This is a genomic window from Actinacidiphila polyblastidii (assembly GCF_036353415.1).
GTDB classification, from domain to species: Bacteria; Actinomycetota; Actinomycetes; order Streptomycetales; family Streptomycetaceae; genus Actinacidiphila; species Actinacidiphila polyblastidii.
This window is the reverse complement of the sequence record NZ_JAZEWV010000001.1, coordinates 1-115343: the sequence shown is the minus strand read 5'-3', so window position 1 is coordinate 115343 and position 115343 is coordinate 1. Positions and strand designations below refer to the sequence as shown.

The window sequence follows — 115343 nt, the reverse complement described above, 5'->3', positions numbered from 1 at the left end:
GCGCGACGAGGTCGGCGCTGATGCGCACCGCGACCTCGGTGGTCTCCCCGGACCGTGCGGTCGGTGTGGCGGCCGTCGGGTGCGGCAGCTCCGCGACGGGCCGCAGCAGCTCCGCGACCTCGGTGAGCGGCATCGCGTTGACGTCGGCGACCGAGCGTCCGGCGAAGGTCACCGCGAGCGCCTCCGGGCGCAGGCCGGCGCCGTGGCACACCGGACAGTCGACGCTCCGCACGAAGCGCAGCGCGCGGTCGCGCATCTGCTGGCTCTTGGAGTCGGCGAGGACGTGCATGACGTGCTTGCGGGCGCTCCAGAAGGTGCCCTGGTAGCCGTAGTCGACCCGGTCGCGTTCCGGCCTGACCAGGACGGAGGGCTGCTCGTCGGTGTAGAGCAGCCAGTCCCGGTCCTTCTTCCTGAGCCGGCGCCAGGGCAGGTCGATGTCGATCCCCAGACCGCTGACCACGCTGCGCAGGTTGGCGCCCTGCCACGCGCCCGGCCAGGCCGCGATCGCGCCTTCGCGAACGCTGAGCGAGGTGTCCGGGACGAGCAGGTCCTCGGCGACGTCGTGGACCACCCCCAGCCCGTGGCACCTCGGGCAGGCCCCCGCCGCGGTGTTGGGCGAGAACGCGTCCGCCTCCAGCCGCGTCGCGCCCCGCGGGTAGGTCCCAGCGCGGGAGTAGAGCATCCGCACCAGGTTGGACAGCGTGGTGATGGTGCCCACCGACGAGCGCGAGCTGGGCGCCCCGCGGCGCTGTTGCAGGGCCACGGCGGGCGGCAGGCCGGTGATCCCGCCCACGTGCGGCACCCCGACCTGCTGGAGCAGCCGGCGGGCGTAGGGCGCGACGGACTCGAAGTACCGGCGCTGCGCCTCGGCGTAGAGCGTGCCGAAGGCGAGCGAGGACTTGCCGGAGCCGGAGACGCCGGTGAAGGCGACCACCGCGTCCCGGGGGATGTCGACGTCGATGTTCCTCAGGTTGTGCTCGGCGGCTCCACGGACACGGACGAAAGGGTCTGTCGCGGCGTGGGTCACGACACCTCCTCGCGCGGCGCCCGATCCGGCGCCGCCCCCTCCAGCGTGCGCCACCCCGGACGCTTCGGCACCCGGGCGCCGGGAGACCCGGTTCCGGAGGTGCGGCAAGGGCGATCCGCGGGCGGTCGCCGGCTACTTGACTTTGCCTAGTACCTGACGGACTCTATGAGCATGACGACGAGCCACGATCCCCAGCTGCTGAAGGGCGTCCTGTCGCTGCTGCTGCTCCACCTGCTGGCGGAACAGGAGTCCTACGGGTACGAGGTGGCGCAGCGGCTGCAGGGGGCCGGGTTCACCGACGTCCTGGAGGGCACCGTCTATCCCGCCCTGGCCCGGCTGGAGCGGGAGGGCCGCCTCGCCACCCGGCTGGTCGCCTCGTCCAGCGGGCCGGCGCGCAAGTACTACCGGCTGACGCCGGTCGGCCAGGAGGCCCTGGCGACCGGCAGGGCAGCGTGGACACGGCACGTGACCAGCGTCGACGCCGTCCTGAACCGTCCCCTGCCCACCACAGCGGAGAAGAGTTCCTGACATGCCGCACACCATCACCTGGCGGGACCGGCTGCGGATCGAGCGCCTCGTCTGGGCCCTCGACCAGCAGCTGTACGACCTGCCCCGCCGCTCACGCGTCGCCAGACGCCGCGAGGTCCGGGCCAACACCCTGACGGCGGCGCGGGACATCGGGACCGTCGAAGCGCTGCGCCGCCTCGGCAGCAGCAGCGAACTGGCCGAGGAGTACCTGGCCGCCGAGCTCGGCGACGGCCCGCGCCACTCCTGGATCGCGGCCGCCTGCTTCGCCGTGACCGTCCCCCTGGTGCTCACCTTCGTCCTGGGGGAGGCCGCCTCGGCGTACCGGCAGGCGATCGTCGCGGCCGACCCGCACGCCACCGGCACCTACACCTGGACCGGGTTCAGCTACCTGCAGAGCGCCGTCTCCTACACCTACGACCAAGGCCACGGCAGCGAGTCCGGCGGCGCGTGGACACCCGTCACCTACGCCCTCCTGGTCGCCGGGACCATCGCCTGCGGCCGGCTGTGGCGGCTGCTGCCGTGGTGGAAGGCCCGCCGCCTGAAGGCGGCCGCCACGCCGTGACCCGCCTGCCGGCGGGCCGTGGCTCGCGCGCGCCGGGAGCGCCCGCGCGGGCGCTCCCGGCCGGTGGCCGGCCTACGACGCGGCCGCCACGCCTGCGGGCGCCGGCAGGAAGCCCGTCTCCCGGCCGCGCGTCAGGTACAGGGCCAGCACCTCGTCGGTCAGCGCCGGCATGGTGACGCCGAGCGCCGCGAGATCCCGTGCGGTGCGGCGGGAGTCGAACCGGCGGGCGTCGCCGGCTTCCTGCCGGGGCCCCTCCTCGTCGCCGAGGAGCAGCTGCGCGGCGTTGTCGGGCCGCGCCGCGACCAGCGCCTGCCACCGCGCCACCGGCACCCGCCGTACCCGGTGCCCGAGGCGCGCGGCGACCTCGAAGACGCGGTCCAGCCCAGGCGCCCGCGGGTTGGTCAGGTGGAACGTCCGCCCGTCGGCCCGGCCGGACCCGACGACGGCGACGATCGCCGCGCTGACGTGGTCCACGGGCACCCAGTCGGTCGAGCCGTACGGCAGCTCCGGCACCGACTCCGCCTGCAGGCAGCCCTTGATGAGCTGCCAGAGCAGGTCGTGGTCCTGGCAGGCTCCGGTGGTGCTGTCGCCGCTGATGCGTCCGGGCCGGTACACCGTCACCGGCAGCCCCCGGTCGCGGGCCAGCCCCACCAGCCCTTCGGCCACCCACTTGCTCCGCGCGTACCCTCCGTGCAGCGCGGCGGCGGGTCCGGCCGGCGTCGACTCCGTGATCACCGCGGGCGTTCCAGGCGCCCCTGGCGTCCCCGGCGTCGCCGCGAAGACGCTCGTCGTCGACACGAAGTGCAGCCCCGGGGAGTCCGACTCCGCGAGCAGCCGCAGCAGTTCCTCGGTCCCCGCCACGTTGGGCGCGCGCAGGTCGCGGTAGCCGGCCGCGAAGTTGACGCGGGCGCCGTTGTGCACCACCGGGCCCAGGCGCGCGGCCAGCGCCGCCCGCTCCCGCGGGTCCAGGCCCAGCCGCGGGGCGGCCAGGTCGCCGGGGACGGCGTTGACCAGGCGCCCGTACGCCGGCCGCCACAGCCCGTAGCGCTCCAGGTTGGCGCGCAGACGGGCGGCGGCCTCGGCGGCGCTGCCGGCCCGGACCAGGCAGTCGACCGGTCCCTCGGTGGTCTCCAGGAGGTCGCGCAGCAGGAACGCGCCGAGGAAGCCGGACGCGCCGGTCAGCAGCGGCCGCGCGGACGGCCGCCGCGTGCGTGCGGCCGGGCGGCCGGATGCGGCGATGTCCTCCGGCAGCCGCACCTCGGCCGCCAGGTCGGGCTCGCCCGCGTCCGGCCCGGTGTCCTCCCCGTCGTCCAGCAGCCGCACGACCGCCGTGACGGTGGGCGCCGAGAAGATCTGCCGCAGCGACAGCCGCCGTCCGCAGGTCTCCTCGATCCGCTGGGCCAGCGTCACGGCGAGCAGCGAGTGCCCTCCCAGCGCGAAGAAGTCGTCCTCGACACCGACCTCGGCCACCGCGAGGGTCTGTGCGAAGGCCGCGCACACCGCACGTTCGCGATCGGTGCGCGGGGCCCGCCCGGTGCGCGGCGCGGTCCGCTCGGGGGCGGGCAGCGCCCGCCGGTCGGTCTTGCCGTTGGGGGTGACGGGCAGCGCGTCCAGCGGCACGAAGGCGGAGGGGATCATGTGGTCGGGCAGCACGGCCGCCAGATGGGCGCGCAACGCGGCCGCGTCGGGCGCCGCGGCGTTCGCCGAGGCCACCGTGTAGGCCACCAGCCGCCGTTCGCCGGGGACGTCCTCGCGGACGACGGCACACGCCGAGGCGACCTCGTCCCGCGCGGTGAGCGCGGCCTCGATCTCGCCCAGTTCGATGCGGAAGCCCCGGAGCTTGACCTGGTCGTCCACCCGGCCGCCGTAGGCCAGGCCGTCCTCGCGCGTCCACCGCGCCAGGTCGCCGGTGCGGTACATCCGGCCGCCCGCAGGGCCGAACGGGTCCGCCACGAACCGCGACGCCGTCAGCGCGGCCCGGCCCAGGTAGCCGCGGGCCACGCCCGCTCCGGCGACGTACAGCTCGCCCACCACGCCGGGCGGCACCGGCGCCAGCCGGTGGTCGAGCACGTGGACCCTGGTTCCGTCGACCGGCAGGCCGATCGGCACGGTGTGGTCGGGGGCGTGCGGGCCGTCCGCCTCCAGGGCGGGACTCATGGTGGCGCAGACGGTGGTCTCGGTCGGCCCGTACGCGTTGACCAGCGTGCGGCCCGGGGCCCAGGCGCGCACCAGGGCCGGCGGGCACGCCTCGCCCGCCAGCACGACGGTGGTCCCGGTGGGCAGCGCGCCGGCCGGCATCACGGCCAGCGCCGCGGGCGGCATCGTCAGGTGGGTGACGTGGCGGTCGCGGACCTGGGCGGTGAGCGCGGCGCCGGGCAGCAGCGCGTCCCGCTCGTCGACCTCCAGGCACGCTCCGCTCAGCAGCCCCATGCACAGCTCCCAGAACGCCGCGTCGAAGCTGACCGAGGCGAGCTGCAGGATGCGGCTGCCGGCGCCGACCCGCAGCCGCGTCCGCTGCGTGGCGGCCATGGCGGCCACACCCTGGTGGGTGACGACGACGCCCTTGGGACGTCCGGTGGAGCCCGAGGTGTAGATGACGTACGCCGGGTGGGCCGGCAGCACGGCGCGCGGCGGCGCCACCGGTGTCCCGGGCGTGACCGGAGCCGTCGCCGCCTGCGGGAGGTCGTCCACGCCGAGGTGGGGCGTGCCGTCCTCGGGGAGGCGCGCGCGGATGCCGGGCGTGGTGAGCAGCAGGCTCGGCCGGGCGTCGGCGAGCATGTAGGACAGCCGCTCCGCCGGATATCCGGGGTCCAGCGGCAGGTACGCGGCGCCCGCCTTGAGGACGCCCAGCACCGCCACGACCAGCGTGTGGTCGCGGGGGAGCGCGACCGCCACCCGGTCCTCCGGGCCGACCCCCCGCGCGGTCAGCCGGCGGGCGAGGTCGTCGGCGCGGGCGTCCAGCTCCCGGTAGGTGAGCGTGGTGCGGGCGTCACGCACCGCCGGCGCGTCCGGGGTCCGCCGCACCCAGCGGGCGAACAGCTCGGGCAGGGTCACCGCGGGCGCGTCCTGGGCCGGGCCGGTTCCCAGCGCGGTCAGGCGCCGCTGCTCGGCCGGCGTGATCGCGCCGTACGCGCGCAGCGGACGGCCCGGGTCGGCCGTGACGTCGTCGAGCAGTACCAACAGCCGCCGGGCGAGCCCGCGGACGGTGTCCTCGTCGAAGAGGTCCGTGGCGTAGTCGACCACGGCCCGCATGCCGTCGGGCGCGCCGTCCGCGCCGCGGCTCTCGGTGAAGGTGAAGGACAGGTCGAACTTGCTGGCCGCATGGTCGACGGGGAGCGCGGCGGCGGACAGCCCCGGCAGGTCGACGGGCGCGGCCGGGGAGTGGTTCTGCAGCACGAGCATGGTCTGGAAGAGCGGGTGGTGGCTCTGCGACCGCGCCGGGTTGAGCAGCTCCACCAGGCGCTCGAAGGGCAGGTCCTGGTGCGCGTAGGCCGACAGGTCGGCCTCCTTCACCCGGTCGAGCAGCTCGCGGAAGGTGGGGTCGCCGCTCAGGTCGGTGCGCAGCACCAGCGTGTTGACGAAGAACCCGACCAGGTCGTCGGCGGCCTCGTCGGTGCGGCCGGCGACGGCCGTGCCGAGCGGGATGTCGTCGCCCGCGCCGTGCCGGGCCAGCAGGAGCGCCAGCGCGGCCTGGAGCACCATGAAGACGCTGCACCCGCTCGCCCGCGCCAGGTCGGCGATCCCGCGGGCGGTCCGCGGTCCGACGGCGAAGTCGTGCGCGGCGCCGGCGTGTCCTGGCACCGCGGGGCGCGGCCGGTCCCAGGGCAGCTCGATCACCTCGGGGAGCCCGTGCAGCGCGTCCTTCCAGAAGGCGAGCTGGCGTGCCACGAGGCTGTTCTCGTCGTTCTCGTCACCGAGGAGCCGCTGCTGCCAGAGGGTGTAGTCGGCGTAGTCGACCGCGGGCGCGTCCCAGGAGGGCGCCGCGCCGCGCACCCTGGCCCGGTAGGCGGCGCCGAGGTCGTCGGCGATCAGGCCCAGCGACGACCCGTCGGCGGCGATGTGGTGGATCACCAGGACCAGCACGTGGCTGTCCTCTGCGGCCCGCAGCAGCGTCGCCCGCAGCGGCAGGTCGTGCTCGATGTCCAGCGGCGCGCCCGCCGCCGCCGCGACGCGCTCGCGCAACCCCCCCTCGTCGGTGCTCTCCACGGCCAACGGGAGCCTGACCGCCTCCGGGGCGGTGACGTGCTGGCGCGGTCCTGCGGCGTCCGCCGGGAAGCAGGTGCGCAGCGCCGGATGGCGCACCACCACGTCGTGCAGCGCGCCGCGCAGGGCGTCGACGTCGAGCGGTCCCTCCAGGCGGACCGCGAAGGGGATGTTGTACGTGGCGGAGGGTCCTTCGAGACGGTGCAGGAACCACAAGCGCCGCTGGGCGTACGACAGCGGGAGGACCTGCGGGCGCTCCTGCGGGACGAGCGGCGGCCGCGGCGGCCTCGCGCTGTCCTCCAGGGCGGCCGCGAGGGCGGCGGCGGTGGGGTGCTCGAACAGCGTGCGGATCTCGGTCTCCGTTCCCAGGACCGACCGGACCCGGCCCACCAGCCGGGTCGCGAGCAGCGAGTGGCCGCCGAGCGCGAAGAAGTCGTCGTCCACGCCGACGCCCGGCACGCCGAGCACGTCGGCGAACAGGCCGCACAGGATCTCCTCCTGCGCGGTGCGCGGCGCCCGCCCCGCCGGGCCGCCCGCCGGCCGGCCGGGCGCCGGCAGGGCCGCCCGGTCGAGCTTGCCGTTGGGCGTCAGCGGCAGCGCCTCCAGCAGCTGGACGGAGGCCGGGACCATGAACGCGGGCAGTGTCGCCGCCACATGGTCGCGCAGCGCGTCCGGGTCCGCCGCGGCCGCCGGCGACAGCACGGCGTAGGCGGCCAGGGCGCGCTCACCCGGCGTGTCCTCGCGGACCACGACGCAGGCGGTCAGCACCGCCGGATGGGCGCGCAGCACCGCCTCGATCTCGCCGGGCTCGATCCGGTGGCCGCGCAGCTTCACCTGCTGATCGGCGCGGGCCACGTACACGACGGAGCCGTCCGGCGCCCAGCGCGCGAGGTCGCCGGTGCGGTACATCCGCGCGCCGCCGCCGGCGAACGGGTCGGGCACGAAGCGCACCGCGGTCAGGTCGGGCCGCCCCAGGTAGCCGCGGGCGACGCCGGCCCCGGAGACGTACAGCTCGCCCTCGGCGCCGGCCGGCACCGGGCGCAGCGACGCGTCCAGGATGTACGCGCGCATCCCGTCCAGCGGGCGGCCGATCGGCGGTACGCCGGGGCCGTCGCCGGGGCGCACCCGCCGCAGGGTCGCGAAGGTGGTGGACTCGGTGGGCCCGTAGGCGTTGAAGAAGGCGGTGCCCGGATGGTCCGCGGCCAGCCGGCTCAGCACGCCCGGCGCCGCCGCCTCGCCGCCGCTGGCGACCACGCGCAGCAGCCCGAACACGTCGGGGTCGGTCTCGGCGATGACGTTGAACAGCGCCGTCGTCACGAACGCCGTGGTCACCCCGTACCGGGCCGTGAACTCCCGGAGCACGGCGGGCTGCAGCGCCCCCTCGGGGGCGACGACGACGCGGCCGCCCCTGAGCAGCGGCGTCCAGATCTCGAAGGTCACCGCGTCGAACGCGTAGGCCGAGTGCATCAGGACGGCGTCGGCGACGCCCCCGTCCCAGGTGCCGTCGGCGGCCAGCGCGGCGATGTCCGCGTGGCTGACACCGACCGCCTTCGGCGCGCCGGTGGAGCCGGAGGTGAACATCACGTAGGCGAGGCGTCCGCCGCCGACGGCGGCCGGCAGCGTCCCGGCCTCGGCCGGTCCGCCCGCCAAGACGCGCCCGGCCGGGTCGACGGTCACCACCGGGACGCCGGAACCGAGGCCGCGCACCCACGGGTGCCCGCGGTGGGCGGCGTCCACGACCAGCGCCCGCAGGCCGGCCGCCGCCGCGACGCGGGCCAGACGCTCCACCGGCCAGTCCGGGTCGAGGGGCAGGTAGGCGGCGCCCGCCCGCAGCGCCGCGAGGGAGGAGGTGACCGTGGCGGCGGAGCGGCCGAGGAGCACCCCGACCGCGTCCTCCACGCCGGTGCCCAGCCCCCGCAGCGCGCCGGCGAGTTCGCCGGCCAGGCTCGACAGCTCGCCGTAGGTCAGCTGCTCGCCGGCTCCTGTCACGGCGATCGCGCCGGGAGTGCGCAGCGCCTGCCGGACGACGGCCGCGCCGACGTCGGTGGTGGGCACACCGGGCGGCAGCTGCCCACCGCGTCCCCAGTCCATCAGGGTGTCGTGCTCGCCGTCGAGCAGGAGCGGGACGGCGTCGACGCGCCCGCCGAGCCCGTCGGCCATCGCGGTCAGCACCGCCCGCATGCGGGTGAGCAGGCGCGCCGTCGACGCGCGGTCCAGGACGGAGGCCCGGTGGCCGAAGGTGACGCGCAGGGTGTCGCCGGGGGCGATGGTGAGGGTGAGCGGGTAGTGGGCCGCGTCCGTGCCCCGGAAACCGGTCACGGTCAGGCCGGGCAGCGACCCCTGCGCGGCGCGCAGGGCCTCTGCGTCCATCGGATAGTTCTCGAACACCGCCAGGGTGTCGAACAGGTCGTCGAGACCGGTGGCCTCCCGGATGTCGGTGAGCCCCACGTGCTGGCTGCCGAGCAGTCCGGCCTGCTCCTCCTGGAGGCGGGCCAGCAGGGTCGCCAGCGTGTCGCCGGGCAGCCGGCGCACCCGCACCGGGACGGTGTTGATGAACAGGCCGACCATCGACTCGACGCCCGGTATCTCCGGTGGCCGGCCCGACACGGTGGTGCCGAAGAGCACGTCGGAGCGGCCGGTGAGGTGGGCCAGCACCAGACCCCACGCGCCTTGGACGAGCGTGTTGACGGTGAGGCCGTGCGCGCGGGCGGTCGCCCGCAGCCGCCCGGTCGCCGCCTCGTCGAGCTCCAGGACCTGCGTCTGCGGCAGCTCCCCGACGCCGTCCGCCGCCGCGGACGCCCGGCCGGCCAGCAGCGTCGGCCCCTCCACCCCCTCCAGCGCGGCGCGCCACGCGTCCAGCGCGGCGGTCCTGTCCTGTCCGGCCAGCCAGGCGGCATAGGTCCGGAAGGGGGTGACGCGCGGCAGGCCGCCGTCGTCGCCACCGCTCGCGTACAGCTCGAACAGCTCGCGCACCAGCACGGGCATCGACCAGCCGTCGAGCAGGATGTGATGGCTCGTCATGACGAGGTGGTGGCGGCGCGGGGCGGTGCGCACCAGCGCGAACCGCATCAGGGGCGGGGCGGTCAGGTCGAACCGGCGGGTGCGGTCCGCCGCGAGGAGGTCGGACAGCCGCTCCCGCACGGTGCCGGCGCCGTTGGCGTCCGCCGCCGTCAGGTCGTGCTCCGCCAGCACCACCGGCACCTCGGCCGCGATGGCCTGCACCGGCTCGTCGAGGTCCTCGTGCAGGAATCCGGCGCGCAGGTTGGCGTGCCGGTGCAGCAGGGCCGCGATCGCCGCGCGCAGCAGCCGTGCGTCCACCTCCCCTTCGAGGTCGAAGACGAACTGCGAGGTGTACACGTCCACGGCGTTGGAGTCGTACAGCGCGTGGAAGAGCATCCCCGCCTGCGTCGGCGTCAGCGGAAGCACGTCTTCCAGACGGAACCCGGTCACTTGCGTCCACCCCACTTGTTCTGCAGTCGGTCGAGTTGGGCCTGGTCGAGGGAGACCAGGGGGAGGTCGGAGGGCGTCCAGCCGCCGGCCTCCGGCCGGTCCGCGAGGCCGGCGACGGCTCGCAGCGCCTCGGCGAACAGCTCGGACAGCGCCGCCACGTCCTCCCGCGCCAGCAGGTCGCCGGCCCAGGTCCAGCGCGTCACCAGGGACGGGCCGTCAGCCGCGTCCTCGGTGTGCGCGTTGATGTCGAGGACGTGGTGGACCGGCATGCCCGGGTCCTGGCTGCGCGGGCCGCCGCCGTCGAGCACCACCTGCCAGTCGGCCGCGCCGGACTCCTCGGACGACGCGGACGGGGCGGCGTACCGCCCCAGGTAGTTGAAGCCGATCTGCGGCTCCGGCAGGGCCGCGAGCCGGACCCGGGCCTCCGGGTCGAGGTGGCGCAGCATCCCGTAGCCGAGGCCGTGGTCGGGGATCGTCCGCAGCTGCTCCTTGACGCGTTTGAGCGCGCGTTCCACCGGCACGGGGCCGAAGGGCCGCGGGCCGTGCGGATCGACAGCACCGGGGTCGAGCCGCACCGGGTACAGGCTGGTGAACCAGCCCACCGTGCGGGCCAGGTCCACGTCGTCCCCGATCGCCTCGCGGCCGTGGCCCTCCAGGTGCAGCAGGACGCCGGAGCCGTCCCGCCCGGACGCGTCCGGGGTCCGCGCCGCGCCGGCGCGCCGCGCCTGCCAGGCGGTCAGCGCCAGCGCGAGCGCGGTCAGCAGCACGTCGTCCACACCGCAGCGGAAGGCCGCCGGGACCGTGGTGAGCAGCGGCCGCGTCCACCGGTCGGGAAGCCGGCTGGTGACGGTCGCGGTGCGCTCGGCGGTGTCCAGGGCGGGATCGAGCGGGCGGTGCCCGAGCCGCGGTCCGGGGGAGCCCAGGATGTCCTCCCACAGCGGCAGTTCCGCCCTGCGCCGCGCGCTGCCGGCCTGTGCCCGCAGCAGGCGCGCCCACTGCGGGTAGGACGTGCCGACCGGTGCGAGCCCCGCCTGCCCGCCGGACGCGCCGCCGCGCAGTTGCCGCCATGCGGCGGCGAGGTCGGCGGCGAGCACGCGCCAGGACACCGCGTCGACGGCGAGGTGGTGCACGACCAGCAGCAGCCGCCCCTGGGCCCGCGCGCCCCGGTCGCACCACACGGCCTGCACCACGTTGCCCTGCGTGGGCCGCAGCCGGGCCATCGCCCGGCCGCCCGCCGCGCCGACGGCCGCGCGCAGCCCGGCGTCGTCCAGCCCCTCGGCGTCGACGCGGGTCAGGCGCTCCCGGGCCGCGACCGCGCCCGGCGGCAGGATCTCCAGCGGCTCCGCGCCTCCGTCACGGTCCAGGCGCAGCCGCAGGGTGTCGTGATGGTCGATCAGGCGCTGCAGCAGGACGGTCAGGTCGTCCTCGGTCGCGCCCGCAGGCGTGCGCAACACGGCGGACTGGTTGTACCCGTCGCTCGGGCCGGGCCGCTCCAGGAACCAGGCGGCGATGGGCGTCGGCGGCATCGGGCCGGCGCTCGGCCCGGACGACGCGGCGGCGCCGCGGTCCGGCACCGTCGCGACCGCGGCGATGGCCCCTGGCGTGCGGTGCACGAACACGTCGCGCGGGTTGACGCGCAGCCCCGCCTCGCGGAGCCGGCTGACGAGCTGGATGGACATGATGCTGTCGCCGCCGAGGGCGAAGAAGTCGTCGTCGGCGCGCACCTCACCGGTGTCCAGGACCGACGCGAAGACCTCGCACAGCAGCCGCTCCCGCGCGGTGCGCGGCCTGCCGCCCGGCCGGGCCGAAGGCCGCGGCGGCTCCGGCAGCGACCGGCGGTCCGCCTTGCCGTTGGCCAGCAGCGGCAGCGCGTCCAGGGGCACGAACACCGACGGCACCAGGGAGGACGGCAGCGTCGAGGACAGCAGGGCGCGCAGGTCGGCGTCGGACGGCGGCGCCCCGGCGTGCCGGTCCGCGACCGTGTACGCCACCAGGCGGCGTTCGCCCGGCCGGTCCTCCCGGAGCACCACGCAGGCGGCGGCGACCGCGTCCAGCGCGGTGAGCGCCGCCTCGATCTCGCCCGGCTCGATGCGCAGACCGTTCAGCTTGACCTGGTCGTCGGCCCGCGAGACGTAGCTGAGCAGCCCGTCCCCGTCCCGGCGCACCAGGTCGCCGGTGCGGTACATGCGGGCGCCGCGCGGCCCGTACGGATCGGCGACGAAGCGCGCCGCGGTCAGCGCGGGACGTCCGAGGTAGCCGCGCGCCAGGCCGTCGCCCGCCAGGTACAGCTCCCCCTTCACACCCGCCGGCACCGGCCGCAGGCGGGCATCGAGGACGTAGGCGCGGGTGTTGTCGACGGGGCGCCCGAGCGGCACGCCCGCCCTGCCCGCGCTTCCGGCCGCGGTCCCGGCCGTGCTGCCGCCCGCTCGTGCCGCCCCCGCCCCGTGGCGGTGGGCGGTGGCGTCCACGGTGGCCTCGGTGGGCCCGTACAGGTTGTGCACCGCGGCGCCCCAGGCGCCGGCGGCCTGCTCGGCCAGCGCCACCGGCAGCGGCTCGCCGCCGCAGAGCAGGGCGCGCAGCCCGGCCGGCGGCGCGGCGTGCGCCGTCTCGGCGAGGACGGCCGCCAGGTGCGAGGGCACGAACTGGGCGATCGTCACCCCCGCGTCCCGCATCCGCGCCAGCAGTCCGGCCGGGTCCTGGTTGAGGTCCGGCGGGACCGGGCAGGTGGCCCCGCCGTGCAGCAGCGGCAGCCAGGTCTCCCACACCGAGGCGTCGAAACTCGGCGAGGTGCGGGCGAGCACCCGGTCGCCGTCGGTCAGGCCCAGGTAACCGGCCATCCACGCCATGTGGTTGGTCAGCGAGCCGTGGGTGACGGCGACGCCCTTGGGCAGCCCGGTGGAGCCAGAGGTGTAGATGACGTACGCGAGGTCCTGCGGGCCGCAGGCCACCACGGGGGCCGGCGCACCGGTGGACCAGGCGTCCCGGTCGCCGAGGTCGAGCACCGGCACGGACGAGCGCGCGGGGACCTCCGGCGCCGGGCCCAGGGTGAGCAGGACCGCCGGGGCGGCGTCGTCGAGCATGTGGGCGATCCGCCCCGGCGGGTAGCCGGGATCGACCGGCAGGGCCGCCGCCCCCGCCTTGGCGACCGCCAGCAGGGCGACCACCTGGTCGGCGGTGCCGGGCATCGCCAGGGCGACGAGGTCGCCGCGGCCGATCCCGCGGCCGTGCAGGTGGTGCGCCAGGTCGTCGGAGAGGGCGTCGAGCGCGGCGAAGGTCAGGGTGCGCGCCCCGTCGCGCACCGCCACCGCGGCGGGCGTGCGGGAGCGCTGCGCCCGGAAGGCGGCGGGGACCGTGCGGGCCGCCACCGGGCGGCGTGCGCCGTGCGCGGTGCGGCCGAGAGCGGCCTCCTCGGCGGGGTCGAGGGTCCGGGCGGCGTGCACGCGCTGCTCCGGGTCGGCGGCGAGCGAGGCGAGCAGCCGGCTCAGCCGCCCGGCGAGGGCGCGGGCGGTCGCGCCGTCGAAGACGTCGGTGGAGAACTCCAGGACGGCGTCGAGACCGGCGGGACGGCCCGCCCGATCGCGGGTCTCGGTGAAGGTGAACGTCAGGTCGAACTTGCTGATGCCGGTGTGCACCGGCTGCGGCGTCACGCGCAGCCCCGGCAGCTCGACCACCGCCCCGGCCTGGTTCTGCAGCGCCAGCATGGTCTGGAAGAGCGGATGGCGGTCCTGGGCCCGGTCGGGGCTCAGCGCGTCCACCACCCGCTCGAACGGCAGGTCCTGGTGGGCGTAGGCGGCCAGGTCGAACTCCCTGACCCGGTCCAGGACCTCGGCGAAGCTCGGGTCACCGCTCAGATCGGCGCGCAGCACGAGGGTGTTGACGAAGAAGCCCACCAGCTCGTCGAGCGCCTCGTCGGTCCGCCCGGCCACCGGCGTGCCCAGCGGGATGTCCTCGCCGGCTCCGTGCCGGGACAGCAGGACCGACAGGGCCGCCTGGAGCACCATGAACAGGCTGCACCCGCGGGCCCGTGCCAGCGCCGCCAGGTCGGCGTGCGCCGCGGCGCCGACGGTGAACGCGAACGCGTCGCCCCGGTACCCGGACGCCGCCGGGCGCGGCCGGTCGTACGGCAGGTCGAGCGCCTGGGGGGCGCCGGCCAGAGCCGAGCGCCAGAAGGCGAGCTGCCGACCGGCCTGGCTGTCCCGGTCCTCCTCGTCGCCGAGCAGCTCGCGCTGCCAGAGCGTGTAGTCGGCGTACTGGACGGCGAGTTCCGTCCAGGCGGGCTCCTCGCCCCCGGTGCGGGCCCGGTAGGCCGTGCCCAGGTCGCGCACCAGCGGGGCGAAGGACCAGCCGTCGCCCGCGATGTGGTGCAGCACGAGCACCAGGACGTGGGACTGCGGTGCGAGCCGCAGCAGCCGCGCCCGCAGCGGAGGTTCGGCGCCCACGTCGAAGGCGTGCGCGACCTCGGCCGCCACCGCCGCGTCGAGCCGGCCCGCGTCGACGTCCGCCGCCGTGAGGTCCCGCGCCGTGAGGTCCGGTCGCACCGCGTCCGCGTCCAGCACCTCCTGGCGCGGCACGCCGCCGGTGTCGGGGAAGACGGTGCGCAGGCTCTCGTGCCTGGCGACGACGTCCCCCAGCGCGCTCTCCAGGGCCTCGCCGTCGAGTGCGCCGTCCAGGCGCAGCACGAGCGGCACGTTGTAGGTGTCGCTCGGCCCCTCCAGCCGGTTGAGGAACCACAGGCGCCGCTGCGCCGCGGACAGCGGCATCGGCTCCGGCCGGGCCGCCGCGCGCCGCAGCGGGACCCGCGCCCGGTCCGCGGTGTCCAGCGCGGCCGCGAGCAGGGCCGGCGTGGGGTGCTCGAAGATCGCCTTGACCTGCACCTCCACCCCGAGGACGGTGCGCAGCCTGGCGGCGAGCCGGGTGGCGAGCAGGGAGTGGCCGCCCAGGGCGAAGAAGTCGTCCTCCGGGCCGGCCGCCGGTATGCCGAGCAGGTCGGCGAACAGACCGCAGACGATCTCCTCGCGGGCGGTGCGCGCGGCGCGGCCGCCGGCCGGCGCGTCGCGGTCCGGCGCGGGGAGGGCGGCGCGGTCCACCTTGCCGTTGGGATTCAGCGGCAGCGCGTCGAGCAGGACGAAGGCCGACGGCGTCATGTACGCCGGCAGCGAGCGGCCCACCACCCGCGACAGGTCCGCGGCGGTGGGGCGCGCGCCGTCCGCGGGCACCACGTAGGCGACGAGCCGCCGGTCCCCCGGAACGTCCTCGCGCACGACGGCGAAGGCGTCCGCGACGCCCTCGCTCGCCGCCAGCACCCCTTCGATCTCGCCCAGTTCGATCCGGAACCCGCGCAGCTTGACCTGGCCGTCGGCGCGTCCGACGTACGCGATCTGCCCGTCGGGGGTCCAGCGGACCAGGTCGCCGGTGCGGTACATGCGTGTGCCGGGCGGCCCGTACGGGTCGGCGACGAACCGCGCCGCGGTCAGCGCGGCGCGTCCGACGTATCCGCGCGCCACCCCCCGTCCCGCCAGGTACAGCTCGCCCACGATGCCCTGCGGAACCGGGTTCAGCTGCTCGTCCAGCACGTGCAGCCGCATGCCGTCCAGCGGACGGCCGATCGGCGGCGGCCCGGCGGGCAGGTCCGCCGCCACGGGGTGGCGGGTGGCGAAGGTGGTGGTCTCGGTGGGGCCGTAGACGTGCAGGACGCGCAGTCCCGGGGAGGCGCCCGCGACCCGCTGCATGGCGTCCGGCGACGCCAGTTCACCGCCGGCGCACACGACCCGCAGGCCCGCGAAGACGCCGGGGTCGGTCTCGGCGAGGACGTTGAACAGGGCCGTGGTCAGGAAGACCGCGGTCACGCCGTGCTCGCTCAGCACGTCGCCGAGCGCGCTCGGCTCCAGAGCGCCGGGTGGGGCCACGACGACCCGGCCACCGCGCAGCAGCGGCGCCCACATCTCGAAGGTGCACGCGTCGAAGACGTACGCGGAGTGCATCAGGACCGCGTCCGCCGCGCCGTGGTCCCACGCCGAGTCCGCGGCCAGCGCGGCGACGTCGGCGTGCGAGACCCCGACGCCCTTCGGCAGCCCGGTCGAGCCGGAGGTGAACATCACGTAGGCGAGGGCGGCCGGATCGGGCGCCGCCGGCCGTGCGACCGTGCTCGGCGGCGCCCCGCGGACCACCCGCCCCATCCGGTCCACCACGAGGACCGGCATCCGGCGGGCCGCCGCGGCCGCCCAGGACGAGGCAGCCGCCTCCTCGTCGACGACGAGCATCCGGACGTCGGCCACCTCGGCGACCTGGTCGAGGCGCTCGGCGGGCCAGCGGGCGTCCAGCGGCACATAGGCGGCGCCGGCGCGGACCGCGGCCAGCGACGCCGACACCACGGCGGGAGAGCGCTCCAGGAGGACGCCGATCCGTGTCTCGGCGCCCGCGCCGAGCCCCGTCAGGGCGGCGGCCAGATCGGCGCAGACCCGGTCGAGTCCGGCATAGGTCAGGCTGTGGTCGGACCCGGTCCCCTCGCTCGCGGCCGCCATTTGCACCGCCACCGCGCCGGGCGTGCGGCGCACCTGGGCCGCGAACAGCGCGGGCAGGCTCGCGTCCGCCGCACCGGCCGGCAGCGCGCGGCCGTCGCCCCACCTGCGGATCTGCCGGCGCTCCGCGGGGGCGATCAGGTCGTAGCCGGCGAGTGGGCGGTCCGGGTCGGCGACCGCCTGCTCCAGCAGGCGCACCAGCCGGTCGGCGAGCGCGCGCACCGTCCCGGGATCGAACAGGGCCGTCGCGTACTCGACGCCGCAGGCGAGCCCGACGCGGTCGCCGACCCCGTCGCCGCCCCGCGTACCGCTCCCTTCGCCGCTCCCGTGCCGGTCCTCGGTGAAGGAGAAGGTGAGGTCGAACTTGGCCAGGCCGTTGTGGACGAGCCGGTCCTCGACGGTGAGGCCCGGCATGTCGGGCCGCGCGGACTCCTGGTTCTGCAGCACCAGCATGGTCTGGAAGAGCGGGTGGTGGTTGCGTGCCCGCACCGGGTTGAGGCTCTCCACCAGGCGCTCGAACGGCACGTCCTGGTGCGCGTAGGCGGCCAGGTCGAAGTCCCGGACGCGGCGCAGCAGTTCGCGGAAGGTCGGGCGGCCCGACAGGTCTGTGCGGAGCACCAGCGTGTTGACGAAGAAACCGACCAGCTCCTCCAGCGCCTCGTCGGGGCGCCCCGCCACCGGCGTGCCGATCGCGACGTCCTCACCCGCGCCGTGCCGGTGCAGCAGGGTGGCGACCGCGGCCTGGAGGACCATGAACAGGGTGGTCCCCGACTCCCTCGCCAGACGCGTCAGACCCGCGTGCAGGGCCGGCGGGACGTCGAAGGAGTGGACGTCGCCGCGCGCGTCGCTCACCGCGGGACGCGGCCGGTCCAGCGGCAGATCGATCAGGGCGGGCAGGCCGTCGAGCGCGGCGTGCCAGTGGTCGAGCTGCTCGCGCAGCAGGCCCTTCGGCTGCCCGGCGACGTCGTCGCCGGCCCCGTCCCCGTGCCCGTCCGGGTCCCCGTCGCCGTGCGCGTCGGCGAGCAGGGCGCGCTGCCACAGCGCGTAGTCGGCGTACTGGAGCACGGCGCCCGGCCGGCGCCCCGGTGCGCGGCCGTCGAGCCGGGCCCGGTAGGCGTCGCCCAGCTGCCGGGCGAGCGGCGCCAGCGACCAGCCGTCGGCGGCGATGTGGTGCAGCACGACCACGAGCACGTGGTACTCGGGCGCGGCCCGCAGCAGGCGCACCCGCAGCGGCAGATCGGTGCGGACGTCGAACGGCTCGCTCACGGCCGCGAGCACGGCCGCCTCCAGCCCGGCGGGGGAAACGCCCTCGGCGGCCGTGACCGGGGTCGCGTCCCCGGCGGGCAGGACGCGCTGGTACGGCACCCCGTCGCGGTCGGGGAACAGCGTGCGCAGCGCCTCGTGGCGGGCCACCAGGTCGCCCACCGCGGAGCGCAGCGCGTCGGCGTCCAGCGCGCCGCGCAGCTCCAGGACCAGCGGGATGTTGTAGGCCGGGCTCGGTCCCTCCAAGGTGTTGAGGAACCACAGGCGCTGCTGCGCGAAGGACAGCGGCAGCGGGTCGGGCCGCCGCGCGGCGGCCCTCACCGCCGGCCGGTCCTGCACGGAGGGGCCGAGAGCACGGGCCAGTCCGGCGGCCGTCGGATGCTCGAACAGGGTGCGCACGGCGAGATCCGCCCCCAGCACGCCACGCACCCGGCTGATCAACCGCATGGCGAGCAGGGAGTGGCCGCCGAGGTCGAAGAAGTCGTCGTGCGGGCCGACCGACGGGCGCTGCAGCACGTCGGCGAAGATCCCGGCGAGCAGGTCCTCCCGCGCGCCGCCCGGCCGCGGCCTGGCGTCGGGGGAGCCGGAGTCCCGCACCGGCTCCGGCAGGGCGCGCCGGTCCACCTTGCCGTTGGGCAGCAGCGGCAGGGCGTCCAGGACGACGACGGCGCCGGGCACCATGTAGGAGGGCAGCGTCCGCGACAGCGCCTCGCGCAGCGCGCCGGCGCCCGGGGCGCCGCCGGGGACCACCGCGTACGCCACCAGGTGCCGGTGCCCCGGCCGGTCCTCGCGGATCAGCGCGCAGGCGCCGGTCACGCCCGGGCAGGCCAGCAGCGCGGCCTCCACCTCGCCCGGCTCGATCCGGAAGCCGCGGAGCTTGACCTGGTCGTCGGCGCGCGCGACGTAGTCGAGCAGGCCGCGGGGGTTCCACCGGACGAGGTCGCCGGTGCGGTACATCCGCTCACCGGCCCCGGCGAACGGGTCGGGGACGAAGCGGGCCGCGGTCAGCGCCGGGCGGTCGAGGTAGCCGTGGGCCAGGTTGGGCCCCGACAGGTACAGCTCGCCGGTGACGCCCGGCGGCACCGGGCGCAGCCCGCCGTCGAGCACGTAGGCCCGCATGGTGTCGACGGGCCGGCCGATCGGCACGCCCTCCTGGCCCCTGGCGTCGCCCCCGGCGCGGTGGGCGGTGGCGTCGATCGTCGTCTCGGTCGGGCCGTAGAGGTTGTGCGGCTCGGCCCCCCACACGTCGGTGACGGCGTCGGCGAGGGCACGCGGCAGCGGCTCGCCGCCGCAGAGGACCGCGCGCAGCGCGGGCAGCGCGTCGCCGCCGGCCGCCTCCGCCAGCACCAGGGCCAGATGGGAGGGGACGAACTGGGCGACCGTGACGGCGAACCGGCGCATCCAGAACAGGACCTGGTCGGGTTCCTGATTGGCGTCCTCCGGCAGCACGCACACCTCGGCGCCGGACATGAGGGGCAGCCACGTCTCCCAGACGGAGGCGTCGAAGCTGCTGGAGGTACGGGCCAGGACCCGGTCGTCCGCGGTCAGTTCCAGGTGGCGGGCCAGCCAGGCCATGTGGTTGGCCAGCGCCCGGTGCGGCACCACGACGCCCTTGGGACGGCCGGTGGAGCCGGAGGTGTAGATGACGTAGGCGGCCTCCGCCGGGTGCGGCGGCGCGGGCAGCGGCGCCGCCGGATCGGCCGCGGAGGTCTCCGGGTCGTCGAGGGCCAGCCAGGGCAGGTCCCCTGCGGGCAGCTCCGGGCGCAGCCCGCCGGTGGTGAGCAGCAGCGCGGGCCCGGCGTCGTCGAGCATGGCGCGGATGCGGGCCCGCGGGTAGCGCGGGTCGACCGGCACGTAGGCGGCGCCGGCCCGCAGCACGGCCAGCATCGCCACCACCGTCTCCGCGGACGGCGGCACCGCGAGGGCCACCAGGTCCCCGCGTCCCACCCCGTGTTCGCGCAGGACGCGCGCGAGGGCGTCGGCGCGTGTGTCGAGTTCGGCGTAGGTGAGGCGGGAGCGGGCGTCGCGCACGGCGGGCGCGTCCGGCGTGCGGGCCGCCTGGGCCCGCACCGCCTCGGGGGCGGTGAGCCGCGGCACCGGCCGCTCGTCGCCGCGCCCCTGCGCGAGCAGCTCCGCGGCCTCTCCGGGCGCGAGGGGGTCGAGGCGGCCGACGGGCAGGTCGGGGTCGGCGACGGCCTGCGCCAGGACGCGGGTGAAGCGGTCGCACAGGGCGCGGGCGGTCGCCTCGTCCCACAGGTCGGTGGCGTACTCCAGGTACCCGTCGAGCCCGGTCCCGGACCCGCCCCGGCGTCTCGGCGGTCCGTCCGCCGGCTCGGGCCGGGCGTCCGCCGGTCCGCCCCCCGCCTCCTCGGACGAGGCGCCGACCGCGGACGGGCCCCCGGTCGGGGACGGGTCACCCGCCGGATACGGGCCGCCGGTCTCGGTCAGCGAGAAGGTCAGGTCGAACTTGCTGGCCCCGGTGTGCGCGGACCGGTCGTGCACGGTCACCCCGGGCAGGTCGAGGTCCGCGGCGCGCTGGTTCTGCAGCACCAGCATGGTCTGGAAGAGCGGGTGGTGGCCGCCGGACCGCGCCGGGTTGAGCTCCTCCACCAGCCGCTCGAACGGGATGTCGGCATGGCTGAAGGCGGCCAGGTCGAACTCCGCGACCCGCCCGAGCAGTTCCCTGAACGTCGGGTCGCCGGACAGATCGGTCCGCAGCACGACGGTGTTGACGAAGAACCCCACGAGGTCGTCCAGCGCCTCGTCGGTACGGCCGGCCACCGCCGTGCCCAGCGGGATGTCGGTCCCCGCGCCGTGCGCGTGCAGGGTCGCCGCCAGCGCCGCCTGCAGCACCATGAACGGGGTGCAGCCCGACAGGCGGGCCAGTTTCACCACCGCGGCGTGCACGGACGGCGGCACGGTGAAGGGCTGGGTGGCGCCGCGGTGGCTCGGCGCGGCGGGCCGGGGCCGGTCCGCCGGCAGGTCCAGGACGTCGGGGATCGCGCGCAGCGCCTCCCGCCAGAAGGCCAGCTGGCGCGCGGCCGGCGCGTCGCCGTTGCCGTCTTCCCCGTCCCCGCCGGCGAGCAAGTCGCGCTGCCAGAGGGTGTAGTCCGCGTACTGCACGGGCAGCTCGGGCCACTCGGGCGCGCCGCCGCCCCGGACGCGTGCCCGGTACGCGGCACCGAGGTCGCGGCTCAGCGGCGCGAGGGACCAGCCGTCCGCGACGATGTGGTGCAGGACGACGACCAGCAGATGGTGCGCGGGCGCCGGCGCCAGCAGGTGGGCGCGGACCGCCGGGTCGCCCGCGAGGTCGAACGGCGCGGCGGTGAGCACCCCGGCCCGCTCCCGCGCCCAGGCCGCGGCCGCCTGCGCGTCCGCTCCGGCGGGAGGCTCCTCGACGACCAGCGGCATGAGCGCCGCCGCCCGCGAGGCGTCCAGGATCACCTGGCGGGGCACGCCGTCGTCCTCCGCGAAGACGGTGCGCAGGCTCTCGTGACGGGCGATCACGTCGGCCAGCGCGTCCTTCAGGACCTCGGTGTCCAGCGGCCCGCGCAGTTCGAGCACCAGGGGGACGTTGTAGGTGTCGCCTGCGTCCTCGGCGCGGTTGAGGAACCACAGCCGCTGCTGCGCGAAGGACAGCGGGAGCACCGCGGGCCGCGACTGCGGGACCAGCACGGGCCGGGCGGCCGCGGCGGAGTCCACCGTGGCCGCGAGCGAGGCGACCGTGGGGTGGTCGAAGAAGGTCCGCAGGTCGACCTCGACGCCCAGCGCCGCCCTGACCCGCCCGATCAGCTGCGTGGCGAGCAGGGAGTGCCCGCCCAGCGCGAAGAAGTTGTCCTCGGCCCCGACGGAGTCGAGGTCCAGCACGTCCGCGAACAGTCCGGCCAGCACCTCCTCGTGGGAGCCGCGCGGCGCCCGGCCGGCGGAAGCGGCGGCGCGCGGCGCCGGCAGCGCGCGCCGGTCGACCTTGCCGTTGGCGTTCAGCGGCAGCGCGTCGAGCGTGACGAACGCCGACGGCACCATGTACGGCGGCAGGGTGCGGCCCAGCAGCCGTACGAGGGCGGACCGCCGCGGCGCGTCCCGGCCGGCCGGCACCACGTAGCCGACGAGCCGGCGGTCGCCGGGGGAGTCCTCGCGGACCACCACGCAGGCCGCGCCCACGTCCGGGTCGGCCAGCAGGGCGCTCTCGATCTCGCCGGGCTCGATGCGGAACCCGCGGAGCTTGATCTGCCCGTCCGCCCGTGCGACGTACTCGACCGCGCCGTCCGCGGTCCACCGGGCCAGGTCACCGGTGCGGTACATGCGCCGGCCGCCCCGCTCGTGGGGGTCGGCCACGAACCGGGTCGCGGTGAGCGCCGGACGGCCGAGGTAGCCGCGGGCGACGCCGGCGCCGCTGACGTACAGCTCGCCGACCACGCCGGCCGGGACCGTGCGCAGGTCGGCGTCGAGCACGTACAGCGCCATCCCGTCGAGCGGGCCGCCGATGGGCGGCACACCCCCGCCGTCCCCGTCCAGCGTGTGGCGGGCCGCGAAGGTGGTGGTCTCGGTGGGGCCGTACACGTGCAGGACCCGGGTGCCGGGCGCGGCGGCGGCGACCTGCTGCATCACGCCGGGGGAGGCGGCCTCGCCGCCCGCGCTGACCAGGCGCAGCCCCGAGAAGGCCTGGGGATCGGCCGCGGCGATCACGTTGAACAGCGCCGTGGTCAGGAAGACCGCGGTGACCTGGTGGCGCCGCACCGCCTCGCGCAGGTCGCGGGCCTCCAGGACCCGGCCGGGCGCCACGACGACGCGGCCGCCGCCGAGCAGCGGCGCCCAGATCTCGAAGGTCACCGCGTCGAAGACGTAGGCCGAGTGGAGCAGGACCGCGTCGGCGGCGCCGTCCCGCCAGGCGGAGTCCGCGGCCAGCGCCAGCACGTCCGCGTGGGTGACGCCCACCGCCTTCGGCGCGCCCGTGGAGCCGGAGGTGAACATCACGTAGGCGAGCTGCTCACCGCGGACCGCGGCCGGCAGCCGGCCGGGGGAGGGCGGCGCGCCGGCCACGACGGCGCCCCGGGGGTCGACGACGATCACCGGCAGAGCGGCGCCCGTCTCCTTCACCCAGGGCTCGCCTGCCGCCTCCTCGTCGACCACCAGGGCCCGGACGTCGGCGGCGTCCCGCACCTCCCGCAGCCGGGCGGCCGGCCAGGTGGCGTCCAGCGGCACGTAGGCGCCGCCCGCGAGCGTCACGCCGAGCGTGGCGGTCACTACCGCGGCGCGGCGACCCACCAGGACGGCGACACCGTCCTCGGCGCGCACCCCCCACCCGGTCAGGGCCGCCGCCAGGCCGTCCGCGGCCTGTTCCAGCTCGCGGTACGACAGCACCCGCGCGGCGTCGGCCACCGCGGGCGCGTCCGGGGTGAGCGCGGCCTGCGCCCGGAACGCCTCGGGGAGGCTCGCGGCCCGCGGACCCAGTGCGGCGCCGCGGCCGCGCGCCAGGAGCTCCGCCGCGTCCGCGGCGCCGAGCAGCGGGATGTCGCGGACCGGGGTGTCGGGCTCCGCGCCGGCCAGCGCGGTGAGGAAGGAGGCGATGGCCCGCTGCTGGAGCCGCACGTCGTCCGGGTGGTAGAGCCCGGGGGCGGCGTCCAGGCCGATCAGCGGCCCGGCCTCCTCCGACCGTTCGGAGACGAAGAGCGAGACGTCGTCGACCGGGCCGATGGACAGCAGGCGCGAGTCGGCCGGGCTGCCGGCGAAGTCGAGCCCGTAGTCGTAGCCCATCACGTTGACGACGATGTCGGTCAGCCGCGCCGACCCGTCGGCGACGCGCAGTTCGCGGGCGAGCTGCTCGCGGGAGAAGCGGCGGTGCCGCAGCGCGCCGCGCATCTCGTCGGCGGCGGCGCGGACGAGGCCGCCGAGCGTCGGGTGTGCGGCGAGGTCCACCCGCACGGGCAGCACGTTCGCCGTCATGCCGACGGCGTGCCGCAGCCCGCCGTGACGGCCGGTGGAGGCGATGCCGACGGTCACGTCCCGGCGCCCGGTGGCGCCGCCGACGTACGCGGCGACCGCGGCCACCAGCGCGGCGCTCCAGTCGGTGCGGGCGGTCGCCGCCAGGCGTCTCAGCCCGTCGAGGACCGCGACGGGTAACGTGTCGCCGCCGTGGAGGCGGACGTCGGTTCCGGGGGCGCTCCGCGGACCCGTGTCGCCGCGCCTGGCGATGAGGGGGCGGTCGGCGGCGTCCGCGACCTGCCCCGCGGCCCGGTCGGCGAACCGGGCGGTCCAGTAGGCGCGGTCGGCCTCATAGCGCTCCGAGGCGAGGTAGGCCGTCTCGTCGGCGACCAGCTCGCGCACGGAGGCCGCGCCGGGCCGCCGCGCGCCGGTGTCCTCACCGCGCACGGTGCGGGTGTAGAGATCGGCGATCTCGCGCGCGACCACGGAACCGCTGAGGCCGTCGATGGCTATGTGGTGGTAGCGGGTGTACCAGTAGTGCAGTGCGGGACCGAGACGCAGCAGCGCGAAGTGGTGGCGCGGAGCGTCGATGGTGTCGACGGTCGCCATGTCGCCCGCCATGTACTGCTCCGCCGCCGCGACCGGGTCCTCGCGCCCGGAGAGGTCGATCACCCGCAGTCTGTGGTCGGCGCCGGGCGCGCGGGGGACCACCCGCTGGCGCACGACGCCGTCCTCCGCCACGAATTCGACGTTGAGGCTGTCGTACCGGTCGAGTGTTTGTGCGACGGCGCCTGCGAAGAGCGTCTCGTCCACACCGCCGCGGATCTCCAGGCACTCCGCGATGTTGTACTTGGGGCTGTCCGGATCGACGTGCTGCCCATACCAGACCCCCTGCTGGGCCAAGGTCAATCCGAAAGGCTCCCGGGATGTCGGACCAGCGGAGCCGGAACTATCTGCTTGCATGGCGAATCTACCTCTTCACGGCAAGGTCTGCGGGGACGGTGAAGGCGGCGCGGGACAGCACATCACGCCGATGATCCGGCGCCGGCGGCAGGCATGCGTGCGGCCGGCGGGAAGGGAAAGGGCGGACGGCGGAGAGCCGCAGCCCCGGAAATGGCGCCACATGACGTCACATGACGTCAACGGCTCCGCGCGGTCGTCGCCGCCGAGAGCGGTCGGCACGGCGAAAGGGCGGCGCGGGCCCGAACAACGTCCCCCACGGCCCGGCCCGTGGGGGATTGCGGTACGGCAGGCGGGGGCACGGCCGCCGCGTCGCAGGGTGTGTCTGGAGCGTCCTAGCCGGCGTCGGCCTCCATCGCGCGCACCAGGCTGGCCGGGCGCATGTCCAGCCACGCCTTCTCTATCGCGTCCAGGCACTCCTGGCGGGAGCCCTCGGGACCGTCGGCGCGCCAGCCGTCCGGGCGGTCGACGTGGGCCGGCCACAAGGAGTACTGCCCCTCGTCATTCACCAGGACCAGAAATTGGCCTGACTCGTCGTCGAATGGATTGGTCACGATCCCACCCCGTTCTCTCGTTCTCAATTGTTCACCGTGTATTTCAGTGTCGCTGCCGCGTTCATCCGGGGTGCTTCGGCGAAGTGATCGGGCTATGCCCAGCAAATTCGCCGAACCGGTTCTCCGCTGTGGCCGTGTCAGCGTACATGAGCGTTCCTGACGTGTCCGAAAGACCGAGATCCGGTCCGTGGATGGCTGATTCGGCGCGGGTGGCCGCCGGTGGCCCACGGCGACCTGGTTTACATCCGAGAGCCGGGGTAGTTAGCGCTTCCGCGGCGGCGAACAAATGGTCGATTCACCTGTTCGAGTGCCCGTATCTGCGGTTTTTTCGGAAGTCCGCTCCGGTCCCCCGACCCTGACGCATAAATCCTTGGGGTATGAATGACGCATAGTCATCGGAGTGGGGCGGCAGTGTGCCGGTCACCATGGGCCACCGTTCTTGAAATGGCCAAAGTGATGCCTGGTTCCCGCCACCGGCCCGCCCATCGCAATGGCACAATCGATTGGCATAGGACACTCGCGCCGGAGTCGGCGGCCCGGCGAAAGCGCAGGTGAGCCCCTCTGCGCCGGCGGCGCTCACCGGCCGGGGCGGCGGAATCGGGCCGCGGGCTCCCCGCCGAGAAGGGGAAATCGGTCATGCGGCGCGGCGCGGAGTCGACGCGCGTCACGTCCTCCGGGTCCGGTAGGCGTCCCGGACGCGGAGAGATCTACGCACTTGACCGTATGCGGGCGCGGACGGCTCGGCCGCGCCGATCGTCACGCCTCGTACGGTCAACGCTGTACCCAGCCGGCTGCCGGCTGCCGGCTGCCGCGGCCCCGGGGTGGTGGACGCCGGATCGGGGTGCGGGGCGGGCCGGTTGACCTGTTCCGGTACCGCACTTGACGAAGTCATGACCAGCCTCATAGCCTCCACGCCAATTGATCTTGCTCGGCCTGCTTCGGAGTGGACATATGAGGAACCTGACCAAGCTCGGCGTGCTCGCGGCGGGCGCCACCCTGTTCATGACGCTCGGGGCGTCGCCGGCCAACGCGGCCACGGCCTACGCCTCCTGCGCCACCGACGGTGCCAGCGGCTCGGTGAACATCTCCAACTGGAACCTGAAGGGCAGCGTCACCGGCATCACGCTGGAGGTCTACGACGAGCAGTCGGACGGCCACCACCCGGCGATCCGGCTCGCCGTCCCGTCCACCGGCGACAGCTGGAGCTACTTCGGGTGGCACGCGGACTACGACGGCTACGGCACCTACGTCTCCGTGCCCACCTACATCAGCTCGGTGCCGGGCGGCACGGTCATGGCGATCCGCATGGAGGTCGCCAACATGGAGGGGAGCAAGGTGCTGAACTACTGCGCCAAGGAGTTGAACAACCCCGTGGTCTGACCGCTCGCCGCGCCGCCGCCGAAAAGACGCGGCCTGCCCGCGGGGCCCGCCCGAGCACCGACTCGTTCGTCGACGCGTGCGCCGTTCACCCGCCGAGCAGCAGTGCCGCGACCGCCTCCGGGGCCTCGTGCATGGCGTCGTGTCCGGTCGGGAGATCGTGAACCTGCCAGGCGGGATCTGCCTGGAGCCGGGTGCGCAGCGCGGCGAACGGCGTCCGGTCCTCCCACCCCGAGCAGTAGACGAACTCCCGGCGGGGGACCCGGGCGAACGCGCCGGTGAGCCGGACCGTCTGCAGGAACGAGGCGAGGGGATGCGGACGGCGGCGGGGATCGCCGCCGTCCGGCGGGCGGACGGCGTAGCCGGTGGCAGCGGCGCCGGCGGCGAACACCCGCCGGAAGTGGTCGTTCGTCGACGACCAGCACGACTCGCCGTCGCGCGGTACATAGGCGTCGAGATGCACCAGCCGCGCGATCCGGCCGCCGGCGCGGTCCGCGGCGGCGGCGATCACCATCCCGGCGTAGCTGTGGCCGACCAGCGTCGCGCCCGCGATGCGGTGGCGGTCGAGATGCCGCACCACGTCGGCGGCGTGCGTGTCGAGGCCGGCGGTCGCCACGGTCGCGTCGTCGTCGTCCGGCCGCAGACCGGTCAGGGTGAGGGCGTGCACGGTGTGACCGGCACGCTCCAGCAGCGGAACCACCGCCTCGAACGACCAGGAGCCCTTCCAGGCACCGGGCACCAGCACGTACGTCGTCATCTGTCTCTCCTCATCTCACGCCGCGGCGTCGAGGCGCCCTGCCCCGACGCCGTGCGGTCCGGCCGGCCGCCTCGCACGACGGACGGCCACCGCGCACAGGGGAAGTCTTCCGGGGCCGGCCGGTGGCGTGATAGCGCTACGATGCCAAGTGATGCCTGTTCGCCGCCAACCTCGCCGCACGTCCGAGGTGACGTCCTCCGTGTGGCCGTCCGGTGGCCGCCACCTCTGGCCGTCCGGCGGGACGAGCGCGGCGCAGTCGCACGCGCGGGGACACCTGGTCTACGCGGCAGGCGGCGTCCTGGCCGTCCAGACCGAGCGCGGCACCTCGATCGTTCCCGCCAACCGGATCGCCTGGACCCCCGCCGGGTTCACGCACCGCCACCGCGCCCACGGCGACACGGACATGCGGATCGTCTTCCTCACGCCGTCCCTCGCCCGGCTCGTACCGGACCGCCCGGCGGTGTTCCTGGCCTCCGGCCTCGCCCGCGAGATCCTGCTCGCCCTGACCGGGCCCGGACCCGGCCCGGAACCCGGCTCCGGCACCGGCGGCGACAGAGACGCCACGCCCGGCCGCAGCCGCCCGGCCCGCACCCGCCTCCTCCGGGTCCTCGTCGACGAACTCCGCGAAGCGCACGAACAGCCGCTGCACCTGCCCGAACCACGGGACGACCGGCTGCGGGCCGTCGCCCGGATGCTGCACGAGGACCCGGCGAGCAGCGCCACGCTGACCGAGCTCGGGAAGGCGATCGGAGCCGGCACCCGCACCCTCAGCCGGCTGTTCCGCGACGAACTGGGCATGACGTTCTACGAGTGGCGCACCCAACTGCGCATCCACCACGCACTCGTGCTGCTCGCCGACGGCCACGACACCACCCGGACCGCCTACGCCTGCGGATGGACCAACCCCAGCAGCTTCATCGCCGCGTTCACCGACGTCATCGGAACGACCCCGGGCCGCTACCGAACCGCCCGCCACGGCCGCTGACCGGCGCGTGCGACACTCCGGCCGCCGCGTGCGCGCCTGTCCCGCCGTCACACCCCCCGCACGTACGATCACCGAATGAGTCAGCGCCCGATCAGCCAGACCGCGGCGGCGGACGGTGACCCGAGTCGCCTGCTGGCCCTGGCCGACGGCGTGTTCGCCATCGCGATCACCCTGCTCGTGCTCAACATCGGTGTGCGCGACGGGCTCGACGACGCGGCGTTCCACCAGGCGCTGCGCGACGCCGTGCCGGAACTGCTGGCCTACGGGCTGAGTTTCGCCGTCATCGCCGCGCTGTGGCGCGACCACCGGCGGCTCTTCGGACGCGTCACGGAGGTCGACGAGCCGCTGACCCGGCTCGCGCTGCTGGGCATGGGCCTGGTGGCGCTGCTGCCGTTCCCCACCACCCTCCTGGCGGAGTACGGCCGCCGTCCGCAGTCGGTGGCGATCTACGCGGGGGCGGTCGCCCTCGTCGACGCCGTCCATCTGGCGATGCTCCGCTACGTGGCGTCGCGCCGGCGGCTGGTGAGCACGCCGCTGCCGGCCGCCGACGTCCGGCTGCTCACCGTGGACCTGGGCTCCACGATCGTGGTGTTCCTCGCGTCGGTCCCGCTCGCCTACGCCTCGGCCTCCGCCGCCAAATGGTGCTGGCTGGTGCTCGTCCCGGTGAAGGTGGGCGTCGGGCGCCTGCGCGCCCGGGTCGAGCGGGGCTGAGGCGGGCCGGCCCGCGGTCATAGCGCCGGCCCCGGGCTTCCGCCGGGCGGGGCCCCGGGAGGCCGAGGCCGCAGGCGTACCGCGATCAGGGGCGGGCAGAGGGATTGTAGGCTGGGCCCCCAACGCAGTGGTTCGGGGCGAGGAGGACGGTGGTGAGGATCGCTCGCAGTGTGGCGAGCCTCGCTCCGGTGGGTGTCGGCGACCACGTGTGCTGGGCGGTGCCGGCGAAGGCGGACTTCCAGCGCGCGGCCCTGGCCTATCTGACCGACGGCACGCGGCTGGGCGACAAGATCATGGTGGTGGGCTCGCCCTCGCGGTCCTGGCGCCTGGATCTGCGAGGCCCGCAGGGCGTGCTCGTGGACCCCTCGGCGTGCGACGTAGACTGGGACGCGAACGCCTTGGTGTCCCTGCTGCGACAGGAGGCCGAGGAAGCCGGCCGACAGGGCTTTCGCGCATTGCGGGTACTCGCGCACATGGACCATTTCTGGCCTGCCGGGCTCACGCCGCGGCAGGTGGCCGACCACGAGCTGCGACTGGACGCCGTCATCGGCGCCAGCGCCGCGATGGTGGTGTGCGCGTACGCGGGCAGCGGTTTCCTCCCGGACGTTCTGGGGCAGGCGGCGACCGTGCACCCGCATTTCGCGGGCGACCGCGACGCGGCCCCGTCCTTCCAGGTGTTCAGTGCCGGAGAGGACTGCTGGAACGTGAGCGGCGTGGTCGACGCGGACGGTGCCCCCGCCTTTCACACCGCCGTGACGGAGCTGCTGCGGACCACCGACACACTGCGGCTGCGCTGCCAGGGCCTGGAACTGATGGACGCCGCCGGAATGCAGGCGCTGGTGGAGGCGAGCGGCGCCCACCCCGGCCGGACGATCATGGTCGAGGACGCCAACCCCCTGGTGCGCAAGTGCTGGGAACTGCTCGGTTACGACAGCCCGGCCGTCCCCGTGGAGCTGGTGCCATGACCTCGCCGCCCACGGCGGCGGCCCCCGCCGCCAAGAGCCCCGCCTTCCGCCACGAGCTGTACCCCTACCAGGGCGAGGCCGCGTTCCTGGAGGGCGCGACCTCCTTCGTCGAGGACGCGATGCGCGCGGACGAGACGGTGCTGGTCGCCGTCGGTTCCGACAAGCAGGCCATCCTGCGCGACGCGCTCGGCACGAACCCGGCCGACCGGCAGGTGACGTTCGTGGACACCGCCGCACTCGGCCGCAACCCCGGCCGGCTCATCCCCGCCTGGCAGGAGTGGATCGCCAAGGCCGTCAGCGACGGGCAGCCGGTGCGGGGCATCAGCGAGTCACCGTGGACCACGGCCACCGCGGCCGAGCGCAGTGAGCTGCGCTACCACGAGTGGCTGCTGAATCTCACCTTCGCCGACTCACCCGCCTGGTGGCTGCTGTGCCCGTACGACACCAGCACGGTGGAGGCGGCCGTGCTGGAGTCGGCACGCCGCTGCCACCCCTTCCAGCTCGCCGAGGGCGTCCACGGGGACAACTCCGCTTTCGCCGAGGGGCCGTTCCTCTTCGACGAGCTGGAAGCGCCCTGCGACCCCCAGGAGTCGCTGAGCTACGGCGCGGGCGCGCTCGGGGCGGTGCGCGACAAGGTGACCGCCTGCGCCACGCGGCACGGCCTGACCGGTCCGCGGCTGAGCGAACTGCTCGTGGCCGCCACGGAGGTGGCCGCCAACAGCGTCCGGCACGGCGGCGGCTGGGGCACCCTGCGGACGTGGGTTGAGGGCGACGTGCTGATCTGCCAGTTCCACGACACCGGCCACATCGCGGACCCGCTCGTGGGCCGCTCCAGGCCCAAGCCCCACCAGCTCGGCGGGCGGGGCCTGTGGCTGGTCCAGCAACTGTGCGACCTGGTGCAGATCCGCTCCACCGCGGAGCAGGGCACCACGGTACGGCTGATCACCGCGCTGGCCTGATCCGCGCTGGCCTGATCCGCACTGGCCTGATCCGCACTGGCCTGATCCGACCGACCTGCTGCGACCCCGTGGTGGGACTTTGCGCCTTTGATCCCTTGTGGGCGGACGCAGCCACTACGCTCCTCCCATCGAGGGGGGCCGGGCGTGGATACGACGGGGTTACTGGCACTGGGCGCCGCCGGCGGGTCGCTGCGCGGCCTGGTCGACGCCTACAACCAGGTGGTGGCGTGGCAGGCGGCCCGCCGTGACCACCGCAGGGGCCCGGCTGCGCCCGCCCGCGAGATGCCGCGCCTGACGGAGTACGTGGACCCGCTCCCCGACAGCGTGGCGACGGCCTTCCACATGGCTCTGGGCGCCGCGGGAGCGGCGATGTTCGGCCTGTCCGGACAGATCACCGGCGCCTACGCGGCGATCGCCGTGGGCATCTCCGCGCCCGCGCTGCTGACCCAGCTCGGCCGGGTGCAGAGTGTCAGCGAGGCCGTCACGGGCGTGGTGGCTCCGGCCGGCGCGCCGCCACCGCCGCGGCTCGCCGGAGTTCCGGACCAGGAGGAGACGGGCTGATGGCGCGGCTCAGGGGCGTCGCCCTGCGGACGGCCGCCTCCGTGCTCGGCGTTCGCCGCGGCCCTGCCGCCGCCGGTGCGGGACCCCGGCCGCGCGACGGGCACAGCGTGGCCCGCCGGTGTGCGGCCGCGATACTCGGCGTACCGCTGCCGCCCGCGCCGGGACCGGCCGCCGCACCTGCCTCGCCGCTGCACCCCCCGCACGGCTGGACCCAGCTGATCCCGTCCGACCTGGGCGATCCGCCGCGGCCCCCGGCGCACGTACCCGCTCCGCCGGGACGGAGGGTGGCCGCCCGCCGCCACGGGCCGAGGCGGTGGCCCGGCTGGCTCCTGGTCACGGCCTGCGCGGCGGCCGTGCTGACGGCCGTCCTGCCGGACCTCCGCCCCGCCTCCCACCCTTTCCCACGAACCGTCCATGTCAGCCCCGTGTCCCCGGGCGCGCTGTTCCCTCTGCTCCCGCGCCGCATCCAGCAGGCCGGGAGGCTCGTCGTCGGCACCGCGCGCGCCGACCTGGCCCCGATGGTGTTCACCGACGGCGGCACGCTGACGGGACTGGACACCGACCTCCTGAACGCCCTGGCCGTGAAGCTCGGGATCCCGATCGTCCGCCTCACCGCGGACCGCAGCTCTCTCGTGGCCGGCGTCACCGACGGACGGTTCGACGTCGCGGCCGCGGGCCTCACGGACACGCCCTCCCGTCAGCGGTACGTCGATTTCGTCGACTACTTCACCGCGGGGTCGGTGGTCACCGTGGCGGCGGCCAACCCCGACCGCGTCCGCTCGCTCGCGGACCTGTGCGGCAGGACGGTCGCTGTCATCGCGCACGGCGCGGACGCCGCGCTGGTCTCCGCCCAGAAGTGTGCCGCCGCCCCCGTCGAGGTGGTGGGCGGCAGCAGCGCCGCGGACGTCCTGCAAAGGGTCCGGACGGGCGAGGCGGACGCGTCCTTCACCGACTTCCCCTCGGCCGTCTTCGCCGCCGGGCAACCGGGCTCGCGCCTCCTGGTCGTGGGAGAGCAGATCGGTCCCGGCCCGTACGGCTTCGCGGTGGCCAAGGACGACCCGCAGCTGCGCCAGGCACTCGCCGCGGCCCTCGACGCCGTCATCGAGGACGGCACGTACGAGCGGATCCTCCAGAAGTACCGCCTCGCCGAGGGCGCCGTCGGCTCCGCCCAGGTCGACGGCGGCCGGTGAACCGCGCCGCACGCCGGAGCGCCGGGGCCACCCGATCGGAGCGGCCGGACGGCCGTCGCGGCCGCGGCGTGGTCAGCTGAACGCGGCCGGCGCGGACGCCGGGCCCGCGGCGGGAGAGGTGATCGATGGCCACCGGAGATCAGCCGGGACGACGTACCGCGGTCGTGACGGGAGCGGCCCGCGGCATCGGTGCCGCGCTCGCCCGCGAGCTGTCCGCGCGCGGGCTGCGCGTGGTGCTGCTCGGCAGGGAACTGGCGTCGTTGCACGAGGTGGCACGGTGCCTGCCGGGGGAGTCCTGCTGCATCGAGGCGGACATCACCGACGAGGCGGCGATGCAGGGCGCGGCGCGCGGCGTCCGCGAGCGCTTCGGGCCGGCCTCGGTCGTGGTGGCCAACGCCGGCATCGCGGTGGCCGGCGCGTTCGAGGCGTGCGAGGCGGCGCTGTGGAACCGGGTGATCGAGGTGAACCTGATCGGCAGTGCGGTGACCGCCCGCGTCTTCCTGCCCCAGCTGCTGCGGACCCGCGGCTACCTGCTGCAGATCGCCTCGACCGCGTCCTTCGGCTCGGCCCCGATGATGAGCGCCTACTGCGCGTCGAAGGCGGGCGTCGAGTCCTTCGCCCAGGCCCTGCGCGCCGAGATGGAACCCGAAGGCGTCGGCGTGGGGATCGGCTACCTGCACTGGACCGGGACCGACATGATCGAGGAGCTGGACGTGCATCCGGTGCTGCGCGAACTGCGCAGGCACCAGCCCGCGCCGGCCCGCCGCGTGCACGAGCCCGCCCAGGTCGCGGCGTGGCTGGCCGACGGCATCCGGCGCCGCTCGCCGACCGTCTACGCACCGCCGTGGCTGCGCCTGGCGCAGCCCCTGCGCCCGCTCTTCCCGTACCTCGTCGCACGCACCGCGCGCCGGGCGCTGGCCGGACTGCCGGCCGGGGAGCTGCACGGGGCCGCGGACATCCTCGGCCAGGGCGGACACGCCGACTGGGACGCCCACCCCCGCACCGCGCCGCCGGGGCCCGCGTCTCCGCCGCAGTGGTAGCCCCGCGCCGGTGCCTCCGCGACGGGTGACGCAGGCGACGCGTCGTCAAGGCATGGACACCGAGGGCCAAGGACGGCACGTGCGCACGCTGCGAGGCTCGGGAGGCCGGATACGCCGGCGTCGTCGGACCGTCGGGTCCGGGAGTGCGAACTCGCAGGAGGAAGCGCGATGAAGATCAAGCACGCAGGTGCCGGTGCGGCCGTGGCAGCGGCGGCGGCCGTCCTGATGGCCGGAGCGTCCGTGGCGCCGGCGACGGCAGCACCCCGCGCCGCCTCCGGACACACCGAGGCGGCTCCGCGCAACGTGTACACCGAGGCGACGCCGGCGGCGAGCGCCGCGCAGCCGCCCGTGCAGAACGTCATCAACCATCTCTACGGGACCTGCATGGACGACAGCAGCGGCGCTCACCTGCGGATGTACGCGTGCAGCACGGACAGCTTCCTCAACGGCTACCAGGCGTGGAAGATCACGGACGACGGCGGCTCCTTCAAGCTGATGAACGAGAAGACGCAGCTGTGCCTCGACGGCAGCGCCGGTTCGGCCGGCCTGCGGACCTACACGTGCAGCGCCGCGAGCTACAACAACGGGTACCAGAAGTGGGTGATCTACTGGGAGAACGCCGACCGCACCTGGGTCGACTGGAAGAACGTGGCCACCGGCAAGTGCCTGGACTACAGCCAGGGTGGCGGCCTGCGCCTCAACACGTGCAGCAGCGCGAGCTTCACCAACGGCTACCAGGAGTGGACCTACAACAGCTGATCGCCCCGGCGTCGGAGCCCGCCCCGGCGCCCGCTCCGGCGGCAGGAGCACGCCGCGGGGCCGCGACCGGTGCCCCGTTCCGGTCGCGGCCGCCGCGCGCGGGCCCCGGTGGCGGCCGTCAGGCGCAGCAGCCGCCCGCCGACCCCTCCTGGGCCGGGACGCCGACGCCCACCTGCACCAGCTGGGCGGCAGGCGCGGGCGTACAGCAGCGGCCGCCCTGTACGGCCTGCGGGTCGTCGAAGAGGCCGGCGCCGCCGCAGACCCCGGTCGCGGGCAGGGTGAGTTCGACGCGGTCGGCGGCTTCGGTGTTGCCGGCGATGGCGGCGGCGACCGAGCGGACCTGCTCGTAGCCGGTCATCGCCAGAAAGGTCGGGGCGCGGCCGTAGGACTTCATGCCGACCAGGTAGACACCGGTCTCGGGGTGGGACAGCTCGCGGTGGCCGTGGGGGTCGACGGTGCCGCAGGAGTGCCGGTTGGGGTCGATCAGCGGTGCCAGCGCGACCGGGGCCTGGAGGCGTTCGTCCAGGCCGAGGCGGAGCTCGGAGAGGAAGGAGAGGTCCGGGCGCAGGCCGGCCAGCACGATCACCTCGTCCACCGGCTCCAGCCGCCGCCCGTCGTCCCCGACGAGCACGAGCCGCTCGCCGTCGCGTTCGACGGCGCCGGTGCGGAACCCGGTGACGGCGTCCGCGTGCCCGTCGTCGACCGCGGCCTTCGCGGCCAGGCCGAGGGCGCCACGGGCCGGGAGCCGGTCCGCGCCGCCGCCGCCGAAGGTGGAACCGGACAGGCCGCGGCGCAGCACCCACACCGCGTGCGTGCCCGCCCCGTCCGCGGCCTCGGCCAGGTCGGCGAGCGAAGCCAGAGCGGTGAAGGCGGAGGCACCCGAGCCGACGACCGCCGTGCGCCTGCCCGCGTAACGGGCGCGCACCGCGGGGTCCTTGAGGTCCGGGACGCGGTAGGAGATCCGGTCGGCCGCCGCGCGCTCGCCCAGCGCGGGCAGCCCGTCGCCGCCCGCGGGCGAGGGCAGCGACCAGGTGCCGGAGGCGTCGACGACCGCGCGGGCCGGCACCAGCTCCTCGGTTCCGTCGGCGAGCGTGCAGTGGACGGTGAAGTGCCGGCCCTCGCGGCCGGCGTCCACGATCCGGTCGCGGCCCGCCCGGGAGACCCCGGTGACGGTCGTGCCGTAGCGCACCGCGTCACCGAGGGCGTCGGCGAGCGGCTGCAGGTAGCGGGCGACCCATTCACCGCCCCTCGGATATGTGCCGCGCTCGGGCTCGGTCCAGCCGGCGGAAGCCAGGAGCCGCCCGGCGGCCGGGTCGGTCAGCTCCGCCCAGGTGGAGAAGAGCCGCACGTGGGACCACCCGCGCACCGCCTCGGCGGCGGCCGGGCCCTGCTCCAGGACCAGCGGGGCCAGGCCGCGTTCGAGCAGGTGGGCGGCTGCGGCGAGCCCGGTGGGGCCGGCGCCGATGACGACGACCGGCAGTTCGGCTGTGGCGGGTACTGGCATGGCGGTGCCCTTCTCCGAGCGCGGCCCGGCAACGAGCGAGCCGCTGATTCGATGTCCGTCGATATATCGAAGGTTGCCTCGCATATCGACGCGTGTCAACATAGACGTATGTCGAATTCAGGGATGGTCGAGCTGCCGGTCCTCCAGGACGCCCCTGCGGCGCCCTGCTGCCCGCCGATCACCGCGGGCGAGCTGTCCGTCGCCGACGCGGAGAGGACGGCGGCGATGTTCAAGGCGCTGTCCGACCCGGTGCGCCTGCGGCTGTTCTCTAAGATCGCCTCGCACCCGGGCGGGGAGGCGTGCGTCTGCGACATCCAGGACGTCGGCGTCTCCCAGCCGACGGTCTCCCACCACCTGAAGAAGCTCCGCGAGGCCGGCCTGCTGACGTCCGAGCGGCGCGGCACCTGGGTGTACTACACCGTCGCGCCGTCGGCGGTCGCGGGCATGTCCGCGATGCTGGACCTGCGTTCCTGACCCGGAGCCGGCCGCGCAGCCGGTGCGGTCCTCGGGGGACTCCGCCGGGGACGCGCCCGGCGGTTTGCCCCACGGGCCCCGGGGCAACCGGCTGCTATGACTCACGAGACGACCGAGACACCCGCCGAAGAACACCTCCTCCTGAGCGCCGACACCAACGGCGACGGAAAGCCCGACGTGTGGCTGAGCGACACGACAGGCGACGGCAAGGCGGACCTCTACCAGTTCGACACCACGGGAGACGGCACCGTCGACGTCACCATCGTCGAGGACACCGAGCATGAGGGAACCGAACGGACCGTCATAGAAGGAGACGGCGGCCATCCCCTGCCGTCCTGACGCGGGAGGCCGTCCGGACGCGGCAGGGACCTGCGCGGTGCGCGCTGGGCAGGCCGGGGCCCGCGCCGGTCAGGGTGCGGCGAGGCGGAAGTGCATCCTGCCGAAGGTGACCCAGTCGCCGGGGCGTATGGGTGCCTGGCCGACCAGCCGCCGGCCGTTGACGAGGGTGCCGTTCAGCGAACTCAGGTCGCGCAGGGCCCAGCCGTCGACGGAGGACGTGAGGACGGCGTGCGAGCGGGACACCGACGCGTGGGACAGCCGCAGATGGCTGCCGGGGCTGCGTCCGATGGTGAGGGACCGTGAGCCCGCCGGCGGCAGCGCGAGGAGCGGCAGCCGCCGGATCCGGTAGCGCCGCCGGACGCGCGTGGCGAGGCCGCCGGGTGCGGCGGCCGCCCGGCGCAGGATACGCCCCAGGCCGGCGGGGGCGGGGGCGGGGGCGGACGGGGCGACCTCGACCCCGGGCAGGTCCTCGATCGTGGAGCGCAGGTCCGCGAGGGTGCGAGCGGCGAGCACGCGCTCCATGCGGATGACGAACGTCTCGTGTGACAGCCTTCCCTCGACCGCTGCCGTACGCAGCAGTTCGAGGACGCGCTCGCGATCCGCGTCGGATGCCCGCGAGGGCGGGCTCTCGCCCTGATACTGAATCACGAGTGAGATTGTCCATCGGGCGCTGAGCGCTGTCCACGTCGCCGCAAGCCCGCCGCCGCCCGTTCACCGGTTCTGCGTCCACACCCCCACCGGGTGTTCGTCGGGCCGCAGGTCCACCCCGGTTTGACCGGCCAGCAGATCCTCCCCACCGGGCTGCCAGGGGAAGGCGCCGCCACGGGCTGTCCCGCGACAGCCAGCCGGCCGAGGTCGTTGAGCACGGTGTGCATGGCGGGGGCGCCCAGCCCGAACACCGCCGGTTCCGGCAGCCGGTGACTGTGCCACAGACCGATGGTGCAGGCCCAGCCCGGCCCGTTGTCGTCGGCTGGGACCATGGTGACCTGCCAGCCGTGCCGGCGGACGACCTCGATGGACGCCTGGGTGCGGGCGTCCGGCTCACCGAGGTCCGGGCAGACGACGCCATGGCAGGGAGCGCGACCGGTGGGCATAGCCGTGAGGGTACGGGAGCGCGCATGCCGACGCCGCCCCACCCGCGCCCCGGTGCTCCGGCACCCCACCGAGGACGTCCGTCGAAAGTGCGGCGGATCAGCGGGAACCCTCGGCCGGGTGCCGGACACATACAGGGCATGGACGTGAACGACGCTGGTCCCACCGCCCCGCACGGAGGCATGTCCGACCGGGAGTTGTGGACCCGGGCGGTGGACGGCGACCAGGAGGCGTTCGGTCGGATCTTCGACCGCCATGCGAAGACCGTCTACAACCACGTGTTCCGCCGGACGGCCGACTGGTCCGAGGCCGAGGACGTCACCGCGACCGTCTTCCTCCATGCCTGGCGCCGCCGGTCGGAGACGGTGCTGGACCGCGAATCGGCCCTGCCCTGGCTGCTCGGCATCGCCGACCGCCTGCTGTCGAACACCAGGCGGCGGCTGCGGCGGGCCGAGGCGCTGCTCTACCGGCTCGTCTCGCACGACGAGCCGGTGGGCGACCACGCGGAGCGCGTCGCCGGAATGGTCGACGACGCGCGCCGGATGTCGGAGGTCCACCGCGCGCTGGCCCGGCTCCCTCGCCACGAACGCGAGGTCGTGGAGCTGTGCGTGTGGTCGGGCCTGGACCAGCAGGCGGCCGCGGTGGCGCTGGGCGTGGCGGTCGGCACCGTGAAGTCCCGACTGCACCGGGCACGGCGCAGGCTGGGAGCGCATCTCGCCGGCGGGCCCAGAGTTGCGACGTCGTCCAGTCCGAAGAATCCCGTCAGCGCGGAGGAGGTCGCACGATGAACGGCACGCAGGGTTTCCCCGCGCCTCCCCCCGATCGTGATCTGCCCCATCACCGGCAGATCCGAGAGGACCTACTCATGAAGATCGATCCAGAGGACAAGCACACGTCGCTGCCCCGCAGGTGGGCACTGCCGCTGGGCGTCGCCGCCGGTGTGGCGGCACTGAGCGTCGCGGCGGTGGCCGTCTTCGGCGGGCAGGGGGCCGACAAGCCGGCCCTCGCCGCGAACGGCGCGAACCCGGGGAACGCCGCCACGTCACCGGTGCCCACGCCGACCGCGGCCCGGGCCGGCTCGGCGACGCCCTCGGCCCGCGCGACGTCCGACCCCACCGCCGCGTTCAGCGTCACGAGTACGGGCACCACCCCGATCAGCGCCGGCGCCGTCGCCAGGATCCTGGCCTCCTGCCTGGGATCGGACGCCCCGGACTACCACGCGGTGATCGCCGTCCGCACCCCTGTCGCCTCGCACGACTGGGACGGCGCGGTGATCGCCGTCGACTCCGGCCACCGGTACGTGCAGTGCGAGACCAAGGGCGACCGGGGCACCAGCCAGGACGTCCCGCCGACGTTCGTCAACGACCGGCTCTGGGGCACCGGCCGCCTCATCGAGTTCTTCGACTCCGTCGGGGAGCCGGCCGGCCGGGGCCGCTACCTCTCGCTGGGCGCCGGACACTACGCACCGGAGGTCGCCAAGATCACCGTCAGCTACGGCGACGACCCGAAGCAGTACCCGGCGGTCATGGCGGGCGGCGCGTTCTTCTCCACCGCGGCCTTCTCCACGGGCGCGTCCACCCGCGAGCCGTTCTCCGCGTACTCGACCCCGTACGTCCACGCCTACGACGCGGCCGGCAGGGAGATCTACGACCAGCAGAAGGACCCGCGGTTCACCGGCGACTCCAAGTAGGCCGGCAGCACGTGGCGGGCCCGGGCCGGTGGGAGTTCGGCCCGGGCCCGCAGCGGGCGACGGGTGGTCGCGGATCAGTGCCGTCGCCCGCTCAGCGCGGCGCGCTCAGCTCGGCAGGTTCCACTGCTGGGCCGCGCTGCCGTTGCACGTGTAGATGTCCAGCTGGGTGCCGGGCGTGGTGCCGGCGGCCGGCACGTCGAGGCACTTGCCCGACGCCGGGTTGCGCAGCGCCTTGGACGACGAGGTGTACGACCAGGTCTGGGCGCCGGTGCCGTTGCAGCTGAAGAGGTCGATCGCGGTCTTGTCCGCGGTCCCCGCCGCGAGTACGTCGAGGCACTTGCCGAGCGAGCGGATCGTGCCGTCCGTGCCGATCGTCCACTGCTGGGCGTAGGAGCCGTTGCAGGTGTAGGTCTGCACGGGGGTGCGGTCGTCGTTCGAGGCGGCCCGCACGTCGAGGCACAGGCCGGCGATGCCGGTGACCTGGCCGGTCGGCCCCGCGACCCCGGCGGCCGGCGAGACCCAGGACTGGCCCGCGGTGCCGTTGCAGGTGTACAGCTGGAGCTGGGTGCCGTCGGTCGTCGAGGCCTTCGGGTCGTCGAGGCACTTGCCGGACGCCGGGTTGACCAGCGAGCCGTTGGCGCCGCTGCTCCAGACCTGCGCGCCGGAGCCGTTGCAGTCGTAGATCTGGACGAGCGTGCCGTCCGCCGTGCCGGCGGCCTTGGCGTCCAGGCACTTGCCCGCGGTCCTCAGCGTGTTGTCGGCGAGGTGGCTCCAGGACTGGCCGCTGGTGCCGTTGCACGTGTAGATGTCGACCTTGGCGCCGTCGGTGTTGTCGTCCGCGCCGAGGTCGAGGCACTTGCCGCCCTGGCCGACCAGCGGGGTGACGGGTACGCCGGCGTTGGAGGGCGAGATCGTCCAGACGAACGAGGTGGTCGCGAAGGCGCCGTTGCCGTCCTTGGCGGTCACGTCGACGGTCGTGGTGCCGGCGCCGGTGGGCTTGCCGGTGATCGTGCCGGAGGCGGAGATGCTCAGCCCGGCCGGGAGGCCCGTGGCGCTGAACGTCGGGGTCTGGCCGCTGGTCGAGTCCTTCGCGGTGACCGGCACGGAGACCGTGGCGCCCGCGATGGTGGCCTGCGGGCCCGGGTCGGTGACGGTCACCGGCCGGCCGAGCTGGCCCGAGGTGACGTTCAGCGTCCCGGTCAGTGGGATGTTCGCCGCGGAGTCGCCGACGCGGATGCCGTAGGCGCCGGTGTCCGTGGTCCAGTTGTTCGCGCCGGTGTTCCAGTGCCGCAGGTTCTGCTCGGTGACGGGGAAGCTGACGGTGGTGCTGGCGCCGGCGGCCAGGGTGACCTTGCGGAAGCCCTGGAGCTGCTTGGACGGCTCACCGGAGGAGGCGGGGTCGACGACGTAGAGCTGGGCGACCTCGGAGCCGGCGCGGCTGCCGGTGTTGGTCACCTTCGCGGTGACGGTCGCGGAGCCGCCCCTGGTCAGCGAGCCGACGGAGAGGTCGCTGAAGCCGAAGGACGTGTACGACAGGCCGAAGCCGAAGGGGAACAGGGGGGTCTGCTGGGTGGCGTCGTAGTGCCGGTAGCCGACCTTCAGGCCCTCGGAGTACTGCACCTTGTTGTCGGCGCCGGGCCATTGGGCGGCGGTGTTCGCCGGCACCTGGGAGAGCGACGTCGGGAAGGTCACCGGCAGGTGGCCGGACGGGTTGACGTCGCCGAACAGCAGGTCGGCGATCGCGTGGCCGTCCTCCTGGCCCGAGTACCAGGCCTCGAAGACGCCGGAGACCGAGGACAGCCACGGCATGGTGACCGCGGAGCCGGTGTTGAGCACCACGACGGTGTGCGGGTTGGCCTTGGCCACCGCCGAGATCAGCGCGTTGTCGGAGCCGGCGAGGTCGATGTCCGACAGGTCGCCGCCCTCGCTCTCGGACTTGCTGACGAAGACCACGGCCACGTTCGCCTTGGAGGCGGCGGTGGCGGCCGAGCTGGAGGACGAGCCGCTGTCGTAGGTGACGCTCACGCCGCTGCCGGCCCGCGCGGTGATGCCCGCCAGCGGGCTGACCACGCTGCCCGCCTTGACGGACGCGCTGCCGCCGCCGGCGCTGCGCACGCTGGTGGAGGCGTCCGCGCCGATCACCGCGATGGACTTCGTGGCGGAGGTCAGCGGGAGCTGGTTGCCGGCGTTCTTCAGCAGCACGGTGCCCTGCGCGGCGACCTGCCGGGCGGTGGCGGTGTGCGCCGAGGAGGTCACGGTCGCGCGCGGCGAGCCGGTCGAGACGTTGTCGAAGAGCCCGAAGCCGAACATCTGGGTCAGGATCCGGCGCACGGCGGCGTCGATCGTCGCCCTGCTGACCTGCCCGCCGGAGACGGCCGACTGCAGCGCGCCGCCGTAGTAGCCGTCGTCGCCCGGCATGTCCTGGTCCAGCCCGGCGTTCGCGCCCCCGGCGGTCGTGTGGAGGGCGCCCCAGTCGGACGTGATGAACGCGTCGGAGCCGAACTGCTGGTGTATGACGCCGTTCATGATGTCGGGGTTCTGGCAGGCGTAGGTGCCGTTGACGGTGCTGTAGGAGCACATCACCGACGAGGCCGCGCCGGAGCCGACCGTCTCGGCGAACGCGGGCAGGTAGATCTCCTGCAGCGTCCGCTGGTCGACGATCACGTTGTCGCTGTTGGTGTTGCGGTGGGTCTCCTGGTTGTACGCCGCCAGGTGCTTGACCTGGGCCAGCTCACCGGTCGACTGCACACCGCGGATCTCCGCCGCGCCGAGGACGCCGTTGAGGTAAGGGTCCTCGCCGATCGACTCGAAGGCCCGGCCCCAGCGCGGATCGCGCACGATGTTGATCGTCGGGCCGAGGTCGACGTGACTTCCCTTGGCGGCCTCCTCCGCGCCGATCACCGTGCCGTAGTCGGCTTCCGCGGCGGTGTCCCAGGTGGCCGCGGCGCTCACCGGCGCGGGCAGCTGGGTGACGCCCGTCATGCCGTCGGCGACGCCGGCCGGCCCGTCCTCCAGGTTCACGGCGGGGATGCACAGGGAGCCGATCGCCGGGGTCTCGCCGACGAAGCTCGACCCCCTGGCGCCGGTCATCATGGAGATCTCCTGGGTCAGGCTCATCCGCCCCAGCAGCTGGTTGACGCGGCTGCTGATCGGGGTGTTCGCACCGACCCAGGGGCAGGCGTTCGACGCCGCGGAGGCGGCGGCCGCGGTCGTCTGGGCGGAGGCCGGGACCTCGGCCACCACGAGCCCGGCGGCGCCGAGACCCAGAGCGGTGGCAGCGATGAGCATCTTGGCTCTCGTACCTGGTGTTTGACGCACAGGCATGTGGGGGTTTCTCCCTGACTCGGCGCACGTTGGGGTAGGTGGGGCGCGCCCGGAGGCTCCGTGCCGTCGACGCAGCACAGAAGCGGCTGGACTCGCACGTGGCTCACATACGTGAACGAGTAACGTCTATGTGAACTTCCGATGGCGACGCTAAGTCCCGGGCGACTCGGGGTCAACCCCTCGGGAGGGCTCGGGTGTTGGTTCTTGTTTTTTTGAGCGTGACTGTCGGTGGGGGAGTGATCAAGGAGTGCCGCATTCAAACAGTTGTGGACACGTGGGTGGTGAGCCCCTGTGGCCAGGCGTCACCTCCGCCTCCCGCCTCGTGCATCCCGCATCGCGCGCGGACGAACGGTTGGAGGCGGCCCGCCCCTTCGCCGCACGGCGACGACGTCAGCGCCCGGCGCCCGGCCGCAGGCCGGCGGCCGTGGCCAGTGCGCCGAACAGCTCCGCCTGCCGGCCCAGCCGGCCGCTGCGGACGCTGACCGCCTGAGCGCTGGCGGGCTGGGCGTAGCGGTCGATGGACTCGCGGACGCCGGCCACCAAGGGCGCGCCCGCGGTGCCGAGTTCACCGCCGAGCACGATCGCCTCGGGGTTCAGGCAGTTGACCAGGTCGGCCAGGACGCGGCCGATGGTGCGGCCGGCGTCCGTGACGACGCGCGCAGCCGCCGGGTGGGACGGCAGTTCGGCCAGCGCCGGGAGCTTCGTCGGGCCGTCGCCTGAGCCGGTCTTCAGCACGTGCGAGAGCTGGCGCCGCACCTCGGTGATGGAGACGACCGTCTCCAGGCAGCCGCGGCTGCCGCACCGGCACCAACTGGTCGCGCCCGGCAACTGGGTGTGGCCGATCTCGCCGGCGATGCCCGTCGACCCGCGGTAGGTGCGGCCGGCCAGCACGATGCCGGCGCCGATGCCGTGCGACGCCTTGATGTAGAGGAAGTCGTCGAGCCCGCGGCCCGCGCCGAAGGCCCGTTCGCCGCGCGCGCCCATGTCCGCGTCGTTGCCCACGGTGACCGCGAGCCCGAGCCTGCGGCCGAGTTCGTCCGCCGGATCGAGGCCCACCCAGTCCGACAGGATGGTGGGCGCGCGGACCACCTGGGTCCGCACGTCCAGCGGCCCGGGTATGCCCGCCGCGATCCCGAGCACCCGGTCCAGCTGCTGCCCGGCGTCCTCCAGGGCCTGGTGGACGAGGTCGGCCGCGGAGTTGAGCGCGTCGTTCGGCCGCCCGTCCACGTCGAGTTCGGCGGTGCGCTCCGCCAGGATCTCCCCGGTGGCGCCGGCCACCGCGGCGGTGATGTGCGTGTGCCCGAAGTCGATCCCGACCACCACGCCGGTCGCCGGACGCAGGCTCACCAGTCCCGCTCGCCGACCACGGCCGGCGGCGGCGGGCGGCCCGGCGTCCTCGGTGGCCAGCCCCTCGGCGAGGAGCGCGGCCACGCCCGCGCCGACCGCGCTGCGGGACAGCCCGGTCAGCCGGCTCAACTCCGCGCGGCTGACGGCGTCGTACTCCGCGAGAGCGCCGAGCAGCAGTTCCCGGGTGCGCATGCGGCGAGCCGAGACCGGCTGCCCCGTCGGATCTGTCATGCCATCACTCCCGCGGCATTTCGGCCGTTGAACGGATGAATTGAGGCCGGACTCTACCTCTTGAAAGTCGAGTTGGGCGCACATAGCCTCCATCCGCACGCAACTCCCGGGACTGGTCCCCCTGCGTCCCGGGCCACGGAAGGAGCCGTGTTGATCCGCAGGAAACTGAGCAGAAGGTCCCGCAGGCAGCGGGCCGCGGCCGTGGCGACGGCCGCGGCGGCCCTGGTCGCCGGGCTCGCGCTGGCCCCCACCGGAGCCTCGGCGGCCGCCGCTGCCGGCGCCGACGGTCCTGACCCCGCCTGCCCCTGGGTGGGTTCGACCGCGCCGGTGAACACGCGTACGGCGCAGGTGCTGGCGCGGATGACGCTGGACGAGAAGATCGCCATGGTGCACGGCACCGCCTCCGGCGCCTACACCGGCCTGGTCCCCGGCAACAGCCGGCTGTGCGTCCCCGCACTGAAGGTCCAGGACGGCCCGACCGGCGTCCGGATGGACGACACCACCCAACTGCCGGCCGCGGTCGGCCTGGCCGCCTCGTTCGACCCGGCGGTGGCCGAGTCCTACGGCGCGGTGATCGGCGCCGAGGACAGGACCAAGGGGGTCGACGTCGACCTGGGCCCGACCATCAACATCGTCCGCGACCCGCGCTGGGGCCGGGCGTTCGAGTCGTACAGCGAGGACCCGTACCTGGCCGGGCAGATAGGCGCCGCCGACATCGACGGCATCCAGGGGCAGGGCGTGATGGCCCAGGTGAAGCACTGGGCGGTCTACAACCAGGAGACCAACAGGAACACGCCGTCCGACAACGTTGTCATCGACGACCGCTCGGTGCGGGAGATCTACACCAGCGCCTTCGGCACCGTGGTGGAGAAGGCGAACCCGTCGTCCGCGATGTGCTCGTACTCCTCGGTCAACGGCACGTACGCCTGCGAGAGCGCCTACCTGGACTCGATCCTCAAGGACGACTTCGGCTTCCAGGGATTCATCACCTCCGACTGGGGCGGCACGCACAGCACGGTCGCCTCGGCGAACGCCGGTATGGACCTGCAGATGCCGGACGACTCGTACTTCGGCGCCGCCCTCAAGACCGCCGTGCAGAACGGCCAGGTCCCGCAGAGCCGGGTGGACGACATGGTCACCCGCATCCTGCGCGAGCAGTTCCGCTTCGGGCTGTTCGAGCACCCCTCGAAGGACACCCCGGGCGCCGTCGCGTCCACGCCCGCGCACCTCGACACCGCGAAGAAGGCCGCCGAGGCCGGCACCGTCCTGCTGAAGAACGCCGGCGGGGTGCTGCCGCTGAACGCGGCCAAGGTCAGGTCGATCGCGGTGGTCGGCGACGGCGCGGGCCCCGACACCATGACCGCGGGCGGCGGCAGCGCCTCCGTGAGCGGCACCGGCACGGTCACCCCGTACGACGGGATCAAGGCGCGCGCCGGGTCGGGGACCACCGTCTCCTACGCGCAGGGCAGCAGCGGCCCCGGCGGCGCGCTGCCGGCCATCGACGCCTCGTACCTGACGCCGCCGTCGGGCACCGGGCACGGCCTGCAGGGCGACTACTACACCAACCAGACGCTCTCCGGAGATCCGGCGGCGACCCGGACCGACCCGCAGGTGAACTTCGTCTGGAACGGCAAGGCGCCCGCCCAGGGCGTGTCGGGCGGCTCCTTCTCGGCGAAGTGGACCGGCACCATCACCCCGCCCGCCACCGGCGCCTACACCTTCGGCATCACCAGCGACGACGGCAGCCGGCTGTTCGTCGACGGCACGCAGGTCATCGACAACTGGCGCGACCAGGGCAGCACCACGCGGACCGCGCAGGTGGACCTGACCGCCGGCAAGCCGGTGCAGGTCGAGATGGACTACTACCAGTCCGGCGGCGGAGCCACCGCCAGCCTGGGCTGGACGCCTCCGGGCGCGGGCACCCCGCTGGACCAAGCGGTCGCGCTCGCGGCCACCTCCGACGTGGCGGTCGTCTACGCCGACAACGCGGAGAGCGAGGGCAGCGACCTGGCGAACATCGACCTGCCCGCCGACCAGAACAAGCTGATCTCCGCCGTGGCGGCGGTCAACCCGAACACCGTGGTCGTGCTGAACACCGGCTCGGCCGTGACCATGCCCTGGCTGGACCAGGTCAAGGGCGTACTCGAAGCGTGGTACCCCGGCCAGCAGGCCGGGAACGCGATCGCCGAGCTGCTGTTCGGCGACGTGAACCCGTCAGCGAAGCTGCCGGTCACCTTCCCGACGTCGCTGGACCAGGTGCCGGCCTCGACCGCGCAGCAGTTCCCCGGCGTCGGCGGCACCGTGGACTACTCCGAGGGCCTGAACGTCGGCTACCGGTGGTACGACACGAACAAGGTGACGCCGCTCTTCCCCTTCGGCTACGGCCTGTCGTACACCTCCTTCGGCTTCTCGAACCTGCGGGTGGGCAGCAGGCTCAGCGAGGACGGCACCCTGCAGGCCAGCGTCGAGGTGACCAACACCGGCAGCCGTGAGGGCGCCGAGGTCGCGCAGCTCTACCTGACCGACCCGTCCTCGACCGGTGAGCCGGCCCGCCAGCTCAAGGGCTTCCAGCGGGTCGACCTCCAGCCGCACCAGAGCAAGCGGGTGGCCTTCCGGATCAGCGCCCGGGACGCCTCGTACTGGAGCACCGACGCGCAGGCGTGGACGCTGGCGGCCGGCAGGTACTCCGTGCAGGTCGGCGACTCGTCGCGGCACCTGCCGCTGTCGGGCGCGTTCCAGGTCACCAGGACCACCGGGCCGCGCTTCACCCAGGTCGCCGCCCCGGCCACCGCCACCGCCGGCGCGACCCTGTCGGTGCGGACGACGTTCACCAACGAGTCGACGCAGGCGGTGAGCCAGGCCACCACGAAGCTCACCGTGCCGACCGGCTGGACGAAGAAGGCGGTCACCGCCGCGACCTTCCGCAAGGTGCCCGCCGGCGAGTCCGCCACCACCACCTGGCAGGTGAAGGTCCCGGTCGGCGCCGAGGGGGGTGCGGCCGCCCTCGCCGCCACCACCTCGTACAGCGGCTCACATGGCCTGCCGCCCGGCACCGGAGAAGCGACCGTCGCCCTCGCCTACGCCGATCTCGCCGCCGCCCGTGACACGGTGGGCACCACCGACGACGCCGACCAGGCACCGGGCGACCTCGACGGGAAGGGCTACAGCTTCTCCGCCCAGGCGCTGGCGTCCGTCGGCATCACCCCCGGCAGCCGGGTGACGGCCGCCGGCACGGCGTTCACCTGGCCCGACGTGCCGGCCGGCCAGGCCGACGCGGTCACCACCCGCGGGCAGCTCGTCACCGTCTCCGGCACCGGCTCGGCCCTGTCCTTCCTGACCGTCGGCACCAACGGCGCCCAGACCGGCAAGGTCACCGTGACGTACACCGACGGCAGCACCTCCACGGCGACGCTGAAGGTCTCGGACTGGTACAGCAACGCCGCCGGCGACGGCTGCACGCTGGTCGCCACCACGGCGCACTGGAACCGGCCCGCGGGCAGCACCAACCCCGCGAACCAGAAGGTCAGCCTCTATGCCGCGTCCGTACCGCTCACCAGCGGGAAGTCCGTGCGGTACGTCACGCTGCCGGTCAACCCGGAACTGCACGTCTTCGCCACCGCGGTGAGCTGACACCCGGTCGGCACGGCGCCGTGGGCGGCAGCGGTCAGGCCGCCGCCCACGGCGCCGCCGGCTCCCGCCGGGTCAGTCCGCGCAGCTGATCCGGGCCAGGCCCCAGTCCGCGTGGTCGTAGTTCTTGCCGTCGCCGCCGTCGCCGACCACGAGCGTCAGGGTGTGCACGCCGGTGAGGTCGGCGGTCAGCTCGGCCGCGCCCTGGCCGCCGCGGACCACGCCGCCGGCCGCGAGCTGGCGGTCGCCGTCACCGAGAACGGTGAACGTGACGCTGCCCTTCCCGCCGGTCTCGTCGTCGAGGCCGACGTGCGCCTCGAAGAGGGTGCAGCGGCCCTGGACGTCGATCTGCACCCGGGCCGGGGCGTTCGTGCCGAGGCCCTTGGCGTAGACGGTGCCCCCGATGGTGAGGGGCTTGCCGTCCTGGCCGCCGGCCTCGCCGTTGGACTGGTCGCGCTCGACCGGCCCGTAGCCGTTGGTCTCGGTGAGGAACGGCAGGTCACTGGCGTAGACCGTGCCGTGCAGCGGTACGGAGACCCGCACGACCTCCTCGACGTGGACGGGTGCCGCCTTCTTCCCCGCCGGATCGGCGTAGGTGACCACCACGGGCACGTCGACCTCGCCGCCCGGCTGGTCCGTGCCGACGGTCACGGTCCAGTGGCCGTCGAGCGCCTTGCCGGCCCGCAGCGAGCCGGCCGTGACGTCCGCGCCGGCGGCGGTCCAGCCCGCCGGGAGCCGGTCGCGGTCCACCGTCATCCGCACCTGGTGCAGGGCGGGGCCCTGCGGAAGCACGAACGTCGCGTCGAACGCCGTGCTCGCTCCGGGCAGCGCGGTCGCGGAGGCCGGATCGAGGGTCAGCGAGGTGGCGGGCGCCGGGATGACCGGCTGGTCGCAGTCGGCGCGGCCCTTGGCGGCCGGGCAGGCCACCGCGACGAAGCCGCCGTCGGCGTCGGCGGGCACCGTGAGGGTGTCCTCGGCGGTCACCGTGCGCACGGTGCGCCGCAGTTGGCCGCCGCTGTCGCCGATCGTCTCCACCAGGTACGCGCCCTTGCCGAGGAAGCCGAGCGGCGCGTTCATCGTGTCGCCGGCGCCCGCCAGGATTCCGCCGACGAACCAGCGGTCCCCGCTGCGGCGGGCGATGACGGCCTGCCGGTCACCGGCCGGCTGCGGGCCCGGCCCCCCGGAGACCAGGTGCGTCTCGTCCCAGGTGGTGGGGAGCTGTTCGAGGTAGCGCTCGGCCACCGGCTGGGCGGAGAACCCCTCCGGGTTGTCGCCGAGACTGGTCCAGCCGGACTCGTAGACCACGGGCAGCGCGAGTTCGTGTGCCAGGGAGTCCTTGCGGTTCGGGCGGGAGAACCACGTCGGGGTGTAGTCCATCGATCCGACGATGTTGCGGGTGAACGCGAGGAAGATGTCGCGGGTCGGGTTCTGCCCGTTCTCCTCGCCGCGGACCGCCTCGACGCTCATCACCTGCGGCCAGGTCCGCTGCAGGCCGCGGGGGATCGTCGCGCCGTGGAAGTCGATCATGAGCCTGGCCTTGGCCGTGTCGTGCAGGATCGCGTCGTACCACTGGAAGGTGGACTGCGCGTCGGAGTCCATGTAGTCGACCTTGACGCCCGCGACGCCCCAGTCCTTGAGCGTGGAGAACCAGGTGTCGCGCTGCTGCTGGGTCCTCAGGTCGGTCCAGGCGAACCAGAGGATCACGTCGACGCCGCGGGCCCGCGCGTAGCGGACCAGCTCCGGGACCCAGCTCGACTGCCATCCGGCGTCCACGAGCGTGTACGGCAGGCCGTGTTGGGCCGCGTAGTCGACGAAGTCGCGCTGCCGGTCGAAGTCACCGGGGCTCGAGCCGTTGCTCAGCCAGGACCAGTCGTCCACGCCCGGCCGTATCCAGGAGGTGTCCTCGACCTTCGAGGGGGGTGCGAGGTCGTCCACCAGCGTGGAGCCGACCAGGGTGTCGAGGCTGCCCACGATCGCGGTCCGCCACGGCGTCGCCAGCGGTCCCTGCGCGGTCACCGGCGCGTCGTCGGCCAGCGCCACCGCGTAGCCGGAGCCGCCGTCCACGTGGTCGAGGTGGCTGCCGGAGTACCGGCCGTCGACGTCGGCCTCCGTCAGCAGCACATAGGTGCTCCCCACCTCGAACAGCGTCGGGTAGCCGAAGGAGCAGGTGGCGCCGGCGCACTTGGCGGGCTGCGCGGCGTTGGCCGCGCCCGCGGTGGTCTCGGTCCGCTCGGTCTCGTAGCTCGGCGAGTACGGCTGGACCCAGGCCCTGGCGTCCGTGGGCAGCTCGAACGTCGACGCCTCGCCCGTCACGGTCACCGGCCCCTGGCCGTCCAGCAGGTACCGGTAGGCGACGCCGTCGTCCGACACCCGCACCACGACGCCCAGCCGCGCGCCGTCCGCGCCGCTGAAGGTGAACGTGGCCTCCCGCATGGTGGCCGACCGCTTCAGCTGCTTGCCGGTGGTCGTGCGGTAGGACTCCCGCACCGTGCGCTGCTGCCTGTCGACCAGCCGCAGACCCGTCGTCAGGTCGTGCTGGTCGGTGCGGATCCCGAGCCGGCCGGGCAGCAGCACCGGAGCGCCGCCGCTGTCGACGGCGAGACGCAGCCCACCCGAGGGGTCGAGGCCGAGTTCGGCCTGCAGCGCCGAGCCGCCGGGACCGTCCACCGTCCAGCTGTCCGCGGGGTCGTGCGCGGCGGTGGACGATGCTGCGGCGGCCACGACCAGCCCGCTGCCCAGCAGCCCCGACAGCGCCAGGCCGGTCACCGCCCGCCACAGTTTCCTACGCCCTTGTCGCATGGGTGTCCTTTCCCTTGGACCGCCGAGCGCTTCCGGAGCCGGGCCGGCTCCGGTGCGGCCCTCAACTCGGGCTCGGCGATCGCCATGTGAACAGCAATCAACTTTTCCGAAGGATTTCGATCACATGTCACCGGATTCCCACAGGTGCGTCAAGCGTTTGGACGGACTCCGCCTCGGCGGGAGCAGGGGCCCTCGCGCCGGGCGGAGGCCGTGCGGCGGCCGGCGCGGCCGTCATGAAACTTTTTAAGGTTTCGCCGGGCACACCCTCTGGGGGGTGGCATGGAACTGCTGGAATCGTCGAGAGGTCGGATTAAATCCTTTCAAAACACGGCTCCCGCCGGAGGACCCCCTGATGACCTACCGCGACAGCGCGGACCGCTGGCGCCGGCTCGACCGGCGTATCCGCACCTGGTGGGACGAGGACCTCGTCACCGCCCACGAGGACGAGGTCCGGGCCGACGCCAACGTCCTCTACCTCCCGGAGCCGTACGCCGCAGGCGGCGGCCGGGTCGGCCCCGACTGGTACCGCTCGATGTTCGCCTGGGACACCTGGTTCGCGAACCTGGCGCTGCTCGTCCACGACCGCACGGACCTGGTCCGTGCGCACACGGTGAACTACCTGTCGATGGTCGAGCGCTTCGGCTTCATGCCGAACGCCAACCAGGCCGCGCTGCGCACCCGCTCCCAGACACCGGTCTTCCCGGACGGCATCGTCCGCGGTCTGCGGGCCACCGGCGACCTCGCCCTCGCGCACCGGGCCTACCCGGCACTGGTGGCCGAGTACACCGGCTACTGGAACGCCGGCCACCACGCCACGCCCTGCGGCCTGGCGACCAACGCCGACCTCGGCGATCCCGGCCTGGACCCCCGGCTCGCCGCCGAGGCGGAGACCGGACTCGACTGGACACCGATCTACGACGGGGACGTGCGCCGCACCGCGCCGCTGCTGACCAACTGCGCGCTGGTCCGCTACGCAGGGGTGCTGGCCGAGCTGGCCGAGCTGCTCGACCGGCCGGGTGAGGCCGCCCGCTGGCGGGCCGACGCCGAGCGGCGGGCGGACCTGGTCCGCCGGCTGTGCTGGGACGAGGAGCAGGGCTTCTTCTTCGACTACGACCACCAGGCGGGCCGCCGGCTGCCGCACTGGAGCCTGTGCGGCTTCTGGCCGCTGTGGGCCGGCGTCGCGACGCCGGAGCAGGCCCACAGGACGGTGGACGCGCTGGAGCGCTTCCGCACCCCGCACGGACTCACCGTCACCGACCGGCCGCTGGCCAGTCCGCACGAGGGGATGCCCGACGCCGACATCCAGTGGATGCACCCGGCCGGCTGGGCGCCGCTGGTCATCGTGGCGAGCTGGGGGTTCGACCGCTACGGCCTGCACGAGGCCGGCCTGGCCGCGGCCGAGGGGTTCGTGGAGCTGATGGTGCGCCACCACGAGGCCACCGGAGAGCTGTACGAGAAGTACAACGTCGTCACCGGGGACCTGACACTGCCCAACGAGCGCTACGGCGGCATCAGGCTGCACGGCTGGACGTCCGCCGCCGCGGTCCTGCTGGGACGCCGGGTGTACGAGGGCACGCCCGTCCCTGACCTGCTGGCCGGGGCCGAGCGGCAGGCGTCGCGGGTCGGCGTGCGCCCCGAGCGGTGAATTGTTTCAAGATCTGACGCACGCCGCAGCGGTCGGAGCGCGCTCGTCCCGGCGGGCTCGGCCCGGTCGCACCAGGGCTTGCGACGTGCCCACCGACCCGGCTCCTGATGCTTGACACCCGGGCGGAGCGAACTCTATCGTTGTCGAGTGAATCGATTCATAGAACGGGGACGGGGTTCCCCACACCCCCCGGCTGCGACGGCGACGAACGGCGGGAAGCGATTCCGCCGCCAGCTCTTCCACTGCTCTTGGAGTGACCATGCCTGACCTGGCGCGCGTGAAGGCCGCCCTGACCTCACAGGTGATCGAGACCCCGTCGTGGGGATACGGGAACTCCGGCACCCGGTTCAAGGTCTTCGCCCAGCAGGGCGTGCCGCGCGATCCCTACGAGAAGCTGGACGACGCCGCGCAGGTGCACGCAGCCACCGGCGTCGCGCCGGTGGTCTCGCTGCACATCCCGTGGGACCGCGTCGAGGACTACGGAGCGCTGGCCGGGCACGCCGCGGAGCGCGGCATACGGCTGGGCGCGGTCAACTCCAACGTGTTCCAGGACGACGACTACAAGCTCGGCTCGGTCACCCACCCCGACCCGCGGGTCCGCCGCAAGGCGCTGGACCACCTGCTGGAGTGCGTCGACATCATGGACGCCACCGGTTCGCGCGACCTCAAGCTGTGGTTCGCGGACGGCACCAACTACCCCGGCCAGGACGACATCAACGCCCGGCAGGACCGGCTCGCCGAGGCGCTGGGCGCGGTCTACGCACGGCTCGGCGCCGACCAGCGGATGCTGCTGGAGTACAAGCTCTTCGAGCCGGCCTTCTACACCACCGACGTGCCCGACTGGGGCACCGCGTACGCACACTGCCTCAAGCTGGGTCCCCGGGCCCAGGTCGTGGTCGACACCGGCCACCACGCGCCGGGCGTCAACATCGAGTTCATCGTGGCGTTCCTGCTGCGGGAGGGGAAGCTCGGCGGCTTCGACTTCAACTCCCGCTTCTACGCCGACGACGACCTGATGGCCGGGGCCGCCGATCCGTTCCAGCTCTTCCGGATCCTGCACGAGGTCGCCAAGAACGGCGGCTTCGCACCGGAGACCGGGGTGGCGTTCCTGCTCGACCAGTGCCACAACATCGAGGCGAAGATCCCCGCGGTCATCCGCTCGGTGATGAACGTCCAGGAGGCCACCGCCAAGGCGCTGCTGGTCGACCTCGACGCGCTGCGCGCCGCCCAGGGCTCCGGCGACGTCCTCGCCGCCAACGCCGTGCTCATGGACGCCTACAACACCGACGTCCGGCCGCTGCTCGCCGAGGTCCGGCAGGAGCAGGGACTGAACCCCGATCCGGTGGCCGCCTACCGCGCCACCGGCTGGCAGGAGCGGATCGTCGCGGAACGCGTCGGCGGCACCCAGGCCGGCTGGGGCGCCTGACCGCGCAGACCGGCAACGGGCCAGGCCGCCGGCCCCGCAGAGCGGCCCCGGAAACCCTCCCAAGGAACCGAAGGAAATCCCCGTCATGACGTCCTCTCCCGAGGCCCGCGCACTGCTGGAGCGCTCGAACCGGCTCGGCTCGGACCCGCGCAACACCAACTACGCCGGCGGCAACACCTCCGCCAAGGGCGTCGCGACCGACCCGGTCACCGGCGCCGAGACCGAACTGCTCTGGGTCAAGGGGTCCGGCGGCGACCTGGGCACCCTCACCGAACAGGGCCTGGCCGTACTGCGCCTGGACCGGCTGCGCGCCATGACGGACGTCTATCCGGGGGTGGAGCGCGAGGACGAGATGGTCGCCGCGTTCGACTACTGCCTGCACGGCAAGGGCGGCGCGGCGCCGTCCATCGACACCGCGATGCACGGCCTGGTCGACGCGCCGCACGTGGACCACCTGCACCCCGACTCCGGGATCGCGCTGGCCTGCGCCGCGGACGGCGAGAAGCTGACCGCCGAGTGCTTCGGCGACACGGTGGCATGGGTGCCCTGGCGGCGGCCCGGCTTCCAGCTCGGCCTGGACATCGCCGCGATCAAGGAGGCCAACCCCCGCGCGATCGGCTGCGTGCTCGGCGGCCACGGCATCACCGCCTGGGGCGCGACGTCCGAGGAGTGCGAGCGCAACTCGCTGCACATCATCCGCACCGCCGAGGCGTTCCTGGAAGCGCACGGCAAGGCCGACCCGTTCGGCCCGGTGCTGGACGGCTACCAGCCGCTGCCCGACGACCAGCGCCAGGCCCGCGCCGCGGCCCTGGCCCCGCTGCTGCGCGCCATCGCCTCCGCCGACCGCCCGCAGGTCGGCCACTTCTGCGACGCGCCCGAGGTGCTGGACTTCCTGTCCCGCGCCGAGCACCCCCGCCTCGCCGCGCTCGGCACCTCCTGCCCCGACCACTTCCTGCGCACCAAGGTCCGCCCGCTCGTCCTCGACCTGCCGGCCGCTGCCCCGCTCGACGAGGCGGCCGCCCGGCTGAAGGTGCTGCACGAGGAGTACCGCGAGGAGTACGCCGCGTACTACCGGCGGCACGCCGCGGCCGACTCGCCCGCGATGCGCGGCGCCGACCCGGCGGTCGTGCTGATCCCCGGCGTGGGCATGTTCAGCTACGGCAAGGACAAGCAGACCGCCCGGGTCGCGGGGGAGTTCTACGTCAACGCGGTCAACGTGATGCGCGGCGCGGAGGCGGTCTCCTCGTACCGGCCGATCGAGGAGTCGGAGAAGTTCCGCATCGAGTACTGGGAGCTGGAGGAGGCCAAGCTGCGGCGGATGCCCGCGCCCAGGCCGCTGGCCGCCCGGATCGCGCTGGTCACCGGCGCCGGCTCCGGCATCGGCAAGGCCACCGCGCGGCGGCTGGCCGCCGAGGGCGCCTGCGTGGTCGTCGCCGACCTCGACGGAGCCAACGCCGAAGCCGTCGCCAAGGACCTGGGCGGCCCCGACAAGGCCGTCGCCGTCACCGTGGACGTCACCTCGGAGGAGCAGATCAAGTCCGCCTTCGACGCGGCGGTGCTCGCCTTCGGCGGGGTGGACCTGGTGGTCAACAACGCGGGCATCTCCATCTCCAAGCCGCTGCTGGAGACCACCGCCCGCGACTGGGACCTGCAGCACGACATCATGGCCCGCGGCTCGTTCCTGGTGTCCCGCGAGGCCGCCCGGGTGATGATCGGCCAGGAACTGGGCGGCGACATCGTCTACATCGCGTCGAAGAACGCCGTCTTCGCCGGGCCCAACAACATCGCCTACTCCGCCACCAAGGCCGACCAGGCCCACCAGGTCCGGCTGCTGGCCGCCGAGTTGGGCGAGCACGGCATCCGCGTCAACGGCGTCAACCCCGACGGCGTCGTGCGCGGCTCCGGGATCTTCGCCGCCGGATGGGGCGCCCGGCGGGCCGCGACGTACGGGATCGAGGAGTCCGAGCTGGGCGCGTTCTACGCCCAGCGCACCATCCTCAAGCGCGAGGTGCTGCCGGAGCACGTCGCCAACGCGGTCTTCGCCCTCACCGGCGGCGACCTCACCCACACCACCGGCCTGCACATCCCCGTCGACGCGGGCGTCGCCGCGGCCTTCCTGCGCTGACGCCCGCCCGCGAGCCGCCAGATCCCGCCCGTCCCGCCCGTCCCGCCCGTCCCGTCCGATCCGCCGAACCAGAGGTCGTCACCGTGCCGTCCCGCAGCCCGTCGTCCGCCTTCCCCGCAGCGTTCGCCGCCGCCGACCTGGGGGCGACCAGCGGTCGGGTGATGGTCGGCCGGGTCGGCCCGGCGACACTGGACCTGAGCGAGGCGCACCGGTTCCCGAACCGGCCGGTGCGCCTCGGCGCCGGCCTGCACTGGGACGTGCCCGCCCTGTTCCAGGGTGTCCTGGACGGGCTGCGGCAGGTGGCGCGCTCGGGCGGGGCGGCCTCCGTCGGGATCGACAGCTGGGCGGTGGACTACGGTCTGCTCGACGCCGACGGGCAGCTGCTCGGCGTTCCCCACCACTACCGGGACGCCAGGACCGCCGGGACCGCCGAGACACTGCGCGACCGCCTTCCGGCGCGGGAGCTGTACGAGGTCACCGGCATCCAGCACCTGCCGTTCAACACGGTCTTCCAGCTCGCCGCGGCGGCCGGCAGCGCGCAACTGGCCGCCGCCCGCACGCTGCTGCTCATCCCCGACCTGTTCATCCACTGGCTGACCGGGACCGTCGGCGCCGAGATCACCAACGCCTCCACCACCGCGCTGCTCGACGCCCGCACCGCCGCCTGGTCCGGGCCGCTGCTGGAGCGGATCGGTGTCGACCGCGCGCTGCTCCCGCCGGTCCGCCGGCCCGGTGATCCGGCCGGCACGCTGCTGCCGTACGTCGCCGAGCAGACCGGGCTGCCGCGGGACACGCCCGTCACCACGGTGGCGTCGCACGACACCGCCTCGGCGGTCGTGGCGGTGCCGGCGACCGGACCGGACTTCGCCTACATCTCCTGCGGGACGTGGTCGCTCGCCGGGCTGGAACTGGACGCGCCGGTGATCACCGAGGCGTCCAGAGCCGCGAACTTCACCAACGAGCGCGGCATCGACGGCGGTTTCCGGTTCCTGCGCAACATCATGGGGATGTGGCTGCTGTCCGAGACGCTCAGCACCTGGGCGGCCGGCGGCCTGCCCGCGGACCTGCCGCCGCTGCTGGCCGGCGCGGCGCGGGCCCGTCCGTTCGCGGCGGTGATCGACCCGGACGCGCCGGAGTTCCTCCCGCCCGGCGACATGCCCGCGCGGATCGCCGCGTACTGCGCACGCACCGGGCAGCGGGCCCCCGCGGACCAGGCCGCGATGGTGCGCTGCATCCTGGAGAGCCTGGCGCTGGCGCACCGCCGGGTGCTGCGGACGGCGGCCGAACTCGCCGGGCGGGACATCGCGGTGGTGCACCTGGTCGGCGGCGGCAGCCGCAACGACCTGCTGTGCCAGCTGACCGCCGACGCCACCGGCCTGCCGGTCGTCGCGGGCCCGGCCGAGGCGACCGCCCTGGGCAACATCCTCGTGCAGGCGCGGGCGCACGGCGCCGTCGGCGCTCTCCACGAGATGCGGTCGCTGGTCGCCGGCACCCAGCGCCTGCGCCACTACCGGCCACGTGGCGAGCAACGCGACTGGGCCGCCGCCGCGGCCCGGATCGGCCTCGGCTGAGCCGGGCCGCGGGCACCACGCGACCGGCACCCGCCTCGCGACGCCCGAGGACGCGAAACCCCTCGAAGGAGTCCCATGCGAATCGCACTCTTCCTCACCTGCGTCAACGACGCGCTCTATCCGCGGACCGGCCAGGCCGTGGTGGCGCTGCTGGAGCGGCTGGGGGTGGAGGTGGACTTTCCCGCCGCGCAGACCTGCTGCGGGCAGCCGCAGTTCAACACCGGCTACCGGCACGCCACCGAACCGCTGGTGCGCCGGATGGCCGCCGCGTTCGACGGCTACGACCATGTCGTGACACCGTCCGGCTCCTGCGCGGCCATGGTGCGCGAGAACTACCCGCGGATCGGGGCGAAGGCCCAGGCGGAGGGCCGTGGGGCCGAGTTGGCCGAAGCGGGCGAATCCCTGGCCGCCAGGACCTACGAGCTGACCGAGTTCCTGGTGGACGTGCTGGGGGTGACCGACGTGGGCGCGTACTTCCCGCACCAGGTCACCTACCATCCCTCCTGCCACGGGCTGCGGACGCTGGGCCTGGGTGACCGGCCTCGGCGGCTGCTGGAAGCCGTCGAGGGACTGGAGCTGCGTGAACTGCCCGGTGCCGAGGAGTGCTGCGGCTTCGGCGGGACCTTCGCGGTGAAGAACCCCGACGTGTCCGCGGCCATGGGCCAGGACAAGGTCGACAACGCCCTGCGCACCGGCGCCGGCATCCTGTGCGGCGCCGACAACTCCTGCCTGATGCACCTCGACGGCATGCTGCGCCGCCAGGACACCCCCCTGCGCACCCTCCACCTGGCCGAGATCCTCGCCTCGACGAGGAGCACCGCCGGTCCTTCCCCTTCCCCTTCCCACGCCGCAGCCAGGAGCCGGACATGAGCCGCACCGACCTCGGGATGCCGTCCTTCCCCGACGCCGCGCGCACCGCCACCCAGGACGCGACGCTGCGGGCCAACCTCACCCACGCCACGCGGACCATCCGCGCCAAGAGGGCCACCGCCGTGGCCGAACTCGACGACTGGGCCGAGCTGCGGGCCGCGGGCGCCGCCGTCAAGGACCGGACGCTGCGGCGCCTCGACCACTACCTGGAGCAGACGGAGGCCGCGGTGACCGCCGCGGGCGGCACCGTGCACTGGGCCGCCGACGCCGCCGAGGCGAACCGGATCGTGGCCCGGCTGGTCAAGGCCACCGGCGAGACCGAGGCCGTCAAGGTCAAGTCCATGACCACCCAGGAGATCGGGCTCAACGAGGCCCTGGCGGCAGAGGGCGTCACCGCCTACGAGACGGACCTCGCCGAGCTGATCGTCCAGCTCGGGGACGACCGGCCCTCGCACATCCTCGTGCCGGCCATCCACAAGAACCGCAGCGAGATCCGCGCCGTCTTCACCGAGGCGATGGGCCGCTGGGGACGCCCCGCGCCCGACGGCCTCAGCGACCGCCCGGCCGACCTCGCCGAGGCCGCCCGGCTGCACCTGCGGGAGAAGTTCCTGCGCGCCAAGGTCGGCATCTCCGGCGCCAACTTCATGGTCGCGGAGACCGGCACCCTGGTCGTGGTGGAGTCCGAGGGCAACGGGCGCATGTGCCTGACCCTGCCGGAGACCCTGATCTCCGTGGTCGGCATCGAGAAGGTCATCCCCACCTGGCAGGACCTGGAGATCTACCTCCAACTGCTGCCCCGCTCATCGACCGCCGAGCGGATGAACCCCTACACCTCGACCTGGACGGGTACCACCGACGGCGACGGCCCGCAGGACTTCCACCTCGTCCTGCTCGACAACGGCCGCACCGACACCCTCGCCGACACCGTCGGCCGCCAGGCGCTGCGCTGCATCCGCTGCTCGGCCTGCCTGAACGTCTGCCCCGTCTACGAGCGGGCCGGCGGCCACGCCTACGGCTCCGCCTACCCCGGGCCCATCGGCGCCATCCTCACCCCGCAACTGCGCGGCACCACGACGCCGCTCGACGCCTCGCTGCCCTACGCCTCCTCGCTGTGCGGCGCCTGCTACGACGTCTGCCCCGTCGCCATCGACATCCCCGAAGTCCTCGTCCACCTCCGGGAGCAGGTCGCCGAGCACGGCGACGGCCACCGGGCGGAGCGGGCCGTGATCGGGGCCGCCACCTGGCTGCTCGACCATCCCGCGGCCCTCGGCGCCGCGGAGCGCGTCGCTTCCAGGACCCGCCGGCTGCACCCGCGCCGGCTGCCGCTGCCCGGCCCCGTCAAGGCGTGGAGCAGGTCACGCGACCTGCCCGCGGTGCCCGAGGAGCCGTTCCGCGACTGGTGGAGGTCCCGCCAGGCCGCCGCGGGGGAGCCGCCGCGCTCACCCCACGAGCAGAAGGACACACCCTGATGACCGCATCGCACCCCGCATCCCACCGCGCATCCGCCCGCGACGTCGTCCTCGGCCGGGTCCGGGCGGCGCTCGGCGACGTGCCGCCCGCCGACGACACCGCCGCGGCACCCGTGGCCCGCGGCTACCGGGACGCGCACCTGCCCGACGATCCCGCCGCCCTGGTGGACCTGCTGGCCGAGAACCTGGCCGACTACCGTGCGCGGGTGCACCGCACCGACGAGGCGGGGCTCCCCGCGACGCTGGCCCGGCTGCTCGCCGCACACGGCACCCGCAGCGCCGTCGTACCGCCGGGACTGCCCCCGCGGTGGCTGCGCGAGGTCACCGGTGTGGAGCTGCTGGCGGGATCGGGATCGGGATCGGGGTGGGAGTCGGGGCCGGGGCCGCTCGGCGCGGACCGGCTGGACGCCGTGGACAGCGTGGTCACGGGGTGCACGGTCGCGGTCGCCGAGACCGGCACCCTCGTGCTGGACGGCGCCGACGGGCAGGGGCGGCGGATCCTGACGCTGGTGCCCGACCACCACGTCTGTGTCGTCCGCGTCCCGGAGCAGGTGGTCGCCTCGGTGCCGCAGGCGTTGCGGCGGCTCGACCCGGCGCGCCCGCAGACGTGGATCTCCGGCCCCTCGGCCACCAGCGACATCGAGCTGGACCGGGTGGAGGGCGTGCACGGCCCGCGCGCCCTGGACGTCGTCCTGGTCCAGGGACCCGGAACGTGAAGGGACCTGCCGGGCCGCTCAGCGGCCCGGCAGGCTCGATCCCCTGACCACCAGTTCGGGCAGCAGCACGGCGTGCTGGTGTCGGTGCTCCGCCGCGTCGGGGCCGGTCTCCTCGAGCAGCAGTTCCGCCGCCATCCGGCCCATCTCGGCGGCGGGCTGCCGCACCGATGTCAGCGGTACGACGGCCGCGGCGGCGAACTCGATGTCGTCGTACCCGACGATCGCCAGGTCGGCGGGGACCGCGATGCCGGCCGCGTAGACCACCTGAAGGACGCCCAGGGCGAGCAGGTCGTTGGCGCAGAAGACCGCGGTGGGCCGGCGGGCGAGGCCGAGCAGCCGGGAGGCCGCGTCGCGGCCCGCGGCGACGTCGAGGCGCTGGGCGGGGATCTCCAGCAGCGCCTCGGGGCCGAGACCCGCTTCGCCGAGGGCCTGCAGCAGGCCCTCGCGGCGGTCCTTGACCTGCTGCAGGTGCGGCGGCCCGCTGATGTAGGCGATGGTGCGGTGCCCGGCGCCCACCAGGTGCCGGCCCGCGAGAGCGCCCCCTATGGTGTCGTCCACGGAGACCGAGCACTCCTCGGACCCCGCGGCCACCCGGTCCACCAGGACGAAGGGCACCTTCTGCTGCCGGAGCCGGTCGAGGTTCGCGCCGGTGGCGTCTGCCGGGGTGACCAGCACGCCGCGGACGCGCTGCTCGGTGAACATCGACAGGTACGTGGCCTCCTCGCTGACGCTCTGCCCGCTGTTGCAGACCATGACGCCGAGACCCGCCTCGCGGGCCGCGGACTCCGCGCCGCGGGCGACGTCCACGAAGAACGGGTTGCCCATGTCGAGGACGAGCAGGGCCATGATCCTGCTGTGGCCGGCCCGCAACTGGCGGGCCGACTCGCTGCGGACGTAGCCGAGCTGGTTGATCACCGCGTGCACCCGGTCCCGGGTCTCCTGCGAGACGAGCTCGGGACGGTTGATCACATTCGACACCGTACCCACGGAGACTCCGGCCCGGCGGGCGACGTCCTTGATTCCGACCATGCCTACACGCTCTCCTCGGGGGCTCTCGCCTCGGCTCCCGGCCCACGCCGTCGGCGGCGGACCGGGAGCTTCCCCATTGAAACAGTTCATCGAGCTGGGGACATCACGCTACCGGTCACTCCAGACCGGTACCGACGACTCCGTTGATGTACCAGCGCTGGAACACGATGAAGACCACCAGGACCGGCAGCATACTGATGACCGCCGCGGCCATGCCGACGCTCGGCGACATCAGGGTGTACTGCCCCGAGGCGAGCGGCGCCAGCGCCACGGTCATCACCGCGTGCTCGTGGTCGGGGGCGATGACCTGCGGCCAGATGTAGGTGTTCCAGGCCGTCAGGAAGCTGATCGAGCAGTACGCGGCGAGCGCGGGCTTGGCCAGCGGCAGCGCGACGGACACCAGGGTGCGGGTCCAGCCGGCCCCGTCGAGCTGGGCGGCGTCGATCAGTCCGGCCGGCAGGCTGCTGAAGAACTGCCGGAACAGCAGGGTCGCGAACGCGGTCTGGCCCGCGATGGGAAGGATCATGCCCGCGTAGGAGTCCACCAGGCCCAGTTGGTGCGTGACCACGTACAGCGGGATCAGCGTCATGTTGCTCGGCACGAACATCGGCACGACGATCACCGCGAGCATCGCACCGGACCACCGGAAGGGGATCTTGGCCAGCGCGAACCCGGCGGGGATGGTGATGACGAGCTGCACCAGGAGGATGCCGAAGCTGAAGACGAAGGAGTTGACGATCACCCGCGCGGTGAGGAAGTGGTAGGCCTCGGTGTAGTTGTGCCAGACGACCTTGGGCGGCAGCAGATGCGGCGGGTAGGCGCGGATGTCGTGCTGCGACATGAGCGAGGCCGACAGCAGGTAGAACAGCGGCAGGGCCATGATCAGACCGCACAGGACGATCACGGCGTAGCGGCCCGCCGCGGACCAGTTGGCACCGCGGCGGCCGGGCGCCGCCGGAGCGGTGATCGTGGTCATGCCGACCTCCGAATCCGTGAGAGGAGCTTGAACAGGCCCACGGCCAGGCCGATGAGCGCGAGCTGGAAGAGGGACAGCGCGCTCGCGTAACCCATCTCCGTCTGGTGGAAGGCGACCTGGTAGGAGTACAGCGCGAGGCTCTGGGTGTGGCCGAGCGGCCCGCCGTTCGTCATGATCAGCGAGATCTCGAACGAACCGCTGACGAAGTTGATCACCTGCAGGGTGGTGACCAGAATGGTCGTCGGGCCGACGTTCGGCCAGGTGATGCTCCACAACTGCCGCCAGCGCCCGGCGCCGTCCAGCGAGGCCGCGGCGTAGATGTCCGCCGGTATCCGCTGCAGGCCGGCCAGGTAGAGGATCATCACCAGCGGCAGCGCCAGCCAGATCATCATCACCGTCAGCGCGGGCAGCGCCCAGGTGGTGCTGGACAGCCACGCGGGACCGCTGACGCCCACCCAGCCCAGCACCCGGTTGGCGACACCGGCCCGGTCGTCGTACATGTACGACCACAGCACGGCGGCCACCGCGGAGGAGGCCACCATGGGCGCGAAGTACAGGATGCGCAGCGCGCCCATGCCGCGCATCTTGTTGTTGATCAGGACGGCGAGCACGAAGCCGAGCACGACGGTGGGGATGACGCCGAGCACCACGAACTCCACGGTGACGCGGAGCGAGGTCCACATCTGCGCGTCCTTGAACAGCCGCGTGAAGTTGTCCACGCCCACCCACTGCGGGCTGCCGAACAGGTCCCACGAGAAGAAGCTCAGCCCGAAGGCCCCCAGTGCGGGAATGATCACGAACAGCGTGAACGCGACCATGCTGGGCGTCAGGAAGACCGTGGCCGCGAGCGCGTCACGGCGTTTGCGGCGGTCGCGCGTCCTCGTGTCGGATCCGGAGCCCGGCGGAGCAGTCCGCCGGAGGGTCCCGTTGTCCAAAACCGAAGCCATTACTGCACCATTCTCTTTTCACCGGCCGGCTGCACCGGCTGCCCGCCGGGACGTGCGGGGCGCGTCCCGGCGGGCGGTCCGGCTACTTGGCGGACTGGAGGGCCTGGTTGACGGCCTTCTCGGCGTCGCCGAAGGCGGACGCGACGGACTTGTGCTGCAGTTCTACCTGCTGCACCGCCTTGATGACACTGTCGGTCAGCGCCTTCTGCGCGGCGCCCGGCAGGGCCGGCGGCAGGTAGGCGTCCTTGGCGTCCTGGGCGAACGCCGCCTCGTTCTGCGGCGGAGCCGGCAGCTGACGCCAGGCGCCGTTGTCGACGCCCTCCAGCGTCGGCGGGACGACCTGGCCGGTCGCCTGGGCGAGCTTCATGCCGCCGTCCTGGCTGTAGAACCACGCCAGGAACGCCCACGCGGCGTCCTGGTGGTTGCTCGCCCTGCTGATCGACAGGCCGTACGAGCCGCCGCCGACGGTGGGGTTGCCGTCGATCTTGGGCATGGTCTGGACGTCCCAGTCGTCCTTCAGCGTCTCCTTCTGCGTCGGCACGGTGGCGCGGACGCTGAAGGCCATGGCCGTCTGGCCCTGCTCGAACTTGGGCAGGCCCGCCGAGTTGGCGCTGTACTTCGGCGCGGCGGTGCCGTACGCCTTGAGCAGCTGGGTCCACGCCTTGACGGCGGCGGGCTCGCCGATGCCGGACTTCTTCGTCTTGGGGTCGTAGACGAAGCCGCCGTAGGCACGGATCACGGGGTTGTAGACCGCTGCCTGGTCGCCGATGCCCAGCGGCGGGAAGAGGCCGGCGTACCTGCCGCCGGTCTTCTGCTGGATCTCGGCGCCCACGCGGTAGAGGTCGTCCCAGGTCCAGGTCGCCTTCGGGAGTTCGGTGACGCCGGCCTTCTGGAAGATCGTCTTGTTGTAGAAGAGAGTCGTGGAGTCGGCGCTCACCGGCAGGCCGGTGATCTCCTCCGGGTGGGACACCGGGCGGTACTGGCCGAGGAACTGCGGCAGGAAGCTGCTGCCCTTGAGCCCGAGCTTGCCCTCCTTGAGCCGGTCGGCGACGTCCAGCGTGATGTTGCCGTCGGCGAGCTGGTTGGCCGCGTAGTCCACGTTCATCAGCACGTCGGGGAGCTTGTTGCCCAGGCGCTCGGTGACCAGCTGCTGGACGTACTGCGTGGCGTCGTCGGGGAGGGACTCGACGGTGATCTTCCGGTTCGGGTACGCCGCCTCGTACGCCGCCACGTACTTCTTGAACTGCGGCACGAGGCCGGCCTGTACCGAAAGGGTGATCTTGCTGCCCTCGACGGAACCGGCGCCGCCGCCGGAGGACGAGTTGCCGCACGCGCTCACCAGGGCGAGCAGCGCGGCCGTCCCGGCCACTGCTGCCCACGAGCGACTTCTGCGACGCCCGGCCGTTCTGGTCATCTCAACATTCCTCTCTACCGTCACCTGACTGTCTGCCCCGCACCGCACCGCGCGTCGGGGTGACGCTCCCACCCCCGCCCCAGCTCGGCACGGTTGGACGGGCTCGGCCACGGGATGCGCTTGTCACCGTCCGGGAGCCCGCAGGGCACACCGGCCGCCGACGGGCTTCGACGGAGAACCGCCTGCGGGATTCCGCACGCCACATTCAGCTTCAGTGAAAGCTTTCATTGACCATGTCCCAATGTTTCCCGCGTGTCAATAGGTTGCCGTCAGGTAACCGGTCGACGGGCCTTCTGGGCCCTGTAGGGGCCTGCTCTCGCTGCTCGCCTGGACTGCGGGCGGGGACTTCCCCGGGCGCGACCGGCCTGGGCGAACCCTGTCCGAGCGGCGCGGGACCGATGTCCTCCGCCCCAGTTGCCTCAGGGATATTGAATTGTTTCAAGCACATCACGGCCGCACGTTCCGCGGCGCGGGCCGGTGCCCCGCGTTCTCCGGCAGTCCGGACTCGGCGCCCAGCGGGATACGCCGGGCGAGGACGGTCGCCACCAGGGCCAGCGCGGCTCCCAGTGGCAGCGCGACACCCACCTGGTGCACGATCGCGGCGGACGCCCCCGCGTGCGGCGACGCCGCCGGCGCGGCGGTGAAGGCCGCCGCCACACCGGTCAGCGCGGCCAGTCCGATGGAGCCGCCGCTCTGGCCGGACGCGGTGATCAGGCCGCCCGCCAGCCCCGCCTGGTGGGACGGCAGCGAACGGGTCGCCGACGAGGTCAGCGTGATGACCGCGATGCTGCTGCCGATCGACAGCACCACCAGCAGCGGTACGAGCGCGCCGAACGGCGCGCCGGCGCGCTCGCACCCGGCCAGCCCGAACTGGGCGGCGGCCACCAGGACCGGTCCCATGGTGCGGCAGTTCCGCTCGCCCAGCACCACGGCGAGACGTGGCACGTTTCGCGAGGTCAGCACACCCGCGACAGTACCGGGGAGCATACACAGGGCCGTCGTCAGCGGGGCCAGCCCGGCCACGTCCTGCGCGTAGAGCGTCGTGTAGTACCCGGTCGCCGCGGTCCCCGCGAGCAGCACCACCGCGGCGGCGTTGGTGTACGCGACCCGGGGCGAGCGCAGCAGGCGCAGTGGCAGCAGCGGGTGCCGCACCCGCCGCTCGGTCACCACCAGGGCGGCCAGCGCGGCCACCGCGACGCCGCCGGCCAGCGCCGACCGAAGCGTCTGCGAGCCGCCGCCGTCGACCGTGGCCGCCAGGTCGAGGCCGGCGAACGCGACCACGAACAGCAGCGCGCCCGGGACGTCCAGGCCCTTCGGCCGGCGCTCGTCCGGTTCCCACCGCGGCGCGGCCCCGCGGCCGGCGGCGAACAGCGCCGGCGCGATCAGCACGTTGATCAGCAGCACCCAGCGCCAGCCGAGGGTCTGCGTGAGCAGTCCGCCGAACAGCGCCGACGCCGACGCGCCGATCGCGGCCGTCACGCTCCACACGGCGATGGCCCGCTCCCGCTCGGTGCCCGGCGAGGTTGCCCTGGTGAGCAGGACCAGGCTGGCCGGCGACAGCAGGGCGCTGCCGAGTCCCTGGAACACCCGGCAGGCCAGCAGCACGCCGAAGGACGGGGCGAGGCCCGCGCCGAGGCTGGCGGCGGCGAAGACGGCCAGCCCGGTCCGCAGCGCGCGGACCGGGCCGACGAGGTCGGCGATCCGCCCGCCGAGCAGCAGGAAGCCCGCGAACGGCAGGGCGTAGGCGTTCATCACCCACGGCAGGGAGCCGGTGCCGACGTCGAGGTCACCGGCCATCCTGGGCAGGGCGATGGCGAGCACCGCGCCGTCCAGCACCACCATCATCTGGGTGGCGGAGGCGACCGCCACGGCGCGCCGGCCGTGGCGGCCGGGTTCCGGAGGGTCGATCATGCCGCGCCCCAGGTGGCGTGCACGCCGGAGAAGCAGGCCGCGGGCAGCCCGGCGTCCCCGGCGGCGACCAGGGCGAACTGGCAGCCCACGAAGGACTCGGCGGTCTCGGCGGACAGCAGCCGCGCGGCGCCGGCGCCGACGCTCTCGTAGGGCTGGTCGCCGTCGGCGGCGAAGAAGGCGTACCGCTGCACGGTCGCCTCGATCCGCAGCCTGACCGGGCCGGTGCCGGGCAGTGCGACGCGCTGCTCGACGGCCATGTCGTCGACGGTGCGGCGCAGCACCACCTCACGGACGCCGTCCGGTCCGGTGCCGGCCAGCAGCGTGTAGTGGTGGCGGGGCGAGGCGTGCACGGCCACGCCGGCCGCGGCGGGCGCCTCGGGCGCGGCCGCCAGCACGGCGGTGAACCGCGCGTCGTCCTCCTGCTGCGGCAGGAACAGCGCGCCGACGCCGGCCGCGCGCTCCTCGCTGTCCAGCGGGCGGCCGTAGGGCAGGGTGAAGGAGCCGGCGGACGCGTCACCGGTCAGACCCGCGGCGGGCAGCCCCTGGGTGGACCAGCCGGCCGCCCACAGGGTCCGCGGCCCGGCCACCGTGCTCGCCGGGTTCGACGGCAGCGGCCGGGCGGTCCGCGTCCGCAGCTCGATGGTGCCCTCGGCGCCGACCACGGGCCAGCCGTCCCGCCACTCGACCGGCGCGAGGAACGTCTCGCGGCCCAGGTTGTGGTGGAAGACGAAGCCGCCGTCGGCCAGGTGGCGGGTGCCGAGCATGACCGCCCACCAGGAGCCGTCGGGCGCGTCGACGAGGTCGGCGTGCCCCAGCGTCTGGATGGGATGGCCGACCCGGTGCCGGTGGGTGATCACCGGGTTGTCCGGGCAGGGCTCGAACGGCCCCCAGGGCGACCGGCTGCGTCCGCAGGTCTGCATGTGGCCCTTCCACGACCCGCCCTCGGCGCTGAACAGGTAGTACCAGGCGCCGATCTTGTACAGGTGCGGACCCTCGATGTCGTTGGAGCTGAACCCGGCGTAGTCCGGGGTGAGCTCGCGCATCGGGCCCAGCTTCGCGCCGGTGGCGGGGTCGATCTCGCACTGCACCACCGGGCCGAGCCGGCCGTCGGGCAGCGGCGCCAGGGTGCGGCGCGTGTAGTAGCAGGTGCCGTCGGCGAAGAGCAGTGACGGGTCGAAGGCGTGGGTGTCCACCCACGCGGCGTCCGACCACTCGCCGGCCGGGTCGTCGGTGCTCAGCACGAAGTTGCCCTGGCCGTCGGCCACGTTGGTGCAGGCCAGGTAGAACCGGCCGTCGTGGTGCCGCAGCGTCGGCGCGTACAGCGTCACCTCGCCCGGCCGGCCGTCCCTGCGGTACTGCGCGGGCCGGGTGACGGCGCCGCCCAGCAGCCGCCAGTTCACCAGGTCGGTCGAGTGGTGGAGGCGCACCCCCGGAAGGAAGTCGAACGTGGAGGTGGCGAGGAAGTAGTCCCCGCCGACGCGGCACACCGACGGGTCGGGGGCGACGCCGCGCACCACCGGGTTGGAGATCGTGGTCACTGGGTTCCTTGCTGTGGTCGGAGGTCGCGGTGGGCCGGCGCGACCGCCCCGGTGAGGCGCGGGGCGCCGGCCGGCGGTGCGGGTGCCGGGTCACCAGGTGCGCGGGCCGCTGGTCCAGCCGATCCTGGCCACCCGGAAGTCCAGCGGGCTGACGCCGCCGTCGAGGGGGGTCAGCGGGCCGCGGGCGGGATCGGGCGTGTCGAGCCAGCGCGCGCCGACCGCGACTTCGACGATCTCGCCGCGGGAGGCCAGTCCTGACAGGTCGACGCACACCCGGTTCCAGCAGGCGGGCAGCGGCCGCTCGGTGCCCTCCGCGGTGGTGCCGTCCGCCGCGGTCAGCCGCAGCACCGGCACGACCGTGCGGCCGCCGGGCCCCGGGGCGCACAGGTCGAAGTCGGCGAAGGCGAAGGCCGCCTCGCGCAGGTCCGCGCCGTCGGGGAGCGCCAGCCGCACCCAGCGGGTGGTGTCCGGTGCCAGGTCGGGTCCTGAGACCTCGATGATCGGTCCGGGGATGGGCGCGTGGAACACCGGCGAGCAGACGAAGGTGCCGTCGACGACGGTGAGCCGGGTGCCGGCTCCGGCGGTCCAGCCGTCGGCGGGGACGCCGTCGGAGAGCCACTGTCCTGCGCGTCCCGCGCGCACGGTTCGGCCGGCGAGCCGCCTGCCGCCGCCGTCGCGCAGCTCGACCCGCGCGGTGCTGCCCGGCGCGGCGCCGGCGGGGGCGCCGATCTCCAGCCGGTCGCCGTCCAGGACGGCGCTCCAACCCGGGTCGATCCGCGCCGTGACGTCCCCGGCGCCGCCCGGCAGCAGCACGGCCGTACGAGCGGTCCCGCCGACCGGTACGTCGGAGACGCAGGCGACCGCCGGCGCGGCGGCGGACGCGGGCACACCGGCGGCGGCCAGCCGGTAGCGGCCGGCGGGCAGCTCCACGGCGTCCCCGGCGACGACGGCGTGCTCGTGCTCCGCGGCGGGGACGCCGTCCACGGTGAGGCACTGCGCGCCGACGCCGGGCAGCGACAGCTCGGCGGTGGCGCCGACCGGCACCTCCAGGTCCGCGGTGAGCGTCCCGGCGTCGTAGCGCCAGCCGAAGTCGATCCGGCCGCGCACGGTGTCCACCGAGCCGCGGGCCCGGCCGACCGGTCCCAGCAGCCGCGGGGCCACCGCGAAGCGCCGGTAGCCGGCGGTCAGCGGGCGCAGGCCCGCCACGTGGGTCCAGGCCCACGCGGCGAAGGGCGCGCCCAGGCCGATGTGGTCCAGCGACGCCACTCCGGCGTTGTCGTCGTCGATCCACCAGGTCTCCCAGAACGTGCCGGGGCCGTCGGCGAGCATCGCGCCGATGCCGGGCTGGGCGGGCTGGTGGACCGCGGCGAGCAGCGCGGTGCCGCCGTCGTCGGCGGCGAGTGACCGCACCACCGCCTGGGTGGCCGAGAAGCCTGTGGCCACACGGTCGCCGCGGGCGGCGACGTCGGCGCGCAGATGGGCGCGCAGCGCCTCGCTCTCGGCGCCGTCCCGTGCCAGTCCGCTGGTCAGGGCGAGGGCGGCGGATCCCTGGCCGGCGTCGGCCCAGTCGCCGGTGACCGGGTCGTGCAGAACCGCCCTGGCGGAGTCGCCGAGCGCGTCGGCCTGCCGGGCGCGGCGCGTGGCCTGCCCGGGATCGCCGGCCGCGGTCTCCAGTTCGGCCAGGGCGCGCAGCGACCGCAGGACGGCCGCGGTCTGCAGCATCACCGGCGGGGTGCGCTCGGGGGCCAGCCAGTCGGCGCCGAAGCTGATGTCGGCGTGGCGCACCACGCCGCCGCTCAGGGTGGCCAGCTGCCAGTCGCACCAGCGGCGCATGGCGGGCAGCAGACGCGCGACGAAGTCCTCGTCGCCGACGTGCCGCCAGTGCTGGAGCGGGATCTCGGTCATCGCCGCGCCCCACACCGGGTCCGCTGGCTGGACCATGGCGCCGAGCAGGTGCGGGGCGACGCCGAGGACCCCGCCGTCGGGCCGCTGGTCGGCGGCGACGTCGTCCAGCCAGTGCCGGTAGACGCCGGCCATGCCGAGGTGCGCGAGAGCCGCCTCGGCCGACACCGACGCGTCGCCGGTCCAGCCGGCCGCCTCCCGGGTCGGGCAGTCCTCGGGGTGGGCGTGGGTGTTGTTCAGCTGGGTGCGGGCCGCCATGTCCACCAGGCGGTCGAGCAGCGGGTCGTCGCTGGTGAACCGGCCGGTGACGGGCGCGTCGGAGTGCAGGACCCGTCCGGTGACCTCGAGTCGCGCGCCGGCCGGCAGGCCGTGCACCTCGACGTAGCGGAAGCCGTGCACGGCGAACCAGGCCTCGGCGGTGTCGCTGCCGCCGGCGCAGGTCCAGGCGAGGACCTGGCGCTCGCGCTCCCGGTCGTGCGGCAGCCGGATGTTCAGGGTGTCGACGTGCCCGGCGGCGTTCAGCTTCTCGCCGTGCACGATCTCCAGCCGGGTGCCGGGGGCGGCGCCGCGGACCTCGACCCGGCTGCGGCCGGCGATGTTGCGGCCCAGGTCGAAGACGTACGCGCCGGGCGTCGGCAGCCGGGTCGCCGGGATCTCCTCGACGACGGTCACCGGCGGTCCCGCGTCGGGGACCACGGTCCGCGGCGGGTCCTCCGCCGCGGCGGCCGGTTCCCACAGCGGGGAGTCGAACCCGGCACGGGTCCATCCGTCGCCGGTGCGGGCGTCGTGCTCCTCCAGGTAGAAGGTGTCCTCGCGGACCACGGACGTCGGGCCCCGCCGCCAGCCGGGCCCGGTGGCCACCCGTACGGTGCTGCCGTCCCTCATCTCCACCAGGAGTTCGGCCAGCAGCCGGGGCCGGGAGAGCACTTCGCGGTAGTGGCCGATGCCGGTGGCGACGGCCAGGGCGTGCCGGGGGGCGTCCGCGAGCAGTGCGGTGACGTCGTAGCCGCGGGCGGCGGCGCGGGTCAGCGAGGTGCGGGACGGATCGCTGGCGTCGGCGTTGACCGGGCGGCCGTCGAGGTGGGCGCGCAGCAGGCCGTGGCCGGTCAGGTGCAGCCGGGCGCGGAGCACCTCGCGGGGGTCGAGGTCGAACTCGGTGCGGACTCCTCCGCCGGCCGGCCCCTCGATCCACCGGGCCGTCCAGTCGTCGGCGGTCAGCGGGCCGGTGACCAGGGCGGCCGGGCGGGACCAGGGGGACTCCTGGCCGTGCTCGTCCCAGACGCGGACCTGCCAGCGCACGGTGGAGTGGGCCGCCGGACGCGGACCGTCCCAGCGCACGTGGGCGGTGCGGTCGGACTCGATCCGGCCGGAGTCCCAGAGCGGGGCGGGCCCGCCGGGGGTGTCCGCGAGGGCCGCCGGCTCCGCCGCGTCGCGGTCGTGGCAGGCGACGACGCGGTAGGCGCTCTGCCGCTGCCCCTGGCGGACCAGCGGAACCGTCCACGACAGCCGCGGGCGGTCGGAGCCGGCCACCGGCAGTGCGCGGGACCGGTCGGAGGCGGCGCCGGGGTCGCAGTCGGCGGCGCGGTGGTCCTCGACGCGCAGGTCGACGGGGGCCGGACAACCGGCGGCGGCCAGCTGTCCGTTCAGGTCGAAGACCGGCTCCAGCAGGGTCCACGCCCGGTCGGGGGCGGCACCGTCCAGATCGACGAAGAGGTCGCTCATCTCCTGCTGCCAGGCCGAGTTGACCTCGGTGGCGGCGACCGCCGCCTGGGCGGCGGCCAGGTCGTCGGCCTCGACGAAGCCGACCAGCAGGCCGTCCTCGCCGAGGAAGAGGCTGTAGTCACGCCAGCCGGACTCCGCGAGCGCGCGCAGCAGTTCAGGCCACACCGCCCGGTGCCGGGCACGGTAGAGGTCGATCCGGTCGGGACGGATCCGACCTTGCAGGCAATAGCGCGGCATGCGGGTTTACTCCTGTTCGACTGAAAGCATTCACCATCATGCGAGCTTCCCCGGACGCACGTCAACCATGGCCAGGGCCTGTTGTGGACGGATCGGCCTACGGGGTTCGGGCGCGGTTCCCGCAGGAGGAGGCGCGCGGGCCGGCATATCGCGGGGGGCGAATCGGCGCAGATGCCTTGACGGCCGACGGGAGCTGCGTCAGGGTTCGCAACGGCGCAAATGAATCGTTCTAGTGAGACGGACGGACGCGGTCGGCCCGGTCGGCCGCCCTCCTCCGTCCGCGCGCACCCTTCGGAGATCCCATGTCTGAAGAAGTACCCCAGCCGTCCGGCATGCCGCGGCGCAGGCTGCTCATGAGCGGGACGGCGACGGCTCTCGCAGCCGGCGCCGTCACCCTCGGCACCGGCGCCGCAACCGCCTCGGCCCAGTCGCCGACCGCCGCCGCCGCGCCGTCCCTGCGGGACGGTACCCGCCTGACCGGTCCTGCCGCCCGCGGCCGCGGCTCGGCCGGCGGCCGCCGCGGCCGGACCCGCTTCGGTATCGGCTACGAGACCTGGTACGGCGAGAAGAACATCAACCAGTTCGGCACCACGGAGGCCGAACCGCTGCTGGGCAGGTACGACTCCAGCGACCCCAAGGTCATCAAGCAGCACGCCCAGTGGATCCTGTGGGCCGGCTACGACTTCATCCTGCTGGACTGGTCCAACAACCTCGGCGGCAACTGGGACAGCGGCACCGCCGAGAAGATCATGGCGGGCACCGACGCGGTGCTCGACGTCTACGCCGGGCTGAAGAAGCGCCCCCAGGTCGCCCTGCTGCTCGGTCTGGACAACGGCACGGCCGGGGAGAGCGCGAACTGGAAGGCGCAGATCGACCGGATCAAGACGAGGTACCTGGCCGACCCGAAGCTGCGTCCGCTGTTCCTGGAGTACGACGGCAAGCCGCTGCTGAACGTCTACACCGGCGCCCGCTGGACCGAGCCGCCCACCTGGGACGACCCCGACTTCACGGTGCGCTACATGGGCGCCTTCCGGGAGATCGTGCTGAACCCGGGCGGCGCCTGGTCGTGGATCGACCGCGCCCCGTACGCCAACGGCGAGTCGACGCCGGTGAGCGACTTCTCCCACGGCCTCCAGGGCTGGACAGCCGACCCGGCGTGGAAGGTCGCCACGATGTCGGTGAACGCCGCCTACCCCGGCGTGCCGGACATCCAGTTCGTCTCCACCCGGCCCGCCGAGGGCGCCGCGCAGCAGACCGGCACCCTCACCAGCGACCCGTTCGTCCTCACCCAGGACGTCGTGTCGTTCAACGCGATCGGCACGGACCCCGCCGCCCACATCACGGCGGCGACCCCCGATCCCGGCGGCCGCAACCTGTACTACCTCAAGGACGCCGCGACCGGGGAGGTGCTGCGCTGGGCCGAACCGCCCGGCACCGACACCTACTTCATGGTGCGGCAGTGGAACGTCGTCGAACTCAAGGGCCGCAAGGTCGTCTTCGAGGTCGTCAGCAACCGCACCGAGGGCCCGCCGGTCGGCTGGATCGGCTTCTTCGGCCTCCAGCAGCAGCGCGCCGAGATGGTGACCGCGGCCGCCTCGCTCGGCGGCAACGAGTACTACGGCTCCTACGGCAACTGGGACGCGCAGAACCGGATGTCCGGCGCCACGCTGATCCGCCAGGTGCAGGGCGTCTACGACTACGAGCCGGAGCTGGCCCTGGTCCAGCAGTGGAACGAGTTCGGCGCGCCCGACCAGTTCAGCGTGGCGGGCAGCAACGACATCGAGCCGACGAAGGTCACCCGGCTCGACGGCCCGAACTCCGACGGCTGGGGCTTCTACTACCTCAACCTGGCCAGGGAGCTGATCGACCAGTACCGCGCCGGGCGCACCACCCCGCAGGTGCTGCTGGACTCCCGCTACCCCTGAGCGGGCGCCACGGGGCCGGCGCGGCGGGGGTTTCGCGCCCCGCCGCGCCGGCCCACCGGGCTGTCCTCAAGGGCCGGGCGCGGTCGCCTCAGGTGTCGAACAGCACGCGTGAGCGGTGGCCGGCCGCGGCCTGCCCGGTACCGTCGAAGACGTCCCGCACCGGCGCCAGTTCCACGTCGCCGCACCGGTAGCGGGCCCGGCCGGGGTGCACGGGCTCGAGCTCGGCGGGGAGCGCCGGGCCGGCGTCGGCGCCTGCGCCCGCGCCGGGCAGGGCGCCGAGCAGCAGCGAACCGTGCCGCAGGGCCGCGGCCCTGCCGTCGTCGGACTCCTGGGTCGCGCGCGTGCGCACGGGGAACTCCACCGTGTAGCGGTCGCCGGCGGCGGGCGCGGCCAGCAGCACCCCGGGGGCCTCGACCACGGCGCCGCGCCCGCCGGCGGTCGTGCGGGTCGCGGCCGGGTCGGCCCAGGACGGCAGCGGGAAGACGAACCGGACCCGGCCCGCCACCGAGGAGCGCAGCACCTCCAGCTCCGTCCTGCCGGTGACCGGCCAGCCGGTGCGCTGGCGCAGCACCAGCCGGCCGCCGGGCAGGTCGAGGCGCGTGGTGCCGTCCCTGGGCAGGTCGACGCTCACCGTGTCGGGGCGGGCGTTGAGGCCGGAGCCGGCGTCGGGCTCGGCGTCGGGGCCGCCGGGCAGCACCCGGTAGCCGCGTTCGCGGACCTCGGCCAGGGCGACGGCGCCCCGCATCGAGCAGCACCAGGCGGCGTCCATGTGGACGTTGGAGAGCCAGGGCCGGCCCGGCCCCGTGACGGTGTCCAGCCCGAACCCGCCGTGCGGCTTCTGCGCGTGGCCGAGCCCGTTGTGCTCGATGGCATGCGCGTCGTCCAGGTAGCGGACCTCGCCGGTGGTGCGCCACAGGCCGAGCGCGAGGATCAGCGAGTCGGTGACGGCGCAGGGCTCGGTCCAGGAGTCGGCGCGGCCGAACCAGTTCCAGGTGGCCGCGTTGGCGGTCCTGCCGTACGCCGCGTACAGGTCGTAGAGCCTGCGGGCGGTGGCCAGCGCGCCGCGCGAGCCGGTCAGTTCGTGGAAGTCGTGCAGGCAGCGCGCCGCGGTGAGGGTGGCGTGCAGCTGGGCCCTGGCGGCGACCAGGTCGTCGCGGTCGACCAGCCGCGCCAGTGCCTCGACCGCGTCGGCCGACGCGCGGTCGCCCGTCGCGGCGTAGGCGGTGACGAGCCCCTCCAGGGCGATGAAGACGCAGTAGGTGTCGGAGGACAGCCGCCACCCGCCGCCCTCGGCGACGAGGCTGCCGGAGGCGCCGCCGCCGCTGTCGTCGCCGGGCCGCCGGCGCGGGTAGGCGGGCAGCCGGGCCGCGGCGGGCAGGAAGAGCCCTTCGACCATGCCCAGGGCCAGCTCGCGGGAGCGCTCCTCGCCGGTGAGCCGGTGGTGGGCGAGCAGGCCGGAGACCAGCCAGCCGTGCCCGGCCAGCTGCTGCTCGTCGACGGCGCCGCGGTGCGCGGTGCCCAGGTACCCGGCCGCGTTCAGGCGGCCCGGCAGCGCGTCCACCAGGGTGCCCAGCTGCCGGGGTTCTCCGCCGGTGACGGCGGCGAGCCTGCTCAGCCCCAGGATCAGCCGCCCCGGCAGGTCACCGGGCCACTCGCCGGTCACACCGTCGTCCAGCACCGGGGCCACGTCGTAGTCGGACGCCTGCAGCCTGCGCCAGGACGCCGCGAGCCGCGGGTCGCCGGCGTCGTCGGGAAGGGGGGAGGCGGCTGGGCGGGGCGGCACGGCACCACTCCTTTCGGGTCGGGACGTCGAGGGCGACGCCGGATCGGATACCGGGCGCCGGATCAGGACCGGACGGCCGCTGGGACCGGGCGGGCACCGCGGGCGGCAGCGGCGCTCCGGCGTCAGGACAGAGCGAAGCGGTAGTGGCCGGAGCCGGTCTCGGCCGCGGCGGCGCAGCCGGGCGGCGGTTCGAGGACGCGTACGCCGTCGGCGAGCCGGGCGGGACCGCCGGATTCGGTCAGCTCGCCCTGCGCGCCCGGCAGTTCGGGGATGCGGATCTCGGCGGTGACGCCCGGCGGGACCGTCACGTCGAGGGCGAAGGCGCGCCCCTCGCGCCGCCAGCCGACGGCGATCGTGCCGTGGTCGGTCCGCAGCGCGGTGCGGGCCGAGGTGACCTCGTCCGGCGGGCGGGGGGCGACCAGCACCCTGCGGTAGCCGGGGGAGGCCGGGGCGAGGCCGCCCACGGTGCGGTGGATCCAGTCGCCGACGGCGCCGTAGGCGTAGTGGTTGAACGAGGTCATCGAGGCGTCGGCGAACCCGGTGGAGTCCGACCAGGAGTTCCAGCGCTCCCAGATCGTGGTGGCGCCGGTGCTCACCGGGTAGAGCCACGAAGGGTAGCTGTCCTGGAGCAGCAGCCGGTGGGCGGCGCCGATCCGGCCGGCGTCGGTGAGGGCGTCCAGCAGCCACGGGGTGCCGAGGAAGCCGGTGGTCAGGTGGTGGCCGCGGGAGGCGATCTCGTCGGCGAGCCGGTCGGCGGCGGCCGGGACCTCGGCCGGGTCGAGCAACCCGATGTGCAGCGCCAGGACGTACGCGGTCTGCGTGCCGGGGCGCAGCACCCCGCCACCGCCCACCCACCGCTCGCGGAAGGCCGCGCGCACCTGACGGTAGGTCAGCGACCAGTCCGCCTCCAGGTCGGCGCGGCCCACGGCGGCCGCCAGCCGGGCGGCGGTGCGGGCGGCGTGCGCGAAGTACGCGGTGGCCACCAGGTCGGCCGGGGTGTCGGTGAGGGCCAGCCAGTCGCCGAAGCCGTGCGCCGGGCGCAGCCCGTGCTCGCTGTGCGCCGCGAGGTGGTCGAGCCAGGCGGCGACGGAGTCGAGCGACTCCTCGACGATCCGCCGGTCGCCGTAGGCGGTGAGCAGGGCGGCGGGCACCGTCACCGCCGCGTCGCCCCAACCGGCGGCGCCGCCGGTGCCGGCCGGGTCGCCGCCGGGCACGGCCCGCCGGAACATGTCGGGGACGGTGTGCGGGACGGCCCCGTCGGGGTGCTGGGCGCCGCGCAGTTCGCGCAGCCAGCCGCGCAGGAAGCCGCGGATGTCATGGTGGAAGGCGGCGGTCGGGGCGAAGACCTGGATGTCGCCGGTCCAGCCCATCCGCTCGTCGCGCTGCGGGCAGTCGGTCGGCACGGACAGGAAGTTGCCGCGCAGCGACCGGCCGATGTTGCCGTGCAGGGCGTTCAGTCCGTCGTGCGAGCAGCTGAAGGCGCCGGTGGCCGGCATGTCCGCCCACAGGGCGACGGCGGTGGCCGACCGCACCTCGGGGACGCTGCCGCCGGCGGCCGGCGGCAGCGGGGTGATCTCGCAGTGCTGGAAGCCGTGGGTGGTGAAGCGCGGCTCCCAGGTCTCGCCGGCGGGGTCGCCGCGCAGGACGTACTCGTCGGTGGCGCGGGCAGTCCGCAGGTTCTCGGTGTACGGCTCGCCGTCGTGCCGCAGGGCCTCGGCGTGCCGGAGCAGGACACGGGCGCCGGCCGGACCGCGCACCTCGATCCGTACCCGTCCGGCCAGGTTCTCCCCGAAGTCGGCGAGCAGGCGGCCGCCGGGCAGCTCGCGGAGGCCGGCCGCCGGCAGCTCCCGCTGGGCGCGGACCGGGGGGGCGAGGGCCGCGACGACTTCCAGGCCGGGCGGCACGGGGGCCGCGACGGCCGCCTGCCCGCCGGCGGGGGCGCCTCCTGCGGTGTCCCAGCCCGGCTGTTCCCCGCGGGCGTCGTACACCTCGCCGTTCTGCAGGTCGGCGTAGCGGACCGGCCCCGACACGGCCTGCCACCGGCCGTCGGCGCCCGTGCCGAGCGTGCTGCTGGTGCCGTCCGGGTGGTCCACGACCAGCAGGGCGGCCAGCGCGCGGACCGCGCCGTAGTGCTGGGACCCGAAGATGCAGAGGTTGCCGGTGTACCAGCCGTCGGCGAGCACGGCCGCCAGCGCGTTGGGGCCGGGCCGCAGCAGGCCGGTCACGTCGTGGGCGCGGTAGGTGACGCGGTGGTCGTAGTCCGTCCAGCCGGGCGCCAGTTCCTCCGTGCCGACCCGCTCGCCGTTGAGGCGCAGCTCGTGGACGCCCAGCGAGGCGGCGTACAGCCTGCCCCGCACGGCGCGGGCGGGCAGGTCGAACTCCCGGCGCAGCATCGGACTCGGCCGGTACGTCACGGGCGCGCGGCCGTGCGGTGCGTCGCCGTTGCGGCCCGCGGAGACGGCGCGCGGCCAGCGGGCGTCGTCCGCGTCGTCCAGCGCGGGGTCGTCCCAGCGGCCGGTCTCCGGGTCGTCGCCCTCGCACACCCGGGCACGCCAGGAGTCGTCGGTGGCGGCCGCGTGCGGCACGGGCGGGCCGGGACGCGACCGCGGGGCGCCGTCGGTGAGGGCGGCGAGGAGGTACGGTCCGTCCCCGTCCGGGGCGGACACCCGGACCGCCAGCACGTGCCGGCCGTCGACCGGCGCCGCCAGGGCGGCGGCCAGCGCGTCCGAGGGCGCTCCGTCGCCGGGCACGGCGAAGCCGTTGAGCACGGCCTCCACCGGCCCCGACGCGTCGATGAGCAGCCGGGCGGCGGCGGGCACGGCGCCGGACCGGGCCGGGAAGCGGTGCCTGAAGACCGTGCGGTTCCCGTGCGCCGCGGCGCGGATGCGGTGGATGTCGTGCTCGCCGTCGCGGGTGTCGAGGTCGGGCAGCGCGGCGCGTTCTGCTTCACCGGGAGCGGTGATCCAGTCGGCGGCGAAGGCGGCGCCCGCGGCCGGGGCGCCCGGCGCGAGGCCGGTCTCGAACGCCGCCGGGTCGCTCCAGCCGGAGCGTGCGCCGTGCTCGTCGGCGACACGGACCCGCCAGACGTACCGGGTCCTTCGCGCCAGGTCCGGCCCGCCGTAGGCGATGTCCGCCGTCTCCGCGCCGGCCCGCCACCCGCTGTCCCACAGCGCTTCCGCGCCGGGCTCCACCGGGTCGCGCTCCGCGCCGACGACGACGCGGTAGGCGCTCTGCGCGCGGCCGCGGCCCTCGCCCTCCACCCGCCAGCCGAGCAGCGGACGGCCTTCGTCCAGACCGACCGGTTCCGTGAGCCGTTCGGTGGTGAGCGCGACCGGCCGGAGCGGGCCGGGACTCGTGGGGCGGTCGGGCCGCGACGCGTTCACGGTGGTGGTTCTCCTGTGCGCAAGGTGAGTTGAAACTATTCAATCCCCATGACGGTAAGCGGGGCGCGTCCTGGGCGTCAAGGTCGGACCGCCGGGAGAAGACCTGAACCCGGTGGCGTCCTCCTCGGGCGTCGAGGGCTTGACGCGGGGCCGTGGGCGGGGAAGAGTGTTGAAAGCATTCAATCATGGCGATGCATCACACCCGCCCGCGCGGCGGCGGTCCAGGGAGGCCCTTGTGCACGGCGACGAGATCCTGCGCGGCATGGCGTTCCGCCGGGGGAGCGGGGGGAGCGTGCCATCATGCGGGCTATGACGTGGTTCGCGGATCGCCCGACCGCTCGGCACAGGAGCGCGCGATGACCCGGGACGCGGTGCGCACGATGCACATCTCGCGCCCCGCGGACACCGGCGGGCGGTCGCCGGTCGTCCTGGTGCTGCCGGGCGGGGGGTATCGCACGCACGCCCCGCACGAGTCGGAACCGGTCGCGGAGTGGCTCAACGGCCTCGGCCTGCACGCGTGCGTCCTGCGCTACAGCACCGAACCGCACGGCAGCGGCGCGCCGCTGGAGGACGCGCGGGAGGCCATGCGCGCGATCCGGGAGGGCGCCGCGGGCCCCGGCGCCGATCCGTCGCGCGTCGCGGTGCTCGGGTTCTCCGCGGGCGGCCATCTGGCCGGCCGGCTGGCGGGCGGTCCGGAGGCGCAGGGCGGCGAGCGGCCGGACCTGGCGGTGCTGTGCTATCCCGTCGTGTCCTTCGCCCACCTGCCGCACATCGGTTCGCTGGAGGCGCTGCTGGGCGAGGACAGCACCCTCGGCGCGCGGCGCGGCGCCTCGCTGGAGTACGCGGTGCATCCGGACGCGCCGCCGGTCTTCTGCTGGCACACCGCCGACGACGGGGCGGTCGACGTCGAGCACTCCCTGTGGTACGCCGGGGCGCTGCGCCGGGCCGGCGTCCCGGTGGAACTGCACGTCCTGCCGCACGGCGAGCACGGCCTCGGGCTCGCCGACGGGCAGCCGTACGTGGCCCGGTGGCGCCAGTGGTGCGGCGAGTGGTTCGCCGCCCACGGCTGGCGCTGAGCCGTCCGGGGCGCGTTCCGCCCGGCCGCACGCCTGGCGGCGCGGTGCGCCCGGCGCTGGGGGAGCCCGGCGTCGGGGGAGTCCGGCGCCCCGCGTACGGGAGCGGAGCGGCTCACCGGGCCGCGGGCACGGGCGCGCACTCGGTGAGCAGGTCGACGATGTCGCGCCAGGCGCGCCGCGCGTGCTCCGGGTGGTGGCCGATGCCGGGGAGCACGGTCTGGCCGGACGGTGTCGGCGGGTGGTGGAAGGCGTGCAGGGCGCCGCCGTAGACGACCAGGCGCCAGTCGACGCCCGCCGCCTGCATCTCGGCGGTGAACGCGTCGCGTTGCGCGACCGCCATGATCGGGTCCTCCGATCCGACGCCGGCCCACACCGGGCAGCGAATGGCCGCCGCCTCGCCCGGCCGGCCGGTGATCAGTCCGTTGACCGTCGCGATCGCGCGCAGGTCCACGCCGTCGCGCCCGAGTTCCAGCGCGACGGCGCCCCCGGTGCCGTAGCCGATGGCGGCGATCCGGCCGGGGTCCGTGCGCGGTTCCGCGCGCAGCACCGCGAGCGCCGCGTGACCGATGTCCCGCATCCGGTCGGGGTCGGCGAGCAGCGGCATGCAGCGGGCCAGCATCTGCTGGGGGTCGGCCAGATAGCGCCCCCCGTGGATGTCGAAGGCCAGCGCCACGTATCCCAGTTCGGCGAGCGCGTCGGCCCGGCGGCGCTCGACGTCGCTGAGCCCCGGCCCCTCCGGCCCGAGCAGGACCGCGGGCCGGCGGCCGGTGCCGGCCGGGAGGGCGAGATGCCCGATCATCGTCAGGCCGTCGGCCGGGTAGTGGACCGTGCGTGTCGTCACCGAGGTCATGGCATCCGAATGTAGGGATCGCCGGGCCGTGCCGGGCCGGTGTTCACCGCCGGCGCAACCGCGGCCGCGGTTGCGCCGCTCGTCCGCGCGCCGTGGGCCGGCGGCCGCGCCGAGGAACCCCTGGGGGGAGCCCGGGGACCGCCGGCCGGATCAGACCTCGATGTTGGAGCCCATGATGACGGTGCGGTCGCGCGGCAGGCCGAAGTGGTCCGCGGCGTCGGCGGTGATGTGCGAGGTGGCGACGAAGAGCCGCTTGCGCCAGGCCCGCATCGTGGGCGACTTCCCCCGCCGCAGTTCGATCTTGGACAGGAAGTAGGACGCCTCGTCGATGTCCAGCTTCCCCTCGGTGCGGGCGGGGTCGATCAGCGCGAGCGTGCCGGGCACGTCCGGCGTCTCCATGTAGCCGTACCGGGCGGTGACGTGGATGATCCCGTCGTCGGTGTAGCCGAGGTCGTCGACGACGACCCGCTCGCCGTCCGGGATGCGGGGGACCGGCTCGGTCTGGATGGAGAGGATCACCACGTGGTCGTGGCGCACGTGGTTGTGCTCGACGTTCGCCCGCATCGCCAGCGGCGTGGTGTGCTTGTCCCGGTTGAGGAAGACGGCGGTGCCCGGGACCTGGAGCACCGGTGCCTCGCGGTTCCGCAGGTCGTCGACGAACTCGCGCAGCGAGCCCTCGCGCTGCGCCCGCTGCGCGGTGACCATGTGGCGGCCGCGTTGCCAGGTGCTCATCACGGTGAAGGCGAGAATGCCGATCAGCAGCGGCAGCCACCCGCCGTGGACGAGCTTGGTCAGGTTGGCGGCCACGAGGAGCAGGTCGAACGTGAGCAGGAGGGTCCCGCCGGCGGCCAGCAGCCACACCGGTGTGCCCCATCGGCCGTGGGCGACGGAGAAGAACAGCAGCGTGGTGATGGTGATGGTGCCGGTGACCGCCATGCCGTAGGCGGACGCCAGCGCCGTGGAGCTGCGGAAGGCGAAGATCAGGGTGAGGACCGAGACCATCAGCAGCCAGTTGATGAAGGGCACGTAGATCTGGCCGATGGTGGACTCGGAGGTGTGCGCGATCCGCAGCCGCGGCAGGTAGCCGAGCTGGGCGGCCTGCGAGGCGAGCGAGTAGGCGCCGGTGATGACCGCCTGGGAGGCGATCACCGTGGCCACCGTGGCCAGCAGCACCATCGGCAGCCGCCCCCAGCCCGGCACGAGCAGGAAGAACGGGCTGCTGATGTGGTGCGGGTTGTCGAGGATCAGCGCGCCCTGGCCGAAGTAGTTCAGTATGCAGGCGGGGAAGACCAGGAAGAGCCACGCCCGGGTGATCGACCGGCGGCCGAAGTGCCCCATGTCGGCGTACAGCGCCTCGGCGCCGGTGACCGCGAGCACGACCGCGGCGAGCGCGAAGAACGCCGTGCCGAAGTGGCCGCACAGGAAACCCACCGCGTAGGTCGGGGACAGCGCCCGCAGGATGCTCGGGTGGTCGATGATGCCGCCGACGCCGCAGGCGCCGATCACCGTGAACCACAGGATCATCACCGGCCCGAACACGCGGCCCACCGCCGCGGTGCCCCGGCGCTGGACCAGGAACAGCAGCACGATGATCGCCGCCGTGATGGGCACGACGGCGTCGTTCAGCGACGGTTCGACGACCTTGAGCCCCTCGACCGCGGACAGCACCGAGATCGCCGGTGTGATCATGCTGTCGCCGAAGAACAGCGAGGCACCGAAGATCCCCAGTGCCGCGAGCACCACCACGGCCCGCCGCCCGCGCTTCGCCTTCCCCTGCCGCAGCAGGGTGATCAGCGCCATGATGCCGCCCTCGCCGTCGTTGTCGGCGCGCATCGCCAGCAGCACGTAGGTGACCGAGACGATGATGGTGACCGACCAGAACACCAGCGACAGGACGCCGTACACGTTGCGTGCGGAGACCGGGACGGGGTGCGGGTCGTCCGGGCTGAACAGGGTCTGCAGCGTGTAGAGCGGGCTGGTCCCGAGGTCACCGAAGACGACGCCCAGCGCGCCGATCACCATGCCCAGCCGCGCCGCCTCGTGCGTGCCCGGGGCCGGGCGCCGCACCTGCGGCCTCGGCGCCGCCGGACCACCGTCCGGCACCCTTCGCCGGCTGCCCTCGGCCATGACGATCCTCCTCCGCGTTCGACGTGGCCCGGATCGGCGCACCCACGCGGACGATATCCCGATTACCGCGCGCACCAGCGGATGCCGCCGGGCGCCGGGTCGACGAGGCGTCAGCGGGGCGCACCGTGCCACGGTCGGGGTAGCGGCTACCCGGTGAAGATCCAACCAACCGGGAAGTCGCCCGCGGCGTGCCCGTGTACGCGGCCGCCCGGCCACTTCCCCGACGAGGTCGGCGCACTCGACGAGGGCGCGGCCCGGATGCAGCAGCAGGACGTTGACGATCTCTCGGACGGCGCCGGCCCCGTGCTCGTACTGCCGGCCGGTCCGGCCGGTCCGGCCGGCTGTCCGTGCGGCTGACCGGACCCGCCGATTCCGCCCGCCTGCGGCTGCCGGCGTGCATACGATGCCGGCATGACGCACCCGGTTGCCCTGGTCACGAACGTGACGCAGTACGCAGGTCCGGCAGGCTCGACCGCTCTCGCCGCGGACGGGTTCCGCACGGTCTGCCACGACTACACCTTCACCGACGACGCGGTGCGCGCCGCGTTCGCCGAGGCGAACCCGGCGCTGACGCCCATAGCCGAGCAGGAGCCCGAGGCGATGCTCGCCGCCGCGCGCGTCCACGGCAGCGTCGACGTCGTCCTGAGCAACGACTGGGTGCCGCCCGCCGTGGTGGGGTCGGCGTTCGACTCCGCGGCGCCCGAGGACTTCGAGTTCGTCATGCGCGAACTGGTGTATCGCCCGTTCCGGCTCATCCAGGCCGCGATCCCGAGCATGAAGGCCAACCGGTCCGGCCGCATCATCGTGATGACCTCGGCGGTCGCGGTCCGGCCGTACGCCTCCGCGGTCCTCTACAGCGCCGCGCGCGCCGCGGCCACCGCGATGACCACCGCCGCGGCCAAGGCGCTCGGCGAGTTCGGCGTCCAGCTCAACGCGATCGGCCCCAACTGGTTCGAGAACCCGACCTACTTCCCGCCGGGGCGGTGGGAGGAGGACGCCGAACTGCGCGCGCAGGTCGCGAAGGAGGTTCCGCTCCAGCGGCTCGGGCAGCAGCACGAGATGGGCGCGCTGATCGCCTTCCTCGCCTCCGGGAAGGCCGCGCCGGTGACCGGCCAGTTCTTCGGCTTCACCGGCGGCTGGCTGCCGTAGCCGGTCGCGTCCCGACCGGCGCAATCCCGACTCCGCACCGCAATACCGGTCATAACCGATCGCGTCGCATACTGTGGACGCCTTATGGCGCTACGGGTTCGGACGAAGACGGTGTCGCGGATGAGCAGGTACGGACGGGACCGGGCGGTCCCGCTTGCGGACGCCGCGGCGGCCGAGGAGCGCTGGCCGCGGTGACCCTCTGCGCCGGCATGATCCAGGAGAGCCTGGCCGCGGCGGGCGACCCGTCCCAACTGCTCCCCGCCCGGCAGCAGATGGCGTTCACCCTGGGATTCCACATCATCCTGGTGCCGTTCGGCGTCGCCCTGACCACGCTGATGCTGGTGGCGAACTACCGCGGGCTGCGGCACGGCGACGCGGAGGCGATGCTGCTGGCCCGGCGCTGGTCGAAGGTGGCGGCGGTGCTGTTCGCGGTCGGGGCGATCACCGGCACTGTGCTCTCCTTCGAACTCGGCATCCTGTGGCCGGGCCTGATGGGCCGTTACGGCGCGGCGTTCGGCTTCCCCTTCGCCATCGAGGGCCTGTTCTTCTTCCTTGAGGCGATCTTCGTGTCGATCTACATCTACGGATGGCGGCGCCTGCGGCCCTGGCCGCACTTCTGGACGGGCGTCGTGGTCTCGCTCTCCAGCGTGGGCGGAGCCGCCGCGGTGATCGCCTCCAACAGCTGGATGAACCAGCCGGGCGGCTTCACCCTGCGCGGCGGCAGGGTCGCCACGGTCCGCCCCGCGGAGGTCTTCTTCAACGGGGCCTTCTGGTGGGAACTGGTGCACATGCTCCTCGCCGCCTACATCGTGGCCGGGTTCGTGGTCGCCGGCGTGTACGCGGCCGGCATGCTGCGCGGCCGCACCTCCTACTACCACCGCACCGGCTTCCTCATCGGCTTCGTCACCGCGGCCGTCGCCGTGCCCTTCCAGATGGTGGTCGGCGACTCGATCGCCCGGTACGTCTACGACGCCGAGTCGCCGAAGTTCTCGGCGATCGAAATGCTGCCCGCCACCGGGACCCACGTGCCGGAGACGCTCGGCGGCATCCTGCGCGACGGGAGGGTCCGCTACGGCCTGCGCATCCCGGACGGCGCGTCGCTGCTCTCCGGCTTCAGCGTCAACACCCGGGTCAAGGGCCTGGACGCGATCCCCGCTCGGTACCGGCCCTCCGACCAGGAGGTCACCACCGTCCACCTGGCCTTCGACGTCATGGTGGGCCTGTCGTCCGCACTGCTCCTGCTCGCCCTGTGGTACGCCTGGCTGCGCTGGCGCCGCAGGCCCGTCGAGCGGCAGCGGTGGTTCCTGCGCGCCTGCGTGCTCGGCGGACCGGCGGCGATCGCCTGCCTGGAGACCGGCTGGATCACCACGGAGGTCGGCCGGCAGCCGTGGATCGTGGTCGGGCACCTCCTCACCCGCGACGCGGTGGCCACCCACGGCGACCTGTGGGCCTTCTTCGCCGCCGTCCTCGCGGTCTACGCGGCCGTCGGCGTCACCGCCGGCGCCGTCCTGATCTCGATGAAGCGCCGCTGGCAGGCCGACGGTGGCGACAGCGTGAACGTGCCCTACGGTCCCCGCGGCCCCGTCCCGGAGCCCGCCGGGAAGGCGGGCGCGTGATGCCGGAACTCGTCGCCGCCTTCCTCTTCATCGGGGTCGTCGCCTACAGCCTGTTCGGCGGAGCCGACTTCGGCGCGGGCTTCTGGGACCTGACGGCGGGCGGGGCCGCCCGCGGCAGGGCGCCGCGCCACCTCGTCGACGTCTCGCTCAGCCCGATCTGGGAGGCGAACCACACCTGGCTCATCTACTGCCTGGTGATGCTGTGGTCCGGCTTCCCCGCCGCCTTCGCGGCGATCACCACCACCCTCTACTTCCCGCTGGGGATCGCGGCGCTCGGCATCGTCCTGCGCGGCGCCGGTTTCGCCTTCCGGCACGCGTCCATCAGCACAGCGCACCAGCGCTTCTTCGGGGCCGCGTTCGCGCTGTCGTCGCTGCTGACCCCCTACTGCTTCGGCTCCATCGCCGGCGGCATCGCCTCGGGCCGGGTGCCTTCGGGCGGCAACGGCGACGCGGTGACCAGCTGGCTCAACCCCACCTCGGCGCTCGGCGGCGTCCTCGCCGTCCTGGTCTGCGCCTACCTCGCGGCCGTCTACCTGTGCGTCGCGGCCGCCCGGCTGCCCGACCCCGCGCTCGAACGCTACTTCCGCGACCGGGCCCTGGCCGCCGCGCTGGTCACCGGCGCCGTCAGCATCGCGGGCATCTTCGTCCTGAGAAGTGACGCCCACCGCCTCTTCGACGAGTTGGACTACCGCGCCCTGCCGCTGGTGATCGTGGCCGCGCTGGCCGGAGCGGCGACCATCGTCCTCATGGTGCTGCGCAAGGACAGCACCGCCTGGCTGCGCGAGGGGGCGGGCGCGGCCGTCGCGCTGGTGGTGCTCGGCTGGGGCGTCGCCCAGTACCCGTACCTGCTGGGCACCCATCTCTCGATCGACGACGCGGCCGCCCCCGACGCGACGCTCTGGGTCCAGGTCGGGGTGGCTGTCGCGGCGGGGGTGCTGATCCTTCCGTCCCTGGTCGTGCTCTTCCGGCTGGCCGGCCGCGGCCGGCTCGCCGCGCCCGCCGACCAGACGTCCGGGTAGCCGGGCGCGCCCTCCGTGACCGCCCTGCGCCGCGCCGCCACCTGGCGGTGGCGGGTGGCGGCGCGGGCGGACGGGGCGTCAGGAGGCGATGACGTCGATGTAGTCGATCTTGTCGTTGCTCGACCCGCTCGCGTTGGCCAGGGTCAGCCGCCCGTCGGAGACGGTGACCTGCGCGGTGCCCTCGACCCAGTGCGCGGCGGCGGTGGGCGTACCGGACAGGACGACGGCGCCCTCGGCGGTGAGCCGGTAGGTGCTGTCGGTGAAGTCCGGGTCGCCGCTGACCACGTGGACGGTGTAGCGGCCGTTCGGCACGGCGAGCTCCCAGACGGTCGCGCTGCCGGGACGCTGCAGGTGGATCAGGGTGTTGTAGCGCGGGTCGGGGGCGCTCGCGGAGGTACGGGTGCGCGTGTTGGCGGAGTTGGCGAGGTTCCAGCCGTAGCTGAGGCCGCCGGACCTCGGGCCGTAGACGGCGCCGGTGTCGGCGGTGTACCCGGTGGGTACGGGCGCTCCGGCCGGCTCGAAGTTCACGGTGGCGCTGAAGACCGGGCTCAGCAGGAAGGCGTGCAGGCTGCCGTTGTGGAGTCCGGCGCCGACGATCTGGCCGCGGTCGTTGATGCCGTTGGCCCTCTGCAGGTTCCAGCCGGAACCGGCCGGCAGCAGGCTGTTCAGCGTGGTCAGAGCGCCGCCCGGCTGGCGCAGCCATGCGAGCGGGGCCACGCACGGCTGGCACAGCGGGTCGGCGGTGCCGACGATCTGCCCCGCGGCGTTGATCGCGGTCGCCTGGTTGTACGGGATCGCGTCGACCGTTCCCAGATCGGTCAGCACACCGTTCTGCCACAGCGCCGCGTCCTGCCCGCCGGCCGGGCCGGGCAGCGCCACGGTGCCGACCACCGTGCCGGAGACGTTGACGGCGTTCGCTCCCGCGCCTCCGCCGCCGGGCAGGTAGGGGAGCATGGTCAGGGTGCCGGCGTGCCAGGTGAACGCGGGGCTGCCGACCACCTCGTCCTGCGCGTTGACGCCGGTGGCGGCGTTGAGGCTGTCCGGCGGGCTGCCCAGCTCGGTGGGGTTGCCCGCCTGGTCGTAGAAGATCGCCAGCGGTCCGCCCTCTGAGTCGGCCGGGCGCTGGCCGCCGGCGACCCGGCCGGCCGGGTCGATGGCGTTGCCGACGCCGAGCCGGTTGGTGATCGGCCCGCCGAGGTCCTGGATCACCCCGGCCGCGCTCCATCGCACCGGGTACCCGTACCCGCCGGGCTGGCGGTCCGCCGTCCCGGCCACCTGACCCGCGTCGTTGACCGCGTTCGCCCGGCTGTTGCCGCCGCCGGCCTCGGTGCCGAGGTCCACCATGGCGCCGCCGGACCACTTGAAGGCGTGCTGGGTGCCGTTGGGCGTCACGTCGGAGTAACCGACCACCACACCCGCGTTGTTGACCGCGTCGGCGACGCTGGTGCTGCCGGTGCCGAGGGTGCCGAGATCGGTGACGGCGTACCGTGCGGCGGGAGCCGCCGCCGAGGCCGGCAAGGCGAGGGGCAGCGGTGCGAGCAGGACGATGCAGACGGCGGCGATGCGTGGCGCGAATGCGGTGGTGCGTCGGCCGGACGGGTGCATGACGAGCCTTTCAGGCGAAGGTGTGGGGTGCCCGCACGCCATGCGAGAGAGCGCTCTCCCCTTGTGGCCCCACGACGTTCGCGCCCCACTGACGGGATGTCAACCGCGCTGACGGGCTTGCCTCGGCGTGACGCTCCGCCCCGGGCGTCCCGGGGATGCTCCGCGGGCCGGCGGTTCCGGTCGCGACATCGCGCGACCGGTGGGGAGCGGCGGGGAGCGGTGGTGCTCGCGGTGAGCGGCGGATCGCCGGGCGCGCCGTGCGCACGCCAGCCAGCCAGCCGTGCCGCCGCCGGTGGGAGGGGCGAACCGCGCGTCGGTTGACCCCGTCCGCACCGGCCGGAGTTCCCGCCCCGCGTCGACGGGCCCCGGCGCGGCGCGCGTGCCGGAGCCCGGACCGGGTCAGTACGGGTTGCTGCCGACGTACTTCTGGCTCAGGGTGGTGTAGCCGGAAGAGGTGAACGTGTCGCCGTAGAGGACGAATTCGACGTTCGAGAAGTTCGCGTACGTGTCCTGGCCGGTGACCGTGTTGGTGTCGCCGTAGCAGGGCGCGGTCGGCGTGACCGTCGAGGTGTTGGGCAGCGTGATGTACTCCAGGTTGGTCTGCTGCCAGGTCGAGCCGACCCAGCCGGCGTTCACCGCGACCTGGAGGTCCGGCGTGGTGTAGCCGGACTGGCGGCACACCGTCAGGGAGTAGCGGAACGAGTCGCCGCCGTCGTCCAACTGCACCCACCCGTCCGCGCGCCCCAGTGGGGTGGTGCTGCCGGTCGGGGCGTGGTAGGTGACCTGGATGGAGACGTTGTACGTGGCCCCCCAGGCCGCCTGCGCCTGCGTGGGCGCCACCAGGAAGCCGCCCAGAACCGCGGCCGCCGCGGCCAGCGTTCCGGTGAGCCGCCGTCGTAACGGTCTCTTCATCGACATACCTCCGAGTCGTGAGTTGAAGCGGGTCTCCGAGGGTAGGCAGGTGGTCGCGCTACGTCTACGGTCTCCGTGGAAGCCGCCGCCCGCCCGCCGCGACGGGTCGTCGCGGATTCCGCTTGGCGGGGCCGCCGTCCCCCTAGGGTGGGCGAAGCGCCGTTGCGACGCCCAGGGGGACAGACGTGGAGGAACCGGCCACCTGCACCGTGGTCACGCTGGGGCCGTCCGGGGCGGGCAAGACGGTCTGCCTCGCCGCGCTGTGGCAGACGCTGAAGGTCCATCACGCCGGCCTGCTGTGCCACCTGAGCCTGGACGACGTCCGCAGGGAGAACCGCCTGGAGGAGGTCTTCCGGCAGATCGCCGCCCCGGGCCCCGACTGGCCGCCCTCGACGACGGCCGGCGACATCCCCGAGTGGGTCTTCTCCTGCAAGGTGGTCAGTCCGCCCGCCGGCGCGGCCGCCGGCCGACACCGGGCGTCGGTCCGAAGCCTCCGCCACCGACGCGCCGCCCCCGCGGCAGGAGGTCCCGGGGGTGGTGGACCGCCGCAGGGTCCAGGCGGCGATGGGCGGCGCGGGCGTGGCCGTCGCGGCGGTCATCGCCTGGGCGGTCGAGTCCCGCAACCGGTAGCGGCGGCGCACCCGGAGGCGTGCCGAGGCGGGGGAGCGCGCGGCTGCGGGAGCGCGGTTCCGGAACGCCGTGGCCGAGGGGCGAGTTCCGGACGGTTGCCGGGATGGCCCTTGCCCCCCGGGGGCCCGCGGTGCCGTAATGAACGGCAGGAAGGGCCGGTCGGGGGGAGGCTGCCATACGTTCTCGGAGCAGCGCGGAGCAGGGCTGGGAGTTGGCCCGGTCGGGCGCGAGCCCGCAGCTCGGCGCCAACGGGGTGTACGGGTACCGCGGTTCCCGGCTGGACCTGGGCCGCCCGCGGCGGAGGCTGGAGCTCCCCACCGGCGAGGTCACCGTCTTCGTGGCGCTCGACCAGCAGATCCGGATCCACGACCCCGCGCGGCCCGAGCCGCGCACGTTCACCTCGCTCATCAACGGTGCCCGCAGCCATGCCTCGGTGGGAGAGCACAGCGGCCGGCTGGCCGGCGTCGAGGTGCTGATGGCGCCCTGGGCGGCGTACCGGCTGTTCGGGGTGGCCATGAGCGAACTCGCGCTCGGCGCCCTCGATCTGGACGAGGTGATCGGCCGCCGTGCGCGGGTCCTGGCGGAGCGGCTGCACGACGCCCACGGCTGGGGCGAGTGCTTCGCGGTGCTCGACGCGGAACTGACCTCGCTCGCCCGGGTCGGGCGGCGGCCCGACCCCCGGCTGACGGGCGCCTGGCGGGACCTCGTGGGCGCCGGGGGCGGGATGGCGATCGAGGATCTCGCCGACCGGACCGGCTGGAGCCGGCGGCACCTGGACCGGCGGTTCCACGAGCAGATCGGCCTTTCCCCCAAGGTGCTGGCCAGGGTGCTGCGGCTGCGCAGAGCGGCGCGGCTGCTCACCGAGGGGACGGCGCCGGGCGCGGCGGCGGCGCGCACCGGCTTCTACGACCAGGCCCATCTGACGGGCGAGTTCGTGCGGATGACGGGTCTCACCCCGGGGCGCTTCCTCGCGGAGCGCGCCGGGGGCGCGGCCGGGGCGGAGCCGGTGGACCGGCTGGAGCACGAGGTCACGTCCGTCGTCCTGGAGGCGTGAGCCGTCACGTGCGCACGGCACCGGCACGGATGGCCGCTCCCCCCGGCGTCGAGGGCCGGGGGGAGCGGCTGCCCGTCCTGTCGCCGGCCGCGGACCTGCGGCCCCCGTGGCCGCGGTACGCGCCGCCGGACCTGTCAGGCCCGGTTCCCGCGGCTCAGCACAGGTGCGTCGCGCCGTGGTTGCTCAGGTACTCGTCACTGAACCAGCCCTGCTGGCTCGTGCCGGAGATCCGCCCGTAGGTCCAGGTGTCGTAGAGGCCGTCCGGGGTGTAACCGCCGACCTTGTAGCACCAGTAGTAGATGAGCGCGTTGTGGTCGGCCTGCCCGAGCGGGGAGCAGGTGGTGTACGGGCCCGGGCGGCGTGCGAGCGCCGAGGAGGTGACGGTGCCCGACCCGCCGTCCTTGTTGGTCCCCGTCTGGTCGCAGGTGCTCGCGGCCGCCGCGGACGGCGCGGCGGCCAGCGCGCTCGGGGCGACGGAGATCAGCGACGCTGCCGCCAGAACCGCCGAGGCGGAGAAGGTGGCTATGCGTGCGGTGCGGCGTTCCATGGTGGTGTCTCCCATTCGTCGAATGGCCGGTGGGGATGTGCTCCGCACCGGCTGCCGGACGCGCTGAACCTACGAGCCCCCGGCGGAGCGGTCTTGGAGAAAACGGCCACCGGGTACGGCGACCGGACACGGCCACCGGGGCGACGCCGCGTGGCGTCTGTCCCTGCCGCTCGCGGAGGGACGACCCCAACCGAATCCCGCCGCCGTTCGTATGAGGGGGTGAAGGCACAGGGAGGGACGAGTGGCCACATGGTCCGAACAACTCGCGGAGCTGGTGCAGGCCCGCGGCACCGAGCTGAACCGTTACGGGTTCCTGCTCTGCGGCGACCGCACCGAGGGCGCCGATCTTCTCCAGGACGCGCTGGTGCGCGTCTTCACCCATCCCAAGGCCGGATGGACGGTCCAGGACGTGGAGAGGTACGTCCGCCGGGCCATGCTCAACCGCTTCCTCGACCAGTACCGCCGGCAGCGCCGCCTGCGTCTGCTGCTGCCGCGTCTGGGCGGCGGGTCGCCGACCGAGGTGGTCCCCGACCCCAGTGAGCGCGCCGACCAGCGGCTGGACCTGCAGGGCGCGCTGAACCACCTGACGCCACGTCAACGGGCGTGCGTGGTGCTGCGGTTCTAGGAGGACCTGCCGGTGGGCGAGGTGGCGCACCGGTTGCGGCTGAGCGACGGCACCGTCAAGCGGCACCTCAGTGACGCGTCCGCCCGCATGGCCGCGTTCCTGGAGGACCCCGCACACCTCACCACGGGAGGAAACCGGTGAAGCAGCAACCCATCGAGCGCGCACTGCGCGAGCTCGCCGAGCTCGCGGGACCGCACCAGATCGACCTGAACGCCCTCGGCGGCCGTATCCGCCGCCGCCACCGCACCCGGCTCGCGGTCGTGTCCGCCACCGCGGTGGCACTGGTGGCCGCGTGCGGGTGGCTGCTGCCGGACCTGGCCTCCGGTGACGGCGCCGCCGGCCCCGCCGGTCCCGTTCGCCCCGCGCAGCAGGGGCCGCAGGGCAGCCTGACGACGCCGGCACCGGGCAGGCTCGACGTGGAGGCGCGGCAGGTGGCGGAGCTGTTCGAGCGCGTTCTGCCGCCGGGCAGGGTCACCGTCGTGAGCGGCCAGGGCCTGCACGACAAGGGCTTGCCGAGCCCGCTCGGCAGCGGCCGGTTCGAGCCGTCGGCCGCCGTGGTGTACGACGACGGCCACGGTGCGGTCCTGGTCCGCGTCGTCATGAGCCGCTGGGGCGACCCGGACAAGACGACCTCACCGTTCACCTGCGCGGTCGGCCGGGACGAACCGAAGCCCGACCAGTGCGAGACGGTGCTGCTGCCCGGCGGAGGCGTCTTCCAGCTGAGCAGGATGGACGCGCTGAAGGGCGCCTGGAACGCGGAGTGGACCGCGACCTACGCCGCGCCGGACGGCGCCAGAGTGGTGATCCAGGAGGACAACGCCCCGAACGGCAAAGGGTCAGCGCCCACCCGCGGCGAGCCGCCGTTCGACGCGGCACAGCTCCGGCAGATGGTGACCAGCCCGCTGTGGCGGCAGCAGCTGGCCGCCATCCCCGCCGCGGGCGGCCAGAGCAGGCAGACCACCACCCCGTTCGGCCCCGACGGCGTCGGAGCGATCTTCTACCGGCTCATGCCGTCCGGCTTCACCCGGTCCGGCTTCGCCGACGCGCAGGACCCGCTGCTCGGCAACACCATGGTGCTGGCCGACGCCCAGGGCAGGGGCAGTGTCTTCAGCGGCGTCCTCACGGGCGGCGCCACGAGCGAGGCCGGCTACGTCACCGGCTTCCGCCAGGACTACCCGAACGCGACCCTCCTGCCGAACGGCGACTGGCTCGGCACCAAGAAGGTGACCGGCAAGGGCGGCACCGGAACCGGGCAGTACTGGGTCGCGGTGCTGCGCGGCCACAGCCGCATCGTGGTGGTCGCCCTCAACAGCGTCGGCGTGGACGGCCCGCGCACCCGCCCCACCCCGGTGCTGACCATCGACCAGCTCACCGCCATCGCCGGCAGTCCGGCCTGGGGCACCGGCAGGTGACGATCCGGTGCTCCTGCGCGGCAGGAGCACCGGCACCCCTCGACACTCGTTCTCGACACATGCTCTACTGGGTGCATGGCCGCACCGATCCGCCTCACCAGACCCACCATCGCCGTGCTCGACGTCCTGTTGGCCGCGACCGACGACCAGCCCCCCTGGGGGCTGTCCATCTGCATGGACGCCGACCTCGGCTCCGGCACCGTCTACCCCATCCTCGACCGGCTCCTCAACGTCGGCTGGGTCGAGTCCCACGAAGAGACCGGTCCCCACCCGGGCCGGCCGGCGCGCCGCTACTACCGGCTGACGGGTGCGGGACGGGCGGCGACCCGGGCGGCGCTGAACGCGCGCCGCGAGCGCATGCGTTCATGGACTCCCGCACCCGAGGGCGTGAGACCGTGATCGCCTTACACATCCTGGCCTTCACGGGCGTGATGCTCGGCCCCGCCTACGCGCTCGCCCTTCCCGCACTCGTCGCCGTCGCCCTCGGATCGTCCACCGGCAGCAGGAGACGGCGCCGCCTGATCACCACGGCGCGCACGCTGCGATGGGGCGGCCCGGTCCTCGCGGTCTCGTCCGCCGTCCAGGCCGCGTACCAGGATCTCACCGCCGGGATGAGTCTCGCCGGCCAGTGCGTCGCGATCTCGTCCGCGGTCTCGGCTCTGCTCTGCGTCGGGTACGTCACTGTCCGGGTCGTCGCCCGTCGGGCGACTCGCCTGGCCAGAAACGCGGTTGCCCCACGCCTGGTGGCGGTGGCCGCCGCGATCGCCGGCGAGCGCAGGGATCTGCGAGACGTGTGGACCGCGGACCTGGCCGGGGACCCGGAGGCGGGGGCGGTTCTCTCCGCACGGCAGCGCCTGGTGATGGCGGCGGGATTCGTCGTCGCCGCGTGCCGCATGCGGGCGAGCGACGCCGCCGCCCCGGTCTGGTCGGGTGTGGACTGGCTGGTCTCGCGAGAGCAGCGCACGAACGCTCTGATCACCGTCTCGTGCACGGCGCTGGCGGTGTATTTCGCGAGGACGGACGGCGTGCACGCACTGCTGACCGCGGACTGGCAGTCGTGCGCCGGCCTGGGCGGGGGGCTGTTCGTGCTGGCGCGCTGGGTGCGGCGGATCCGGGGGATCGAGCTGGCGGAGCGCGAGCGGCGCCGGGGCCGCGGATAGCGGCGCGGGGGGGCGGTGACACCATCTGACGGATGGACAGCAAAGGGAAAGACGCGTCGGTCTGGCGCAACCGCGAGTTCCTGCTGCTCTGGTGCAGCCAGACCGTCAGCGAGATGGGGTCACAGGTCACCGTCCTCGCACTGCCGCTGGTCGCCGTCGTGCTGCTGGACGCCTCCGCCTTCCAGGTCGGGCTGCTGGCGGCGGCGCAGACGAGCGCGTACCTGCTCGTCGCCCTGCCCGCCGGAGCCGTCGTGGACCGGGTGGTCCGGCACCGGCTGATGATCGGCTCCGACCTCGCCCAGTTCCTGGTGATCGGCTCGGTGCCGGTGGCGCACGCGCTCGGTGTGCTGACGCTCGGCCAGCTGTACGCGGTCGCGCTGGCCTCCAGCGTGCTGGCCGTCTTCTTCCAGGTGGCGTACCAGGCGTACGTGCCCGTCGTCCTGGCGCAGGACCAGCTGATGGAGGGCAACGGCAAACTGGCCGCCTCCCGGTCGGTCGCGCAGATCGCCGGGCCCGGCTCCGGCGCGGCACTGGTGACGCTGATCGGCGCGGCGGGGGCGATGGTGGCCGACGCGATCTCGTTCGTGACGTCGGCGGCCCTGCTGACGGCCGTCCGCCGCCGTGAACCACGCCGGCCCCGACCCGACGGTGTCCGCCGCCCCGGCATGGCGGGGCAGATCCGCGAAGGACTCGGCTACGTGCTGCGCGACCCCATCCTGCGCAACTCGGTCGCGTTCAACGGCACGGCGAACTTCTTCGTCATCATGGTCGAGACCCTCGGCACCGTCTTCCTCGTCCGCACCCTGCACCTGCGTCCGGGGCTGGTCGGACTGCTGCTGGCGCTCGGGGCCGCCGGCGGGCTCGCAGGCGGGATGGCCGCGCAGTACCTGGCACGGAAGGTCGGCTCGGCGCGGATCAGCTGGATCGCGATGACCGTGCTGGCGCTGCCCGGACTGCTCATTCCGGCGGCCGGGCCCGGATGGACGGTGCTGCTGTTCGCCTTCGGCTGGATCTCCTGGACCTTCTCCTCCACCGTCGCCGGCATCTCGCTGACCACGTACCGGCAGTCCGCCTGCCCGCCGGACATGCTCGGCCGGGTCAGCGCCGCCGCGCGCTGGATCACCTGGGGGACCCTGCCCCTGGGCAGCCTCGCCGGCGGCGGACTCGCCACCCTCCTCGGGGTGCGGACCACCCTGTGGGTGGCCGTCAGCGGCGGCTGCTCCGCGGGCCTGTGGCTGTTCTTCTCCCCGCTGCGCGGGATGCGCGACATCCCGTTCGCACCGCCCGGCGCCGCCGCGGCCGGAGCGGCGTAGCACGCGAGCAGCTCCCCGCCGCCCCGTCGTCCCCGTCGCGGACGACACCGGGGGCCCGGCCCGTTCAGCGGTGCCTCCGCGGCGCACCAGCCGCAGCTGGTGCGCCCGTACCAGGAGGGTTACGTCTGCGGCGGGGCGGCGGGGGTCGGCTCGGGCCTGATGGGCGTGGAGACCGCGGCGGGGACGTCCGCGGGGAGGTCCGCGGCGCGGTCCGTGCTGGGCGGTGCGACCGGCTGGGGCACGGCGGGCCGCAGGAATCCGCCGATCAGCACCCGGAGCAGGATGCCGGGCATGAGCAGCGCCTGCGGCGGGTCCAGCAGACCGGCCACCCGCATCAGCACCTCGGTGACCTTGGGGTCCTTCGAGGCGGCGCGCTGCAGCCGTGCCATGTAGGCGTTGAAGAACCGCACCTTCGGCGGGCGCGGACCCTCCGCCTCGGGGTAGGCCAGGTCGCCGCCGGCCGACATCTCCCAGGGCAGGTCCACGACGGCCGCGATGTCCTTGAAGTAGGCCGCCGAGGAGGGCCGGCCCGGCCGGGCCAGGTGCGCGCGCAGCGTCAGTGCCTGCAGGGCGGCGACGCTCATGCCCTGGCCGTAGACCGGACTGAAGCTGGCCACCGCGTCGCCCATCACGAGCAGGCCGTCGGGGAAGGCGGCCAGCCGCTCGAAGCGCCGTCGCACGCTGGCCGGGAAGGCGAACCGGGCCGGCTGGTCGATCGGCTCCGCGTTCCGCAGCGCCTCGGCGATGTCCGGCACGTCGAGCGAGCGCAGGAACGCCTCGAACCCCTCGTGGTCGGTCGGCGAGTGGTCGCCGAACATCCCGGTGAGCGAGACGATGTACGTGTCGGGCCCGACCGGGGCGAAGAACGCGCCGCGGTGGTGTCCGGCGAAGGGGATGACGTGGATCGCGGGAGAGCTGCGCGGCATCCGGTAGTGCCGGGTCGTGTAGCCCAGGCCGATACGGATGCGCTCCTCCTCGGGACGCTGGTACCCCAGCTGCTCCAGCCAGGCCGGAGTGCGCGAGCCGCGCCCGGTGGCGTCCACCACCAGGTCCGCCTCCAGCGTCTGGGGCGCGGCGTCGGGGCCGTCGGCCTGCCGGCGCACCTGCACGCCGGTGATCCGCGAGCCGTCCTCCGTGGCCTGCGGCTGGAGGATGTCGTGCTGCTCCAGGTAGACGACGTTCGGCAGCGCGGCCACCCGGTCCCGCAGATGCGCCTCCAGCACCGGCCGGCGGGCCGCGACCGCGAGCAGCCCGGTGTGGGCCAGCTGGACCCGGCGGTTGTGGAAGTACCAGTGGATCTCGCCGAGGTCGTAGGTCGGGACCCCGGTGCCGACCAGTTCCTCGGTGATGCCCGGGAACAGCTCCTCCATGATCTCCTGGCCGCGGGCCAGCAGACCGTGGGCGTGCACGTTGTGCGGTGCGCCGCGGCGGGGCTCGCGCACCCCGTGCAGCCTGTCTCGGTCGACGACAAGGACTTCCCGATACGAATCGGCTAGCACGCGGGCCGCAAGGGTCCCCGCGATGCTGCCCCCCAGCACGATGGCACGGTCCCGGCTCTGAGTCATGGCGTCAGTCTGGTGGCTTGAAGGAGACCCTGATTTCTTCCTGATTGCTGCATCTGAGTGATTACTCGCTACCCGTGGGGCGGGTGGTGCAACGGAACCCCCGAGGTCCGGCGCACCACCCGCTCCCAGGGCGCGGCAGCCGACCCTCGCGGACCCCGCGGATCGCAGCCGCCTTTCGGCCGATCTCAGCACGCCGTCGGCCGCCGGCCTGCCCGCGGGCGTCGCGTGAAGCCGTCCTCGACTCGAGCCGTTTCCGCACCTCCGGGGCGGACCGCATGGCCTCGTGATTCCGCTTCACGGAATTCAGACGACCGTGCACGCTCCGGTTTTATCCCCGCCAGCGAAGATGCGCGAAGAATCCGTCGAAAGAGCTATGGCGCGCGTATTACGGCGTTGACGGACGGCGCGCCGCCATCTCAGACTGGGCCATTCTGAAACGGCTGAACCGAGCGTGGGATTCAGGGGGAGATTGTTGTGAGCAGTGCGAAGCGCGTGTCATGGAGAGCGGGTCTTGTCGGAGTCTTCGCCGCTGGGCTGGTGGGGGCTTTCGTGCCCCAGGCGTCCGCGGCCACGGCGTCCAGCAGTTGGGGTGCCTACGGACCGGTGCACGGCTACCGTTATGAGAACCTCGCGGCGGTCACCACCACGTCGTCGCGGGTGTACGCGGTGACCGAGGCGTACAACGCCGGAAGTGGAAATGTCCCCACCGGATACATCGGCGTCCTGGCCCGGCTCTACAAGGGCAGTGCCCTGTGCGCGTCGAACGGCTACACGTACAACACCGCCCCGATGCCCGGCTGGTCCATCCCGACGCAGGGAAACGGCTGCGGATCAGGCACGTATCACAGCTACGGGGTGTCTCAGGCCTTCAACGGGAGCAGCTACAACGCCTTCTACACGTTCGTCTCCCCGAGTCTCGTCCACGGGGCCGTCGTGACGGCCGACGCCGGCACGCCCACGGCGGCGCCCGGCCGGAACTCCGCCGGGCCGACCTGGGCACGCAACGCGACCGGGCTGACGTACGGCTCCGGCATGGAGGCGACGGAGCCCGAGAACGAGCCGGACCTCATGCAGGCGTACGCGACGAACGGCCGGCTGGGATACGTGAAGCGCACGGACCTGGAGTCCGAGCCCACGCCCGCGTCACCGCGGCAGGCGGTGGCCACGCAGTCGAGGCTGGCCGGACAGGCCCGGACCCTCACCGTCTACGCCCTCGACGGCACCACGCCCGTGGGTGACTTCGTGATCACCCACAACCAGGGGCACGCACCGGCGCCGAGCCGCTGACCGCGGCCGCCGCGGCATCGGGCGCTCGGCGGCGGCCGGCGGAATCCGTACGGGCCGGCTCCCGGTCGCGCCGTCGCGCGACGTCAAGAACCGTCCAGCGGAGGGACGTCCGAGCGCACGAGTCGGACTCGTGCGGCCGGTATGCGGCCGGGCAGGTAGAAGAATCCGCTGCCGTTGTCGAGGAGCAGCTCCTCGTCGACGCCGTCCACCGACCAGAGGTCGACCGGCCCGCCGGTGTTGTTGATCCGAAGGAAGAACTCGGTCTCCTCGCCCCGACAGAGGAAGACCCCTTCCGCCTCCGGGCGGGCGCTGCCGGCGATTCCCGGTGCGGCGCCCATCCGGGTCCAGTCCAGGCCGTGCCGGGCGATCGACCGCCGATTGAGCACGGACGAAACGTGGAAGAAGCTCGACGTGTCAGCCATGCCGGGAGTATAGGAAGCGGTGACGCCTCCTCCTCGGTCGAGGTGGTCGGCTCCCGCGGCGCCCGGGACCACGAACGTCTCAGGGTGTGACGATCGGGAACGCCTTGTCGAACTCGACGACGTGGGAGAGGAGGCGGGTGAGCTGGGAGGGGTCGCCGCTCGTGGTGACGCCGTCGAGTCCCCTGCCCGCCAGGACGCCGAGCAGCTGCTGCCTGGTGAGGGTGAGCGTGAGGCCCGCCGCGCTCGTGGGACGGGACACCGTGCGGTGGGTGAGGGCGCCGTTGTGCAGGGTGAGCCGGTGGCGGCGGTCCTCGTCGGTGAGGTGCAGGTCGATGGTGAGGTCCTCGTCCCAGGCGCGCGGGCCGTCGATCCTGATGGCGATGGAGTCCAGGAGCATGTCCGTGGTCAGCGCCACCGCCATCTCCGGGTTGGTGGTGTCGAGCGAGATCGGGTTGACGCCGTGCCGCAGTTCCAGGGCGGAGGTCAGGTAGAAGTTGCGCCAGGTGCCGTTCTCGGCGCCGTGGCCGAGCCGCTCGTACACCTGCGCGAGGAGCTCCTTGGCGTCGGTGCGGGACGGCTCCGCGAACACGACGTGGTTGAGCAGGGTGGCGGCGAAGCGCAGGTCCCCGGCGTCGACGTAGCCGCGGGCCTTGTCCAGCGCCGCGTCGGCGCCGCCCGCCACGTCGACGTACCGCCGGGCGAGTTCGGCCGGCGGATGCTCCCACAGGTGGGCCGCGTTGCCGTCGAACCAGCCCAGGTAGCGCTGGTAGATCGCCTTGACGTTGTGGCTGGCGGAACCGTAGTAGCCGCGCGCGTGCCAGGTCCGCTCCAGGGCGGGAGGCAGCCGGATCTGCTCGGCGATCTCCGCTCCGGTCAGGCCGTCGTTGAGCATCCGCAGCGTCTGGTCGTGCAGGTAGGCGTACAGGTCGCGCTGGGCGGCGAGGAAACCGACGACGTTGTCGTGGCCCCACGTCGGCCAGTGGTGGGAGGCGAACGCGACGTCGTAGGCGTCGGCGAAGAGCTCGATCGCCTCGTCCAGGTACCTGGCCCACACACGGGCGTCACGGACCACGGCGCCGCGCAGGGTCAGGATGTTGTGCATGGTGTGCGTGGCGTTCTCGGCCAGGCACAGGGCGCGCCGGTCGGGGAGGAGGAAGTTCATCTCGGCCGGCGCCTCGGTGCCGGGAGTGAGCTGGAAGACGATGCGCACACCGTCGACCGTCTCCTCCTGACCGGTGTGCGTGACGTCGAGGGTCGGCGGGATGAGGCTGATGGTGCCGTCGGAGGTGGTCATCCCCAGACCGGCGCTGATCTGGCCCTGGGGGGATTTCGGCAGCCGGTCGCCGTACATGAAGATCGCGCGGCGGGTCATGGCGTTGCCGGCGTAGACGTTCTCGCTCACCGCGTGCTCAAGGAACCCGGCCGGGGCGAGGATCGGCACGTCCTGCCCGGCGCCGTGGGGCAGGACGCCGCGGGAGCCGCCGAAGTGGTCGCCGTGCGAGTGGGTGTAGATCAGGCCGGTGACGGGACGCTCGCCGCGGTGGCTCCGGTACAGGGCCAGGCCCGCCGCGGCCGTCTCGACGCTCAGCAGCGGGTCGATGACCACGACGCCGCGCTCGCCCTCGACCAGCGTCATGTTCGACAGGTCCAGGCCGCGGATCTGGTAGATGCCCTCGGTGACCTCGTACAGCCCCTGACGTGCACAGAGCTGTGCCTGGCGCCACAGGCTGGGGTGCGCGGTGTCGGGGCAGTCCGCGCTGAGGAAACCGTAGGCGTCGTTGTCGTAGACGACCCGCCCGTCGGCCGTCTTCACCACCGCAGGCACGAGCGCGTCGACGAAGCCGCGGTCCGCGTTCGCGACATCGGTGGTGTCCTCGAAGGGCAGATCGGCGTCGGTCATCCGTGGCTCCGTTCGGTGGCCCCCCGCGGGCGCCTCGTCCGGCGGATCCATCCCACCATCAGGCGGCAGGAGCCGCATCTCGGGCCGAAGGCCGATCGCGGGGTGACCGCGCGGACGCCCTCACTCCGCGTCGTCGACGGGCCAGACGAGTTCGAGGCTGTTGCCGGGGTGGCCGGGGGCGCCGTGCCAGCGGTGGTAGGTCTCCTGGACGGGTCCGGCGAAACCGAAGCCGTGCTCGGTGATCCAGGCGGCCAGCGCGTCGTAGGCGCTGAGGATCTGCGGGAAGGCCGCGTCCGGGCCGTCCACGGCCGTGGCGGCGACGGTCGTGGCGGCGATGTCCAGTACGTACACCCCGTCGGGGAGATCACCCGGCTGCGCGGCATCCGCCGCGAACGGCAGGCATGCCTCGACCTCGCTCGTGCTCTCCTGCGTGACGGGGCCGTGGTAGCGGGCGAACGCCGGGGCCGGAAGAGTGAGCGGGCCCATCCCGGCGGCGGAGTACAGGGTCTGGAAGGCGGTGCGCATGAAGGCGTCCAGGCCGGCCGCGTCGACGTCGGCCCGGCATGCCAGCGCACGTATGGGGGCGTTGTCGCGCAGGGTGACGTGGTGGTTCATCTCGACTCCTCCTGACAGGTGGGCAAGCAGGTTGCGCAGGACGGTGCGCTGATCACCCAGTCGGTCTTCGGCGCGTGCCATGTGGTCGCGGAGGGCGGCGGAGATGTCCTCGCCGGCGGCGCGGCGCTCCAGGAGGTGCCGGACCCGGTCGAGCGGCACGTCCAACTGGCGCAGCCCGCGGACCACCTGGGCCGTCCGCACCTGGTCGCGGTGGTAGTAGCGGTATCCGCTGACCGGATCGGTCAGCGCGGGAGCCAGCAGGCCGCTGGTGTCGTAGTGCCGCAAGGCGGAGACCGCCAGGCCGCTCGCCTGCGCGAACTGACCGATCGGCAGCAGGTTCGTCCTGTCCATGGAAGAACCCTGCCGTCTCTCGTTACCTGAGAGTCAAGCGGTGGCGCGCCCCGCGCGAATTCGCCGCCACGTGGGCCCGGTCGTCGGTGACCCCGATCGCGCTGACACCGGTCAGGCAGGGCGCGAACGCCGAGGCCCGGGATGACCGGCCGGTCGATGAACTCGGCGCGGGCCGCCTCGGACGCGGGGCGCGGGTGAAGTGACCGGCGCGCTCACCGAACGCTGGGGGCGACCCCCGAGGGCGGCGGCCGCTGGGGCGGTCGGCCGCCAGCCGGCGAAGGCGACCGGGTTCAGCGCCCGGCCGCCCTCACCACCCCGGGCAACCACGGTGTCGCCGGCGCCCGTCCCCCGTGCGGGCCGGCTCACTCGGCGGCCCGCACCGACCCCGCGGGCTGCGGCGCCGCGGGGTGGCGGCCGGAGACGGGCGACAGCCAGTAACGGGTGCGCTGGAAGGGATAGGTGGGCAGCGGCACCCGCGCGCCGGTCGGCGTGGTCGCGGACCAGCGGACGTCGTGCCCCCGGGTCCAGAGCTGGGCCGCGGTGCGCAGGAGGTCGGCCCAGGGGAGGGCGTCCAGCGCGAGCACCGGGCCGGACGGGGGCGCCTCGTCGGCCGGCTGCTCCCGCGCCGGGGCGCCGTCAGCGGCGAGCAGGGCCCGGACGGCGTCGGCGAGTGACAGCCGGCCCGCGATGTGGTCGGCGGCAGGACCCGCGCCCGCCACCCGCGTGCCGCGGCCGCCCCGGTCCGCGAGGCCGAGGGAGCGCCACAGCGCCGCCATCGACACCTGCACCGCGAACGCCGCGTGCGGCGCGGCGGCCGACGGGTGCAGGCCGCTGCCGGTGCCGTCCAGGAGCGGACCTGCCGACAGGTCGGTGAGCAGGTCGTGGCAGGCCCGCATGGACTCGGCGAACGCAGCCGAGCGGGCGAGGAGTTCGGCCACCTGCACGGGATCGGGGAGGCCCACCGCCCCGCCCCCGCCCCCGTGCCCGAGCACGAACACCGGCACCGGCAGGCCGGCCCGCGGGACCGGGCCGTCGCCCGTCACCGCGGCGTCGCCCGGCTGCCCGGCGGCGAGCGCCCGCAGCGCGGCGAGCGCGCCGTCGTGCCCGTCGGCCAGTACGACGGCGCGGTGCTCGAAGGCGGTCCGGGAGGCGAGGGACACCGCCGTGTCGTCCAGTCCGAGCCCGGGAAGCGCCGCGAGGTGATCCGCCAGCCGCGCGGCCTGCGCGGCCAACGCCGCCTCGCTGCGCGCCGACACGACCAGCGGTCGCGGGCCGTCGGGGGCTTGCCCGGCGGGCGCCGGCGCCGACCCGGACTCCCCGCCCCCGAGGGCGGGTTCGTCCAGCGGCGGCGCCTCCACGATCACGTGCGTGTTGGTGCCGCTGATCCCGAAGGACGAGACCCCCGCGCGCCGCGGGCGCCCGGTCTCCGGCCACGCCCTCGCCTCGGTGAGCAGGTCCACGCCGCCGGCCGGCCAGTCCACCTGCTTCGACGGCCGGTCCGCGTGCAGCGTGCGCGGCAGCACGCCGTGCCGCATCGCCAGCACCATCTTGATCACACCGGCCACGCCCCCCGCCGACTGGGTGTGGCCGATGACGGACTTGAGACTGCCCAGCAGCAGGGGCCTGCCGTCGGGGCGGTCGGCGCCGTAGACGTCGAGCAGCGCCTGCGCCTCGATCGAGTCGCCCAGCGGTGTGCCGGTGCCGTGCCCCTCCACGGCGTCGACCTCGCGGGCGGACAGCCCGGCGTCGCCCAGCGCCGCCTGGATCACCAGCCGCTGGGACTCCCCGTTGGGGGCGGTCAGGCCGTTGCCGGCGCCGTCGTGGTTGACGGCGGAGCCCCGCAGGAGCGCCAGCACCGGATGGCGGTTGCGGCGCGCGTCGGCGAGGCGTTCCAGGACGACCACGGTCACTCCCTCGGCCATGCCCATGCCGTCCGCGTCCGCCGAGAACGACCGGCACCGGCCGTCGGGCGAGAGCTGTTCGAGGCTGCTGAGCCCGATCAGCTCGGCGGGCTGCGCCATGACGGTGGCGCCGCCCGCCAGCGCCAGCGAGCACTCCCCGCGCCGCACCGCCTGCGCGGCCAGGTGCAGGGCGACGACCGAGGACGAGCACGCCGTGTCCACGGTGATCGCGGGACCCTGCAGCCCCAGGGTGTACGAGACCCGGCCGGACAGCACGCTGATCAGCTGCCCCGCGCCGAGGTGGGCCGCCAGGTCGACCGTCACGTCCGCGCCCGCGCCGTAGCCCTGGTGGCGGCTGCCGACGTACACCCCGGTCCTGCTGCCGCGCAGCGTGTGCGGGTCGATGCCGGTGCGCTCCAGCGCCTCCCAGACCACTTCCAGCATCAGCCGCTGCTGCGGGTCCATCGCCAGCGCCTCGTCGGGTCCGATGCCGAAGAAGTCCGCGTCGAAGCCCTGCGGGTCGTCGAGGAACCCGCCGCGCCGTGTGTAGCTGGTGTCGCGCCGGCCGCGCTCCGGGTGGTAGACGCCCTCGACGTCCCAGTCGCGGTCCTCGGGAAGGCCGCCGGTGACGTCGCGCCCCGCTTCGAGCAGCTTCCAGAGGTCCTCGGGGGACCGTACGCCGCCGGGGAGCCGGCAGCCGATGCCGACGATGGCCACCGCGTCCTCGTCCTGGGACGCGCTCCGCGCGCCGGGACCGGAGGCGGAGACGGACACGGACGCGACCGCCGAAGCGGGCAGTTGCCCCGGCGCGGGAGCCCCCGCGGGTTCCGCGGACCCGCCCGCGGGCGCGTCCCCGACCAGGTCGGCGAGCACCCGCCGGGTCAGCGCGAGCACCGTCGGGTGACTGAAGACGAGCGTCGGCGGCAGGCGCAGGCCGAACGCCCGGTTGAGCCGGTTCCGGGTCTCCACCGACGTCAGCGAGTCGACGCCGAGCTGCGCCAGCGGGCGGTCCACCGCCACCTCGTCGCGGTCGGTGTGGCCGAGGACCGCGGCCGCGGTGGCGTGGACGACCTCCAGCACGTCGTGCTCCCGTTCGGCGGCGGACAGCCCGGCGAGCCTGCTCCGCCACTGCCCGGCGACGTCGCGCGTGCCGTCGGGGTCCGCGCCGTCGGGGCCGGCGCCGGACTCGGGCGCGCCGAGGCGGGCCCGCTCGGCCTCGGGGATCTCGCCGAACTGCGGGTGGCGGCGGGCGGAGGAGAACACCGGCAGGAACCGGTCCCAGTCCACGTCGACCACCGACGTGCACGTCTCGCCCCGGTCGATGGCCTGGTGCAGCGCGGCGATCGAGGGCTCCGGCGCCATCAGCGGCAGGCCCTGCCGGGTGGCGGCGAGCACGACCTGCGGCGGGCCGTCCTGCCCCCACCGGTCGGGCGTGTCCCACAGACCCCACGCGACGGAGGTGGCCGCGAGGCCGCGGCCGCGCCGGCGTTCCGCGAGCGCGTCGAGATGGGCGTTCGCGGCGGCGTAGGCGCCGTGGTCGCCGCTGCCCCACACGCCGGACACCGACGAGAAGAGCACGAAGGCGTCCAGGTCGCGATCGGCGAACAGCGCGTCGAGATGGTCGGCGCCCCCGGCCTTGCCGGCGAGCACGCGGGCCAGTTCGTCGGCCGCGGTCACGTCGAGGGGAGACAGGCGGATGTCGGCCGCGGCGTGGATCACCGCGCGGATCGGACCGCTCTCGGCCTCCGTGCGCGCCACCAGCTCCGCGAGCGCGGCGCGGTCGGCGACGTCGCACGTCGCCCAGGTCAACGCGGTGCCGGTCACGGCCAGTTCCGCACGCAGCGCGGTGAAGGCCGCGGAGGGCTCGTCGGCCCGTGCGGTGCAGACGACGCGCTCGGCGCCGTGCCCGGCGAGCCAGCGCAGCACGTACGGGCCGATCGCCCCGGTGCCGCCGGTGACGAGCACGGTGCCGCGGGCCCGCCAGCCGGCGGGGCGGTCCGCGCCGGGGGCGGTCAGCCGGGTGAGCCGCCGCACCAGGGCGCCGGAGGGCCGCACCGCGACCTGGTCCTCCGCCGGCTCGACGTCGGGCTCACGCGCGGCGGACGGCCCGCCCGCCGCCGCCCCGGACACCACGGCGGCCACCAGTTCCCGTACGCCCGCCTCCTCGTCACCGGACAGCGGAACGGCCGGCAGGTCGAGCAGGCCGCCCCAGCGGTGCGGGAACTCCAGCGCGGCGGTGCGGCCCAGCCCCCACACGGCGGCCTGGGCGGGATCCGGCGGGGGATCGCCGGGCCCGGCCGCCACGGCTCCCCGCGTCGCACACCACAGCGGCGCGCCGATCTCCGCGTCGCCCAGCGCCTGGATCACCGTCAGGGTGTCGCCGAGCGCGAGCGGCAGGACCGGATGGTCGGGGTGCGGGCCCTCGGCGAGGGCCGACAGGGAGACGACACCCGCGGGCCGCACCCCGTCGGGCAGCGCCTCGCGCAGCGCGGCGGCCAGCGCGTCACGCCCGGCCGCGGCGCCCACCGGCACCCGGACGACGTCGGCGCCGCGCTCTTCGAGGGCGCGCGCCACCAGCGCCGCCATGGCCGCGGCGCCGGCGGCGCCGGCACCGGGGCCGCCCTCGGAACCGGCCCCCGACGCAAGCCCCGGCTCGACCTCGGGCCTGCCCCCCGGCTCGACCTCCGGCTCGACCTCCGGCTCAGGCCCGGGTAGGACGAGCAGCCAGGTCCCCTCCACCCGGCCGGCGGCCGGCGGCGCCCACGCGCGCCAGCCGACGCCGTACCGCCACCGTTCCAGCAGGGCGGCGGAGCGCCGGCCGCGACGCCAGCGCGACAGCGCCGGCACGGCGGGCGTCAGCGCCTCGGCGACCGCGGCGCGGTCCTCCTCCCGCGACTCCAGGTGGCGGGCCAGCTCCCCGGGGTCGCCGCTCTCCACCGCGGCCCAGAAGGCGCCGTCGGCCGGGTCCGCCGACGCGCCCGCGCCGCGCGGCCGTTCGTCGCTCTCCAGCCAGTAGCGCCGGCGGCGGAAGCCGTACGTGGGAAGGGCGACGCGCCGACCGCCCGCCAGCTCCGGCGACCAGTCGACGGGGGTGCCCGAGGCCCACAGCTCTCCCGCGGAGGCGAGGAAGCGGTCGAGCCCGCCCTGGCCGCGCCGCAGCGTGCCGATGACGGTGCCGGCGGCTCCGGCGTCCTCCAGGGTGTCCTGGATGCTGGAGCCCAGCACCGGATGCGGGTTGACCTCGACGAACACGCCGTGGCCGTCGGCGGCCAGCGCGCGCACGGTGTCCTGGAAGCGCACCGGGTGGCGCAGGTTGGCGTACCAGTAGTCCAGGTCGAGGCTCTCGCCGGGCAGCGGCGCGGCGTCCACGGTCGAGTAGAAGGCGGTGGCCGCCGCGCCGGGCGTCACCGGCCCGATCCGCTCCGCGAGGGCGTCGTGCAGCACCTCCATGCGGGGGCCGTGCGAGGCGACGTCGCCGTCGAGCAGCCGGACCCGCACGCCGTCGGCCTCGCACCGCCGTACCAGCTCGGTGACCGCGCCCGGCAGGCCGGACACGGTCACGGACCCGGGCCCGTTGACGGCCGCGACGCCGATCGCGTCGCTCCAGGGCCGCAGCAGCTCCTCGACCTCCGCCAGCGGCAGGGCGAAGGAGGCCATCGCGCCGCTGCCCGACCGGGTCCGCAGCACCTTGGACCGCAGCGCGATCAGCCGGGCCGCCTGGTCGAGGCTGAGCGCCCCGGCGAAGCAGGCGGCGGCGATCTCCCCCTGCGAGTGCCCGACGACGGCGGACGGCGCCACTCCGTGCGCCCGCCACATCTCCGCCAGCGCGGTCATCACCGCGAAGAGGGCCGGCTGCACCACGTCGATGCGGTCCAGCGGCAGCGCGTCCGGGTCCCCGCGCAGCACCGGCAGCAGGTCCCAGCCGGTGTACGGGCGCAGGGCGGCGGCGCACTCGTCGAAGCGGGCCCGGAAGTGCGCTGACTCCTCGCGCAGCCGCAGGCCCATGCCGGGCCACTGGGCGCCCTGGCCGGGGAAGACGAAGACGACCCCGTCGTGGGGCGTGACCGAGGACTGCACGACTCCCGGGCTGGGCAGGTCGCGGGCCAGCGCGTCGAGCCGTTCCACCATGCCGGCCCGGTCGGCGGCGAGCACGACCGCGCGCGAGGCCAGCGCGGAGCGGCTGTACGCCAGCGTGTGGCCCACGTCCGCGAGGTCCGCGTCCGGGCGGGCCGCGACGTGTTCCAGCAGGCGGGCCGCCTGGGTGCGCAGGGCGGGCCCGTCGGTGCCGGACAGCAGCCACGGCACGGCCGGCCCCGCGGCGTCCCCCGCGGCCTTCCCGGCCACGGCCCCGTCCGCGTCGCCCCCGCCCGCCTCGCCCACCGCAGGCGCCGGCGCCTGCTCCAGTACGACATGGGCGTTGGTGCCGCTGATCCCGAACGAGGACACCGCGGCCCGCCGCGGCGCTCCGGTCTCGGGCCAGGGGCGCGTGCTCGTCACCAGCTCCACGGAGCCGAGCGACCAGTCGATGTGCGGGGACGGCACCTCGGCGTGCAGGGTCGCCGGGAGGGTGCCGTGCTCCATGGCGAGGACCATCTTCATCACCCCGGCGGCGCCCGCGGCGAACTGCGTGTGCCCCAGGTTGGACTTCACCGAGCCCAGCGCCACCGGCTCGCGCCCCGCGCGGTCCCGGCCGTACGTCGCGAGGATCTGGCGCGCCTCGATCGGGTCGCCCAGCGACGTGCCGGTGCCGTGCGCCTCGACGGCGTCCACCTCGCGGGCGTCCAGCCCCGCGTCGGCGAGGGCCGCCTCGATGACCCGGCGCTGCGCCGGGCCGCTGGGCGCGGTCAGGCCGTTGGACCGGCCGTCCTGGTTGACCGCGACGCCCCGGACCAGCGCCAGCACCGGGTGGCCGAGCCGCTGCGCGTCGGTGAGGCGTTCGACCAGCAGCATGCACACGCCCTCGGAGATGCCGGTGCCGTCGGCGTCCGCGCCGAACGCCCGGCACACGCCGTCGGACGACAGCACCCGCTGCCTGGCCATCTCGATCAGCCCGTCCGGGGTGGCCAGTACCGTCGCGCCGCCTGCCAGCGCCAGATCGCACTCGCCGCGGCGCAGCGCCTGCACCGCGAGCTGCAGCGTGACCAGCGACGAGGAGCAGGCGGTGTCGACGGTGAGCGCCGGCCCCTCAAGACCGAGGGCGTAGGCGATGCGGCCGGACGCGATGCTGCCGGCCTTGCCGTTGCCGATGTACCCCTCCAGCCCCTGCGGCGCGTCCCCCGGCCGCGGGCCGTAGTCGTGGAAGCCCAGGCCGACGAAGGTGCCGGTACGCGACCCGCGCAGGCTCGACGGGGCGATGCCGGCCCGCTCCACCGCCTCCCACGAGGTCTGCAGCAGCAGCCGCTGCTGCGGGTCCATCGCCAGCGCCTCGCGGTGGTTGATGCCGAACAGCGCGGCGTCGAACTCGCCGGCGTCGTCGAGGAATCCGCCGGTGGTGAACGCCCGCCCCGGCCGGTCCTGGTCCTCGATCCGGTCGATGGTCCAGCCGCGGTCGGCGGGGAAGGGCGTCATGGCCTCGCCGCGGCGCAGCAGCAGCTCCCACAGCTCCTCGGGCGTACGGACGCCGCCCGGCAGCCGGCAGGCCATGCCGACGATCGCGATCGGCGCGCGGGCGGCCGCGGCCAGTTCCTCGCTGTGCCGCTTGAGGCGCTCGTTCTCCTTGAGCGTGAGGCGCAGGGCCTCGACAAGACGGTCCGCCGAGTCAGTCATCGGTGCCCTCCGCAGGCTGGTCGAGGTCGTCGGTGCGCGTCGCGCGGGCGGCGGGGGACGCCGCGCCGGCCGCCTGGAAGGCGCGTGCGATCAGGTCGTCCGCGCCCATGTCGTCGAGGCCGCCCGCCGCCTGGACGGGGGCGCTGTCGCCGTCGGCCGCCGCGGCGCCCCCGGTGCCCGGCGCCGGGACGGGACCGCCGCGCGCCGGTCCGCCCGCCGCGCCGCCGTCCGGCTCCGGCTCGGGCTCCGGCTCCGGGAACAGCTCACGGTGCATCAGGGCGGCCAGCTCGCGGGCGCTGCCGGACTCGAAGACGATCGTCACCGGCAGGTGCAGGCTGCCCGCGGCGTTGAGCCGGTTGCGCAGCTCCACCGCCGTCAGCGAGTCGAAGCCGAGGTCCTTGAACGGCCGGTCGGCGTCGATCAGTTCACGCCCGCTGTGGCCGAGCACGGTCGCCGCGTGGTCGCGGACCGCGCCGAGCAGGACGCGGTCGCGCTCGGCGCCGGGCAGCGCGGCCAGACGCTGCGGCAGCGACCGCCCCCCAGGGACGGAGCCCTGCCCCGCGGCGGCGCGGGTGCGGCCGACCAGGGTGCGCAGCAGCGCGGGTGTCCGCTCGCCGCGCCTGCGCAGCCCCCCCACGTCGAGGGCGGCCGCCACCACGGCGGGGCGGCCGAAGCCCGCGGCGGCGTCGAGGAGCCGCAGCCCGCGCTCGGTCGTCAGGCCCAGGACCCCGTTGCGCGTCATCCGCTGCCGGTCCGCGGCGTCCAGGCCGGCGGTCATCCCGCCGGCCTCCTGCCACAGCCCCCAGGCGACGGCCACCGCCGGCAGGCCCGCGGCGGCGCGCTGCTCGGCGAAGGCGTCGAGGAAGGCGTTGGCCGCCGCGTACCCGGCCTGCCCCGGGCTGCCCAGCACGCCGGCGGCCGAGGAGAACAGCACGAAGGCCGACAGGTCGAGGCCGCTGGTCGCGTCGTGCAGCGCGGCCACCGCGTCGGCCTTGGGGCGCAGCGCCGCCGCCAGGTCGTCCCCGCCGAGCGAGTCCAGCGTGCCGTCGGCGAGCACACCGGCGCTGTGCACCACGGCGGTGACCGGCGGATCGGCCGCGGCGACCACCGCGCGCAGCGCCTCCCGGTCGGCGGCGTCGCACGCCACCGCGACGGCGCGGGCGCCGGCCGCCCGAAGCTCGTCGAGGAGTGCGGCGGCGCCCCGCGCCCGCGGTCCCGACCTGCTGACGAGCAGCAGGTCCCGTACCCCGTGGGCCGCGACGAGATGGCGGGCGACGTGCGCGCCGATCCCGGTGGTGCCGCCGGTGACCAGCACCGTCCCCGCCGGCCCGATCGGGCGCGGCAGGGTCAGCACCGCCTTGCCCGCGAGGGCGCCCTGCCCCAGCAGGCGGAACGCCTCGGGGGCCCGCGAGACGTCCCACGCGTGCAGCGGCGGCGGGACGAGCAGCCCGCGGTCGAGAAGGTCCACGACCTCCGCGAGCATCTCGCCCACCCGGTCGGGCCCGGCGGCCTCCACCAGGTCGAACGCCCGGTAGGCCACGCCGGGATGCTCCGCGGCGACCTGCTCGGGCCGGCGCGGGTCGGTCTTGCCCATCTCCGCGAAGCACCCGCCGCGCGGCAGCAGCCGCAGCGAGGCGTCGACGAACTCGCCCGCCAGCGAGTTCAGCACCACGTCGACGCCCCGGCCGCCGGTCGCCTCCGCGAAGGCCGCCTCGAAGCCGGTGCTGCGCGAGTCGGCGATGTGGCGGTCGTCCAGCCCCGCCGCCCGCAGCAGGTGCTGCTTGCCGGCGCTCGCGGTGGCGTACACCTCGGCGCCCCAGTGGCGGGCGAGCTGCACGGCCGCGGAGCCGACGCCCCCCGCCCCGGCGTGGATCAGCACCGCCTGCCCGGCCTTGAGGTCCGCGACGTCGCGCAGCCCGTAGTACGCGGTCAGGAACGCCACCGGGACCGACGCCGCGGTGGCGAACGACCAGCTGTCGGGGAAGCGGGCGACCATACGGGCGTCGGCCACCGCGACCGGCCCGAACGCCCGCCGCAGCACGCCGGTCACCCGGTCGCCCGGCGCCAGGCCCGTCACACCGGGACCGGTCTGCGTCACGACGCCGGCGCCCTCACCGCCCAGGTAGGCCTCGGGGTCCGGGTACATGCCCAGGGCGACCAGGGTGTCGCGGAAGTTCAGACCCGCCGCACGCACCGCCACGCGTACCTCGCCCTCGGCGAGCGGGGCCGTCGCCTCGGCGTCCGGGGTCAGCGCCAGGTTCTCCAGTGTGCCGGGAGGCCGGGCCGTCAGCGACCACGCCGGGGCCTGCGGCACCGGCAGGCCCGCGCCGGACGCGGCCCGCGCCAGCCGCGGCACCAGCACCCGCCCGCCACGCACCGCCACCTGCGGCTCGCCGGTGGCGACCGCCGCGTCCACGGCCCCCGCGGACGCCGGGTCCCCGTCGACGTCGACGAGGGCGAACCGCTCCGGGTGCTCCGCCTGCGCGGAACGCACCAGACCCCACACCGCCGCGCCCGCCGGGTCCGGTGGCGCGTCGTCCGGCCCGGTGCGCACCGCGCCGGAGGTCACCACGGCAAGCGGCGGCCCCGGCGGCGCGGCCGGGGCCGCGGTGACCTCGCGCAGCCGCGCCAGCACCTGCGCCGTGGCGGTCCTCGCGGCCGCCGCGGCGCTCTCTGCCGCGCCGGGCCGCGGATCGCTCAGCGCCGCGGCGCCGCCCGGCCGTACGGCCGCGGCGCCGGTCTCCACGACCAGCCGCTCGGCCTGCGGCGCGTCGCCCGACGGAACCGGCAGCGGGCTCCACTGCACCGTGTAGAGGCCGTCGAGGGACGCCGCGGGCACCGCCGCGGCCGCCTCCCTCACCTCCAGGGCGGTCACCGAGATCACCGGGTTGCCCTCGCCGTCGGCGGCGGTCAGCGCCACCGTGTCGGGGCCTTCCGGGGCCAGCCGGACGCGCAGGGCCGTGGCGCCCGCCGCGTGCAGCCGCACCCCGGACCAGCGGAACGGCAGCCGCACCGGACCCTGGCCCGCGCCCCACGCGTGCAGCGCCGCGTCCAGCAGAGCGGGGTGCAGTCCGTAGCCGCCGGCCGACGCGCGCTCCGCCTCCGGCAGTTCGACCTCGGCGAACGTCTCCGCCCCGCGCCGCCACGCCGCGCGCAGCCCCTGGAACGCCGGGCCGTACCGGTAGCCGGCCGCCACGAGGAGCGCGTAGTGGTCCTCGACATCGATCGGTACCGCGTCCCGCGGCGGCCACCGGGTCAGATCGGCGGACGGCGGCGCCGCGCCCCCCTCAGGGGTCAGCACACCCGTCGCGCACAGCGCCCAGGGAGCGTCGCCGCCGCCGTGCGCGGCGTGCACGCTCAGCGCCCGGCGGCCCGCCTCGTCCGGTTCCGCGACGGTCACCTGGACACGCACCGGGGCGTGCCCGGACAGCACCAGGGGAGCGGCCAGCACCAGTTCCTCCACCACCGGGCAGCCGGCCTCGTCGCCCGCCCTGACCGCGAGTTCGAGGAACGCCGAGGCGGGCAGCAGCACCGCGCCGTCGACGGCGTGGTCGGCCAGCCAGGGCTGCACGCGCGGCGTCAGCTGTCCGGTCAGCAGGAGTTCGTCGCGCCCCGCCGGCGCCAGCGACGCGGCGAGCAGCGGGTGGCGCAGGTCGGACAGGCCCAGCGCCGCGGCGTCGGCCGGCCGGCGCGCGGGCATCGCCCAGTACCGCCGGCGCTGGAAGGCGTACGACGGCAGCGGGACCGTCCGGCCTCCGGTGAGCGCCGCGTCCCAGCGGACCGGCACGCCGCGGGACCACAACTCCCCGGCGGACAGCAGGAAGCGGTCCATGCCGCCCTTGCCGCGGCGCAGCGTCCCGGTGGCCAGCGCGTCCGAGCCGGCCACCGCCAGGGTCTCCTGCACGGTGGTGGTCAGCACGGCGTGCGGGGCCACCTCGAGGAACGCCGCGTGGTCCTGCGCGGCCAGCCCGGTCACCGCGTCGGCGAACCTGACCGGTGTGCGCAGGTTCCGGTACCAGTAGGCGGCGTCCAGCGAGGTGCCCTCCACCCAGTCCGCCTCGACGGTCGAGTAGAAGGGCACCTTGGCCGGCAGCGGCCGCAGCTGTGCGAACAGTTCGAGGAACTCCTCGCGGACCGCCTCCACCTGCGGCGCGTGCGACGGGTAGTCGATCGGGACCACCACCGTCCGCACCCCGTGCTCCGCGCACAGCGCGGTGAGTTCGCGCAGGGCGTCGGAGTCGCCGCTGACCACGGTGGTGCCGGGGCTGTTGACCGCGCCGACCGCCAGCAGGTCCGGCCACCGCTCCAGCCAGGGCTCGACCTCCGCCCGCGGCCGCGCCACCGAGAGCATCCCGCCGCTGCCGGACAGCCGCCGGCCGATCAGCCGGGCCCGCACCGCCACCAGCCGGGCGGCGTCGGCGAGACCGAGGGCGCCCGCGACGTGCGCCGCGGCGATCTCGCCCTGCGAGGCGCCCACGACCGCCGCCGGCTCGACCCCGAAGGAGCGCCACAGGGCGGCCAGCGACACCATGACGGCGAACAGCGCGGGCTGCACGGACTCGACCCGTTCCAGCAGGGCCTCGTCGTGCAGCGACTCCAGCAGTGGCACGTCCAGATACGGGTCGAGGGCCTGCGCGCACTCGCGCATGGACGCCGCGAACACCGGTGCGGTCTCCATGAGTTCCACGGCCATGCCGGTCCACTGCGGCCCCTGGCCGGGAAAGACGAACACCGTCGTGCCCGGCCCGCCCTCCGGCGCGACACCGCGGACCACGGAGGCGGCGAGCGGCCCGGCCCCGGCTCCGTCCCCTTCGACGGCCGCGGCCGCGGCCTCCAGCGACCGCCACAGCTCGTCGCCGTCCGTGCCCACGACCACCGCCCGGTGCTCGAACGCCGTCCTGCCGGTGGCCAGCGAGAACGCCACGTCGAGGGCGCGCGGCCGGTCCGCGCCCGCCGCGGCCAGCGCCGCGACGCGCCGGGCGTTGCCCGCCAGCGCGGCCGCGGTCCGGCCGGTGAGCAGCAGCGGCACGGCCCGCGGCGGTCCGTCCGGCTCCGCCGCGGTCGCGGCGCTGCCCGCCGCGTCCTGCGGGGCGGGCGCCTCGATGATGACGTGCGCGTTGGTGCCGCTCGCACT

General features: G+C 74.6%; 67 protein-coding genes (1 of these 67 running past the window's edge). 36 read left to right on the top strand and 31 right to left on the bottom strand.

The features are described 5' to 3' along the window. Positions 1-1027 carry the 5' end (the start) of an excinuclease ABC subunit UvrA gene (uvrA, locus tag V2S66_RS00335; RefSeq protein WP_330792106.1) on the bottom strand. 1448 nt of this gene lie to the left of the window's left edge, so only the first 1027 of its 2475 coding nucleotides appear in the window; it begins with the start codon at positions 1025-1027; its stop codon lies beyond the left edge, outside the window. A 171-nt stretch (positions 1028-1198) separates the two neighbouring features. Here uvrA and V2S66_RS00330 point away from each other — a divergent pair, with 171 nt between their 5' ends. Beyond that, the gene (locus V2S66_RS00330) at positions 1199-1555 is read left to right on the top strand and encodes a PadR family transcriptional regulator (RefSeq protein ID WP_330792104.1); all 357 of its coding nucleotides are present in this window, start codon (positions 1199-1201) and stop codon (positions 1553-1555) included. A 1-nt stretch (position 1556) separates the two neighbouring features. After that, positions 1557-2117: a hypothetical protein gene (locus V2S66_RS00325; protein ID WP_330792102.1), complete on the top strand. Its 561-nt coding sequence runs from the start codon at positions 1557-1559 to the stop codon at positions 2115-2117. 72 nt (positions 2118-2189) lie between these two features. On the opposite strand, the gene V2S66_RS00320 is transcribed toward V2S66_RS00325, so the two are convergent. From V2S66_RS00320 to V2S66_RS00310, 3 genes are all read right to left on the bottom strand, one after another. Then, entirely contained in the window at positions 2190-9770 is a 7581-nt protein-coding gene (locus V2S66_RS00320) for an amino acid adenylation domain-containing protein (protein ID WP_330792100.1), read from the bottom strand. Then, positions 9767-24436, bottom strand: a complete 14670-nt coding sequence (locus V2S66_RS00315; protein WP_330792099.1) for an amino acid adenylation domain-containing protein — start codon at positions 24434-24436, stop codon at positions 9767-9769. Before V2S66_RS00315 ends, V2S66_RS00320 begins: the two co-directional genes overlap by 4 nt. A gap of 332 nt (positions 24437-24768) precedes the next feature. Beyond that, positions 24769-24987 (bottom strand): MbtH family protein, encoded by a 219-nt coding sequence (locus tag V2S66_RS00310; RefSeq protein ID WP_330792098.1) that lies wholly within the window; start codon positions 24985-24987, stop codon positions 24769-24771. A gap of 951 nt (positions 24988-25938) precedes the next feature. Between V2S66_RS00310 and V2S66_RS00305 the strand changes: the two genes are divergently transcribed. Continuing rightward, complete coding sequence (locus tag V2S66_RS00305; protein WP_330792096.1) at positions 25939-26367, top strand: hypothetical protein; 429 nt, start codon at positions 25939-25941, stop codon at positions 26365-26367. An 85-nt stretch (positions 26368-26452) separates the two neighbouring features. Here V2S66_RS00305 and V2S66_RS00300 read toward each other — a convergent pair whose 3' ends face one another. Further along, a complete protein-coding gene (locus tag V2S66_RS00300; protein ID WP_330792092.1) occupies positions 26453-27121 on the bottom strand; it encodes an alpha/beta fold hydrolase in 669 nt (222 codons plus the stop codon). Positions 27122-27272: 151 nt separating this feature from the next. Here V2S66_RS00300 and V2S66_RS00295 point away from each other — a divergent pair, with 151 nt between their 5' ends. From V2S66_RS00295 to V2S66_RS00260, 8 genes are all read left to right on the top strand, one after another. Beyond that, on the top strand, positions 27273-28106 hold the full coding sequence (locus V2S66_RS00295; RefSeq protein ID WP_330792091.1) for an AraC family transcriptional regulator: 834 nt from the start codon (positions 27273-27275) through the stop codon (positions 28104-28106). Positions 28107-28181: 75 nt separating this feature from the next. Continuing rightward, a complete protein-coding gene (locus V2S66_RS00290) occupies positions 28182-28817 on the top strand; it encodes a TMEM175 family protein (RefSeq protein WP_330792089.1) in 636 nt (211 codons plus the stop codon). A 170-nt stretch (positions 28818-28987) separates the two neighbouring features. Further along, on the top strand, positions 28988-29782 hold the full coding sequence (locus V2S66_RS00285) for an MEDS domain-containing protein (RefSeq protein WP_330792087.1): 795 nt from the start codon (positions 28988-28990) through the stop codon (positions 29780-29782). Next, positions 29779-30741 carry a sensor histidine kinase gene (locus V2S66_RS00280; protein ID WP_330792085.1) on the top strand — a complete coding sequence of 321 codons (963 nt, stop codon included), beginning with the start codon at positions 29779-29781 and terminating at the stop codon, positions 30739-30741. Before V2S66_RS00285 ends, V2S66_RS00280 begins: the two co-directional genes overlap by 4 nt. Positions 30742-30885: 144 nt before the next feature. Next, positions 30886-31302 (top strand): hypothetical protein, encoded by a 417-nt coding sequence (locus tag V2S66_RS00275; protein ID WP_330792082.1) that lies wholly within the window; start codon positions 30886-30888, stop codon positions 31300-31302. Continuing rightward, positions 31302-32492 carry an ABC transporter substrate-binding protein gene (locus tag V2S66_RS00270; RefSeq protein WP_330792080.1) on the top strand — a complete coding sequence of 397 codons (1191 nt, stop codon included), beginning with the start codon at positions 31302-31304 and terminating at the stop codon, positions 32490-32492. Before V2S66_RS00275 ends, V2S66_RS00270 begins: the two co-directional genes overlap by 1 nt. A gap of 125 nt (positions 32493-32617) precedes the next feature. Continuing rightward, a complete protein-coding gene (locus V2S66_RS00265; RefSeq protein WP_330792077.1) occupies positions 32618-33532 on the top strand; it encodes an SDR family oxidoreductase in 915 nt (304 codons plus the stop codon). A 168-nt stretch (positions 33533-33700) separates the two neighbouring features. Further along, a complete protein-coding gene (locus V2S66_RS00260) occupies positions 33701-34291 on the top strand; it encodes an RICIN domain-containing protein (protein ID WP_330792075.1) in 591 nt (196 codons plus the stop codon). Positions 34292-34409: 118 nt separating this feature from the next. On the opposite strand, the gene V2S66_RS00255 is transcribed toward V2S66_RS00260, so the two are convergent. After that, the gene (locus V2S66_RS00255) at positions 34410-35795 is read right to left on the bottom strand and encodes an NAD(P)-binding domain-containing protein (RefSeq protein WP_330792073.1); all 1386 of its coding nucleotides are present in this window, start codon (positions 35793-35795) and stop codon (positions 34410-34412) included. A gap of 108 nt (positions 35796-35903) precedes the next feature. On the opposite strand from V2S66_RS00255, the gene V2S66_RS00250 reads away from it, so the two are divergent. Beyond that, the gene (locus tag V2S66_RS00250; protein WP_330792071.1) at positions 35904-36269 is read left to right on the top strand and encodes an ArsR/SmtB family transcription factor; all 366 of its coding nucleotides are present in this window, start codon (positions 35904-35906) and stop codon (positions 36267-36269) included. A gap of 96 nt (positions 36270-36365) precedes the next feature. After that, positions 36366-36608, top strand: coding sequence for a hypothetical protein (locus V2S66_RS00245; RefSeq protein WP_330792070.1), 243 nt, complete (start codon positions 36366-36368; stop codon positions 36606-36608). A gap of 69 nt (positions 36609-36677) precedes the next feature. On the opposite strand, the gene V2S66_RS00240 is transcribed toward V2S66_RS00245, so the two are convergent. Both V2S66_RS00240 and V2S66_RS00235 read right to left on the bottom strand, forming a co-directional pair. Further along, the gene (locus V2S66_RS00240; RefSeq protein WP_330792069.1) at positions 36678-37256 is read right to left on the bottom strand and encodes a DUF1707 and FHA domain-containing protein; all 579 of its coding nucleotides are present in this window, start codon (positions 37254-37256) and stop codon (positions 36678-36680) included. Continuing rightward, positions 37253-37588, bottom strand: a complete 336-nt coding sequence (locus V2S66_RS00235; protein WP_330792803.1) for a DUF4262 domain-containing protein — start codon at positions 37586-37588, stop codon at positions 37253-37255. The genes V2S66_RS00240 and V2S66_RS00235 overlap by 4 nt, the downstream gene beginning before the upstream one ends. Positions 37589-37840: 252 nt before the next feature. Here V2S66_RS00235 and V2S66_RS00230 point away from each other — a divergent pair, with 252 nt between their 5' ends. Further along, positions 37841-38488 carry an RNA polymerase sigma factor gene (locus tag V2S66_RS00230; protein WP_330792067.1) on the top strand — a complete coding sequence of 216 codons (648 nt, stop codon included), beginning with the start codon at positions 37841-37843 and terminating at the stop codon, positions 38486-38488. A 77-nt stretch (positions 38489-38565) separates the two neighbouring features. Further along, positions 38566-39390, top strand: a complete 825-nt coding sequence (locus V2S66_RS00225; protein WP_330792066.1) for a hypothetical protein — start codon at positions 38566-38568, stop codon at positions 39388-39390. A 105-nt stretch (positions 39391-39495) separates the two neighbouring features. On the opposite strand, the gene V2S66_RS00220 is transcribed toward V2S66_RS00225, so the two are convergent. Together V2S66_RS00220 and V2S66_RS00215 are read right to left on the bottom strand one after the other, a co-directional pair. Further along, on the bottom strand, positions 39496-42678 hold the full coding sequence (locus V2S66_RS00220; protein WP_330792063.1) for a glycoside hydrolase family 3 C-terminal domain-containing protein: 3183 nt from the start codon (positions 42676-42678) through the stop codon (positions 39496-39498). 426 nt (positions 42679-43104) lie between these two features. Further along, positions 43105-44292, bottom strand: a complete 1188-nt coding sequence (locus tag V2S66_RS00215) for an ROK family protein (RefSeq protein WP_330792062.1) — start codon at positions 44290-44292, stop codon at positions 43105-43107. A 150-nt stretch (positions 44293-44442) separates the two neighbouring features. Between V2S66_RS00215 and V2S66_RS00210 the strand changes: the two genes are divergently transcribed. Further along, the gene (locus V2S66_RS00210) at positions 44443-47922 is read left to right on the top strand and encodes a glycoside hydrolase family 3 C-terminal domain-containing protein (protein WP_330792060.1); all 3480 of its coding nucleotides are present in this window, start codon (positions 44443-44445) and stop codon (positions 47920-47922) included. A 72-nt stretch (positions 47923-47994) separates the two neighbouring features. Here the strand turns inward: V2S66_RS00210 and V2S66_RS00205 are convergent, their stop codons facing one another. Further along, positions 47995-50718, bottom strand: a complete 2724-nt coding sequence (locus V2S66_RS00205) for a glycoside hydrolase family 97 catalytic domain-containing protein (RefSeq protein WP_330792058.1) — start codon at positions 50716-50718, stop codon at positions 47995-47997. A gap of 352 nt (positions 50719-51070) precedes the next feature. On the opposite strand from V2S66_RS00205, the gene V2S66_RS00200 reads away from it, so the two are divergent. From V2S66_RS00200 to V2S66_RS00170, 7 genes are all read left to right on the top strand, one after another. After that, entirely contained in the window at positions 51071-52363 is a 1293-nt protein-coding gene (locus V2S66_RS00200; RefSeq protein ID WP_330792056.1) for a trehalase family glycosidase, read from the top strand. A gap of 259 nt (positions 52364-52622) precedes the next feature. Next, positions 52623-53789, top strand: coding sequence for an L-rhamnose isomerase (rhaI, locus tag V2S66_RS00195; RefSeq protein ID WP_330792054.1), 1167 nt, complete (start codon positions 52623-52625; stop codon positions 53787-53789). A gap of 85 nt (positions 53790-53874) precedes the next feature. After that, positions 53875-55914, top strand: coding sequence for a bifunctional aldolase/short-chain dehydrogenase (locus tag V2S66_RS00190; protein WP_330792052.1), 2040 nt, complete (start codon positions 53875-53877; stop codon positions 55912-55914). Between the two features lie 161 nt (positions 55915-56075). Next, positions 56076-57485: a rhamnulokinase gene (locus V2S66_RS00185; protein WP_330792802.1), complete on the top strand. Its 1410-nt coding sequence runs from the start codon at positions 56076-56078 to the stop codon at positions 57483-57485. Between the two features lie 75 nt (positions 57486-57560). Further along, positions 57561-58355, top strand: coding sequence for a (Fe-S)-binding protein (locus V2S66_RS00180; protein ID WP_330792050.1), 795 nt, complete (start codon positions 57561-57563; stop codon positions 58353-58355). Beyond that, positions 58352-59824: a lactate utilization protein B gene (locus V2S66_RS00175; RefSeq protein WP_330792049.1), complete on the top strand. Its 1473-nt coding sequence runs from the start codon at positions 58352-58354 to the stop codon at positions 59822-59824. The genes V2S66_RS00180 and V2S66_RS00175 overlap by 4 nt, the downstream gene beginning before the upstream one ends. Further along, entirely contained in the window at positions 59824-60540 is a 717-nt protein-coding gene (locus tag V2S66_RS00170) for a LutC/YkgG family protein (RefSeq protein ID WP_330792047.1), read from the top strand. Before V2S66_RS00175 ends, V2S66_RS00170 begins: the two co-directional genes overlap by 1 nt. Before the next feature lie 18 nt (positions 60541-60558). Here V2S66_RS00170 and V2S66_RS00165 read toward each other — a convergent pair whose 3' ends face one another. From V2S66_RS00165 to V2S66_RS00135, 7 genes are all read right to left on the bottom strand, one after another. After that, positions 60559-61569 carry a LacI family DNA-binding transcriptional regulator gene (locus tag V2S66_RS00165; protein WP_330792045.1) on the bottom strand — a complete coding sequence of 337 codons (1011 nt, stop codon included), beginning with the start codon at positions 61567-61569 and terminating at the stop codon, positions 60559-60561. A 115-nt stretch (positions 61570-61684) separates the two neighbouring features. Continuing rightward, positions 61685-62545, bottom strand: a complete 861-nt coding sequence (locus V2S66_RS00160; RefSeq protein ID WP_330792044.1) for a carbohydrate ABC transporter permease — start codon at positions 62543-62545, stop codon at positions 61685-61687. Continuing rightward, the gene (locus V2S66_RS00155; protein ID WP_330792041.1) at positions 62542-63363 is read right to left on the bottom strand and encodes a carbohydrate ABC transporter permease; all 822 of its coding nucleotides are present in this window, start codon (positions 63361-63363) and stop codon (positions 62542-62544) included. The genes V2S66_RS00160 and V2S66_RS00155 overlap by 4 nt, the downstream gene beginning before the upstream one ends. Positions 63364-63574: 211 nt before the next feature. After that, positions 63575-64906: an ABC transporter substrate-binding protein gene (locus V2S66_RS00150; RefSeq protein ID WP_330792040.1), complete on the bottom strand. Its 1332-nt coding sequence runs from the start codon at positions 64904-64906 to the stop codon at positions 63575-63577. Between the two features lie 447 nt (positions 64907-65353). After that, a complete protein-coding gene (locus tag V2S66_RS00145; RefSeq protein WP_330792038.1) occupies positions 65354-66817 on the bottom strand; it encodes an MFS transporter in 1464 nt (487 codons plus the stop codon). Beyond that, positions 66814-68355, bottom strand: coding sequence for a glycoside hydrolase family 43 protein (locus V2S66_RS00140; protein ID WP_330792036.1), 1542 nt, complete (start codon positions 68353-68355; stop codon positions 66814-66816). Before V2S66_RS00140 ends, V2S66_RS00145 begins: the two co-directional genes overlap by 4 nt. A gap of 90 nt (positions 68356-68445) precedes the next feature. After that, on the bottom strand, positions 68446-72216 hold the full coding sequence (locus V2S66_RS00135) for a family 78 glycoside hydrolase catalytic domain (RefSeq protein WP_330792035.1): 3771 nt from the start codon (positions 72214-72216) through the stop codon (positions 68446-68448). Between the two features lie 302 nt (positions 72217-72518). Between V2S66_RS00135 and V2S66_RS00130 the strand changes: the two genes are divergently transcribed. Beyond that, the gene (locus V2S66_RS00130; protein WP_330792032.1) at positions 72519-74141 is read left to right on the top strand and encodes a glycoside hydrolase family 71/99 protein; all 1623 of its coding nucleotides are present in this window, start codon (positions 72519-72521) and stop codon (positions 74139-74141) included. An 88-nt stretch (positions 74142-74229) separates the two neighbouring features. Here the strand turns inward: V2S66_RS00130 and V2S66_RS00125 are convergent, their stop codons facing one another. Further along, positions 74230-75924, bottom strand: coding sequence for a glycoside hydrolase family protein (locus tag V2S66_RS00125; RefSeq protein WP_330792030.1), 1695 nt, complete (start codon positions 75922-75924; stop codon positions 74230-74232). A gap of 122 nt (positions 75925-76046) precedes the next feature. Then, complete coding sequence (locus V2S66_RS00120; protein ID WP_330792028.1) at positions 76047-79307, bottom strand: family 78 glycoside hydrolase catalytic domain; 3261 nt, start codon at positions 79305-79307, stop codon at positions 76047-76049. A gap of 356 nt (positions 79308-79663) precedes the next feature. Between V2S66_RS00120 and V2S66_RS00115 the strand changes: the two genes are divergently transcribed. Further along, a complete protein-coding gene (locus tag V2S66_RS00115; protein WP_330792026.1) occupies positions 79664-80383 on the top strand; it encodes an alpha/beta hydrolase in 720 nt (239 codons plus the stop codon). A gap of 112 nt (positions 80384-80495) precedes the next feature. On the opposite strand, the gene V2S66_RS00110 is transcribed toward V2S66_RS00115, so the two are convergent. Beyond that, a complete protein-coding gene (locus tag V2S66_RS00110) occupies positions 80496-81233 on the bottom strand; it encodes a dienelactone hydrolase family protein (RefSeq protein WP_330792024.1) in 738 nt (245 codons plus the stop codon). Between the two features lie 150 nt (positions 81234-81383). Then, positions 81384-83360 (bottom strand): potassium transporter Kup, encoded by a 1977-nt coding sequence (locus V2S66_RS00105; RefSeq protein WP_330792022.1) that lies wholly within the window; start codon positions 83358-83360, stop codon positions 81384-81386. 411 nt (positions 83361-83771) lie between these two features. Between V2S66_RS00105 and V2S66_RS00100 the strand changes: the two genes are divergently transcribed. The 3 genes from V2S66_RS00100 (at position 83772) to V2S66_RS00090 (ending at position 87144) form a co-directional block, all read left to right on the top strand. Continuing rightward, entirely contained in the window at positions 83772-84509 is a 738-nt protein-coding gene (locus V2S66_RS00100; protein ID WP_330792020.1) for an SDR family oxidoreductase, read from the top strand. A 191-nt stretch (positions 84510-84700) separates the two neighbouring features. Then, entirely contained in the window at positions 84701-86125 is a 1425-nt protein-coding gene (locus V2S66_RS00095) for a cytochrome ubiquinol oxidase subunit I (RefSeq protein WP_330792018.1), read from the top strand. Further along, positions 86125-87144: a cytochrome d ubiquinol oxidase subunit II gene (locus V2S66_RS00090; RefSeq protein WP_330792017.1), complete on the top strand. Its 1020-nt coding sequence runs from the start codon at positions 86125-86127 to the stop codon at positions 87142-87144. Before V2S66_RS00095 ends, V2S66_RS00090 begins: the two co-directional genes overlap by 1 nt. Positions 87145-87222: 78 nt before the next feature. Here the strand turns inward: V2S66_RS00090 and V2S66_RS00085 are convergent, their stop codons facing one another. Both V2S66_RS00085 and V2S66_RS00080 read right to left on the bottom strand, forming a co-directional pair. Next, complete coding sequence (locus tag V2S66_RS00085) at positions 87223-88749, bottom strand: hypothetical protein (RefSeq protein ID WP_330792015.1); 1527 nt, start codon at positions 88747-88749, stop codon at positions 87223-87225. A gap of 399 nt (positions 88750-89148) precedes the next feature. After that, positions 89149-89661, bottom strand: a complete 513-nt coding sequence (locus tag V2S66_RS00080) for a hypothetical protein (RefSeq protein ID WP_330792013.1) — start codon at positions 89659-89661, stop codon at positions 89149-89151. A gap of 841 nt (positions 89662-90502) precedes the next feature. On the opposite strand from V2S66_RS00080, the gene V2S66_RS00075 reads away from it, so the two are divergent. Then, positions 90503-91345, top strand: a complete 843-nt coding sequence (locus V2S66_RS00075) for a helix-turn-helix domain-containing protein (protein ID WP_330792011.1) — start codon at positions 90503-90505, stop codon at positions 91343-91345. A 154-nt stretch (positions 91346-91499) separates the two neighbouring features. Here the strand turns inward: V2S66_RS00075 and V2S66_RS00070 are convergent, their stop codons facing one another. Further along, entirely contained in the window at positions 91500-91907 is a 408-nt protein-coding gene (locus V2S66_RS00070; protein WP_330792010.1) for a hypothetical protein, read from the bottom strand. 226 nt (positions 91908-92133) lie between these two features. On the opposite strand from V2S66_RS00070, the gene V2S66_RS00065 reads away from it, so the two are divergent. The 6 genes from V2S66_RS00065 to V2S66_RS00040 all read left to right on the top strand — a co-directional run bounded on the left by V2S66_RS00065 (position 92134) and on the right by V2S66_RS00040 (position 96402). Next, positions 92134-92517: a sigma factor gene (locus V2S66_RS00065; protein ID WP_330792009.1), complete on the top strand. Its 384-nt coding sequence runs from the start codon at positions 92134-92136 to the stop codon at positions 92515-92517. Between the two features lie 12 nt (positions 92518-92529). Continuing rightward, positions 92530-92658, top strand: coding sequence for a hypothetical protein (locus tag V2S66_RS00060; protein ID WP_330792008.1), 129 nt, complete (start codon positions 92530-92532; stop codon positions 92656-92658). Continuing rightward, positions 92655-93929, top strand: a complete 1275-nt coding sequence (locus V2S66_RS00055; RefSeq protein ID WP_330792007.1) for a hypothetical protein — start codon at positions 92655-92657, stop codon at positions 93927-93929. Before V2S66_RS00060 ends, V2S66_RS00055 begins: the two co-directional genes overlap by 4 nt. A 75-nt stretch (positions 93930-94004) precedes the next feature. Beyond that, positions 94005-94328 carry a PadR family transcriptional regulator gene (locus V2S66_RS00050; RefSeq protein WP_330792006.1) on the top strand — a complete coding sequence of 108 codons (324 nt, stop codon included), beginning with the start codon at positions 94005-94007 and terminating at the stop codon, positions 94326-94328. Beyond that, positions 94325-95089 carry a hypothetical protein gene (locus V2S66_RS00045; RefSeq protein WP_330792004.1) on the top strand — a complete coding sequence of 255 codons (765 nt, stop codon included), beginning with the start codon at positions 94325-94327 and terminating at the stop codon, positions 95087-95089. The genes V2S66_RS00050 and V2S66_RS00045 overlap by 4 nt, the downstream gene beginning before the upstream one ends. Before the next feature lie 32 nt (positions 95090-95121). Further along, complete coding sequence (locus tag V2S66_RS00040) at positions 95122-96402, top strand: MFS transporter (RefSeq protein ID WP_330792002.1); 1281 nt, start codon at positions 95122-95124, stop codon at positions 96400-96402. Positions 96403-96521: 119 nt separating this feature from the next. On the opposite strand, the gene V2S66_RS00035 is transcribed toward V2S66_RS00040, so the two are convergent. Further along, positions 96522-97967: an FAD-dependent oxidoreductase gene (locus V2S66_RS00035; protein ID WP_330792000.1), complete on the bottom strand. Its 1446-nt coding sequence runs from the start codon at positions 97965-97967 to the stop codon at positions 96522-96524. A gap of 549 nt (positions 97968-98516) precedes the next feature. Between V2S66_RS00035 and V2S66_RS00030 the strand changes: the two genes are divergently transcribed. Next, positions 98517-99254 carry an ATP-dependent Lon protease gene (locus V2S66_RS00030; protein WP_330791998.1) on the top strand — a complete coding sequence of 246 codons (738 nt, stop codon included), beginning with the start codon at positions 98517-98519 and terminating at the stop codon, positions 99252-99254. Between the two features lie 83 nt (positions 99255-99337). Here the strand turns inward: V2S66_RS00030 and V2S66_RS00025 are convergent, their stop codons facing one another. From V2S66_RS00025 to V2S66_RS00005, 5 genes are all read right to left on the bottom strand, one after another. Beyond that, positions 99338-99676, bottom strand: coding sequence for a hypothetical protein (locus V2S66_RS00025; protein WP_330791996.1), 339 nt, complete (start codon positions 99674-99676; stop codon positions 99338-99340). A 79-nt stretch (positions 99677-99755) separates the two neighbouring features. Beyond that, on the bottom strand, positions 99756-101576 hold the full coding sequence (locus V2S66_RS00020) for an alkyl/aryl-sulfatase (protein ID WP_330791994.1): 1821 nt from the start codon (positions 101574-101576) through the stop codon (positions 99756-99758). 120 nt (positions 101577-101696) lie between these two features. After that, entirely contained in the window at positions 101697-102542 is an 846-nt protein-coding gene (locus tag V2S66_RS00015) for a MerR family transcriptional regulator (protein ID WP_330791991.1), read from the bottom strand. Positions 102543-102904: 362 nt separating this feature from the next. Then, positions 102905-110209, bottom strand: coding sequence for a type I polyketide synthase (locus V2S66_RS00010; protein WP_330791989.1), 7305 nt, complete (start codon positions 110207-110209; stop codon positions 102905-102907). Continuing rightward, the coding region (locus V2S66_RS00005; RefSeq protein WP_330791987.1) for a type I polyketide synthase at positions 110202-115343 on the bottom strand (5142 nt) is incomplete at its 5' end. The genes V2S66_RS00010 and V2S66_RS00005, both read right to left, overlap by 8 nt.

Excerpts from the sequence above, each read along its gene's own strand:
- V2S66_RS00330 (WP_330792104.1), top strand. The coding sequence starts at position 1,199 with ATGACGACGAGCCACGATCCCCAGCTGCTGAAGGGCGTCCTGTCGCTG.
- V2S66_RS00325 (WP_330792102.1), top strand. The coding sequence starts at position 1,557 with ATGCCGCACACCATCACCTGGCGGGACCGGCTGCGGATCGAGCGCCTC.
- V2S66_RS00315 (WP_330792099.1), bottom strand. The coding sequence starts at position 24,436 with ATGCAAGCAGATAGTTCCGGCTCCGCTGGTCCGACATCCCGGGAGCCT.
- V2S66_RS00305 (WP_330792096.1), top strand. The coding sequence starts at position 25,939 with ATGAGGAACCTGACCAAGCTCGGCGTGCTCGCGGCGGGCGCCACCCTG.
- V2S66_RS00300 (WP_330792092.1), bottom strand. The coding sequence starts at position 27,121 with ATGACGACGTACGTGCTGGTGCCCGGTGCCTGGAAGGGCTCCTGGTCG.
- V2S66_RS00295 (WP_330792091.1), top strand. The coding sequence starts at position 27,273 with ATGCCTGTTCGCCGCCAACCTCGCCGCACGTCCGAGGTGACGTCCTCC.
- V2S66_RS00290 (WP_330792089.1), top strand. The coding sequence starts at position 28,182 with ATGAGTCAGCGCCCGATCAGCCAGACCGCGGCGGCGGACGGTGACCCG.
- V2S66_RS00280 (WP_330792085.1), top strand. The coding sequence starts at position 29,779 with ATGACCTCGCCGCCCACGGCGGCGGCCCCCGCCGCCAAGAGCCCCGCC.
- V2S66_RS00270 (WP_330792080.1), top strand. The coding sequence starts at position 31,302 with ATGGCGCGGCTCAGGGGCGTCGCCCTGCGGACGGCCGCCTCCGTGCTC.
- V2S66_RS00265 (WP_330792077.1), top strand. The coding sequence starts at position 32,618 with ATGGCCACCGGAGATCAGCCGGGACGACGTACCGCGGTCGTGACGGGA.
- V2S66_RS00260 (WP_330792075.1), top strand. The coding sequence starts at position 33,701 with ATGAAGATCAAGCACGCAGGTGCCGGTGCGGCCGTGGCAGCGGCGGCG.
- V2S66_RS00255 (WP_330792073.1), bottom strand. The coding sequence starts at position 35,795 with ATGCCAGTACCCGCCACAGCCGAACTGCCGGTCGTCGTCATCGGCGCC.
- V2S66_RS00250 (WP_330792071.1), top strand. The coding sequence starts at position 35,904 with ATGTCGAATTCAGGGATGGTCGAGCTGCCGGTCCTCCAGGACGCCCCT.
- V2S66_RS00245 (WP_330792070.1), top strand. The coding sequence starts at position 36,366 with ATGACTCACGAGACGACCGAGACACCCGCCGAAGAACACCTCCTCCTG.
- V2S66_RS00235 (WP_330792803.1), bottom strand. The coding sequence starts at position 37,588 with ATGGTCCCAGCCGACGACAACGGGCCGGGCTGGGCCTGCACCATCGGT.
- V2S66_RS00230 (WP_330792067.1), top strand. The coding sequence starts at position 37,841 with ATGGACGTGAACGACGCTGGTCCCACCGCCCCGCACGGAGGCATGTCC.
- V2S66_RS00225 (WP_330792066.1), top strand. The coding sequence starts at position 38,566 with ATGAAGATCGATCCAGAGGACAAGCACACGTCGCTGCCCCGCAGGTGG.
- V2S66_RS00220 (WP_330792063.1), bottom strand. The coding sequence starts at position 42,678 with ATGCTCATCGCTGCCACCGCTCTGGGTCTCGGCGCCGCCGGGCTCGTG.
- V2S66_RS00215 (WP_330792062.1), bottom strand. The coding sequence starts at position 44,292 with ATGACAGATCCGACGGGGCAGCCGGTCTCGGCTCGCCGCATGCGCACC.
- V2S66_RS00205 (WP_330792058.1), bottom strand. The coding sequence starts at position 50,718 with ATGCGACAAGGGCGTAGGAAACTGTGGCGGGCGGTGACCGGCCTGGCG.
- V2S66_RS00200 (WP_330792056.1), top strand. The coding sequence starts at position 51,071 with ATGACCTACCGCGACAGCGCGGACCGCTGGCGCCGGCTCGACCGGCGT.
- rhaI (WP_330792054.1), top strand. The coding sequence starts at position 52,623 with ATGCCTGACCTGGCGCGCGTGAAGGCCGCCCTGACCTCACAGGTGATC.
- V2S66_RS00190 (WP_330792052.1), top strand. The coding sequence starts at position 53,875 with ATGACGTCCTCTCCCGAGGCCCGCGCACTGCTGGAGCGCTCGAACCGG.
- V2S66_RS00185 (WP_330792802.1), top strand. The coding sequence starts at position 56,076 with ATGGTCGGCCGGGTCGGCCCGGCGACACTGGACCTGAGCGAGGCGCAC.
- V2S66_RS00180 (WP_330792050.1), top strand. The coding sequence starts at position 57,561 with ATGCGAATCGCACTCTTCCTCACCTGCGTCAACGACGCGCTCTATCCG.
- V2S66_RS00175 (WP_330792049.1), top strand. The coding sequence starts at position 58,352 with ATGAGCCGCACCGACCTCGGGATGCCGTCCTTCCCCGACGCCGCGCGC.
- V2S66_RS00170 (WP_330792047.1), top strand. The coding sequence starts at position 59,824 with ATGACCGCATCGCACCCCGCATCCCACCGCGCATCCGCCCGCGACGTC.
- V2S66_RS00165 (WP_330792045.1), bottom strand. The coding sequence starts at position 61,569 with ATGGTCGGAATCAAGGACGTCGCCCGCCGGGCCGGAGTCTCCGTGGGT.
- V2S66_RS00160 (WP_330792044.1), bottom strand. The coding sequence starts at position 62,545 with ATGACCACGATCACCGCTCCGGCGGCGCCCGGCCGCCGCGGTGCCAAC.
- V2S66_RS00155 (WP_330792041.1), bottom strand. The coding sequence starts at position 63,363 with ATGGTCGCGTTCACGCTGTTCGTGATCATTCCCGCACTGGGGGCCTTC.
- V2S66_RS00150 (WP_330792040.1), bottom strand. The coding sequence starts at position 64,906 with ATGACCAGAACGGCCGGGCGTCGCAGAAGTCGCTCGTGGGCAGCAGTG.
- V2S66_RS00145 (WP_330792038.1), bottom strand. The coding sequence starts at position 66,817 with ATGATCGACCCTCCGGAACCCGGCCGCCACGGCCGGCGCGCCGTGGCG.
- V2S66_RS00135 (WP_330792035.1), bottom strand. The coding sequence starts at position 72,216 with ATGCCGCGCTATTGCCTGCAAGGTCGGATCCGTCCCGACCGGATCGAC.
- V2S66_RS00130 (WP_330792032.1), top strand. The coding sequence starts at position 72,519 with ATGTCTGAAGAAGTACCCCAGCCGTCCGGCATGCCGCGGCGCAGGCTG.
- V2S66_RS00115 (WP_330792026.1), top strand. The coding sequence starts at position 79,664 with ATGACCCGGGACGCGGTGCGCACGATGCACATCTCGCGCCCCGCGGAC.
- V2S66_RS00110 (WP_330792024.1), bottom strand. The coding sequence starts at position 81,233 with ATGACCTCGGTGACGACACGCACGGTCCACTACCCGGCCGACGGCCTG.
- V2S66_RS00105 (WP_330792022.1), bottom strand. The coding sequence starts at position 83,360 with ATGGCCGAGGGCAGCCGGCGAAGGGTGCCGGACGGTGGTCCGGCGGCG.
- V2S66_RS00100 (WP_330792020.1), top strand. The coding sequence starts at position 83,772 with ATGACGCACCCGGTTGCCCTGGTCACGAACGTGACGCAGTACGCAGGT.
- V2S66_RS00090 (WP_330792017.1), top strand. The coding sequence starts at position 86,125 with ATGCCGGAACTCGTCGCCGCCTTCCTCTTCATCGGGGTCGTCGCCTAC.
- V2S66_RS00085 (WP_330792015.1), bottom strand. The coding sequence starts at position 88,749 with ATGCACCCGTCCGGCCGACGCACCACCGCATTCGCGCCACGCATCGCC.
- V2S66_RS00080 (WP_330792013.1), bottom strand. The coding sequence starts at position 89,661 with ATGAAGAGACCGTTACGACGGCGGCTCACCGGAACGCTGGCCGCGGCG.
- V2S66_RS00070 (WP_330792010.1), bottom strand. The coding sequence starts at position 91,907 with ATGGGAGACACCACCATGGAACGCCGCACCGCACGCATAGCCACCTTC.
- V2S66_RS00050 (WP_330792006.1), top strand. The coding sequence starts at position 94,005 with ATGGCCGCACCGATCCGCCTCACCAGACCCACCATCGCCGTGCTCGAC.
- V2S66_RS00040 (WP_330792002.1), top strand. The coding sequence starts at position 95,122 with ATGGACAGCAAAGGGAAAGACGCGTCGGTCTGGCGCAACCGCGAGTTC.
- V2S66_RS00035 (WP_330792000.1), bottom strand. The coding sequence starts at position 97,967 with ATGACTCAGAGCCGGGACCGTGCCATCGTGCTGGGGGGCAGCATCGCG.
- V2S66_RS00025 (WP_330791996.1), bottom strand. The coding sequence starts at position 99,676 with ATGGCTGACACGTCGAGCTTCTTCCACGTTTCGTCCGTGCTCAATCGG.
- V2S66_RS00020 (WP_330791994.1), bottom strand. The coding sequence starts at position 101,576 with ATGACCGACGCCGATCTGCCCTTCGAGGACACCACCGATGTCGCGAAC.
- V2S66_RS00015 (WP_330791991.1), bottom strand. The coding sequence starts at position 102,542 with ATGGACAGGACGAACCTGCTGCCGATCGGTCAGTTCGCGCAGGCGAGC.
- V2S66_RS00010 (WP_330791989.1), bottom strand. The coding sequence starts at position 110,209 with ATGACTGACTCGGCGGACCGTCTTGTCGAGGCCCTGCGCCTCACGCTC.